Here is a 109588-nt window from a genome sequence, read left to right as displayed (position 1 = left end):
GAACTCCTCCGGGTGTTTCGAGACACGCTTCTCGACGGTGTAGGAGGCAAAGGCGGCAAGCACCGCGCCGCCGCCGGGCAGGATGCCGAGCGCCGAACCGATGATGGTTCCGCGCACGATGGGTGCGGCCATCGCCTTGAAGTCGTCGCGGGTCGGCATCAGGCCGGAGACCTTTTTGATCAACACCGAGCGCTCGTGCTCGTTTTCGAGGTTGCGCAGGATTTCGGCGACACCGAAGACACCGACCGCCACCGCGACGAAGTTCAACCCGTCGGCATATTCGCGAATGCCCAGCGTGAAGCGCGGCGTGCCGGTGTAGATGTCGGTGCCGACAATGCCGAGCAGCAGGCCGAGCACGACCATCGCCAGCGCCTTGACGATCGAGCCGTGGGCGAGCGCGATGGACGAGACCAGGCCGACGATCATCAGCGAAAAATACTCCGCCGCGCCGAATTGCAGGGCGATCGCGGTCAGCGGCGGGGCAAAGACGGCGACCAGGAAGGTCGACACCGTGCCGGCGAAGAACGACCCGATTGCGGCGATGGCAAGCGCCGCCCCGGCGCGGCCGTTGCGGGCCATCTGATAGCCGTCGATCGCAGTGACGGCCGAGGAGGATTCGCCCGGCATGTTGATCAGAATGGCGGTGGTCGAGCCGCCATACTGGGCGCCGTAGTAAATGCCGGCAAGCATGATGAGCGAGGAAACCGGGTCGCCGATCTGGAAGGTGATCGGCAACAGCATGGCGATGGTTGCCGTGGCGCCGATGCCGGGCAGGACGCCGATCAGCGTGCCGAGCAGAACGCCGATCAGGCAGAAACCGAGATTTGCCGGCGTTGTCGCCGTCGAGAAGCCGAGTTCGAGGTTTCTGAGCAGGTCCATCTCATTACCTCAGAATTGCCGGCCATTGGGGCAGCCAGGGGCCGAAGCGCTGGAACGGCAGCCCGAGCGCGTAGCTGAAGACCAGCACCGAAAACAGCGTCAGGCCGGCCGACAGCAGAAGTGCCGTCAGCGGCTTCATGCGGCCGCTGGCAAAGGAGGCGATCAGCGCCGTCAGGAAGATCGACGGGACGAAGCCGAGGCCGCGCACCGTCAGGCCGAAGAAGATCGGCGCCGGCAGGATGAACAGCATGCCGCGCCAGGCGATAGGGCCGATCGGCTCGCCTTCGATGCGCACCGCCTGAACGAGGATGATGGCGCCAAGCACGATCAGCACGATCGCCAGCACCAGCGGGAAATAGCCTGGTCCCATGCGGAAGGCGGTGCCGATTTCGAGGCCGAGCGACTGTATGGCGAAAAAGGCGCCGAAAAAGATGAACAGCGCGGCGCACAGGCCGTTTGTCCTGTCGATGGCGAAAGGTTTCATGACGGTCCTCCCAGGCCCTCGGGCCTGCCGGTGCAAATGGAAACGGGTCGAAGCGAAAACGGGGCGCTGGTCGCGCCCCGTTCAAGCCATCAGTCGGCGTACTGGCCGGCGGCTTCGATGATCGGCTTCCAGCGCGTGATCTCGCCTTCCAGCTTGGCCTTTAGCGCCGCCGGCGTCGCGTCGGCTTCGGATGACGGCTTGGTGCCGAGTTCGGCGAAACGGGCAACGACGTTCGGGTCCTTCAGCGCGACCTGGAGCGATTTCGACAGGCGCTCGGTGACCGCGGCCGGCGTGCCCTTCGGCGCATAGAGGCCGTGCCAGATGCCGACCTGCACCGCGGGCAGGCCGCCTTCGATGGTCGTCGGCACGTCCTTGAGAACATCGAGGCGTTCCGGTGTGGTGACGGCATAGGCCTTGATCGTGCCGCCCTGGATCTGCTTGGTGGTGTTGGTGGTCTGGTCGCACATGATGTCGACCTGGCCGCCGAGAAGGTCGGTCATGGCCGGGCCGGTGCCCTTATAGGGCACGGTGACCAGCGGCGTGCCGATGGCGCTCATGAACAGCATGCCGCACAGATGCGAGGCCGCGCCGATGCCGGCATTGGCGACAGTGATGGAGTCCTTGTTGGCCTTGGCGTATTCGACCAGCCCTTTCAGGTCTGTCGGCTCGAGGTCCTTGCGGGCGACGATGGCCATCGGCACTTCGGTGACGAGGCCGACATATTCGAAGGCGTTCAGCGTGTCGTAGGCGAGCTTCCTGTAGAGGGTGGCGCTTGTCGCCATGCCGATGTGGTGGAGGAGCAGCGTGTAGCCGTCCGGGTCGGCGTTGGCGACGCGGCCCGCGCCCAGCGTGCCGCCGGCGCCGCCGACATTCTCGACGATGATCTGCTGGCCGAGATCCTTCGACATGGCCTCGGCGACAAGGCGCGTGACCGTGTCGGTCGGACCGCCGGCCGCAAACGGCACCACGACGGTGATGGTGCGTTCGGGATAGGTCTGAGCGCTCGTGGTGAACGAATAGAGTGTGACGGCCGCGGCGGCGGCCAGGGCGGCAACAAATTTCCTCATCGTAATTCTCCTCCCAGGATATCAATTTCCGATCGCTGTGCAGGTCAGGCAGCGATGGTGCAACAAAAGCAAGCTAACAGATTGTCGCCTGACGCAAACTGTTAAATACAGCCGTCCGCAACCATGGCGATCAGCGCGGAGTATGCCCGGCGAAGATGGGTTTGGTGTTGGCGTTGCTTCAGTAACCGTAGCCGCGCGCCATGGCCGCCGCAAATACCGGGATCAGCAGGAAGATGAAGGCTTCGGCGCGCACACAGGTCTTCACCGAGGCGAGTTCCGCCGCCGGCACCTGGAAGCCGTGACTGGCGCTGGCCCGCCGGTTCCAGGAGATGAAGCGGATGGTGGGCACGATCGACAGCAGGCCAACGATGCCGAACGCCGCCATCTTCGCCCAGAACACCCAGTTGTAGACGTAGAACTCCCAGCCCTTCAGGCCGTAGATGACGCGGCCGATGCCGATGATGATAATCAGCGTGGCGAGGATGCCGTAGTGGCGGTCGATGTTGGCAAGCCGCTTGAGCGTGGCGGCGGAGAGGTCGCCGCGGATCAGCACAAATTCTGCGCCGATGATGCCGGCCAGCGAGAACACCAGAAGATGATGGAAAATGGCAAGCACAAGATCGGTGGTGTCCACGGTGTTCTCCTCCCATTGGCGGTATCGAGACCGGCGCTTGCCGGACGGTTGCGGAAGGTAGCATCGTTCGACAGAATTCCCAGAGGCGGGCTGCTTCTGGTCCATTCATCAGAGTCACTGACGCCACAGCTGGCTTTGATTTGATCGAGATGGTTTGCCTGGCCGTACGATGATACCGCCTGGCCCTTGTCCGGACGCGCTGGTTTGCTAAGCGCTGCCACGTCAACGGAGGCAGAGTTTCATGGGCAATGCAAAAGCAGCCGGCGTTCCGGTTCTCGAAACGGAGCGGACCATCATGCGGGCGCACCGGATCGATGATTTCGACGACTATGCCGTCATGTGGGCGAGCCCCGTCACTACCCGCTTCATCAGCGGCAAGCCGCGGACACGCGAGGAAAGTTGGATGCGATTCCTGCGGCACGCCGGCCTGTGGTCGCTGCTCGGCTACGGTTTTTGGGCGGTCGAGGACAAGGCCAGCGGCCGCTTCATCGGCGAGGCCGGGTTTCACGATTTGAAGCGCGATATCGAGCCGTCGCTCGAAGGCATTCCGGAGGCCGGCTGGGCGCTGGCGCCGCAGGCGCACGGCAAGGGTCTTGCCAGCGAAATCGTCAGGCGGGCGCTGGCCTGGGGCGACGAAACCTTTGCCCGCGCAAGGACCGTCTGCATCATCGATCCGGAAAACACCGGCTCGCTGAATGTCGCGGCAAAATGCGGCTACACCAAAGTGCTGGAAACCACCTATCACGATGGGCCGACGATCCTGTTCGAACGGCGGGTGTGAAGCACTTCATCGACGCAATTGCCTCGTTCCGGAAAAATTGCCATCCTGATCCAGCGACGCAATTCCGGTGGGAAAGCCGCTCATGCTTTCCCGGAATTGCTCTTGATTGCTGGAACTGCTCTTGGGGGAGGCTGACCATGCGTACGATCAATGCGATATTTGCAAAGCTTTGCTGGGCGGGGCTGCTGCTGTTTGCAGCCGTGCGGCTGGCGAGCGCCGATGCGACGGTGCCGACCGCCGACCTAGACGGTGCCGCCGACAATCATCTGGCCAAGCGCTATGAGGGGTCGTTCATAGTCTCCTACGAAAAATTCGCCTACACCGATTTCACCGTGCCGCTGTCGCCGCTGAAGCCGAGCGCCGACGCGGATGCGCGCGATGCGATGAACAATCGCATCTATGCGCCCGACAAGAAGGCGGAGGTCGAGGGCGCGCTGACCCGCATCGCCTATGTGCTGCCGGCCGAGCGCTCGCCGCTCGAAGTGCTGCGCAACTATCAGGATGTGGTCGAGGCCGCCGGCGGCGAAGTCCTGTTCGAGTGCAAGAAGGAAGACTGCGGCGGCGCGGCCGACCGGTCGTCGAGCGGCGGTGGCGGCGACATGAGCCTGATGATGTACTTCTTCCATGAAAGCGACATCAAGGACGCGGCGTTTTCCAATGGCGCCTGTGCGGTAACCACGGGCATCAATGACCAACGCTTCTTCGCCGCCAAGGTGCCGCAGGATGGCGGCGACGCGTATGTCACGGTGCAGGCGTACTCGCTGATCGATGACCTCTACTGCAAGGAACTCAACGGCCGCACCATCGCCGTGGTCCAGGTGCTGGAGCCCAAGGCGCGCGACAAGAAGATGGTGGTGGTCGAGGCCGCCAAGATGGCGGATTCGCTGAGCACCACCGGGTCGATCTCGCTCTACGGCATCTTCTTCGACACCGACAAAGCCGACATCAAGCCGGAATCGGAGCCGACGCTGAAGGAGATCTCGACGCTTTTGACCAACGAACCCGGCATGGCGGTGATCGTTGTCGGCCACACCGACAATCAAGGCGCCTTCGACTATAATATCGATCTGTCGTCGCGCCGCGCAAAGTCGGTGAAGGCAGCCCTTGTCTCGAAATACGGAATAGACGGCGGGCGGCTGACTGCCGCCGGCGCCGGCATGATGGCGCCGGTCGCCAGCAATGACGACGAAACCGGCCGCGCCAAGAACCGCCGCGTGGTGCTGGTCAAGGCGAACTGACGACGGCTTTTCTGTCATCCGGCCTTGCGCAATTTTCGCGCAAGGCCGTTCCAGCGGTCTTTGTCGGCACCCTGTGCTGGAGCCGGCGAATTCAACAGCGTCGTGGAAGCGTTGAAAGGTTGCGGCCTGGCTATCGCATAGCCTTGCGCATAGTCGACGCCGATCGTCTTCAGTGCCGCGATGATGCCGTCGCTTTCGACGAATTCGGCAATGGTGCGCTTGCCCATCACCTTGCCGATATGATGGATCATCTCGACCATGGCGCGGTCGATCCGATCCTCCAGCATGTCCTTGACGAAGCTGCCGTCGATTTTCAGATAGTCGACGGGCAGGTGCTTCAGGTAGGCGAAGGAAGACATGCCAGAGCCGAAGTCATCGAGGGCGAAGCGGCAACCCAAACCGCGTAGGTCGGCAATGAAGCGCATGGCATTGGCGAGATCGGCGATGGCGCTGGTCTCGGTGATTTCCAGACAGATCATTTTCGGCGGAATGCCATAGGCAAGAAACTGCTCGCGCAGGAAGCCGAGGAAGGTCTCGTCACCGAAGCTGGCGCCGGAAAGGTTGATGGCACAGGTTGTGATGGGAGAGGCCGTTGAATCGGCGAGGCGCGCCGCCAGGACGCCGAAGGTGTTGCGCACGACCCAACGGTCGATCGACGGCATCAGCCCATAGCGCTCGGCCGCCGGAATGAAGCTGGCGGGCGAGACGACGAGACCGTCCTCGTCGGTCAGCCGCAGCAGGATCTCGATATGTGCGCCGGCTTCGGCGGCCGCCTCGTTCAGCGGCCAGATCTCCTGGGCATGAAGCGTGAAGCGGTTTTCTTCCAGCGCGGCATGCAGGCGCTGAACCCAGGCCATCTCGCCGAAGCGTTCGCGCAAGGCGACGTCGCTGTCGCTGTGCAACTGAACCCGGTTGCGGCCTTTTTCCTTGGCCATGTAACAGGCGACATCCGCGGCCCGCAGGGTTTCTTCAAGGGTGATTTCGGCATTGGTGATCTGAACCACGCCGATGCTGACGCTGCTGTTGAAAGGCCTGGCTTCCCACGTGAAATGCAGGTCCTGCACGGTTGCACGCAGGCGTTCGGCGATATCGACGGCGAGATCCGGGCTGCAATCGAACAGCAGAACGCCGAACTCGTCGCCACCCAGCCGCGCCAGCATGTCACCCGGCCGCAGCGCATTGCCGAGGAGAACGGAAATCTGCCGCAGCAACTGATCGCCGGCCGCATGACCACAGGTATCGTTGACCAGCTTGAACTGATCGAGATCCAGGTACATCAGTGCGTGCTGGCGGGAGTTGTGACGCAACTCGGCGATCTCCAACTCCAGCCGGCTTTCGAAGTCGTGGCGGTTGGCGAGTCCTGTCAGCGCGTCATGCGAGGCCTGCCAGGAGAGCCGCTCGATGTAGTCCTGCTCGCGCGTCATATCGTGGAAAACCAGCACCGCGCCAACAACATGGCCGGAAATGAGCAATGGCGCGCCGGTCAGCGCCACGGGAATGACCGAGCCGTCCGCGCGCTGCAGCAGTTGCGGGCGGACGTTGGGGCGGCGTGGCTCGCCAGCCACCAGGCGTTCCGCCAACCCAAGTTCCTCGACACCGGTGTCCTTGTCCAGCAAGCGGAACAGCGAGGCGATCGGCTTGCCCCTGGCCGTGTGGAGCGAGTGCGCCAGCAACCGCTCGGCGACGGGGTTCATGTAGTCCACCAGTCCGTCCGCTTGCGTGCTGATGACAGCCTGGCCGATCGAGGCGAGGGTGATCTGGGCGCGCTCGCGTTCGGCGTTGAGGGCGGATTGGAAAGCCCGCCGCTGCGCCAGCAGTTTGCGGGTGCGCCACACGGCGAGCAGGATGAGCAAGGCGGCGGTAACCAGGTTGGCGAGCGTCAGCACCATCTTGATGAAACGGGATCCCTCGCCGAGGCTGTCGGAGAAGGCCTTGGAAAGGGGACCGATCAGATGGTTGAGTTGATGGATCTGCGCTTTCCAGATGTTGATTTGCGCAGCCGAAACTGCCCCTTCCGCAAATCCTCGATGGATCGTGGTCCCAAGCCGATCGATTTCAAGGATCATGCTGTCGGCGGCCCTCCAGTGCTGGATGGCAATGTCGAGATAGCTCACGTTCCGGAAGTTCTGGAACAGCCAGATCAATCCGGTCAGATCGTCAGGGTGGTTGCCGCCTTGCAGGAAGCCGGCGCGGGCGGCGCCAATGTCGGGTTCGGGTTGCTCGAGGGCAAGTCGAGCCGAACGATCGGCGAGCGGAACGGCGATGGCTCCGCGATACTCGTTGAAGAATTCTTCCTTGCCGGTTTCGGCGTAGAGACTGAGAAAATAAATGGCCTGCTTCTGTCCCTTGGACCAGTGGCTCTCGCCGCCGACATAGGCGCGTACCGCCGAGAGCGTGTAAAGGCTGCCGCTGGCAACCAGGGCCTGGACAAGAACCACGAGGATGAACGGCCAGACCAGCCCGAGAAGACGGGGGCTGGTGTCTGTTGGTGACGGCCTCATCAAGCTTCCATGGGAACAGCCATGGCTCCTCGCGAATTGCCTGCCGACCAGATGCTGGCCAAGCGACGCCCCTCCCTATGTCGCCTATATCTGGCGACGCTTGTTTGACTAGCCTGCCGGCATTAACAGCCAATAAATTCTTCGGCTATTTGCTTCCGGATTGGCCCGATTTCTGTAAAATGTGCTTACGCGGCGTCAGGAGCGAAATCTTTCGCAAAAGCTGCATTGTATTCGAGTGAGCTAGAAGAATACATCCGCGGTCGGGGGCCTGCAAGAGCGGGTGGAAACACTGCATGACCGCAGGCTTGATTGCGTTTCGGGGCTCGATTGCGCTAGGTGAGGTTGCCTGCTTGCACGCCTGCGCGTTCAAGGGCTGACGCATCCTCGCCGAAGGCACGCGTGGCACGGGCCGCCGCTTCCAGAAGGGTCGGCGTCATGCGCCGCAGGAACGCCGCGTCGACACGCGTCGACGGACCGGCAAGGGTCAATGCCCCAAGCAAAATGTGCCCGGGTCCGAACACCGGGGCTGACACGCCCGCGGTCTCCGGGTCGCGGTCGCCGATCGACAGATAGTGGCAGGTCTGGCGGATGGTCTCGTAGGGCTCGCCCTGCTGGCCGGAAAAGGCAGCGAGCACGCGGCCGCCCGAACCGGAAAGCAACGGCAGAAGGTCGCCTTCCCGGATCGTGTAGCGGATCGGATGCTTGGATTCGACGCGATAGAGGCAGGTTCGGGCGTCGCCCGAGCGGACATAGAAGGCCACACTTTCCCAGCTTCTTTCGGCTAGGTCGCGCATGATCGGCAACAGGATGTCGACCGCCACCACCGAGCGCTGGTAGAGCGCGCCAAGCCGGAAGGTGGCTGGCCCGATGCGGTAGCGGCCATCGTCGAGCCGCTCCAGCAATTGACCGCGCAGCAAGGAGTTCGCCAGCCGCAAAATGGTGCTCTTGTAGAGCCCGGTCCGCGCCGCGATTTCGGCCAGGCTGAGCGAGCGGTCGGCGGTGGCGAAAGCGTCAAGAATGGCGATCGCGCGATCGAGCGCGGCAACGCCATCGGCCTGTAACGGCTGGGATCGCGCTTCGGTCATCTCACTGACGGTTTCATTCCAGTTTACTCGCTCGGGCACAGGCCGATCGGTAGGATTGTGTCGCACATCTCTTGTTCTGTCTAGTAGAACGTCGTTCCTGTTGACAGAACGCACCGAAATCGGCATGAATTTTTGCCGAGCGGGTCTGTTTTCAGGCTACGTTTCTGGCAGGCACCGGAGGAGGTGTCGTGATTTGGAGGAATCCCATGCTGAACAGACGCAATTTTTTGATGAGCACCGCGGCCGCAGGTGCTGCCGGTTTCGTCGCAACGCATTTGACGCCCGCCTTCGCCCAAGATGCCCCGCAGATCCAGATTTTCGTGCCGGCCGCGCCGGGTGGCGGCTGGGACCAGACAGGGCGCACCATCGACCAGGTGCTGCGCAGTGAAAAACTGATCTCGGGCTCGCAGATCACAAATGTCGGCGGCGCCGGTGGTACGGTCGGCCTGCCGCAGTTCATCAGCCAGTGGAAGGGCAAGGGCAATTCGCTGATGGTGGCCGGCATGGTCATGGTCGGCGCCATCATCGCCAACAAATCCGCCAACAACCTCTCCGAAGTGACGCCGATCGCCCGCCTTACCGGCGAGTTCGAGGCGCTGGTGGTACCGGCGGATTCGCCGTTCAAGACGGCCGGCGATTTCGTTGCCGCGCTTAAAGCGGATCCGACCAAGGTGCCGGTTGCCGGCGGCTCGGCTGGCGGCTCCGACCACATATTGTTCGGCCTGATCGCAAAGACGGTCGGGGTTCCGGCAACCAACCTCTCCTATGTGCCGTTCGCCGGCGGCGGCGAGGCGCTGTCGGCGCTGCTCGGCAACCAGGTGGCGGCCGGCATTTCCGGCTTCGGCGAGTTCTCCGAGCAGATCAAGGCGGGCGCGCTTCGGCTGTTGGCGATCTCCGCCGACAAGCGCCAGGACGGCATCGACGCACCGACGATGAAGGAAGCCGGCATCGATGTCGAATTGTTCAACTGGCGCGGCGTCTTCGCACCGCCCGGCGTCTCCGACGCCGACAAGGCAGCGATGGTTACGCTGATCGAGACCATGGCCAAGAGCGACGCCTGGGCAGCCGAGTGCAAGAACCGCAACTGGACGCCCATCCTGTTGACCGGCGACGACTATGCCAAATTCCTCGCCGACGATACGGCTCGCATCACCGCGATCCTGAAGGATCTCGGCCTCGCTTAACATTCCAAGAGGGGCGGCCAACACCGCCCCTTCCGACTTTCGCCTGCGGCATGGACATATCATGCGGTGGGAGTGAAACTGCGGATGCGGCCGGCGGGAGGATGCCGGCCATATTGGGAGGACATTGATGAGCAGCAGCGACCAGCAGCCGGCGCCAACGCGCCTTGCCATGCCCGAATTGTTGATCGGCGTCGGGCTTCTCGCCTGCGCCGCGGCCGTGGCGTGGCAGACCCTGGCGATCCCTGTGTCGCCGCTCTATTCCAAGGTCGGGCCGACCGTCTTTCCCTACATCACCATGACCGGCATGATCGTGCTGTCGCTGCTGCTCATCGTCGCCGCGGTGCGTGGTGGCTGGCAGCCGCAGGAGGAAAAGGAAACACCGACCGACTGGAAGGCGATGGGCATCGTCGTTGCCGGTCTGGTCGCAAACCTGGTGCTGATCCAGCCGCTCGGCTTCACCGCCGCCTCCGTCATCATGTTCGTGCTCGTCTGTTACGGCTTCGGCAGCAGGCACACGCTGCGTGATGCGCTGACTGGGCTGATCCTGGCTCTGGCCGCCTATTTCGGCTTTGCCAGGGCGCTCGGCGTCAACATCGGCGCCGGCTTCATCGAAAACCAGCTGAACACGGTGATCGACGCGATCATCACCGCAGTGAGGGGCTGACGCCATGGAGACGCTCGGTCATCTCGGACACGGATTTTCCGTCGCTTTCTCGCCGATGAACCTGCTGTGGTGCCTGGTCGGCACCACGCTCGGCACCGCCATAGGCGTGCTGCCCGGCCTTGGACCAGCACTCACCATCGCGCTGTTGTTGCCTATCACCTACCAGGTGGCGCCGGAGGCCTCCTTCATCCTGTTCGCCGGCATCTACTACGGCGCCATGTATGGCGGCTCGACGACGTCGATCCTGCTCAACACGCCCGGCGAAAGCGCCACCATCGTCACCGCGCTGGAAGGCAACAGGATGGCTCGTTCCGGCCGCGGCGGCGCGGCGCTGGCGACCTCGGCAATCGGCTCCTTCGTTGCCGGCACCATCGGCACGATGGGTGTCGCCTTCCTGGCGCCGGTGGTGGTGAAGTTCGCGCTGGCGTTCGGGCCGGCCGAATATTTCTCGCTGATGGTGCTCGCCTTCATCACGGTGTCCGCCGTGCTCGGCTCGTCGTCGGTGCGCGGCCTCACCAGCCTGTTCATCGGCTTTGTCATCGGCATGATCGGCGTCGACCTGCAGACCGGTCAGCCGCGCTTCACCTTCGGCATGAACGAACTGCTCGATGGCGTCGATGTCATCATTGCCGCCGTCGGCCTGTTTGCCGTCGGCGAGACGCTCTACATGGCTTCGCGCCGCTATGCCGGCAAGGACGAGATCGTGCCGCTCAAAGGCTCACTCTACATGACGGCGGCCGAATGGGGGCGCTCGTGGAAGCCATGGCTGCGCGGCGCTCTCATCGGCTTCCCAATTGGCGCCATGCCGGCGGGCGGCGCCGAAATCCCCACCTTCCTGTCATACGCCATCGAAAAGAAGCTGTCGAAGCACAAGGAGGAGTTCGGCACGGTCGGCGCCATCGAGGGCGTTGCCGGACCCGAAGCCGCCAACAATGCCTCTGCCGCCGGCGTGCTGGTGCCGATGCTGACGCTTGGCCTGCCGACCTCGGCGACCGCTGCGATCATGCTGTCGGCCTTCCAGAGCTACGGCATCAACCCTGGGCCGCTGCTGCTCACGACACAGGCCGATCTGGTCTGGGGCCTGATCGCCAGCCTGTTCATCGCCAACGTCATCCTGGTCATCCTCAATTTGCCGCTGATCGGGCTGTGGGTGCGGCTGTTGAAGATTCCGGCGCCGCAGCTCTACGCCGGCATCCTGGTGTTCGCGACCGTCGGCACATACGGTATCTCGCAATCGCCGATCGACCTCGTCATCCTCTACCTCCTGGGGGCCGCCGGTTTCCTGATGCGGCGCTTCGATTTCCCGACCGCGCCGGTCATCATCGGCATGATCCTAGGACCGCTCGCCGAAACCCAGTTCCGCCGGGCAATGACGATCTCGAATGGCGACTGGTCGGTGTTCTACACCCACAAGCTGTCGCTGGTGCTGCTGATCCTCGCCTTCATCGGGCTGGCCGGTCCGCATATCTGGGCCTTCATCGAGCATCGGCGCCGGCGTGGACCGGAGCATGTGCCGGGCGATGCCTGAGCGATCTGGGGCATCATGACCGATCTGCTTGCCGGCATCCGCGTTCTCGACCTGACCAATGTGTTGGCCGGTCCATACTGCGCCTACCAGCTGGCGCTGCTCGGTGCCGATGTGATCAAGGTCGAGGCGCCGCAAGGCGGCGATCTGGCGCGCCAGCTCGGCGCCTCGCCGGCGCTCAACAAAGCCGGCATGGGCGCATCGTTCCTGGCGCAGAACGCCGGCAAACGATCGGTGGTGCTCGATCTCAAGAGCGAAGCTGACCGTGAACGTTTCCTCGATCTGGTGGCCTCGGCCGACGCGCTGGTCGAGAATTTTCGTCCCGGCGTGATGGAGCGGCTGGGTCTCGGTTATGAAGCGCTGAAGGCGGTCCGTCCCGGCCTGGTCTATTGCGCCATATCGGGTTTCGGCCAGACCGGGCCGATGCGCGACAACCCGGCCTACGACCAGATCATCCAGGGGCTGTCCGGCATTATGAGCATCACCGGCACGCCGGAGACCGCGCCGCTCAGGGTCGGCTATCCCGTCGCCGACACGCTGGGCGGGCTGGTCGGGGCCTTCGCCATTGCCGCCGCGCTGGTGAAGCAGAAGACATCGGGCGAGGGCGCGTTTCTCGATGTCTCGATGCTCGAATGCACCCTGTCGGCGCTCGGCTGGCCGGTCTCCAACTATCTGACGGCCGGGGTCGAGCCGAAGCCGATGGGCAATGAGAACATGACGGCGGCGCCTTCCGGCGCGTTCCGCACCGGTGACGGCCTGCTCAACATCGCCGCCAACAAGCAGGAACAGTTCGTCACGCTCTGCCAGCTGATCGGCCAGCCGGAGCTGGCATCGGACCCGCGCTTTGCCGAACGCGAGACGCGCAAGCAGAACCGTGCCGCACTGAAGGCACTGATCGAGACGGCGCTTGCCAGCGCTTCGGCCGCCGCCTGGGAAGAAAAGTTCAACCGCGCCGGCGTGCCGGCGGGCCGGGTGCTGACGATCCCCCAAGTGCTGGGCGAGCGCCAAGTGGTCGAGCGCGACATGACCACCCGTTTCCAAGGCCTGCCCGGCATGGGTGAGCCGCTGACCGTCGTGCGCGGCGGTTTCATGGTCGATGGCACGGCACCCTTGCCGGTCCTGCCGCCGCCGGTGCTCGGCGAGCATATGGACGAGGTTTTTTCCACCTTGCCGCCGCGCGCCAGGAGAAGCGCGTGAGCGAGAAAAAAACCGGCCGCGAGCGCGGCGAGGAGTGGTGGCAGACCGGCATCATCGAGATGAGCCCCGGCATCATCCGGCTGCGCGGCTATGAAATCCAGGATCTGATCGGCCGGGTCAGCTTCCCGGCCACGATCTGGCTGATGCTGCGCGGCGAACTACCGAGCGAGGAGCAGGCGGCGCTGCTCGGCATCGCGCTGGGGGCTGCCGTCGACCACGGGCCGCAGGCGCCGTCGATCGCCATTGCCCGCATGGCCATCACCTGCGGCGTCGGCATCAACAGCGCCATGGCTTCGGCCGTCAACGTGCTGGGCGATGTGCATGGCGGCGCCGGGGAACAGGCGCTGTCCTTCTATGGCGACATTGCCGTGGCGCTCGACGCGGGTGCGACGCTGGACGAGGCGGTCTCGGCGCGGCTCGACCGCTTCTTCGCCGAGGAGAAAGGCTATGTGCCGGGCTTCGGCCACCGCTTCCATCCGGTCGATCCGCGCGCGCCGCGGCTGATCGAAGTGACCCGCGATTTTGCCGCGCGCGGCGTCGTCAGCGGACGCTTCGCCGACATCGGCGAGGCTGTCGAGGCGGAGGTGGCACGACGCAAGGGGAAAAAGATACCGCTCAACATCGATGGGGCTACAGCCGTCATCTATGGCGAGCTCGGCTTTCCGCCGCCACTGACGCGCGGGCTGTTCGTGCTGTCGCGGTCGGTCGGCATCCTTGCGCATGCCTGGGAACAATCGCAGCAGAGCGAGCGCAACAAGGGGCCGCTGCCGCGCGAATGGCTGTGGGCCTATACCGGCACGCCGCTGCGGCCATTTCCTGCTGAAGGTGACGAGGGCAAGTGAGCCTCAGGCCTGGTCTGGCGCCGCCGGCTGAGGCGTCGCCAGGTTTGCCATCAGTGTCGAAAGATCGGGCTCATCGATGAGCAATGCCGCGTCCTGCGGTTTGAGCCAGGCGCGCTGGCGGCTCTTGGCCTCTTGCCAGTTGGCCAGTTCTTCCGAAACCTCCAGCAGATAGACGACGACGTCGACGCGCACGAAATTGTGTTCCAGCCGTTTCCAGTAGGAATAGCTGCCAGCCGGCGCCTTGCGTGTTTTGCCGAGCACGCCGGCTTCTTCGCGCGCCTCGATGGTGGCGGCTTTGCGCCCGCTCTTGCCTTTCATCGGCCAGCCCTTGGGCACGATGAAGCGCTTCGTCGTGCGCGACGTCACCACCATCACCTCGAAATTGCCGTCAACGTCCAGGCGAAACGGGATGGCGGCGACCTGGCGAATGCGTTCGCCTCGCCTTGCCTTGCGCACCGCCTTTTTCTTCGTCGTTGCCATGTGCTGAAAACCCGGTCGACGGGCGCACCGCCGCACGCCGCCTGCAAACTCCAAAAATGCCCGCGAGGCAATGAAGCATTTTTATTAGATAAGTCGACTAAGTAAATCGAAAGCGACCGATATCAACGGCAAACACGCACAATCTGGTTGTTTACGATCTGAATCGGGCACGCCTGCCTGACGACGGGCACGTCGGGGCGCGGCTGCGGCACGATCCGGCGGTCCTGGTCGCGGTATTGCTGCTGCTGTTGCTGGAACTGCTGCCGCTGCAGGCTGTTGCGCAACTGCTGCAGCTGGTTCTGCTGGATCATCCGGTTCGCGCTGGGATTGACGGCCTGCGCCGCGGCAGATTGCACCATGCCGGGCAGCGTCACCGCCGCCAGCATCGCCGACATCAGAACTGTCGATAGGCGAAGCGCCAACATCCGTTCATTCCCGTTCAAAACATGACCGTTCCTTATATAGGGCGTTCGTCCCGATCTGCCATGCCGTCGAAATCAGCAGAACCAGGAGCCGAAGCGACCGGCTCGCACTTGACAGAAAACACCTGATGACCGCTCTATCGGGCGCGGTCCTCGGGCTCAATGGCGGGCGGCTCGAGGCAGAATCGGGAGCATATTGATGAAAAGCAGGCAAGTATATTTCGCAGCGCTACTGGGCAGCATCTGTATTGTTGGCCCGGCGGCGGTTGCGGCGCAGACCAAGACCGACAAGGCTGCACCTGCCGCCGCTGCCGCCGGCCCGACGCTGCCTGGCGGCGCGTCGGCGCTGTCCGAAACCCATGGCGACTGGACGGTCAATTGCCAGATAACGGGCACCAATAAGGCCTGCAGCCTGTCGCATCAGCAGTTCAACAAGCAATCCAACCAGCGCCTGCTGGCGATAGAGCTGTCGAGCAAGAGCGGCGAGGATGCCGCCGGGACGCTGGCGCTGCCGTTCGGCCTGGCGCTGGCCAAGGGCGTCAGCCTGACCATCGACGACCAGAAGCTGGATGGCAGCCTGCCCTTCAACACCTGCCAGGCCGTCGGCTGCCTGGTGCCGGTGGCATTCGACGCCAGCCTGACGCCACTACTCAAGGCAGGCACGACGCTGAAGATAGACGCGTTTGCGGCCGACACCGGCCAGGCGGTGAGTTTCACCATCCCGCTCAACGGCTTTGGCGGCGCGCTGGCCCGGACAGCTGAATTGTCGGCGGACTGAGCAGCGCCCGCCCGGTCACTCAACTTCGCGCAGCCGATACCCGACGCCGGTTTCGGTGGTGATGTAGCGTGGCTGATCGGGCGACTTTTCGATCTTCTGCCGGAGCTGGCGGACATAGACCCGGAGATACTGCACGTCGGTCGAATCGCCCCACACCTGCTTGAGCAGGAAATGGTGGGTGAGAACCTTGCCGGCGTGCTGCACCAGAATGCGCAATATGTCGTATTCCTTCGGCGACAGTTTTATCTCCTTGCCCTCGACCTTGACGATGCGCTTGACCAGATCGACGCTGAGATCGCCGGTGTGAAAGACCGGCTTTTCGCCCTGCTGCTGGAATTTGTGGCGCAGCGCGACGCGGATGCGGGCGACCAGTTCGTTCATGCCGAACGGCTTGGTGATGTAGTCGTCGGCGCCCAGTTCCAGTGCGGCGACGATGCCGGCCTCGTCGGTGCGGCTGGACAGGATGACCACGGGCACGTCGAGGCCGTCGTCGCGCCATTTGCGCAAGAGGTCGAGGCCGCCCATGCCGGGCAGGCCGAGATCGAGCAGGATCAGATCCGGCTTTTGCGTATCGACGATCTCGATCGCGGCCCTGGCGTTGGGCGCCTCGCTGACCGCATAGCCCTGGCTGCCGAGGCCGACGCGCAGCAGTTTGCGGATCGGCGGTTCGTCATCGACCACCAATATGCTGACGTTGGAATTTGTCATGCCGGATCACCAGATGTTTGCCCGTCCGCGCTTTGCCCGTCCGCACTCTGTTCGTCCATGCCGGGCGATTGTGCCGGCCTCGGCATGCGGATGGTGAAGACGGCGCCCGGGCGGTCGCTGCGGTTCGCCGCCGTGATCGTGCCGCCCATCGCCTCGATGAAGCCGCGGCAGATCGACAGGCCGAGCCCGGTGCCTGCCTGGACCTGGTCGCGCTTGCGCACACGGTAGAAGCTGTCGAAGATGCGCTCCAGGTCTCCGGGTGGAATGCCCGGTCCTTCGTCCATGACCTGCAGCACGACGGAGCCATTGTCGACCCAGCCCTGCAGCCGGATCGTCGATCCGGTCGGCGCGTATTTCGCGGCATTGTCGAGAAGGTTGAACAGCGCCTGCTCGAACAGGACGGGGTCGAGCTTCAGCATCGGCAGATCGGCCGGAATGTCGATCTCGGTCTGGTGCCCGGCAGTGATCTTGCGCGCCCGCTGCAAGGCCGAGCCGACGATGTCGCCGACATAGTGGAGAGCGAAATTCGGCTCCATGGCGCCGGATTCGATCTTGGTCATGTCGAGCAGATTGGCGATGAAGCGGTTCAGCCGTTCGGATTCGTCGAGCACGGTGGTCAGCAATTCGGCACGGTCGTTCTCGGGCAATGAGGGTGCATATTCCCGCAGCGTTCCGGCCGCGCCCATGATGGCCGCCAGCGGCGTCTTCAGATCATGGGAAATCGAGGTCAGCAGCGCCGAGCGCAGCCGGTCGGCCTCGGCCGCCAGCTTGGCGCGGTCGACGTCGGCGACAAGCTGGATGCGCTCGATGGCGACTGCCGCCTGGTCGGCCAGCGCGTCGAGCAGGCGCTGCTGCTCGGGCGTCAGCAACGGTCCTTGCTTGTCGTTGTCGAGACCGACGACGCCGATGGCCGTGCGGCCCGTGCGCAAGGGCAGATAGAGGCGCTTGGCGCCGGGCAGCGTGTCGGCGCCACGGCCGGCGGCGCGGTTGTGCTCCCAGGCCCAGCGGGCGGCGGCGATGTCGGCTTCGGCCAGCGTGTCATCAGGTGGATAGCCAGCCTTGACGGTGATCGTGCCGTCTTCCGGCAGGAGCAGCACCACGCGCAGTTTCAGCATCGAGGCGATCTGGAAAGCGGTGGCCCACAGCACGTCGTCGAGCGTGCCGGCGCCGGCGAGTTTTTTGGAGAAGAGGTAGATGTCCTCGGTCGCCCGGGCGCGGGAGCGGGCGGCGACCGCCTGGCGCTGCACGCGCGCCGTCAGATTGCTGGCGATGACCGCAACGACGAGGAAGACAGCAAGCGCCACAATGCTCTCCGGATCCCGGATCGTCAGCGTGTAGCGCGGCTCGAGGAAAAAATAGTTGAAGGCAAGGGCGCTGGCCACGCAGGCATACAAGGCCGGCCACAGACCTCCGGCCACCGCCGAAGTCAGCACCCCGATGAGAAAGATGATCGCGAGATTGCGAACGTCGAGAAACTGGTCGAGCAGGACGGCGAAGCCGAGCGAGCCGGCCACGAAGGCCGTCGCCTTGAGATAGGGCCAGACATCGAACTGCCATTGCTCGTCGGCCGCCTTGACGTTCCTCGAAGCCGCCTCGTTGCCGCGTTCGGTTCCCGAAATGACATGGACGCTGATGTCGCCGGCATTGCGGATGAGATCGTAGGTCAGCGAGCCTTCGATCAGTTCGCGCCAGCGCGACCGTGTCGGCCTGCCAACGACGATGTGGGTGAAGTTGTTGGCCGTCGCATGGCGCACAATGTCCTGGGCAACGTTCTGGCCCGGAATGGTCGTCACCTCGGCGCCGAGCTGCTCGGCCAGCCGCAGCAGTGCCGCCAGCCGGTCCTTCTCCTCCTCCGACATGGCGGCCGAACGCGGCGTGTCGACATGCAGCGCCGTCCAGGGCGCGCGCAGCCGGTCGGCCAGCCGGCGCGCATAGCGGATACGGGAGGCTCCGCCCGGACGCGCGTCGACGCAGACAAGAACCCTTTCGCCTGCCGCCCACGGGCCCTGGATGGCGTGCGACTGCATGTGGTTGAGCAACTGCTCGTCGACGCGCTGGGCGGTGCGGCGCAGCGCCAATTCCCTGAGTGCGGTCAGATTGCCGGGCGAAAAATAGTTCTCGACCGCGCGTTGGGCGGTGTTGGGGAAATAGACCTTGCCTTCCTTCAACCGCTTGATCAGGTCGTCGGGGGTGAGGTCGATGATCTCGATGTCGTCGGCCTGGTCGATGATGGAGTCCGGGACCGTTTCGCGCACCCTGACGCGGGTGATCTGCGCAACGACGTCGTTCAGGCTCTCGACATGCTGGATGTTGAGCGTGGTGTAGACGTCGATGCCGCGCGTCAGGAGTTCCTGGACGTCGAGATAACGCTTGGGATGGCGGCTGCCCGCCGCGTTGGTGTGGGCAAGTTCGTCGACCAGCACCAGCGCCGGCCGGCGGGCGAGAATGGCATCGATGTCCATCTCGTCGAGAACGCGGTCCTTGTAGTCCACCTTCTGGCGCGGGATGACCTCGTAGCCTTCGACCAGCGCCAGGGTTTCCTTGCGGCCGTGGGTTTCGACGATGCCGATCACCACGTCGACGCCGTCGGCCAGCCTGGCGCGGCCGGCCATCAGCATTTCATAGGTCTTGCCGACGCCGGGGGCGGCACCGAGAAATATCCGCAGACGGCCGCGCTCTTCCCGCTCCGCATGCTCGAGCAGTGCGTCCGGAGAGGGTCTGTTGTCGTTGCTTCGGTCGTCCGGCATTTGACCCTAGATATGGATGGTACCGGGGATTGAGTCGATCCCCGGTATCTCGTCTCTCATTACTTGGTATCGTCCAGCGCTAGGTTCAGCGCCAGCACATTGACGACCGGCTCGCCGAGGAAGCCGAGCTCTCGGCCTTCGACATGGCTGTCGACAAGCGCCTTGACCTTGGCTTCGTCGAAGCCCCTGGCCTTGGCCACCCGGGCGACCTGGAAATAGGCGGCCTCGGGGCTGATGTCGGGGTCGAGGCCGCTGCCGGAGGTGGTGACCAGGTCTATCGGCACCGGCTGGTTCGGGTTCTCCGCCTTCAGCTTTTCGGTATCGGCCTTGATGCGGTCGATCAGCTTGGGGTTGGTCGGGCCGAGATTGGAGCCGCTGGATGCCGCGGCATTGTAGCCGTCGCCGGCAGCCGAAGGGCGGCCGTGGAAGTACTTGTCGCCGGCAAAGCCCTGGCCGATCAGTTCGGAACCGATGACCTTGCCGTCCCTCTCGATCAGGCTGCCATTGGCCTGGTGCGGAAACAGCGTCTGGGCGATGCCGGTCATGCCGAGCGGATAGATCAGGCCGGTCAGCACGGTGAAGAAGACGATCATAATGATCGCGGGTCGTATCTGGGTGAGCATGGACGTGTTTCCTTAAGCGAGGCCGAGGCCGGTGACGATCATGTCGATCGCCTTGATGCCGACGAAGGGAACGATGATGCCGCCGAGGCCGTAGACCAGCAGGTTGCGGCTGAGCAGGGCGCCGGCGCCGATGGCGCGGTATTTGACGCCTTTCAGCGACAGCGGGATCAGCGCGATGATGATCAGCGCGTTGAAGATGATGGCCGACAGGATGGCACTCTGCGGCGTCGCCAGATGCATGATGTTCAGCGCCTGCAGCGGGCCGGTGGTCTGCCCCGGCGCGACGTAGAAGACGGCGAACATCGCCGGGATGATGGCGAAGTATTTGGCGACGTCGTTGGCGATCGAGAAGGTCGTCAGCGAACCACGCGTCATCAAGAGCGCCTTGCCGATCTCGACGATCTCGATCAGCTTGGTCGGGTCGGAATCCAGGTCCACCATGTTGCCCGCTTCACGCGCGGCCACCGTGCCGGTGTTCATGGCGACGCCGACATCGGCCTGGGCGAGTGCGGGTGCGTCGTTGGTGCCGTCGCCGCACATGGCGACCAGCTTTCCCTTGGCCTGTTCGTCGCGGATCAGCTTCAGCTTGTCCTCGGGCGTGGCCTGGGCGAGGAAGTCGTCGACGCCGGCTTCGGCCGCGATCGCCGCCGCCGTCATCGGATTGTCGCCCGTGATCATCACGGTACGGATGCCCATCTTGCGCAGTTCGGCAAAGCGCTCGCGAATGCCGCCCTTGACGATGTCCTTGAGGTGGACCACGCCGAGCAAGCGCCCGTCACGCTCGACCGCCAGCGGCGTGCCGCCAGCCTTGGCGATCTCGTCGGCGATCGCCTGGAGATCCTTGACGGTGTCGCTGCCGGGGCGCGCGCCATGGGTGGCCGATGTCGACTGGTTGACATAGGCGAGAACCGAATCGACGGCGCCCTTGCGCACCGACGAGCCATCGATGTCGACACCGCTCATGCGGGTCTGGGCGGTGAAGGGCACGAAGGTGGCATGCAAGGTCGCCATGTCGCGGGCGCGGATGGCGTATTTCTCCTTGGCGAGCACGACGATCGAGCGTCCCTCCGGCGTCTCGTCGGCCAGCGAGGCAAGCTGCGCGGCGTCAGCCAGTTCCTGCTCGGTGACACCTTTGACCGGGCGGAACTCGGTCGCCTGGCGGTTGCCGAGCGTGATGGTGCCGGTCTTGTCAAGCAGCAGCGTGTCGACGTCGCCGGCGGCTTCGACGGCACGGCCCGACATGGCCAGCACGTTGAAGCGCACCAGGCGGTCCATGCCGGCAATGCCGATGGCCGACAGCAGGGCGCCGATGGTGGTCGGGATCAAGGTGACGAACAGCGCGACCAGTACGGTCACCGAGATGTAGCCACCGGAATAGGAGGCGAAGCTCGGGATCGTCGCGGTGGCGAGCACGAAGATCAGCGTCATGCCGACGAGCAGGATGTTGAGCGCGATTTCATTCGGCGTCTTCTGGCGCGCCGCACCCTCGACCAGCGAGATCATGCGGTCGAGGAAGGTGTGGCCGGAAGCGGCTGATATGCGCACGCGGATCCAGTCGGACAGAACCTGCGTGCCGCCGGTGACCGCCGAACGGTCGCCGCCGGATTCGCGGATGACAGGCGCGGACTCGCCGGTGATCGCCGCCTCGTTGACCGAGGCCACGCCTTCGATCACTTCGCCGTCGGACGGGATGATGTCGCCGGCTTCGACCAGCACGATGTCGCCGACCTTCAGGCTGGTGCCGGGCACCAGCTTGAACTTGGAGCGGTCATCCCCGGCAAGCAGCTTGGCTTGCGTCTCGGTGCGCGCCTTGCGCAGCGAGTCGGCCTGCGCCTTGCCGCGGCCTTCGGCGACGGCCTCGGCGAAGTTGGCGAACAGCACGGTGAACCACAGCCAGATGATGATCTGCAAGGTGAAGCCGAAATCGCCGCCGCCGGTGAAGCGATCCCTGATGAACAGGACCGTGGTCAGCAGCGAAACGATGGCGACGACGAACATCACCGGGTTCTTGATAAGGGTACGCGGGTCGAGTTTCCTGAAGGCGCCGCCGATGGCGGGCCACAGGATGCTGGCATCCATGATGACAGCGGATTTGGACTGGCTCATTTGGTGGCTCCAGTATCTGGAATGTTGGCCGGCACCGAGTGGTCGGATGCCGAAAAGAGGTGCGGCGGCCCATAGGCCAGCAGCCAGATCACGATCATGACTGCCGCGAGGCCGAGGAAGGTGGACACGCTGGGGAAGGGAGGGGGAGGATCCTCCCCCTCGGTGCCGGCTCGCGGCCGGCCCTTCCTGCGTTTTGGGTTGAACCAGGGCATCACGAGCCTCAGAAGGTCTGTCCGTTGATCGAAGCCAGGTGCTCGACGATCGGTCCGATCGCTAGGGCCGGGAAGAAGGTCAGGCCGACGACGATCAGGATGACGCCGACGAGCAGGCCGACGAACAGCGGGCCATCGGTCGGAAAGGTGCCGGCCGAGGCAGGCACGGTCTTCTTCGCCACGAGCGAGCCGGCAATGGCCAGCGCCGGGATGATGACCAGGAAGCGGCCCATCAGCATGGTGATGCCAAGCGTGATGTTGTACCAGGGCGTGTTGCCGGAAAGGCCGCCGAAGGCCGAGCCGTTGTTGGCCGCTGCGGAAGTGTAGGCATAGAGAACCTCGGAGAAGCCGTGCGGACCGCCATTGACCATGGAGGCGACGGCGCTTGGCAGCACGACGGCGATGGCGGTGAAGGTCAGCATCGCCAGCGGCAGGCACAGAATGGCGAGCATCGCCATCTTGACCTCCTTGGCCTCGATCTTCTTGCCGAGATATTCCGGCGTGCGGCCGACCATCAGGCCGGCGACGAAGACGGCGACGATGATGAACATCATGATGCCGTAGAAGCCGGCGCCGACCCCGCCGACGATGACTTCGCCGAGCTGCATGTTGACCATCGGGATCAGGCCGCCAAGCGCAGTGAAGCTGTCATGCATCGCGTTGACGGCGCCGCACGAGGCGGCTGTGGTGATGACCGCGAACAGGGCCGAAGCGGTGATGCCGAAACGGGTCTCCTTGCCTTCCATGTTGCCGCCGTCGATGCCGAGCGCATGAACCAGCGGATTGCCAACAGCTTCGGCCCAGTAGCAGATGGCGACGCCGGCGATGAACAGCACACCCATCGTTGCCAGGATCGCCCAGCCCTGGCGCTGGTTGCCGACCATGCGGCCGAAGACGTTGGTCAGCGCTGCACCGAGCGCGAAGATCGTCACCATCTGGATCAGGTTGGAGATCGCGTCCGGGTTCTCGAAGGGATGCGCGGCATTGACGTTGAAGAAGCCGCCGCCATTGGTGCCGAGCATCTTGATGGCGATCTGCGAGGCGACGGGTCCGAGCGCGAGCGTTTGCTTGGCGCCTTCCAGCGTGGTGGCGTCGACATACGGCCCCAGCGTCTGCGGCATTCCGAGCCAGACATAGACCAAGGTGAGCACGATGCAGAGCGGCAGCAGGACGTAGAGCGTGCAGCGGGTCATATCGACCCAGAAATTGCCGATCGACTTGACCGAATGCCGGGCGAAACCGCGGATCAGCGCCACCGCAATGGCGACGCCGACAGCCGCCGACATGAAGTTCTGCACGGTGAGGCCGGCCATCTGCACGAGGTAGGACATCGTGCTTTCGCCGCCGTAATTCTGCCAGTTGGTGTTGGTGACGAAGCTGACGGCGGTGTTGAAGGCGAGATTGGGCTCGACCGCTGTCATGCCCGCCGGATTGTAAGGCAGGACGCCTTGCAGGCGCTGCAGAAAGTAGAGCACCAGGAAGCTGGCGAGGCTGAAGAAGATGATGCCTGCCGAATAGGTCGTCCAGTGCTGCTCTTCGCGTTCACTGGTTCCCGAGATGCGATAAAGGCCGCGTTCAACCGGGCCAAGTATGGGCGAGAGAAAGGTGCGATCGCCGTTGAAGACGCGATACATGTAGCCGCCGAGCGGCTTCACCAGCAAAACGACGATCCCGCAATAGACGAGGATCTGTATCCATCCGTTGAGAGTCATGAGAATAGCTTTCCGTGCCTTGCGCTAAAGTGGGTCGCGTTTGGGAGCGATCAGAAGCGTTCTGGGCGAACGAGGGCGTATGTCAGGTAGACGAGCAGGAACAAGGTCACGCCGCCACCGAGGATGTAATCGACAAGCATGGTGTGATCCTTCGGCTTAAAGAGCGTCGCAGGCTTTGATGTAGGCGAGGGAAAGTGCGAAAAACAAAACTTCGAGCCCGATGACGACGATGTCCATTGTGTTGGTCCTTGCTGCTGCTTGTACTTGGGCGCCATTGGTTGGTGGCCAGAAATTCCACGAAAACGACCCGCCGTATCTCAAAGGATCGCGGCGTCCGGAGCGTTTTGCTTACAGTGGAATATGGACCCGATCGCCATAAAGGTTCGAGACGGGCCGCGGAGGAAAGATATAAAATTCCTATAAAGATTTCGCGCCAGCAGGCTCGATCCCGGGTCGCTCAAAAACCGATGCCTTGATATCGCGGCCCCTTGCGGAGGCGCCGTCTTTCGAAACAATGAGAGCGGGAAACAAGGGAAGAACAGATGCTCGACATGGCACCATCGAAACAAGCGTCGACATGGCTTTCCGCCCTTGAACGGGCGCTCGAGGCGGATGATGCCGAGACTGCCACCAACCTGTTTGTCGACGACTGCTACTGGCGCGATCTGCTGACCTTCACCTGGAACATCACGACCATGGAGGGCCGCGGTGCCATCCGCGAGATGCTGCAGGCCACGCTGGCGGTTGCGAAGCCTTCACACTGGACCCTTTCAGGAGATGCGACCTCGCACGAAGGCACCATCGAAGCCTGGTTCACCTTCGAAACGTCTGTCGCGCGCGGCGAAGGAATCCTGCGTCTCAGGGATGGCCGCTGCAGGACCTTGTTTACGGCGATGCGCGAGCTGAAAGGGTTCGAGGAGCAAAAGGGTCCGGCGCGGCCGCTCGGCATCCGCCACAAGGCCGATCCCGATCGCGAAACCTGGGCGGAGGCGCGGGCGCGCGAGACCCGCGACCTCGGCGCCATAGAGCAGCCCTATTGCCTGGTCATCGGCGGCGGCCAGGGCGGCATCATGCTCGGCGCGCGGCTCAGGCAACTCGGCGTGCCCACCATCATCATCGAGAAGAATGCGCGCCCCGGCGATTCCTGGCGCAACCGCTACCGCTCGCTCGTGCTGCATGATCCGGTCTGGTACGACCATCTGCCCTACATTCCGTTCCCCGAGAACTGGCCGGTGTTCACGCCCAAGGACAAGATGGGCGACTGGCTGGAGATGTACACCAGGGTGATGGAGCTCAACTACTGGGTCGCCACCAAATGCGTCAGCGCCAGCTATGACGAGGCCGAGAAGGTGTGGACGGTGGTGGTCGACCGCGTCGGCCGGCACATCACGCTGAAGCCGAAGCACATCGTCTTCGCCACCGGCGCCTACGGCCCGCCTCGTCCGATCGCGCTGCCGGGCTCAGAGGTCTTCAAGGGTGAGCTGCTGCATTCCAGCCAGTATGCCAGCGGCGAGAAATTCCGAGGAAAAAAGGTCGCGGTCATCGGCGCGGCAAGCTCGGGGCACGATGTCAGCGTCGACCTGTGGGAGAGCGGCGCCGCTGTCACCATGATCCAGCGGTCGCCGACAACGGTGGTGAAATCCGACACGCTGATGGAAGTGGGTTTCGAGATCTTTTCGGAGAAGGCGCTGGCGCGCGGCATCACCACCGACAGAGCCGATTTGATCGTTGCTTCGACACCGTTCGCGCTGGTGCCGAAGGGCCAGCGGGACCTCTACGCGGTGATCAAGGAACGCGACGCCCACTTCTACGACCGGCTGCGCGCTTCAGGCTTTGCCATCGATTTCGGCGAGGACGAGACCGGGCTGTTGATGAAGGCCTACCGCACCGGCTCCGGCTTTTACATCGACGTCGGCGCCTGCGAGCTGATCATCAATGGCGAGATCAAGGTGAAGAGCGGCGTCGGCATCAAGTCGCTGACACCGACGGGTATTTTGTTCGACGACGGCAGCGAGTTGGCGGTCGATGCGATCGTCTCGTGCACCGGGTATCAGTCGATGAACGAGACGGTGGCGGCCATCGTCTCGCGCGAGGTCGCCGACAAGGTCGGCCCATGCTGGGGCCTGGGCTCCGGTGTCAAGGGCGACCCCGGACCGTGGCAAGGCGAATTGCGCAACATGTGGAAGCCGACCGCGCAGGACGCGCTGTGGTTCCACGGCGGCAATCTGGCGCTGTCGCGGTTCTATTCGAAATATGTGGCGCTGCAGATCAAGGCGCGGATGGAGGGGATTGCGACGCCGGTTTATGGGAAGGTGAGTAATGCGGGGCGGTGAAGCGGCCGATCTCCCCCCTTGTGGGCGAGATGTCCGGCAGGACAGAGGGGGGCGCTGTCCCGCCGACGTCTCAGCTGACTAGAAATGCACGTTAGCCGCTCTTGATTGATCGCTGAACGCCGAAGGTTAGCGTTCCTTCGCGCCCCCCTCTGCCCTGCCGGGCATCTCCCCCACGAGGGGGGAGATTAGCTACGCCCGAAATGCCGTGCCGCAACTTCGACATGCGTGTGCGGCGCATGCGGCGCATGCGGCTCGAACCTCTCCGTCTCATTGTGGTCTGGCGTCTCGTTCGAATACCAGACACCGCCGATGGCGATGCCGTCCGAGGTCAGCCGCTGGTCAGCGACGAGCGCCGCACCTACGGCGTCGACGAAGGTGAAGCGGCCGGAGGTTAACCGCAGCACCGCGACATCGCCGACACCGCCCACCCTCAGCGTACCTAGCTCCGGCCTGGCGATCGCCTCGGCCGGCCTTTGCGTGGCAGCGCGTAGCACTTCGGTCAGCGGCATGCCGAGCGCCATCAGTTTCGACATGCAGACCAGGATGTCGAAGGCGGGGCCGTCGACGCAGTAGAGATGCACGTCGCTCGAGATCACGTCGGGTGCCAGGCCGTCAGCCAGCATCGCTTTCGCCACCGCAAAGTCGAACGAACCCATGCCGTGGCCGATGTCGAAGATGACGCCGCGCTCGCGCGCCAGCCGCATGTCCGGGCGCACGGCGCCTGAGGCGAAGACCGGTGCGTTGGGGAACGGGCGAAAACAGTGGGTGAGGATATCGCCGCGGCGCAGGCGCGGCAGCACTTCAGAGCGGCCGGGCGGCGGCTCGTCTATATGCGCCATCAGCGGCAGGCCGGCCTGATCGGCCGCCTCCAGCGCAAGGTCCACCGGCGCAATGCCGCTGGTGCCGCCGGCGTGCTTGCCGGAGCGCACCTTGACGCCGACGACGACGTCGGCGTGCTCACGCACCGCGGCCACCGTCTCGCGCGGCTCGCAGAGCCTGAGATCGCTGCATTCGCCGACCGAGACCGTCTGCGAGAAGCCGAATATGCCGGCAAAGGAGATGTTGACGTAGGCCAGGATGCGCACCTTCGAGCGCTCGATGACGTGGCGGCGAAAGCCCAGGAAATTGCCGGCGCCGGCGCTGCCGGCGTCGATGAAGGTGGTGGTGCCGCTCTTGGCCGCCAGCCGGTCGGCGTCGACGCCGAGCGACGTGCCGCCCCAGTAAACGTGACTGTGCAAATCGATGAGGCCGGGGGTGACGATGCAATCCCTGGCGTCAACGACTTGTGTGGCGTGCTCGGCATCGATGGCGGCCTCGATGGCCGCGACGCGGCCGTCAGCGATGGCGACATCGCGCACCGCGTCCACGCCCGAGGCCGGATCGATCAGGCGGCCACCCTTGATCAGGAGATCGAACTGCATCGGCGCCTGCCTCCGTGTCTTGTCTAGGATATGCCTCGGCTTATCAAAGCGGCCGGTAGGCGACGGCCTCGACCTCGATCTTGATGTCGATCATCAGCCGCGATTCGACCGTGGTGCGGGCCGGCGGATTGCTCGGGAAGTGCTTGGCGTAAACCGCATTGAAGGCGCCGAAGTCGCGCGCGTCCTCGAGCCAGACTGTGGTCTTGACGACATCGTCCATGGTGCAGCCGGCCAATGCCAGGGCTGCCTTCACATTCTGCAACACCTGCTCGGTCTGCTCGGTAATGCCGCCCTTGACCACGATGCGGTCGGCATCGACCGGCACCTGGCCGGAAATATAGACGAAATCGCCGGCGCGCACCGCCGGCGACAGCGGCACATGCGATGTTCCAAAACACTCTTTGGGCAAGGGGAAGCTCCTGTTCTGACTTGGCGGATCACGCTGCGGTTCAATTTCAGCCGACCGCTCTACGCCTCTCCCCGTGATCCTCATAGGGGGCTTTTGGGAAAGCAACATTTTTCCAGATGCGTGTTGCTTTATCGGGGGACCGCCAGCATCTTGCGCCTCGCATTTTCCCGACAGGAGATTTTTCAATGACCTTCGACAAGAACCCGTTTCCGGAAGGCGACGCCGATCGTCACGCGCTCTGGGAAATGCTGGTGCGGCGCGACATCGACGCCTTCATCGGCCAGGACTGGTCGATGGTCGAGGATGATTTCATCGCCGACAGTTTCTTCGGCATGCACGCGCATTTCCTCAATGACGCCGACGCCTGGCGGCTGCAATTCCCGAGCCTTGCCGTCTATCGCGACGAGTGGCTGCGCCAGGCCAAGGAGACAGCGGCGACCAAATTCGCCGAGCCGCTGCGCGAGGCGCTGTTTCGCGTCACCAACATGCGCGACATCGATGTCGACGGCGACCGCGCGGTGCTGCACAAGAAGTTCAATGGTTCAGTGACCAAGGCCGATGGCAGCGTCGACAGGCTGAAGTGGCAGACGCTGTATTTCTGCCGGAAAGTGTCGGGACGCTGGAGGATTGCCGGCTTCGTCGGCTACATGCCACACCCCTTGGGGAGTTAAGGCGCAGCCAGGTGCGCCTAATGCCGCCCTTCGCGCACGACCAAATGCGCTTCCCGGGCCGCGGCGGTCAAGGCGCGGCGCGCCGTGCCAACCGCGCGGCGTTGTTCCATCGCATCCATCATCGCTTTGAGGGCGGACCGGTATTTCGGGCCGCGCTCTTCGTCCGGCCATCCGTCGACCAGCATGGAGGCTGCCTGAACCGTTCCGGTAACGGTGAGACCGCTGCCTTCACTTTCTATGGTCACGGGAACGTCGAATTGTTCATCGCGCATTGACGCTACTCCTGGAACTCAACTCTTTGTTTTTACTCTTTGTTTTGACGCAATTCCGGACGGAAAACCGCTTCCTGGAGTTGCTCGAACTTGAAGACGTCAGAAACGGCGCAATGCCCGTTTCGTTCCAGCGTCACTGCTGGCGGTGGTCGAACACAACCGCCATGGTCTTACCAATTGCGGCCATGACGATCAGTTCGACCAGATCGTCGTCGCTGTCCACACAGGTCGGATCCATCCGACGGATGGCGTCGAGCGCCGCTCTGGTCGAGACGGTGTCGCCGGCGCGGAATTTTGAAAGCACTGAGGAAACAAGATTTTGTGCTGTCAGATCGATGACAGGTACACTCGATACTGCGTTCATTGGCTTCCTCCTGCCAAGAACCCTCTCCCAAGCGAATGATACGCCGAACCGCGGTTTGCGCCAGCGGAATCGTGGTCCGACCAGATTGCCGAGCGGGCACGTTTGCGTGTTTGATAGGATCGGGCCAACAACGTCCATGGACCGACATGAAACTGTACTTCAGCCGCAATCCCAATCCGCGCCTCGCGGTCGCAACGGCGCGCCATCTCCAGGCCAAGGTCGAGTTTGAGTTCGCGGCACCTTTCGCACCGGGGCAGGCGGAGCGTTTCCGGTCGCTCAACCCGAACCTTTCCATCCCGATCCTGACGGGATCATGGGGCAGCTTGTGGGAAGCCGACGCCATAGCCTGCAAGCTGTCGCGCGAGTCGGGTTCGGATTTCTGGCGCAGCGGCGACGACCAGCCCGACATGATCCGCTGGCTGAGCTGGGGCAAGGAGAATTTCGTCCGGGCCTGCGACACAGTCCATTTCGAGCGCGGCACCAAGCAGCGCTACGAGATTGGCCCGATCGACCACGACAAGGTCGAGGAAGGGCTGGCGGAGTTCCATAGGGCAGCGGCGATTCTGGAGGCTGAGCTTGCCCGGCGGGAATGGCTGGTCGACGGTTCGCCTTCCTATGCCGATTTCCGCATGGCGACATTCCTGCCCTTCAATCAGGTCGCCGGCCTGCCGCTGGGCGACTATCCCAGCGTTTTCGCCTGGTATGGCCGGCTCGAAGCCATCGACGCCTGGCGCGATCCCTTCGAAGGGCTGGATGCGCCGCATCTGCCGCCGGTGAAGCCTGCTTGATGCAACCTCCCCCTGGGGCAGGCAGGCTCAGGTGTGGCGCTTTGGCAGCATAGGTGTGGAACACCGGGACTGTTGCCTTCGCGCGCTCGACGGCTTGCGGTCAGGTTGATAAGCCCTCTCCTCAAGGAGAGTCGTGACATGACCGTAGCCATCGAGATGGGACAGACGACGGCGGGTGCGCCGGCGGCGCTCGACCTCGAGGAGCTGCTGGCGACGCGCCTTCTGGTGCAAGGCAATTCCGGCTCCGGCAAATCGCACCTTTTGCGGCGGCTCCTGGAGCAGAGCGCGCCCTGGGTGCAGCAGACCATCATCGACCCCGAAGGCGATTTCGTCTCGCTGGGCGACCATTACGGCCATCTCGTCATCGATGCCGAGGAGCACACCGAGCGCGGTCTGCAGGCGGCCGGCGAGCGGGCGCGCATCCACCGCGTCTCCACCGTGCTCAACCTCGAAGGGCTCGACGCCGAGAACCAGATGCGGCGCGCCGCCGCCTTTCTCGGCGGCCTCTTCGAAGTCGCCCGCGAGCACTGGTACCCGATGCTGGTGGTGGTCGACGAAGCGCAATTGTTTGCACCCGCCGTGGCCGGCGAAGTTTCCGACGAGGCGCGCAAACTCTCGCTCGGCGCCATGACCAATCTGATGTGCCGCGGCCGCAAGCGCGGCCTGGCCGGCATCATCGCCACCCAGCGGCTGGCCAAGCTCGCCAAGAATGTCGCGGCCGAAGCCTCCAATTTCCTCATGGGCCGCACCTTCCTCGACATCGACATGGCGCGCGCCGCCGACCTTCTCGGCATGGAGCGGCGCCAGGCGGAGGCGTTCCGCGACCTTGAGCGCGGGCACTTCATGGCGCTTGGCCCGGCGCTGTCGCGCCGTCCGCTCGGCGTGCGCATCGGCCAGACCGAGACGAGCCCGCGCAACGGCACGCCGCGGCTGATGGCGATGCCGGAATCGGCGCTTGAGGACGCACGCGCCATCATCCTGGCGGCGCCGCCGCCCGAGACGATGCGGACGCCGCGCCGGGTCGCATCGCCCGACCTGCTCGACCAGCTGATGGCGGCGAAGTCGGCGGCGATGGAAATTCGCCCCGAACCGGCGGAACCGGAAATCAGCGCCGAGGATCTGGCCGAGCGGCGCGGCCGTGTCGACCGCGTGCTGCGCGCCGTGCTGGCCGAGCCCGATGCCGGCTTCCGAGTCATCGGCGTGCTCTACCAGGAGTTCGTGGTCCGCTGCCGCATTGAGGGCCTCGCTTCGGTGGTGCCGGACTTGACCGAATTCCGCCGCATGCTGACGCGCGCCCGCGCCGGGCTGGGCGCCGACATGGCAGGCGACGACGCCTGGCAGGACGTTTCCGTCCGCGCCTCGCTGCTGCCCGAGGACATGCAGGGCGTGTTCATGATGATTGCGCGCGCGGCGAAGGAAGGCTGGCCGTGCCCGAGCGACGCGGCGATCGCGCGCGCCTACGGTTCGCACTCGCTGCGCCGGGCCCGGCGGCTGCTCACCTATATCGAGGAGCAAGGCCTCATCGTCTGCCAGCTCGACGGCACCGGGCGCCGCACGGTGACGCTGGTCGAACTCGCCTGGGCAACGGCGCCGGGCGACCCCAATGCCGTGGAGGCGGAGCAGGGGAGCCTTGCGCTGTAACTGGCGCGATGGGTCGGCGCTGCTGAACAAGATGTGTTTCGCCGTTCGGCGCGCGGCGATTTATGATCGTTCCCGAGAATCGCGGAACGGTTGGGCAGGAGGGTTGCTCGGGTGCGGTTGAAATCTCTGGCTGTCTTTGTCCTCGGCATCCTCGCCGTCGTCGCCATTGCGATAACGGTGTCGGCCCGGTCCTTTGCCGCGTCCTCCGCTATACCGGACTGGCTGCAGGCTCATGTCGGCGACGGTGACGGCGAAATCTCGCAAGTGGTGCTGGAGCGGGCGCGCGCGCTTTATCAGAACAAGGTGTCGCAGGGCGCGGTCCACAATGGTTGCTATTTCGCAATGGATGCGACGCGCCCTGGCGATCTCGGCGGTGGTGCGCTGGGGCGGCGTTACTACGTCATCTGCGAAGCCAAACAATCGTTTCGCGCGATATCGTCGGGGCATGGCGGCGGCCGCAATCTGAAGGGCGTGGTCGATTTCTCCAACGGGAAACGCTGCGCGAAAAACTTCGGCAACGCCCTGGACTCGTCGTTGACGATGGGCGGCGCCTATATGACCAGCGAGGCAAAGACGTCATTCAAGGGTTTCTATCGCGTCGGCGCGAAGCAGGATCAGATTCTGCAACGCACCTTCATCCAGTTCGACGGCGAGGGCGAGACGGCGAATGCCCGACAGCGGGTGATCGGCGGCCACGCGGCGCGTCTGCTGCGCGGCATGTGCCTGCGCAAGAAACCGAGCAGCTCCTACGCCGACCATGACGGCTTCGTGCCCTACGGCAAGCTGGTGGATTACGCCGGCGGCCGCAGCAATGGCTGCACCAGTTGGTCGCCTGCGGACGCCGATCAGATCATTTCGATGGTCAAGGGCAATCCGACGACGCTCTACATCTATCCGGAATCGCGTGATATCGCGGCGGCTGGCAAATCCGGCGCCTATTGGAACGCGTCGTGCCTCAGGGAGATCGGCAAGCCGAAATTCTGGCCGCGCCAGCGTCTCGAGCCAATCATCGCGCAATACAAGAAGGACAATCCGCCGCCGCCACCGCAGCCGACGCCGATCTGCAAGGATCCGTGAGCGCGGCGATGAGGCAAGTCTTCAGCGGCGCGGGCCGGTTGGATCCCGCCGCCATGCGGTCCTACTGATTGATCTCGGGTTCGACGAGCTTTGCCAGGTTGCGCAGCGACTCCTGCCAGCCGAGATAGCAAGCCTCGGCCGGGATGAGGTCGGGAATGCCGGCCTGGGTGATGTCGAGTTCGGTGCCGACCGAGACTTTCTTCAAGATTACGGTCACTTCGATCTCGCCGGGCAGATTGGGGTCGTCGAACCTGTCGGTGTAGCGCAGGCGCTCGCCGGGAACGAGCTCGAGATATTCACCGCCGAAGGAATGGCTGCCGCCCGTGGTGAAGTTGCGGAACGACATTTTGAAGCCGCCGCCGACCTTGGCGTCGAAGCTGTGCACCGTGCAGGTGAAGCCGTTCGGCGGCAGCCATTTCGCCAGCGCATCGGCTTCCGTGAATGCGCGGTAGACTTTCTCCGGGCTGGTCGTCAGAACGCGGTGCAAACGTACGGTGCTTGGCATGTCTTCGGTATCCTTTTTGGTGTCGTTGATCGATGCCCCAAGGACGGGTGGACTTCACCCGGCCCGACATAGCCTGTCAAATTTTTTAGGCCCTTTGCCTGAGACCATAGGTCCGCGATTTCAAACCGCTGCCTCAGGCAGGCAGCCGCGGCGCGACAAATTGCATGCATTGTTGACAATCTGCCCAATCTTTTGGCACATAATTCACAATATTTATTAAAATTCTTAAAGTCTCGCCTATAAATTGTATTAGGATCAGCTTATTAGCTTCGGTGCCATCTATTAAATGATGGGCAACGATCTTCTTCGTGTACTATAGGATGATTCCCTGGCACGATGGATTAATTTAAAAGTTGATCCTGAGTGGTCTCTCGAGGCTGTCGAGCGGCCAAGGCAGCACGCGCAAGGAGTGTCCGAATGACCACCGTCCTGAACGCCAAGGGCATTCCACTTCCCTACACCGGCGCCTCCACCCACTGGTTCTCCGGGGCCGGCGGCGCGCCTTACCTCTATGGCACCTCGGGCAACGATTCCTTCTGGGGCGACACCGGCGTCAAGGTCACCATGTATGGCGGCGCGGGCGACGACTATTACCATCTCTATTCGACGATCAACAAAGCGGTCGAGAACTACGGCGCGGGCGTCGACACGATCGACACCTGGATGAGCTACAAGCTGCCCGCCAATTTCGAGAACCTCGTCGTCACCGGCGACGGCCACTATGCCTTCGGCAATGGTCAGGACAACATCATCACCGGCGGTGCCGGCAGTCAGACACTGGACGGCGGCAAGGGCAATGACGTGCTGATCGGCGGCGCCGGCGCCGACACCTTCATCATCACCAAGGGCAACGGCAGCGACCTGATCTCCGATTTCGACGCGACCGACACCGTGCGCCTCAACGGCTACGCCTTCACCTCGTTTGAGGCTGTCCAGGCCAATATGGTTCAGGTGGGATCGAATGTGCAGCTGAACCTCGGCTCGAGCGAGGTGCTGGTGTTCAACAACACCACGATCGACAAGTTTCAGCCCGCCCAGTTCGAGCTGCCGATCGATAAGACAGGCATGACGCTGTCTTTCAACGACGATTTCAACACGCTGAGCCTGTGGAACGGCCAGAGCGGCACCTGGGATTCCAATTTCTGGTGGGGGGCGCAGAACGGCAGCTCGCAGCCCCAGAACGGCGAGCTGCAATGGTATATCGATGCCAATTATGCGCCGACTAGCTCGGTCCATCCGTTCAGCGTGACAAACGGCGTGCTCACCATCACCGCCGCGCAGGCGGCGGACGATATCAAGCCGCTCATCAACAACTATGAATACACGTCCGGCTTGCTTACGACGCACGACACCTTCTCGCAGACCTACGGTTATTTCGAAATGCGGGCCGATCTCCCGGAAAACACCGGGGCGTGGCCGGCCTTCTGGCTGCTGCCGGAGGACGGCTCCTGGCCGCCGGAACTCGACGTGATCGAAATGTATGGCCAGAACCCGAATGCGCTTCTCATGACGGCGCACACGAATGAGACGGGAACCCACACCACGGTCGGGTCGACGGTGAATGTCTCGAACACCGACGGCTATCACACCTATGGCCTGTTGTGGACGCCGGACAAGCTGGTCTGGACCTATGATGGCGTACAGGTCGCGGAAGCGGCGACGCCGTCGGATATGAACAAGCCCATGTATATGCTGGTCGACCTTGCGGTCGGCGGCCAAGCCGGTGCGCCGCCCGACCATCTCGCCACGCCCGCACAGATGAAGATCGACTATATCCACGCCTACACGCTGAACGATTTGCAGCAGAGCCATCTAAGCACAACAGCCGAGCACGCTGTCTAGGGCCGGCGCGATGCCGCGGGACCATTCGCCATTGAGGGATGCGCCCATCCGACCCGGCCTGCGCCCGGTCTTCCTGCGTGGCATCGCCGATATCGGCATCTTTTCGCTTCTGATCAACATCCTGCTTCTGGTGATCCCGCTCTATCTGCTGCAGGTCTATGACCGGGTGCTGCCGTCCTCCAGCGTCGAGACGCTGCTTTATCTCTCAGCCATGGCGGTCGTGGCGCTCGCCTTCCTCGGCCTGCTGGACGCGGTGCGCGCCATTTACGCGCAGCGTGTTGCGGCTACCGTCGACCAGAAACTCGGTGCGCGGACATTCGCTGTCTCGCTCAGCGCCAGATATGCCGGCAGCGCGCTGTCGCCGCTGAGCGACCTTGCCACTGCCTGCGCCTTCATCAGGTCGCGCGGCGTGGCGGTGCTGTTCGACCTGCCGTTTGCGCCCGTCTTTCTGGCCTTGCTCTATTTCATCCATCCCGTGCTGTTCTGGCTGACGCTCGCCGGCGCCATGCTTCTGTTTCTCCTGGTCGTCGCCAACCAGTCTGCCATCGGCAGGAACGATGCCCTGTCGGCGGAACGCTCGGCCCTGGCGAGCCAGGCGGAGCAGGCCTTTGCCCGCAACTCGGACACGCTGCGCGCCATGGGCATGGTGCAAAATGCCGCCGCGGTCTGGGGACAGCATGTCGCCGAAGCGCTGACGCTGCACGACCGTTCCGGAAGCGCCAACGCGATCTTCAGCGCGACTTCGCGGTCGCTGCGCATGATGCTGCAACTGGCGATCCTCGGCGCCGGCGCGTGGCTGGTGCTGCAAGGGCAGATGACCGCCGGCATGATCTTCGCGTCCTCGCTGGTGTCGTCGCGCGCGCTGCAGCCGCTCGACCAGCTGATCGGATCGTGGCGGCAGATCGTCGACGCCAGGCGATGCTGGAAGCGGCTGGACACAGCACTTGCGGCGCAACCGGCGCAAGCGCGCAAGCTCGCTCTGCCCGATCCATCCGGCGCGATTTCGGTGCAGGATCTGTTCTTCATCGCGCCGAATGCGTCCTTTGGCACGGAGCCCATCCTCAAGCGGTTGAATTTTGCCATCGGCGCCGGCGAAGCGGTGGCGATCGTCGGCCCGAGCGGCGCCGGCAAATCGACGCTGGCGAAACTGCTCGTCGGGGCACTGCAGCCGACCGGCGGCGCGGTCAGGATCGACGGCGCGGACCTGAGGAGCTGGGACGAAACCCAGCTTGGCAGGCATATCGGCTATCTCCCGCAGGAGGTCGAGCTTTTCCCCGGATCGATCGCGCAGAACATCGCCCGCTTCGACCCCGCCGCCGCTGACGCAGCGATCGTCGAAGCGGCAAGGCGTGCCGAAGCCCATGCGCTGGTGCTGACGCTTCGCGACGGCTATCAGTCCATGATCGGCCCGTCGCATACCGTGCTGTCGGGCGGCGAGCGCCAGCGGATCGGGCTGGCGCGCGCCTTCTACGGCAATCCACGCATTCTGGTGCTGGACGAGCCCAACGCACATCTCGACGGCAGTGGCGAAGCGGCGCTCGAAGCGATGCTGTCGGCCGCGCGCGGCGCGGGCGTCACGGTGCTCGTCATCACCCATCGCCCGTCGATCGCGGCGGCCTGCGACCGCGTGATGGTCTTGCGCAATGGCGCGATCGAAGCCTTCGGCTCGGCGAGCGAGGTGCTGCGGCAACCCACAACCGGCAAGGGCGTCGCCGCGAGCGCCATGGTGACGGGCTCATTCGTGCCGACCGTGCGCCCGCACAGCGTCCGCTTCGGGTCATAGACGATGATGCAGCAGAGCCTTGCCTTCGAAAGCCGACCGCGCACCGATGTCCGGCGCACCGCCGTTGTCGGTTACGTGGCGATTGCGCTCTTCGCCGGTTGCTTTGGCTATTGGGCAGCGAGCGCGCCGCTCTCGGGCGCCGTGATCACGTCGGGCACGATCTCGGCGACCGGCGGCAACATCCTCATCCAGCACCCCGAGGGCGGCATCATCAATGAACTGCTGGTCCACGAAGGCGACCGCGTGCAACAAGGCGAGCCCCTGGTCCTCCTCGACCGCACGGCGGCCGAGGCCGACCTCAACCGGCTAACGCGCCAGTCCATCGCGCTCCGGGCAAGTGCCGCGCGGCTTGAAGCGGAGCGCGACGGATCGGACAGGCTGGCGCCGACCGCGGAGGCAGCACCCGCGCCGTTCCAGAGCGGTTTCGACGCTCTGGTGCGCGAACAACAGAAGGAGTTCGACACCAGGCTCGCCCGGTACCGGTCCGAGCAGTCGATCCTGGCGCAGCGCGTCGCCATGCATCGCGAGTCGGCACTGGGCCTTGATGCGCAGAAACTGGCCATCCAGCAGCAGGCCGACATCGTGAAGAAGGAGCTCGGCATCAAAGCCGGCCTGCTCGACAAGGGCCTCACCAACCGCAGCGAATATTCGCAGCTTTTGCGCAGCGAGGCCGATCTGGTCGGCCAGGCCGGCGCACTGGAGGCCGACCTTGCGGCGACCAAGACACAGATCGTCGAAGCCCAGGCGCAGGTCGAGCGCGCGACCACGCAACGCGTCGAGGAGGCGCTGACCAAGCTCGACGAGGTCCGCACCAAGCTGGCCGACATCGGCGAACAGATCACGGCGGCCGAAGCGGTGCTGGGGCGCACGACGATCAAGGCGCCGGCGGCCGGCATCGTGGTGTCGTCGACCTACAATTCCAAGGGCAGCGTGATTGCGCCCGGGCAGAAGATCATGGAGATCCTGCCCACCGCGTCAGGCCTTGTCGTCGATGCAAAGCTGCGGCCGAAAGACGTGGATCTGGTTCGCGTCGGCCAGCCGGCAAAGCTCAGACTGTCGGCCCTGAACGCGCGCCTCACGCCTGAGGTCGCCGCGACGGTGACACAAATCTCCGCCGACCGGCTGATCGATGAAACCACGCATGAGGCGTATTTCCGCGCCAGGCTGAAGATCACGGACACGCTGCCGCAAGGTGTGAAAGCCGAGCAGCTTTACCCGGGAACGCCGGTCGAGGCGTTTATCAGCACCGGCGACCGGACCTTCTTCGAATATCTGGCGCGGCCGATGCTGGATTCGTTCGCGCGGGCGTTCACAGAGCGGTAGGCGCCAGTTCGTCCTCCCAGTTGGCGCCGCCGTAGAACACCCGGAGAATCACCACTTGGTCGCCACCTATGGTGAAGGCCACAGTCAGGCGCCGCTCGAAACCAACGATGCGAAGCCCCGGCCGCACATCATCCCTTCGGGTTCCACGTTCCGAGGCGTAGTCAAGACTCAGACAAAATCGCTCGATCCGTTCGATGTAGCGTATGGCGGTGAGGTTGCTGGATGCGTGAGCGACCGTATCGTATATCCATAGCAGGTCCGCCTGGGCCTCCGGCAAAAGGACAACATGTCGCCGCTTCACACTTCCCCCTTGAGGCGGGCGGCGTGATGGGCGCGGATGCTGTCAAAGGCCTGGTCGGCCGGGATGGTCTGGGAGGGGTCGGCCTTCCACCTGTCATAGCTTGGCACGACCTCTTCGCGCAGCCAGCGCTCGACGGCGGCGTCGCGTTCCTGCAATGCGCGAAGACCGGCGCGTATTACTTCACTGCTGGTCGCGTATGTGCCGGACTGAACGAGCTGGTCGATGAAAGCGGCCTGCTCGGCCGGCAAGCTGAAAGTGCGTTTTTCAGTTGCGGACATGGTTTCTCCTATCAGATCTGGTATGATATTATCATACCAGCGCAGAGATCGCACCCGAAATCTGACGGAGGCATGGTCCTGAACATGCGCCTACGGACCACTGCTTCCAGCAGATACACCCGACGTTCGGTCTGGATGCCTGAGATGGGTCGGCGTGATGCCGGTCTGCTGGCGGAAGACGCGGCTGAAATGGCCGGCATTGGGAAAGCCGCAGCGGTAGGCGATGTCGCCGACTGCCAAGTCGCTCCCCTCCAGCAGCGACTTCGCATGATGCACGCGCAGCGCCAGATAGGCCGCCATCGGGCCGATGCCGAGCTCGGCGCCGAACAGGCGCTCAAGCTGGCGCCGCGATAGATTCAGCCGGTTCGCGATCTCGGCGACCGACAGCGTCTCCTGGAGGTTGCTTTCCATTAGAAGCAGCGCCCGCTTCACCGCGCGGCTCGACGCCGCGGGAAAGAGGTCGCCGACGGGCTGCACGTCGCGGCTCGAGCGGATGCGGTCGAGCACGAGGATCTTGGCGGCTTTTTCCGCCGCCTTGCGGCCGATGAACTGCGAGACGAAATGGCCGGCAAGGTCGGCCGCGCCCGTGCCGCCGGCGCAGGTCGAGCGGCCGCGATCGACGGAAAACAGGCTGTCGGCGTGGGCGTTCACATCAGGGAACTGGTTGCGGAAATCCTTGATGTGAAACCAGCTCACAGCGGCGCTGTAGCCGTCGAGCAGGCCGTAGCGCGCGAGCACGAAGCTGCCTGTGCAAAGCGCCGTCAGCGGCACGCCCTTTTCCGCGGCGCGCAACAGGAAGGCCTCCTTTTCGGAGCTGAGCGACCGGTTGGTGTCGAGCAGGCCGCCAACCACGACGACATTGTCGAACTCCTCAGGATTGCCCATCGCCTTGGTCGGCAGCAATTCGACGCCGCAGCTCGCGCGGATCGGCAGGCCGCGTTCGCCGACGATCTCCCAGTCGAACTCGATCCTGCGGCTGCGGTCACCCTCATCGCCTGCGAGCCGCAGCGTGTCGATGAACAGCGACAGCGGTGACAGCGTGAAGTCGCGAACCAACAGAAACGCAAATCGCCTGGCCATTGTCGTTCCGGAACCGCCTTTTTGGGCTGGATGGAGCCTGATATCGCCGAAGATTTGGCATAGGCGTGCGCGCCGTGCTTCTCAGGAGCGGCCGCCGGATGTCGGAGATGAGACCGAGGATCTCGGAAGGAGGGAATATCTCGCTCGTCGCGCCATGGCCGGTACGACGGCGCAAGAAAAAGCCCGGGCACCGTCAGGCGCCCGGGCAATCCGTTTCGTGTTACGCGGCGCGCTTCTTGGCGACGCCGGCGGCGGCCTGTTCGATGAGCTTGGCGACGGCGGCGGGATCGGAGACGTAGACGGCGTGGCTGCCGGGCACTTCGACCGTCGTTGCTCCAGCGCGGGTTGCCATCTGGCGCTGTGCCGGCGGCGGGATCATCTTGTCGTCGCTGGCGACCAGATACCAGCTCGGCTTCACCTTCCAGGCTGGAGCGGTGACCTTGCCTTCGAGCGCCGGGATGCCCCACGGAACCTGCGAGTCGGCCATGAAGGCGGCGAGCGAGGGGCGCACGTCGGCGGCGAAGGACGCGGCGAACTTCTCCTTGTCGAGCATCAGGAAGCCGTCGACGGGCGGCAGGATCGGCGGCACCGGAGCGCCGGGAGGCGGGTTGGCGATCAGGGTCGCAACCGATTCACCGGCATCGCCAGCGAAAGCCGCGATATAGACAACACCAGCCACTTTCGCATCGGTGCCGGCTTCCGACACCACGATGCCGCCATAGGAATGGCCGACCAGGATGACGTCGCTCTTGGCTTGGGCAATGGCGCGCTTGGTAACGGCGACGTCGTCGGCGAGCGAGGTCGTCGGGTTCTGGACGATGGTGACGTCATAGCCGTCCTTCTTGAGGATCTGATAGACGCCGTCCCAGCCGGAGCCATCGACGAAGCCGCCATGCACGAGGACGACGGAATTTGCTGCGTTGTTCGACATTTGAGCTCTCCTTTTCAAAGCGTTGGTTGTTTGGTTGAGGTCGGTTGAACGTTTGTTGCAGGAGGACTATGCGCCGGCAGCAGCGGGCGCGCTTTGAGGGGGCCTTCAGGACGGCTTGATTTTCCCTTGAGATCGCTTTGATTTTGCGCTCAAGACGCGGCTAAAGTGTCTGACTGGCCATTTCCGGACGATTTGGAGACAGCAATTTGTCGTATTGTTTTGAGGATTTTGCTCTGGATGGCGAGCGGCGCGAATTGCGCCGCGGCAATGAGCTGGTCCCCGTTGAGCCGCAAGTGTTCGACCTGCTGCAGTTTCTGATCCGCAACCGCGAGCGGGTGGTGAGCAAGGACGATCTGGTCGATGCGGTCTGGCAGGGGCGGATCGTTTCCGACGCAACGCTTGCCAGCCGCGTCAACGCCGCGCGCAATGCGCTTCAGGACAGCGGCGAGGAGCAGCGTCTCGTGCGCACGATCCTGCGCCGGGGCTTTCGCTTCGTCGGCACCGTGCGCGAGGAAGGCGGTGCCGAGACGACCGCATCGGCACCGGTGCAGCAAGCAAAGCCCGACCACGGCATTCCCGCCCGCCCCTCCATCGCCGTGCTGCCCTTCGCGAATATGAGCGGCGATGCTGAGCAGGATTATTTTGCCGATGGCATGGTCGAGGACATCATCACCGGCTTGTCGCGTATCCGCTGGCTGTTCGTGATCGCGCGGAACTCGAGCTTCACCTACAAGGGCCGCGCGGTGGACGTGAAGCAGGTCGGGCAGGAGCTCGGCGTGCGCTATGTGCTGCAAGGCTCAGTGCGCAAGGTGGGCAGCCGCGTGCGCATCACCGGCCAGCTGATCGACGCCGAGGACGGCAGCCATCTGTGGGCCGAACGCTACGACCGCGAGCTGACCGATGTGTTCGCGCTGCAGGACGAGATCACCGTCAGCGTCGTCGCGGCAATAGAACCCAATCTGCGCCGCGCCGAGATCGAGCGCGTCAAGCGCACGCGCCCCGACAGTCTCGACGCCTACGATCTTTTGCTGCGCGCGCTGCCGGATGTCTACACCTTCATGCCGCAGGGCGCCGCCAAGGGCTTGCCGCTGCTCGACCAGGCACTCGCCATCGAGCCGAACTACGCGCTAGCGCACGGCTTTGCCGCCTGGGCGCATCAGACCCTTTACCTACGCGGCGGCTTGCTGCCGGAGCATCGCGACAAGGCAGCCCGCCATGCCCATGCGGCGATCGAGCACGGTCCGGGCGACGCCATGGCGATGGCGCTCGCCGGCTTCACCATCGGCATGGTCGAGCACGACCGCAAGCTCGCCGACGCGGCATTCGCGACGGCGCTTTCGCTCAACGCCTCCTGCTCCTTCGTCTACGCCTTTGGCTGCGTGTCGGTGGCCTATGGCGGCGATGCGGCACGCGCCATCGACTGGGGCGAGCAGGCGATCAGGCTCTCCCCGCTGGATGCCATGAACTGCGTGCCGCAAGGCATTATCGGCTTCGGCAATTTTCTCAACGGCCGCCACGAGCAAGCGGTCGCGGCAGGCCGGCGGGCGGTGGAGATGACCCCCGGCTTCAGCATGCTGCATGGCTGGCTGGCGGCGCCGCTGGCGAGGCTCGGCCGGCTTGACGAGGCCAAGGCCTCGGCCGCGCGCCTGATGGCGCTCGACCCGCATTTTTCCATTGGCCGCTGGTCGGCGGCGGTCGGACTGGCGCCGGAGATCGCCGGCGAGGTGACCAACGCGATGCGGCTGGCGGGATTGCCGAAGTAGGCAGCCCCTGCTCGGCTTGATGGGTAGCCAGGAGGATCGGAATGGGTCTCGACGCAGCGGTTTTCAAAAGTGTCCCGACGATGGAGCGGGAGTTTCCCGGTTACCGCTTTCAACGAGAGCCGATGACGGGCGAATGCGAAGTGATCAATCCGGAGGGTGTGAATCTCGCGCTCGACACCGTCATGGCGTACAACAAGTGGCTGGGGAATGTCTCCCACATCGGAGAGTTGAGCAGAACAATCGAGGGCTATCTTGGACCTACGTCGGCCTTCGAACGGCTTGTACTCTACTCCGGTGGCCATATGGGAGACGTGATCGAGGAGCCGAGCTTCGCCGAGCTCGAACGCGAATTGAAGCTCATCGAATCCAGCCCCGACGCTTGGGTTCGTGAATTCGCCGATGGCCTATCAGAATTGATCCGCATGGCACGGCGCGAGAAAAATCCTATCGTGTTTTGGTGACCGACGAGCCGAGCGGAGTCCTAACCCATGACCCTCACCAACCGAGACCTCATCGAGCTGACCGAATGGCGGCGGAAGCTGCATCGGCAGCCGGAAATCTCCAACGAAGAGGAAAAGACGGCGAGGGAAGTCGTCGCCTTCCTCGCCGATACCGGTCCGGACAAGGTGCTGACCGGCCTCGGCGGGCATGGTGTGGCGGCGGTCTATGACAGCGGCAGAGCAGGGCCGACGGTGCTGTTCCGCTCGGAGCTCGATGCGCTGCCGATCGAGGAGCTTTCGGGCGTCGAGCATGCCTCGCAGGTATCGGGAAAATCGCATATGTGCGGCCATGACGGCCATACCGCGATCCTCGCCGCACTCGGCCGCCAGCTTGGCCGCGAAAGGCCGGCGCGCGGCCGCGTCGTCCTGATGTTCCAGCCGGCGGAGGAGACCGGCAATGGTGCGGCCGGCGTCGTTGCCGATCCGCGCTTTGGCGAGATCGCGCCGGACTTCGCCTTCTCGCTGCACAATCTGCCGGGCGTGCCGTTCGGCGAAGTGCGGCTGAAACCCGGCGTGGTCAACTGCGCCTCGCGCGGCATCCGCATCGTGCTGGAGGGCAAGACCGCGCATTCGTCCATGCCCGAAACCGGGGTGTCGCCGATGCCGGCGATCAGCCAGCTGATGCCGGCGCTGCCGGCTCTCGGGCGCGGCACCTTTGCCGACGACGATTTCAGCATGGTGACCGTCACCCATGCGAGGATGGGCGAGGCCGTGTTCGGCATTGCGCCCGGTCATGCGGAGGTGTGGGCGACGCTGCGCACAAGGCGTGACGAGCGCATGGCGGAGCTGGTCGCCGCGGCGGAAGTGCTGGCCACCAGGATCGCGGTCGAGCACCGCCTGTCGGTCCGCTGCGATTATCACGAGATCTTCGTCGCCAGCGTCAATGCGCCGGATGCGGTGGAGCATCTGAACCGCGCGCTCGACGAAGAAGGTGTCGCGCGCAGCGAGGAAGCCCTGCCGATGCGCGCCTCGGAAGATTTCGGCATTTTCGGCCACAAGGCCAAGTCGGCCATGTTCTTCCTCGGTGCCGGCGAGCGTACCCCTTCGCTGCACAATCCGGACTATGATTTTCCCGACGATCTGATCCCGATCGGCTCGAAAATCTTCATGCGCACGGCGCGCAACCTTTTGGGCTGAGCGGCGCTCCGAAATCCCGAAGCTGCCTTTTTGCGGCTCGAATCATCTTGTAGTCGCCGTCCTAAATTAGGAGGGGCTTGCGGATGAGGATTGCAATGGTCGTCGCGTTGACCGCGACAGTGGCGGGATGCGTCAGTTCTCCGGTCCAGTACGGAGCCTCGCTGTCGCCGCAGGACCCGAAATGGGCGACGCCGGAATGCCAGCAGGCGCGCACGGATGCCATGAACTACGACCAGCGCGAGAAAGGGCAGCCGGGATGGGGCTTCGGCGTGCTGCTTGGGCCCTACAGCATGGGCCTCGTCGCGGCGGCAAAGGAGCATCAACAGCAGCAGCGAAGGCTGATTGCCCGCCAGATGCATCTGCAGTGCTCGAGCCTGCCGCTGCCGAAGGATCTGGACTTCGATCCGCAAATCTACGCGCCAAAGCCGGCGAAATATCCGTAGGGCGGTTCGTCATTTACGGAAAACCGCTCTGCTTTCCGGCAACAGGCTAGGCGTAGTCAAGAAGCGACCGGTTGCGCGGCGGCGCATCGGAAGCTGCGGGGCGGGAAGCCGCGGTGGGCACCGGAGCGCCGGCCAGCGCGCGTTCCTGCCATGCGATCAGCAGCGTCTTGAGCGCTTGTTTGGACACGCCCAGTGGACCGGCGATCATCAGTGAACGCCGAAAGACCGGATGGCGGTGCGACTGATGCGCGAATTCGCACAAAAGATAGCTCCACTTCGAATTGAAAACACGGAAGCCGGAGAACTCGGACCAGCGATAGGAATGGATCCGCCGAAATGACCGGTATTCAAACCTGTCCAGGCTGAGCACAAGTTCACGGCGCGGCAACTGCGCAAGAGCGACCATCAGGCACACCAGACCAAAGATGCACGAGACCGCCACCTCCAGGAAGTCCCAGTCGCCGCGTCGGACCTCGATGATGACGCCACCAAAAAGGGGGACCACTCCCAGCAACAGCAGCGTGAGGCAGAGCAGAACGCGCTGCCATGTTGGCGCACTGATCACAACCGGTCCGGGAAACGTGGAGAGCCAGTCATCGGTCTGTTGGTGCGAGTATGCGATGGCCACGATCCAGACAAACAGGACAACCGAGACCAACAACAGGAAGACCGCGCGGTCAGAACCTCCGGACAGCATGACCCAGATGGCGGCGGCGATCGCCAGAACCAGCATGCCGAATCCGAGGAGGAGATCAACGAAGGTCATCGCTGCTCAGCCTATACTTCAGACGCTAAGGCTTGGTTTCGTGCAACGATAAGATGCGCTGGGCGCCGCGCAGTGCGTGGACCGTCCAGGTTTAGTTCGACCCTGCTTGCCCCAGGGGCAATCGCCTATGGCAGCGCCAGCCCCCTCTCCGGCCGCTGCGCGGCCACCTCTCCCCCATTTCATGGGGGCGAGGAAATGCCAAGCGCGAAGGCTGAAGCCTCGAAAAGCTTGGGTTCCTCGCCCCCACGGGAGTGGGGGAGAGGTGGCGCGGCGAAGCCGGGACGGAGAGCGCCATAGTAATTTGCCCCCGCCTTGCCCGCTCACACCAACCTCTGCCCGCCATCGATGTGGATCGTCTCGCCGGTCATGAACTCGTTGCCCATGAGGTAAATATAGGCCGGCGCCACATCAGCCACTGCCGCGACCTTGCCGGCCGGGATGCGCCCGGCCATGGCGGCGAAATAGCCTGACTTCGCCTCGCCGACGAGTTCGTCCCACATCGGCGTGTCGACCCAGCCGGGCGAGACGATGTTGACGCGGGTGGGGGCCAGTTCCTGCGCCAGCGCGCGGGCGAAATAGCTGAACGAGCCGGCGATCGCCGAGACCACCGAACCGCCGGGCACCGGCGGCCGGTCCTTGTTTATGCCTGAGGTGAAGATCATCGAGCCGCCCTTCCTCAAGCCGCGGACGGCGTGCTTGGACAGCATCACCGCACCGATCAGCTTGTTGTCGATGAAGCTGCGCACGAAATCCATGTCGGTGTCGCCAATCGGATAGTTGGGCGGCGGCGTGCCGGCGGTGGAGACAAGGTGATCGAAGGCGCCGACTTCGCCGAACAGGCGGGCGATCTCGGCTTCGTCGGTCATGTCGGCGGCGATGCTTTTCGCCCGGCCGCCAAGCGCTGTTTCAGCCGCCTTCAGCCGGTTCGCCGAGCGGCCGACGATCACCAATTCGGCGCCGTCTTCCAACGCGGCTTTCGCGACGCCGAGACCGATGCCGGAACTGCCGCCGACGACAACAATCTTTTGTCCCTTGAGCGGTGCCATTGATGCCTCCTGTTTCGGGAATGTCGGGTTTGACTTACGAACGGCCGGCGTGGGCGGCTTCGATGTCGGCGAGGATGATCTTCTTCATCGAATACATCGCCTGCCGCGCCCGGTGTGCCTTGTCGCGGTCCGGATCGTTCATCAGCCGGATCGCGGCTTCCGGAATGACCTGCCAGTAGACGCCAAACTTGTCCTGCAACCAGCCGCACGGCTTTTCCGAGCCGCCGCCCGCCGTCAGCGCCTGGTAGTAATAGTCGGTCTCGGCCTGGTCCTTCGTCTCGATGTAGAGCGACATGCGTTCGTTGAAGGCCGGCATGCCGCCGGCATTGAGCGCGGTCAGCCGCAGCCCTTCGAGCTCGAAGTCGAAGATCGCGTGCGGTACGCCGGTGCCGCCGACATGGTCGGTGAAGGTCACCGTCTCCAGCGCGCGGCTGTTGGCGAATACCGAGAGATAGAAGTCGCGGGCTTGCTCGGCATTGCCGGTGTACCAGAGAAAGGGGTGGATGGTGGCCATGGTGTCCTCCTGAAGTGAGGTTTGATCACAAATCTTGTGAGGATTTTTGACTGGAAAAGGCCGGGTGGACAAACCAAAATTTGGCAAGTATTTGTTACCAATTCTCACAAATGCCCGGCGCTCGCACATGCCCCGCAAACTGCCACCGCTCAACGCATTGCCGGCCTTCGAGGCCGCGGCCCGGCATCTGAATTTCTCCAGGGCGGCGGACGAGCTCAACGTCACCCATGGCGCCATCAGCCGGGCGATAAAGCATCTGGAGGAGCAGCTCGGCGTGCAGCTGTTCGAGCGCGCGACGCGCTCGGTGCGCCTTACCCCGGTCGGCGAGCCCTATGCACGCGCAGTGCGCGAGATGCTCGACCAACTGACGGTGGCCACACAGGTGGCGACATCGCGCCATTCGAACACGAGCCTGAACGTCAGCACCTCGGACGGGTTTGCCGGCAAGTGGCTGGTGCCCCGGCTCTACCGTTTTCATCGCGCGCATGGCGACATCGACGTGCGCGTGTCGACATCGGGCAAGCTCACCAATTTCCTCGGCGACGGCATCGACATCGCCATCCGCTATGGCGGCGGCCATTATCCCGGGCTGACCTCGGAATTCCTCACCGGCGAGGAGGTGTTTCCGGTCTGCAGCCCAAGGCTGCTCGAAGGCCCGCATCCGCTGCGCACGCCGCAGGATCTCAAGCATCACACGCTGATCCGCGACGGCTATCGCATCGACTGGGCGGCGTGGCTCGCCAGCGCCGGCGTCGAAGGCGTCGACCCCAACAGCGGCCTGACCTTCGATTCCGCCACCTTCGCGGTCGAGTCGGCTGTGCAAGGCGAAGGCGTTGTGCTCGGCCGCACCATGCTGGTCTCAGCCGACCTCGCGACAGGAAGACTGGTGCGCCCCTTCGACCACGCGCTAAAAGCGGTTTCGAGTTTTTACGTGGTGTACCCGCCGGAAGCGATCAGGCAGCGCAAGGTGAAGGCGTTCCGGGATTGGCTGTTTGCGGAGGTGGGGTAGGGATGCTCAGGTGATAGCCGGTTGCGGCGTGGCGTCGCTGGTGACCTTCCGGATCACGGTGATGGTCGCAACGGCTCGGAGGTTTGCCGAGCCCGTGGTGCAGTTTTCGGGCACTGGGGGAGTCACGTATGGGTGCGGGCCTGTCGACCGGCCCGCGTGGCTCGGCTAACAATGGCCGTCTTTGGCGAAAGGGGTCCAATGCGGCATGTTCCCATCGTGATGCAGCCTTATGGCGGCCTCGCGAACAAGATGTTCCAGTACATGTTTTGCCATGTGCTGGCGAAGCGCATCCCCGGTGGCTATGTCTGCAACGCTGACCTGCCGGAATGGTCCATTGCCAGGGTGCAGCCGCCCTTGTTCTGGAAATTTCGATTGCTGCGGATCGATGGCTATCACCGCTACGACCTCGACAGCATCACTGCGGCGTTCCGCGAAAAACGGGCGCGGAGCATCCGCTTCAAAGGCTTCGCGCAGCGGTTGGGCTATTATGACCGGGATGAGGTGTCCCGGTTGTTTGACGGACGCGCGGTCGACGCGCCGACCTATGGCGACGATTTTGTTGTCATTCATGTGCGGGCTGGCGACATCCTCGACGGCTTCCACCGCAACTATTGCCCGATGCCATTCGGCTTCTTTGAGACACTCATCAAGGAGAGCCGCCGCAAGCCGGTCTTTGTCGGCCAAACGCATGACGACAATGATTATTGCCGGCGCTTGCGGCAGCGCTTTCCCGATGCTGTTTTCGCGCCGAAGGCGTCGCCGGTGACGGATTTCGAGACGCTGCGCCGGGCGAGCTATCTCGTCACGGGGGTCAGCAGCTTCTCCTGGCTGGCCAGTTGGCTGTCGTCGGCGCGCACCATCCATCTGCCGGTGGCCGGCATATTCGACCCGCGCATCAGGCCCGATATCGACCTGCTTCCGCTTGAAGACGCCCGCTATCGGTTCCACCAGTTCGACATGGGCGACTGGACGGCCTCTTCCGAGCAGCTCGCAGCCTTCTATGGTGATGCGATTCCGTTCCGGCAGGTCGAGCCTCGGGCGGCAGCCGATGGCGCGGGGAAAGCGTTGCGATGAGAATTCCGTTTTCGGTCAAAAGGCCGGTGATCTGTGCGATCATGAAGCTGGAGCAGCCCTATGTGATCGAGTGGGTCGCGTGGCACAAGCTACATGGCTTCGACCTGATGATCGCCGACAACTGCACCGCCGGCCCGCAGACGGCGGTGCTTTCGGCGTTGCGCGATGCTGGCTGGATCCGGCTGGTTGACTGGCGGCACGATACGGTGCTGCCGCAGCGGCGGGCCTATTCCTATCTTTACTGGCAGGCGCTGCTGCACGGTTACCGCTATCTGGGCTTCATGGACGCCGACGAGTTCCTCGAGCCGCTCGACGGACTGCCCTGGAGCGGAGCGGAACTGGTCCGCTCGCTGTTGAGCCGGCCCGGCGTGCGCAGCGCCGCTTTTCGCTGGGTGAATTTCGGCAGCGACGGCAAAGAGGTCTATGACGATGAACTGGTGACGGTGCGGTTTCAAAGGCGCGGCACGCATGTCGCCCCGACCGCGCGCTGGAAGAAATCGTTTGCCCGCGTGTCGTCGGTCCTGCGCAAGGCGCTGCGGGATCCAAAGCTGCTCATGCCGCACCCGCACGGCTTCCGCATCTCGCTGCGCCGGACGCTGGTCGACGGCATGACGCTCGACAAGCACCCGGCCGCCATGCCGATGGAATGGAAGGTCGGCTGGATCCGCCACTATGCCGTGAAATCGAAGCAGGAACTGGCTGACAAGCATGCCCGCGGCGGCGGCTTCACGCCGTCGAGCGAGGCACCGTCGCTCGAAGAGTACAGGGCGTCGAGAGATCAGAACGATATTTTTGATCCGCTCGACGATGCGACGGTCAGAACCTTGCGGGCAAAGGTCGCGGAAATCGTCGCATCGCTCGACCCGGCGGTCATCGCCCAGACGCGGCCGCTGTTCACGCAGCGGGGCTGAGGAAAAGCGGCGCGGTGGCCATGCCGTAAAACGACATCGAGGCGCGGCGCTCGGCATTTGCGGCATCAAGCCGCCAGCCGGGCGCACGGGTGAACAGCGCTTCGATCATCGCCGCGATTTCGATGCGGGCGACGTGCTGGCCGAGGCAGACATGCAGGCCGGTGCCGAAGGTCATCGACACGGCCGGCTGGCGCGTGAGGTCCAGCCGGTCGCCATGCGGGAAGACGGCATCATCGCGGTTGCCGCTGCCGAGCACCGGTACGACCGCTTCGCCGGCCGCAATCCTGATTTCGCCGAGGTCGATGTCTTCCGCCGCGATGCGGGCGACGGCGTATTGCACCGAGGCACCATAGCGAAGCAGTTCGGCCGCGGCGTTGCTCCAGTCGACTACGCCGCGCTCGAGCAGCGCGCGCTGTTCGGGGAAACGATCCAGGGCGACCAGGGCGTTGCCGAGAGCATCGACGACGGTTTCCTGTCCGGCAAACAGCATGAAGACGACGTTGGCCACCATGTCCTCGCGCGACCAGCGGCCCTCTGCCACCTCCCTCACCATGCCGGCGACCATTCCATCCGGCCGATAGGCTTGTCGGGCCAGCCGCTCCTCGACAAAAGCCTGGCATTCGCCATAGGCCTCGGCGCTCGCTGCTGCCGGCTGCTCCTTTCGCAGGTCGAAGGCGGTGGCTATGCGGCGGGTCACCGATTTCAGTGCCCAGGGGTCCTCAATCTCAAGGCCGAGAATTTCCTGCAGCAGCCAGAAGGACACCGGCACGGCGAGGCCGGCAACGGCGTCGACGCGGCCGTCGGCCAGCGCCTGGTCGACCAGGTCACGGCTGAGCGCGCGAAGACCCTCCGACAGCACGTCGACGGCCGGACGAGCGAGGTAACCGGCGACCGGCCGGCGGAGCCCGCCATGCCGCGGCGGATCGGCGAGCAGCAAAGACCGGGTAAGCAGCGCCATCGCCGCTTGGTCGACAAGCTTGCGTCGGACCTCCTCGTACTGGCCCGGCGGCGCCTGCAGCAGAGCGGGATGCTTCAGCGCGCGCGACACCAGTTCATGGCTGAAGACATAATAAGCGTCGGCAATCTCAGGATAGGGTGCGGTGCCGCGCGCGACGCCGCCGCCGGCACGCATGCGGGCAAAATGCGGAAACGGATCGTCGCCGAGCACGAACGGATCGAAAAACGGAACCGTCATGAAGCGGCCGGCACGTGTGTCATTCATTGAGATCCTTGGCTGAAATGACCCGAAATCCCCCTGATGCTGCGTCCTGCGGGAAGAAATCCGGCATGACATAGAGGAACTCGCATTCAAAGGCGCGATAATGCAGACGGAGCAGCGGATCCCGGATGATTTCTTCCAGCGGCGGTCTTATGCCGGTCTCGTTCCAAAGGTCGATGGTGGTACGGAACCTCGGGTCAGCCTTGACATGGTCATCGTCGTCAGCCGGGGAACCGGCATAGGACGAGCAGCGGCCATCGCCGATCAGCCAGCGGGCGCCGAGGCGGCGGCCGTGGCGTTCCATCTCCTTCAGCAGCCGGATCGCCGTGTTGGAGCCGCGATGGCTCGGCCGGACGCACAGATTGTAGGCGTAAAGAGCGTGGACCGGTTCGCTGCGCGGCAGTGACGCATAGGCCTCGAAATTTGCCGGGAACTCGGCCCGCACCAGCGGGTCCTGGCTGGTCTCGGTAAAGCAAATGGTGCCGGCGAGCACGGTGCCATCGATTGCTCCGAACATGGTATGTCCGAGTGCCAGCCGGCGGCGAATGGTTGCCTCGCTCGCTTGCAGCGGGGCGGCCCAGGCGGCAGCCTCAAGCTCCATCAGCAACGGCATGTCTTCCATGTCTAACTGGCGGATGGGTACCGCAACATTGTCTAAATTCATCTGTCGGCTGCCTCGACTTTTAGCGCGCTAGTGGCATATGGCAGTTCCTTGCCAATGCGGTTTGCAGCTGCGCGGAAACGTCAACCAGTTCTATCTCCTGTTTGACGCAACGCTGGAACGAGAACCATTTCACGGTTTCCCCGAATCTCTCTAATCATCATGGTTCCCCTTTGCAATTACATACGGATAATGGGATCGCATGATATTTTATGTGACGCATAGGGAGCACGCCTACACCCAGGCAGTGGTGCTGCTTTATCATCGGACCGACCTGCAGGCGTCGTTCCGGCTGGTGCGCTATGAGGATGCCGGGCTGCTGCGCGGCGTTCGCGTCGGCGTGGTCATTTGGTCCGACATGGACCGGCTAAGCTCCGACGAGTTGAGCCGCGCCGCCTCCATCAGCGCCGAACTGGCTGAGACGACAGATCTGACACAGCTCAATCACCCGACCGCCAGCCTGCAGCGCTTCGACCTTTTGCGCATGCTTCACGCCGACGGCAGCAACGCTTTTCGTGTGTTCAGGCCGGATCAGCTGGACGGCACGATACGCTTTCCCGTTTTCATCCGTGACGAGGCGGGCGCGCTCTACAAGGAGCCGCCGCTGCTGCACGGACGCCCGGCGCTGGACGCCGCGATCGCCCGGTTGGACGGCAGCGATCTGATGCGGCCGATGGTGGTGGAGATGATCGGTACGCCGGGGGCTGACGGCTACTACCGGAAATACGCTGCCTTTCGGGTCGGCGATACGATCTATGGCCAGCACTGCGCCATGTCGAAATCCTGGTTCGTCAAGAATTCGCCCGAGCAGTTGCTGCCGGCGCATATCGAAGAAATCAGGACCTATATCGATACGAATCCTGACGCCGATGCGGTCATGCAGGTCTTCGAAAAAGCCCGCATGCAGTATGGCCGCATCGACTACACCTTCGTGGACGGCAGGCTTGTGGTGTTCGAGATCAACAGCAACCCCACCGTGCTCAGCGATCCGCCGACGCCGTTCGCCAGCTATGACCCGAAACCCTTCGCCGACCGTCATGCCGACGCGCTGCTGGCGCTGCCTCAGGCGAGCGCACCGGACACGCTGCCCGCGATCGACGCCGCCCACCGCGCGGCCCTGGCGACGTTGCGGCGGCAGTATCAGGTGAGGCGGCTGAAGCTGATGCTGCGGAGGGTGCTGAAGCGGGGGCGAAAGAAAATAGCGTAGCCCTGGCGCTGCTCGATATATGCAAGCGCGCGCCCTCGTGCGGTGGCGGCTTCTCCTCGCCTGTCTGGAACCAAACCACACGCTAAATTGTTCCAGTTTGATTCGACGCCGACGAGCCCTGCCGGTTGGGTGAGCGGCGATCTTGTGGAGTTCTCATCATGACCATCTCATCCAGCTTTCGTTCGCTTGCGGTTGCGGCCATCGCGACTGTTGCCGTCAGCGCTGCCAGTGCCGCGCATGCCGACAGCGCCACGATCCGCTTTTCCGTCTACAAGGCGGCCTTCTTCGTCGGCGGTTCCGGCGGCGAGGGCACGCTGACCTACCATGGCCGTTCCTATCCGATCTCGATCGGGGGCGTCTCGGGCGGCTTCGCCTTCGGCGTTTCCAAGACCTATTTCCGCGGCACCGTGCGGCACATCCGCAGGGTCCGCGATGCGACCGGGGTTTACGGCGCGGCCGGCGGTGGCGGCGCGATCGGCAAGGGTGCGCAGGTGATCGTCATGACCAACGACAAGGGCGCCACGCTCGAGCTTACAGGCCGGCAGGTGGGGCTGCAGGTGAATGCGGATTTGAGCGGGATCGCGATTTCGTTGAAGTAGGCGGCGGGGGGTCTGGGTTGGCAAGGTCGCCCGGACTTTGGCAATCGCATAGGGTGCTCCCCCACTCCGTCTCGGCTTCGCCGAGCCACCTCTCCCCCACATCCGTGGGGGAGAGGAAACGCTAATCACCAAGGTTGCGGCCTCGAGTTTGAGTCTCTCTCCCTCGAAGGCTTGGGTTCTTCCTCAAAAAGCTTGGCATTTCCTCTCCCCCACGGACGTGGGGGTAGAGGTGGCTCGGCGAAGCCGAGACGGAGTGGGGGCTGGCGCTGCCGTAGGTGATTGCCTTGGGGCTTGGACGGGTAGTTTGGCTTTGCGCCGAGATCGGCCCGCCTACCTCTCCTCCACAATCCGCAAATACGCCGCCGTCACGAACAGCACGATCAGTCCGAACAGGATGCGCCTCGCGCCCTCCGGCATCTGCAGGATCGTCAGCAGCGTCGTCAGCACGGTCAGGATCAGTGCGCCGATGATGGTGCCGGTGTAGCCGCCGCGGCCGCCGAAGATGGAGGTGCCGCCGATCACGGCGGCGGCGACCGAGGGCAGCACCAGCGGTTCGGCAAGCGACAATGAAGGGGCCTTGATCAGGCCGATATAGAGCAGGCCGGTGATGCCGGCGAGCACGCTGGAGGTGACGTAGAGCGCGGTGATGACCTGCCAGTATTGCACGCCCGACAGGCGGGTCGCGCGCTCATTGTCGCCGACGGCGTAGAGCAGGCGGCCAAAGCCGGTGCGGGCAAGCGTGAAGACGATCAGCGCCGCCAGCGGCAGGAACAAAAGCAGCGCGTTGGGGAAGCCCCACGTCACGCCGGTGCCGAGCCAGGCGAGGAAGTCGGGGATCTTGGCGCCGGACGCGATCACCGTACGCTGGTAGACCTGCAGGCAGCCGGTGCCGATCAGGCTGGTGCCCAGCGTCATGATCAGCGGGTGGACGCGGAAGACGCCGACGCCGATGCCGTTGACGAGGCCGATCAGCACCGCCGGCATCATCGCCAAGAGGAAGGCCACCGCCGGGTCCTGGTTGACCACTTGCGTGGCCATGATGAAGGCGCTCATCGTCGCCACCGTGCCGACCGAAAGGTCAATGCCGCCGGTCAGCATGGTCATGGTCTGACAGCCGGCGAGGATCGCCAAGGGAATGGCGAATTTGATGGTGTTGGCGATCCAGCGCTCGTTGACGATGCCGGGACGCAGGATCTGCAGGATCGCCACCAGGATGACGAGCAGGATGATCAGCGGGATGAGAGGGCGATCGGCCATGAAGCGTTTTACGCGGCGGCCGAAGGGGATGGATTGAGGAGTAATCGCGGTTGTACTCATGACGCTGCCCTTGCTCGCGATGAGGTTTGCCAGGTGCGGTAGGCGGGCGAGGACGGTGCTCTACGGTGCCCCCCTCTGGCCTGCCGGCCATCTCCCCCTCTAGGGGGGAGATTAGCAGCTTCGGCGCCCTGCTCTTTCCTGCAACTTTGAAAATTGGCGAAAGCCAATGCGAAGGCTGATCTCCCCCCTAGAGGGGGAGATGTCCGGCAGGACAGAGGGGGGCGCGAAGGATCGCTACCCTTATCTCGATGTCCCCTCATCATTGCCGCCCCCGCATCGTGATAAACGCGCCGAACATCACCACCGCCACCATGATCAGGCCCTCGATGATCGCGGTGACATTCGGGTCGATGGCAAGCAGCGTCAAATCCGTGCGCACCAGGCGCAGCACGAAGACGGCGACGATGGGGCCGAGCAGGCCGCCCTTGCCGCCGCCGAGCGCGACGCCGCCCAGCACGACCGCGGCGACGCTGGCGAGCAGATAAGGGCCGGGGATGGGGGCGCCGATGCCGGTGCTCATGGTCAGCGCCAGGCCGCCGAAGGCTGCGAACAGGCCCGACAGCGCATAGGCGATGATGCGGGTGCGCTTGACCGGCACGCCGGAGCGGAAGGCCGCCAGTTCGCTGGAGCCGATGGCATAGATGGAGAGGCCGAGGCGCGAGCGTCGCAGCGGTATCCAGATGATGCAGAGGCAGACGATCAGCACCAGCAGCGCCTTGGGCAGCCAGGCGTCGATGGCGTCGGGCAGGCCGGGGATCGGCACGGTGCCGGAGATCAGCGCCTTCAGCCATTCGGCGATGCCGCCGCCCGGCGCGTCGAGCACCAGCAGGGCCGCACCCTGCAGCACGAACAGCATGGCAAGCGTGACGACGATATCGGGCACGCGGGTGACGACGATCAGCAGGCCGTTGAGTGCGCCGAGGGCAAAACCCATGGCGAGCACGAAGGGCACCACGAACAGGGCGTATTCCTCTGAGGCGCCATTCATCATCGATGCCGCGGTGACGCTGGTCAGCGCCATCATAGCGGCGACCGACAGGTCGATGCCGCCGGCGATGACCACCACCGTCTGCGCGGCAACGGCGAAGGCGTAGGGCAGAACAGCGCGGGCGAGCGAGCCGAAGTCGTTGCTGCCATAGGCCGGCTGGATGATCCTGGTGGCGATGAACAGCACGATGAGGAGGGCGAACAGGCCGACGACCCAGCCCTGGCGGCGCAGGAAGTGGCTCATGGCGACGTCTCCGGGGCATCGGAGGCATGGGCGGTGGGATCGGCCAGAATGCCGATATCGGCCTTGGCGCCGCGCGGCAGGCCGTAGGCGGCGCGCATCAGCGCCGGCTCGTCGGCCTCCTCGACGGGGAAGATGTCGACGAGGCGGCCGCCGAAGATGACGATGACGCGGTCGCAGACGCGCTGCACCTCCTCCAGCTCCGAGGTGTAGAACAGCACCGACTTGCCGTTGCCGGCGAGTTCGCGCAGCAGCTTGTAGATCTCCTGCTTGGTGCCGACATCGATGCCGCGCGTCGGGTCGAAGCACAGGATGGTGCGGGCGTCGGCCGCGATCCAGCGGGCGATGGTCACCTTCTGCTGGTTGCCGCCGGACAGGCGCTGAACCTCGCCTTGCGCGCGGGTGTCGATCTGCAGCCGCTCGATGGCGCTGAGCACGGTTGTGCGCTCGCGGCGCATGGCGATCGGCCCCCAGTTGCGGAGCGCCGCACTGAAGGGCAGCGCGATGTTTTCGCGCACCGAGCGCTGCATGGCGAGCGCTTCGGACCGGTCGCCCGGCACATAGGCAATGCCGGCGCGGATGGCATCGATCGGGTGCGAAAATTTCACGGGGGCGCCATCGACCTCGATCGTTCCGCCGGATGGCCGGATCGAGCCGGCAAGGGCGGCGAATAATTCATCCTGGCCCTGGCCTTCGAGCGCGACGACGCCGGCGACCTCGCCATCGGCGAGATCGAAGGAGACATCGCTGAGCTTGGTGCCGACGCGCAGATTGTGCACGGCCAGCCGCTGCCGGGCGGCGGCGGGCGCGGCCTTCTCCGTGGCGCTACGGCCGGCGACATGGGTCTTGACGATGCGGGTGCCGAGCATCAGCTCGACGATCTTCTCCTCGACGCCAGGCACGATGTCGACGACGCCGACAGTCTCGCCGTCACGCAGCACGGTGGCGCGGTCGCAGAGTGCGGAGATTTCGACGAAGCGGTGCGAGATGAAGATCACCGCGCGCCCCGAGTCGCCCTGGCGGCGCACCACTTCCAGCACTTTTTCGGCGAGGTTGGCGGGGAGTGCTGCCGTCATTTCGTCGAGCAGCAGCACGTCGGGCTCGACGGCAAGAGCGCGCGCAAGGTCGAGCACGCGCAGCACGGCCAGCGGAATGTCGCGCGCTGTGTCGCGCAAATCGAGGTCGGCAATGCCGAGCTCGCGCACCCAGGCACGGAACGGCTCGACCGGCGTGCCGGTGAGCCGCAGGTTGGACAGAACGTCGAGATCGGGGATCAGCGACGGCTCCTGGTAGACGGGTAATAGGCCGGCGCGGCGTGCGGCGGCGGGCGAGCGAATGTCGCGCGCCTCGCCACGGATCAGAATGTGGCCAGCGTTCGCCGGAATGGCGCCGGTCAGGATTTTCACCAGCGTCGACTTGCCGGCACCGTTGGCGCCCATCAACGCATGCACCTCGCCCGGCAGGACGGACAGCGACGCGTTGCGAAGCGCTGCGACCGCACCGTAGTTCTTGGCGACGCCGGTGGCGTCGAGGAGGGGGCTGGTGGTCAAATCGTGGTCTCGATTTATGTGGCTTGTTCAATGCAGCAATACGCCACGCTTGGGCGCGGCGTATTGCTGAGAGGCTCCCCCTTCTCCCCCTGTGGGAGAAGGTGTCGCCGAAGGCGACGGATGAGGGGTGTTCCAGGGAATGCCAACGTCTCACTTCGCTGGAACACCCCTCATCCGTCTCGGCGCTATCGCGCCGATCCACCTTCTCCCACAAGGGGAGAAGGCAGAGGCGCTGCTGCTTACTCCCCCGGCCCCTTGCAAGCGATGATCTGCTCCTTCGTGTACGTCGTCCACTCAGGGATCGAGATCGAGACCGGCCATTCCGGGCTCAGCGACGGGTCGGCCGCTGCCTTCAGCTTGGCCTTGCCTTCGTCGGTGGCGTTGTCCCACAGCTGCGGGTCGACCAGCACGGTCTGCTGCGCCGGCTTCTTGCCGTCGAGGATCTGCAGCGCGAGCGTCACGCCCGCACCGCCGATCGAGCCGGGGTTGGTGACGGCAGCGCCGACGAGGCCCTTGACCGAGCTCAGTTGGCCGACGAAGCCGGCATTGTCGGCGCCGACCACCGGCACCAATGGCGCCTGCGATTCGACCAGCGCGTCGACGATGACGTTGTCGATACCGGAGGTCCAGATGCCGTTGAACGGCGTGCCGGTGGCCAGGAACGACAGCATCTGTTGCTTGGCCTGGTCCTGCTGCCAGCCGGTGAAGACTTCCTGCGCGACCTTCACGTCGGGGTTTTCAGCAAGCGCCTTCTTGAAGCCTTTGTCGCGATCAGAGTCGGCCGAGGCGCCAGCGGCGCCGCGCATATAAAACACTTCGCCCTTGCCGCCCATCTGTTGGAACAGCCATTTGGCGCCGAGATAGGCATACTGCTCCTGGTTGTTGGAGATGATGTAGGCCGACGGCTCGGTGACCGCCTGGTCGACGGCGACGACGACGATGCCGGCCTTGGTGGCTTCCTCGAGGCCCGCCTTGATGCCGGCGGGATCAGCGGGGTTGACGACGATGGCGTCGACCTTGGCGCTGATCAGATTGCGGATGTCTTCGAGCTGGCCGGCGGCGTCGGTGTTGCGGTGGGCGATGTTGAGCTTGGCGACCTCGCCCGAAGCCAGCGCCTGCGCCTTCATCGCGCAGACCATTTCCTCGCGCCAGCCATTGCCTTGCACGGTGTTCGAAATGCCGATCGTGTATTTGCCGGCGGCGGCCGAGGCGCCTACCGAGGCCAGGATGGCAGCACCCGCAAGCAGCGGGACCATGGTCAGAATTTTCTTCATGTCAGTACTCCTCCACATTGTTTTTCAGTTTCAGGGTTTTGCTCCCGACAGGATCAAAACCAAGCCATTCACCTCGTCATTTGACGAAGGGTCGCAGCACGTCGCGGGCGAGCAGGAAGCCGCGCTTGACCTGATCGTCGCTGCCTTCAAACCGCCTGTCCTCATGTTCGATGATGACCGAGCCGTCATAGCCGGCGCGGTAGAGGCCGGAGAAGAAGCCGCTCCAGTCGACATCGCCCAGTCCCGGCATGCGCGGCACCTGCCAGCCTATCCCGGCCGAAAGAATCCCGCGCTCATAAAGTCCATCATGATCAATCATCAGGTCTTTGGCGTGGACGTGCAGCATGTAGGGGCCGAATTCCCTGATGAAGCGGGCCTGGTCGATCATCTGCCAGACCAGATGCGAGGGATCGAAATTCATGCCGACCTCGCCGCCCCAGGCCTCCAGGATGCGGCGCCAGACCTGCGGCGAATAGGCGATGTTGTGCCCGCCCGGCCATTCGTCATAGCTGAAGATCATCGGGCAGTTCTCGAAGGCGAGTTTTATGCCGTGGTCGCGCGCAAAAGCGATGATTTCGGGCCAGACCTTCAACGCGTCCTGCCAGTTGATGTCGACGGTTTTCGCGGCATCGCCGCCGCAGAAAGTGTTGACCAAGGGAACGCCCATATTGGCGGCGAGCACGATCACCTTCTTCAGATGGGCAATCACCGCCTCGCGATGCGCGGGGTCTGGGTGCAGCGGGTTGGGATAGTAGCCGAGGCCAGAGACCGTCAGCTTCTTCTCGGTCAGCGACGCAACGATCTCTCTGGCCTGCTTGGGCGAGGTGGAAGCAGCATCGATATGGCTGGTGCCGGCATAGCGTCGCGTCGCGCCGGAGGTTTTCGGCCAGCAGGCGATTTCCAGCGCCTCGAAGCCGGCGGCGTTTGCCCAGCCGGCAACCTCGCCAAGCGGCGTCTCCGCAAACGGCGCGGTGAGCATTCCAAGTTTCATAGTGCCTCCCAACCCTTATAATGCCGATTGTTTGGATCGTTTCAACCGTTCGACCTCATCTTGTTCCAGACTGTGCCGGACGGCCGCCATCGGATCGTCCGAAAGCAGGTCGCCCAGCGCCGATGTGACGGCCGCGCGGAACGTCCCGTCAGCCGCGAGGGCGGGGTCGAAAATCGTGTCGATGGCCAGGATCGCCGAAGCCAGCGCTCGCGCATCATGGCCGGTCGCATCGGCGATTGCGGCGACTTTGTCCGCATAGGGGTCCGACACCGGCCAGCGTTTGCCGAAGCGATCCGAGGCCTGGATGAGATAGGCCATCCAGCCGGCGACCGGCACCGACAAAAGGCCAATGCTGGCGCCCTGGCTCAGCCGGTCGCGGATCGGGTTGAGCAGGCGCTGGACGATCTTCTGCGACCCGTCGGTTGCGACCTGGTGGTTGCGGTGGCGGATCGCGGTGTTCTTCAGCCGGGCAAGGCTCTGCTCGACATAGGCAAGCGGCAAAATGCCCGGCACCGGCATCAGCGTCGGCACAGTCTCGTCGACCAGCATGCGCCTGATGAAGTCCGACAGCAGCGGGTCGGCCATGGCATCTGACGTGTGATCGAGCCCGGCCAGGACGCCGAGTGTGGCGAGCGTCGTCTGGGCGCCGTTCAGCACCCGCATCTTCAGATGTTCGAAGGGGGTGACGTCGTCGACGAAGGTGGCGCCGACCAGATCCCAGCGCGGAATGCGGCCGGCGAATTTTTCCTCGATCACCCACTGCCGGAACGGTTCGCCGACAGCGACGGCGCCATCGCGGTAGCCGAACCAATTTTCGACACTGTCGAGATCGTCCTGCGTCACCGCCGGCGCGATGCGGTCGACCATGGAAGACGGGAAGGCGACATTGGCCGCGATCCAACCGGCCAGCCCATTGCCGCGCCGTTCGGCAAAGCTGCGCACGACATTGCCGAGGATGATGCCGTTGGCTGGGATGTTGTCGCAGGAGAGCAGGGTCAGCGGTCGGCCATGCGTGGCCATGCGCAGCTCCAGCGCCCGCACCAACAGGCCGGGCACGCTGCGTGGCGTCTCGGGGTGGGCGAGATCATGGACGATGTCAGCATGGCCGAGATCGAGTTCGCCGCTTGACGGGATGTGGCAATAGCCTTTTTCCGTCACCGTCATCGTCACCAGTTCGATGTCGGGCGACACCAGCACGCCGAGCCCCGGGGCGGCACTCTCCTGGCTGTCGACCACCCGGACGATGCTGCCGATGACGCGCGCCTCGATGTGGCTGTTTTCGTGGATCAGCCGCGTGTAGAGGCCGCTCTGCCGTCCCAGCGTGTCGGCAAGGCTGGGCGGGCGGATGTTGATGCCGACGATGCCCCAGCGGTCGAAGCGCAGCGAGATGAGATCATCGGTGTATTCGGCCTGATGGCAGCGGTGGAAAGCGCCGACGCCGAGATGCGCCATGCCGGGCGAGAGGAGCGTGCGGTCGTAGGACGGTGTTTGCACCGATGCCGGCAAACGGTCGAGCAGCGCCGGCCCAAGCGTTTCGACGGCGCTCACCGGTTCGCTCCGATCACCGCCTGCTCCTGGTCGATCACCGCGCCGGTCATCGGGCCGGCAGCGTCGGAAAGCAGGAAGACGGCGAGGCTGGCGATGTCGCCCGGCGTCAGCAGCCGGCCGAAGGGTTGCGCGGCATTGGCCCTGTCGAGCCAGCCTGGGCCATTGCCCAAAGTCTCGGCCTGCATGACGCGTTCGGCCGGCGTGTCGGTCCAGCCGACATTGATGCCGTTGACGCGGATGCGGTCGAAGCGGTGGGCGTTGGCGGCGTTCTTGGTCAGCGTCGCCAGCGCACCCTTGGTGGCGGAATAGACGGCAAGCTCCGGCGAGCCGCAATGGGCGTTGATCGACAGGATGTTGAGAATAGAGCCGCCCTGGCCGCGCTTCTTCATGTCGGCAATGGCCGCCTGCATCAGGAAGAAGGGCGCGCGTGCGTTGACAGCGAACAGCGCCGCCCAGTCGTCGAGGCTGGCGTCGAGGAAGGAGGCGCGGTCGGTCAGGCCGGCGGCGTTGACCAGCGCATCGATGCGGCCGAAGCGCTCGATGCAGGCCTGCGCCAGAAGGGCAGGGGCTTCCGGATCAGCGAGGTCGGCGGCAACGAAGATGGTCGGCGTGCCCAATTGCGAGAGCTCGGTCGCCACGGCCTTGCCACGTGTTATCTCGCGCCCAGTGACGAGAAGGCCGGCTGCACCGGAGCGCGCCAAGGTCTCGGCGATCGCACGGCCAATGCCTTGCGTCGACCCGGTGACCAAAGCCACCTTGCCGTCCAGCCGGATCTCCATTCCTCCTCCCGGGAACAAAGTTTCTATTTCTAGAAATATGGAACGCTAATTCTGGATAGTCAATTGTGCCAGCGGCAGCTCATTCGCCGCGCCGCGCCGCCACCCCATGGACCAGCGCCATCCCCACCGCGAGCGACGCCGCCAGCGAGCGGAAGCCGGCGAAGTCGGATTCCACCACTTCCAGCCAGGCGTCCGACAGGCGGATCAGTGGGCTGAAGGTGCTGTCGGTGACGGTGACGATGCGGGCCTTGCGTTCATGCGCGACCGCCACGAGATCAGGTGTGATCGAATTGTAGGGACTGAAGGAAACCGCCAGCACGGCATCCCGGCCGCCGATGCAGCCGATCTGGTCGAGCGCCGAGGAGCCGACATTGTCGACCAGCACGTTGCGCACGCCTTGCTGCGACAGGGTCAGCGACAGATAGGCGGTGACCGGGAAGGCGCGCTTGGAGCCGATGACATAGATCAGCTCGGCATCCGCCAGCAGCGCCACCATCTTGTCGAAACTCTTGACGTCGAAGCCGGCCTCGATGCGGCCAAGCGAGGCCTGCGATGCTCCGACCATGCCGCGCAGGAAATGCAGGTTGGGCTCGGTCTCGGTGCGCGGCTCGCCGCGTCCTTCCGGCCACGATCCCTTGACGTGTTCCTTGAACAGGCCCTGGAAATCCGAAAAGCCGGAATAGCCGAAGATCTGGGCAAAGCGCACCAGCGTCGAGGGCTGCACGCCGGCTTGCGCCGCCACCTGCGCAATAGTGCCGAGCGCCACGTCGCTCGGATGCTGCCACAGGAAGATCGCCACCTGGCGCAGCCGCTTGGGGAAATGCACCGTGCCCGAAGACAGCACAGCGCGCAGTTCCTCGTAGGTCTGCGGCTGGATGTAGCCGAGCGCCGCCAATGAGCGCCCGCGCTTGCGCGTCGCCGCCTCGTCGGCGATCGATCGTCCCGATGCCTTGCTTGCCCCATTCATGATTTCAGGCTAGCGCGATACGATCGTTTTACAATATGAAAATTGGAAATCGTGTTCGAAAGCGGTCTGCCGGGAGGAGAGGAAAAATGGTCTACGCAACATCGGACGGATCGGCGGGCAAGCGGCTCAGGCTCGGCATGGTCGGGGGCGGGCGCAATGCCTTTATCGGCGCCGTGCATCGGCTGGCCATGCGGCTCGACGACCAGATCGTGCTGGTTGCCGGCGCGCTGTCGTCGGATCCGGAAAACGCCGCCGCCTCGGCGGCCGAGATCGGCATCGCGCCGGAGCGTAGCTATGCCGATTACCGTGCCATGGCCAAGGCGGAGGCGGCGCGGCCCGATGGCATCGAGGCAGTCGTCATCGTCACGCCCAACCATCTGCATGCGCCGATCGCTACGGCCTTCCTTGAGGCCGGCATCGATGTGATCTGCGACAAGCCGCTGTCGACGACGCTGGATGAGGCGCAGGCTCTGGTGGCGCTGGCCAAGGCGAAAAAGCGCCGCTTCGTCGTCACGCTCAACAACACCGGCTACGCCATGGTGCGCCAGGCGCGCGAGATGGTGGCCGCTGGTGAGCTCGGGCGTATCGTGTCGGTGCATGGCGCCTACATCCAGGACTGGCTGACGAAGCCGATCGACGCCGAGGGCCAGAAGCAGGCGGAGTGGCGTACCGATCCGGCGCGCGCCGGGCAGTCGGCGGTGCTGGCCGATATCGGCGTGCACGCCTTCAACCTGGCGAGCTATATCTCCGGCTGCGAGGCCGACGCGGTGTCGGCGGATCTGTTCACTGCCGTGCCGGGACGCCGGCTCGACGACAACGCGCATGTGCTGGTGCGCTGGACTGGCGGCGCGCACGGCACGATCCTGGCCAGCCAGACGTCGCCCGGCCACTACAATGATCTCTCAGTGCGCATCTACGGCGACAAAGCCGGGCTGGAATGGTCGGGCGGCCGGCCGGAGGAACTGCGCTTCTCCGTCTATGGCGAGGAAACCCGCACGCTGGTGCGCGGCGGCCATGGCTCGACCACTGAGTGCCAGCGCGTGTCGCGCATGCCGGCGGCGCATCCGGAAGGCTATATCGAGGCCTTCGCCAATTTCTACCGCGACGCTGCGGATATCATTCGCGCGCATCGTTCCGGCGGGGTGGTGGATGCGGCGCGGGCGGCGCAGGTGCCGGATGTTGTGGACGGTGCGCGGGGTGTGAAGTTTGTTGCGGCGGCGGTGGAGTCGAATGCGGCGGGCGGGGCTTGGACGGCGGCGAGGTTTGGATGAGGGGGTGGTGGCTGCTGTAGCTTAGCGGCAGTGGCAATCGCCTACGGCGCTCCCCCTCTCCGTCTCGGCTTCGCCGAGCCACCTCTCCCCCGCTTCCGSGGGGGCGAGGAACCCAAGCTTATGAAGGCCGCGACCTCTGCGATTAGCGTTTCCTCGCCCCCATGAAATGGGGGAGAGGTGGCTCGGGCGAAGCCGAGACGGAGAGGGGGCTGGCGCTGCCCTATGCAATTGCTGCGGCAAACCGATCCGCACTGAAGCCGGCAACCCCCAGCCACGCCTCCACGGCCGCGCCCATCGCCAGCACCTCCTCATCGGCAAAGCGCCGCCCGACGATCTGCAGGCCGACCGGCAGCCCGTCCGCCGCCAATCCGGCGGGCAGCGACAGCGCCGGGAGTTGCGGCAGCATGTTGAAGGGGCAGGTCAGGTCGAGGCCCTTCAAGCGGCCGTCGGGCAGCGTCGCGGCATAGTCGTCGTCGGTCTCGCCAACCGGCGGCGCTGTGATGGCGCAGGTCGGGCACAGCAGGGCATCATAGCGTTCGAAGAGTTTTACCATGTCGCGCCACATCGCGGTACGCAGCAGCTCGACCCGCTTGTAGGCGGTGGCGTTCATCGCCAGTCCGCGCTCGATCATCGCGACCACGGCCGGGTCCATGTGATGACGATGGCCGGCAAGCTCGTCACCGAAGAAGGCCGACATGAAGACGCACCAGAGATCGAACCATTCGTCGTTGACGGCGCGTGTCCAGGCCATCGGCACCTCGTCAACGATGGCGCCCGCCCTGCGCATCTCCGCCACCGCCTGCCGGATGACAGCTTCGACCTGCGGCTCGATCTGGTAATAGCCGAGGTCGAGCGACAGGGCGAAGCGTTTGCCTTCGAGGCTACCCGCCCGCGCGGCTGCCCCGTCAAAGCCGATCGGCAGCGAGGTGATGTCCTCGTCGCTGCCGCCGGCCGTGGCTTCCATGAAGGCGACGGCATCGCCAACGCTGCGCGCCAGCGGGCCGAAATGCGAGATGTTGTCGAAGACGCTGGGCAGGATGGTCATCGGGATGCGGCCGAGGCTGGGCTTCAATCCGACCACGCCGCAGAAGGCGGCGGGAATGCGCACCGAGCCGCCCATGTCTGTGCCCTCGGCGAACGGAACCACACCTGTCGCCACCGCCACGCCTGATCCGCCGGAGGAGCCGCCGCTGGTGCGCTCCGGGTTCCACGGGTTGCGTGTTGAGCCCCAGCGCGGGCTGTTGGTGAAGGAGGAGAAGGCGAATTCCGGCGTCGTCGTCTTGCCGATCAAAATCGCGCCGGCCGCTTGCAGGCGGCGGATGCAGAGCGCCGTCTCGACCGGCACCCAATCGCCCTTTGTCCACGACCCCAGCGTCGTCAGATCGCCGGCGGTCGGCGTCAGGTCCTTGGCCGCGAATGGCACGCCGTGCAACGGCCCGGTCGCCTCGCCGCACGCCACAGCGCGGTCAGCCTGGCGGGCCGCTTCCAGCGCCTGCTCCTCGCGGATGACGGTGAAGGCATTGAGCGTCTGGTTAACTGCCTTGGCGCGGCGGATGGACTCGGCCACCACCGTCTCGGTGCTGAAGGCTGCGGAGCGGATGCCGGCGGCGATGGCGTTGGCGCTGAGGTCGAGAGGATGACTCATGGCGAGGAACTCCGGTAGTTTGATGCGGGCATGGGATGGAACAATCGCCGGTGGCGGCGCCAGCCCCCTCTCCGTCCGCTTCGCGGCCACCTCTCCCCCATTTCATGGGGGCGAGGAAACGCCAATTGTTGAGGTCTCGCCGCTAAAAATCTTGGGTTCCTCGCCCCCACGAAGTGGGGGAGAGGTGGCTCGGTGAAGCCGAGACGGAGAGGGGGAGCGCCATAGGCGATTGACCTGTCCCTACGGACCTGCACTGTTTGACAGTCCTGTGAAGAAAGAGATCCGCCATCTCGATGAAATCCACCGGCAGTTCGCCTCCATCCTTCCACGTCTGGAATGCCGGCCTCGGCGCTGCGGCAGCCGCCATCGGCTCGCGCGGCTTTCCCGATGCTCTGGCGGCGGCACTGCGGCTGCTCACACCCTTCCAAATGATGAACGGCTTTCTCTATTCGCCCGCCGGCCGCGCCTTCGATCTCTACAATGAGAAGATCGTCGCCGAGCGTTCGATCATCGTCGACCGCTATCTCGCTGGAGCCTATGTGCTGGACCCGTTCTACGACGCGGTGCGCAGCGATGCGGCCGAGCGCATGATCGTGATGCGCGAACTCGCGCCCGACGATTTCCTGCACACCGAATATTATCGGCGGCACTATGCGACGACGCAGATCGGCGATGAGATCGGTTTCGTGCTGAAGCTGGAGAACGGCTTTGCCGGTGTGCTGTCGCTGTCGCGGACTGGTGAAGCGCCGCTGTTTGCTGAGGACGAACTGGAGCGGCTGAGATCCGCCAGCCCAATCGTCTGCGCGCTCGCGGCACGGCACTGGTTTCATGCCCCCGGCCTCTCGCTCGACATCAAGGACGCGGCGCCCGCGGCGAGGATCGAACATCCGCTGCTGACCCGGCGCGAGCTCGAAATCGTCACGCTGATCCTCAAGGGGCATTCCAACCTCTCGCTCGCCGCCGTGCTGTCGCTGTCGCCCAACACGGTGAAGGTGCATCGGCGGCAGATCTATTCGAAGCTTGCTATTTCCAGCCAAGCGGAGCTGTTCCGGCTGTTTCTGGCGTAGCCTATTCGGCGAAATCCATTTCCGGCGGCGCGATTTTGAAGAAGCGGGTGAGGTAGGCGAGATAGGCGACGCCGACCGCCAGCCAGACGAGACCGAGCACCTTGGCGTGCTCGTCGAGGTTCCACAGCAGGAAGAGATCGCACACCGCTGCCAGCGCCGGGACGATCAGGCCGATCAGCATGCCGAGCGGGCGCACCTGCTGGTCGTGCTTGAGATAGAGTGCGATCACCGAGACATTGACGGCGGTAAAGGCGAGGAAGGCGCCGAAATTGATGAAGGAGGTCGAGGTGGTGACGTCCATGGTCAGCGCCGCCAGGCCGATCGCGCCGACCAGGATCAGATTGAGGATCGGCGTGTGCCACTTCGGGTGCAGATTGCCGAAGAACGAGGCCGGCAACACGGTGTCGCGGCCCATGGCGTAGAGCAGCCGGCCGACACTGGCTTGTGCTGCAAGGCCGGAGGTGAACTGCGCCACCACCAGCGTCGCGAGGAAGATGGTGACGAACAGGTCGCCGCCGATCGCCTTGGCGATTTCGGTGGCGGCGGCATCGACCGATGCGAAGTCGGCGCCGGGATGGGCAAGCTGGGTGATATAGGCCGAGGCGATGAAGATCAGGCCGCCGGCCAGCGCGATGATCAGGATCGCCTTCGGCATGGTGCGCCTGGCATCCCTGGTCTCTTCGGTCAGCGTCGAGACGGCGTCGAAGCCGAGGAAGGAGTACGCGGCAATCGCCGCACCCGCGACCGAGGCGGAGAACGGCACGCCCTCCTTGAAGAAGGGCGTGACCGAGACGAGACCGCCGGGGCCATTCAGCGCCACGACATAGCGGGCGGCCAGCACCAGGAAGGCGACGAGCACGCCGAGCTGCACCAGCATCAGGATGAAGTTGATGCGGTTGGCGAAGGCGATGCCGACGACGTTGACGATGGTCGTCACCGCGATGAAGCCGACGATCCACACCCAGGTCGGAACAGCGGGGAAGGCGGACGTAAGATAGGCAGCGCCGATCAGCCAGATCACCATCGGCAGGAAGAAATAATCGAGCAGCACAGCCCAGCCAACGAGGAAGCCTATGGTGGGGCTGATCGAGCGGCGGGCATAGGTGTAGGCCGAGCCGGCGACCGGGTAGACGCGCGCCATGACGCCGTAGCTGATGGCAGTGAGCAGGATGGCCGCGGCCGCCACGAGATAGGCCATGGCGGTGGTGCCCTGGCTTGCCGTTGCCAGCGCGCCAAAAGTGCCGAAGACGATCATCGGCGTCATGTAGGCCAGGCCGAAAAGCACGACGGACCAGAGGCCGAGCGCGCGGTCGAGTTTGACAGTGTCTTGCATTGTTCCGCCTCCGGGAAGCTTGTGTCCGATGCTTTTTCGGAGACTGCCTCAAGAGCAGGCGTCCGGTCGCATTTCTCGAAGTTGACGCGGAGCATGACTTAGCCGGCGCAGCGCGGCCATAACCCCAAGGGATTATACGGGGTGCTCGTGCGGGATGGACTAGCGCGTGCCCTATGCGATTGTCCTGCCGAAGGCGCTACAGCCGTTCAGCAGACCTGGCTGCATCTGGGTGCCAAGTACTCTTCCGTGCCTATACTGGATTAAGCAAAAAAGCTGCTACGCATGTGTTAATCATGATATGGGTTGTTCATTGTCAGGACATCGGCCCGGCCGTATTCGGTAGCAATGCGAAACGTCCAACTGTTCCTCGCCGCCAGCCTGGGCTGCCTCATTCTCGCGGCGATTATGTTCGACGCGCCGGATGCTGTATTGAACGCCCTGTTTCCGAACAGCAATGCAGCGAAGGTGATGCAGTGCAGACGCCTTCTCAAGACCCACGACGAAACCGGCAAATGGCCGGACAGAGGCTCGGCTGACTACATAAGCTACGGCGAGTGCTATTATCTGATTTGCGGCGGAACCAGACCGGCGGTTTGAAGGCACATCGCCGGGCTTCCTGAATTCTCTTTCTGGAATGCCTTGGCAGCTCAGCGCCGCTTTGGGCGACCGCCCGGCGATTTGTTGCCGCGCGGGCCGCTCTGGACCGGCGTGTTGCCCTGGTTTTCCTCGGACAGTTTGCGCCAGCGGGCCAGGCGCTCGGGATCGAGCGTACCGGCCTTCAAGGCAGCCTGCACCGCGCAGCCCGGTTCGTGGACATGGGTGCAGTCGCGGAACTTGCACAGCGGGGCAAGCTCGGTGATTTCGGCAAACAGCGTGTCGATGCCGGAGGCGACGTCGCTGACATGCAGCGTGCGCATGCCCGGCGTATCGATCACCCAGCCGCCACCGGCAATGGCATGCAGCGAACGCGCCGTCGTGGTGTGGCGGCCCTTCGCATCGTGCTCCCGGATGCCCGCGGTCAGTTGCCGCCCTGATCCGGCCAGCGTGTTGACCAGCGTCGATTTGCCGACGCCGGACGAGCCAACCAGCGCCACCGTCTGGCCCGCACCGCACCAGGCGGCGAGCGCGGTTGCGGCATCGGCGACGCGCGGGTTCAGCATCACCACGGCCAGTCCGCGCTGAAGGGCTGCGGCCTGCGTTCGATACGCCTCGGCATCGTCAGCCGTGTCGGCCTTGGTCAGCAGGATCACCGGCGTCGTTCCGGCCTCGTTGGCCAGCGCCAGATAGCGCTCGAGCCGGGCGATGTTGAAATCGGCATTGCAGGAGGTGACGATGAACAGCGTGTCGACATTGGCCGCGGCCAGCTGCGGCACCCTGCCGCCCTGGGTGCGGCGCTCCAGCACCGTCTTGCGGGTCAGGCGGCGGCGCAGCAGATGCGTATGGGGATCGACAAGCACCCAATCGCCGACGGCATAGTCGCCGGTGTTCGCATTGGCCGGCAGCGTCACATCCGTTGGCCCTGACTGGGACAGACCAGCGAGACGGTCGCGGTGCACCGAGGCGATGCGCGTCGGGACGAGGTCTGCCTCATCGGCCTCAAGCTGATCGCCGAAAAACTCCGTCCAGCCCAGGCTTGCGAGGGAAACCGTCACGGTTTTGACCAAGGTGTCACGGACATCGGAAGGATCCTTGGCAAATGGGCAACAGCCTTTCGGATCAGACGCTGATCCAAGTCGTTCTATGAGCGGCATGTCGGGATTTGGCAAGGGCACCAGCACGGCCGAGTCCGCTTCCGCCAACGGGTTCAACCAGACGACGTCAGGCGATCAAAAGCGATCGATGGCGTTCGCCAGCTGAGGTGTGAAGCCTCTGGCGGTGCCTTGGGCAAGCTGTCTTTCAGCGGAAGAGGAATGGTCCGAGAGGGAGGGGGATGGCCGGCGCCACAGGGGGCGGGGGGTTGGGATGGGGTTGCCTGAAGCACCGGCCAAAGCGGGACAAGTCCCGCGCTCAACAAGGTATCAGAGGTTGGATCGGTTCATATGGTGTGATCGCGGAACTGGCGCAAAAGCGCTTTCGCATCGCCGCTTCGCTGCCGCCAAAGGCCGCGCAACCGGGGGTTTCCGGTGGGTTGCGCAGGTTGCGCAAGTGGCGGTTGAAAGGGTTGCGGGCAACTGTCGTTTTGAGTGTTGGTTCGAGCAATTGCATACGGCAGCGCCAGCCCCCTCTCCGGCTCGGCGAAGTCGAGACGGAGAGGGGAGCACCCTACCCGATTACCCCAACGTTCAAGGCGTCGGCGCGTCGGCCTCTATCAACCCTGCCTGCTTGAGATCGGCCCACAGAGCCACCGGAATATCCTCGCGCAGATACCCCAGATTCTGCTTCAGCTCGTCGGCCGAGCGTGCGCCTGGAATGACGCTCGATACCAGCGGATGGCCGAGCGGGATTTGCAGCGCTGCCGCCGGCAGCGAAACCTTGTGCTTGGCGCAGATCGCCTCGATGCGGCGCACGCGCTCCAGCACCGGTTCCGGCGCCTCGCGTGTGTTGAAGGTCGCGCCCTTCACCGCACCCGTGGCGAGGATGCCGGAATTGTAGGGGCCACCGATGATGATCCTGGTGCCGCGCTGTTGGCAGAGCGGCAGCAAGGTGGCCAGCGGCTCCTGCTCGAGCAGCGTGTAGCGGCCAGCAAGCAGGAAATAATCGAAGGCGCCGGCGACGACAAAATCGGACAGCATCTGCCACTGGTTGATGCCGACGCCGACCGCCTTGATGACGCCTTGCGAACGCAATTCGTCGAGGGCGGGATAGGCGCCTTCCATGGCTTCCTTGAAACGGCTCCTGGCATAGGGATCTTCGCCGGGGCCGAAATGGATGGCCTCGTCAGGATCGTGGATCGAGACCATGTCGACATAGTCGGTGTCGAGCCGCTTCAGCGTGCCTTCGAGCGAGCGCATCACGGCATCGCGCGAATAGTCGAACTCGGCGCGGAAGGAGCCGGGCTGGTCCCACAGCGCCGGCTTCAATTCTTCAGGCGGGATCGGCACGAGGTCGTAGCCGATCTTGGATGAGATGACGATGTCCGCACGCGGCAGCGATTTGATCGCCAGCCCAAGTCGGGTTTCGCTGACACCAAAACCATAGACCGGTGCTGTATCGAAATAGCGGATGCCATTGTCATAGGCCGCCTGCACGGTGTTGACCGCGGCATCCGTATCCACGGCGCGATACATGTTGCCGAGCCCCGTGCCGCCGAGCCCGATCGTCGTCACCTTCAGGCCGTTCTTGCTGACAGCCCTGAATTCGATTTCAGCCATGTTCTCTTCCTGTGATTCCTGATCGTCCTTCGCGGCGACCCTGCGGCCGCCTTCCCGCGCCGTTCAGATCGAGAGCGTCGTCCCGATTTCGGCGGTGAAAGACCATTGACACAAAAGTTGTCATATAACAATGTAACCAGACGACAAATGTAGCGACGCCTACAAAACGACAAGGGAGGAACGCATGGACGACGAAACGAAAAATCAGATGGCGGCGATCAGCCGGCGCAGCGCTTTCGCGCTGGCGGGAAAACTCGGCCTCGGTGCCGCTGGCCTCGCCAGTGGTCTGGGCGGTCTTGCCGGCGGTATCAGCGCCGCGAGGGCAGCGGATTCATCGCCCGGCCTGCCGAAGAAGCCCTACAAGTTCCACTTCGTCTGCCATGTGACGCTGGACCAGTTCTTCACGCCGACCGTCTATGGCATCCAGGACGCTTGTGCGGCCTTCGGCTGTTCCTACCAGTGGACGGGTTCGCAGAAGAACGTCGTCTCAGAAATGGTCAGCGCCATGCAGACGGCAATCGCGCAGAAGTCGGACGGCATTGCGGTCTGCCTGGTCGATCCGACGGCATTCGACGCCGCCACCGACATGGCGGCGCAGGCCGGCATTCCGGTCGTCGCCTTCAACGCCGACGTGCCGGTCGGCAGCCCCAACAAGCGGCTCTCCTATGTCGGCCAGCCGCTCTACCAATCGGGCTACAATTCGGCGCTGAAGTGGCTGAAGCTGATCCCCAAGGGCGGCCATGTCATGCTGTCGATCGGCGTGCCCGGCTCGCTCAACACGCAGCCGCGTCTCGACGGCTACATCCAGGCGATCAAGGACAGCGGCAGCGGCGTCACCTACGATGTCGTCAACACCGGCCCGGATCCGGCAACCGAAATCTCGCGCGTCGAGAGCTATTATCTCAGTCACAAGACCGTCAACGGCCTGTTCGGCACCGGCGGCTCCGACACCTATGCCTGCGGTTTCGTGTCCAACAAATACGGGCTGGTGAAGGCCGGCGGCGCGGTTGCCGGCTTCGACCTGTTCCCGCAGACGCTGGACTTCATCAAGGCCGGCGACGTCAACTTCACCACCGACCAGCAGGCCTACCTGCAGGGCTTCCTGCCGGTGCAGCAGATGTATCTCTACAAGCTGTCGGGCGGTCTCGTCGGCCCGGCCAACAGCGACACCAGCCAGGCCTATGTGACCAAGGACAATGTCGACGCCTATGTCGGCAAGTCCCGCTTCGAGGGCCGCTCAGACGTCGAGCCGACCTGACGCGTTCAGCCTCCAACTCCAGCCTTCGCCGCGTCATCCTGAGGTGACGCGGCGAAGGCTGGAGTTGCCGCCGTTCAGGCAGCTATCCGCCCAGAAATCAGGAAGTGAATAAGTGCCGACTATCCAAGTTGCAAAAGCTGGCAAAGCCATAACAGCCGGGAAGGGCGCCGTCGGCGTCAAGGCTCCGCAGACGATGACGGAAAGGCTGCTCATCCTTTTGTCCCGCTATCGCGAGGCGAGCATCGCCGTGGTCGCCATCGTGCTGGTCATCTATTTCCAGGTCGGCAGCGATGGCGGGTTCCTGTCGCCGCAATTCATGAGCGTGGTGCTGCGCGACACCGGCCGGCTCGGCCTGATCGCTGCCGCCGAAGTCATGCTGATGATCACCGGCGAGATCGATCTGTCGCTGAGCGCTATCTTCTCGATCGCGCCCTATGTCATGGCGCTGCTGTCGGTCACCTATGGCGTGCCGCTGGCCGTCGGCGCCTTGATCGGCGTGCTCATCGGCATCCTCGTCGGCGCCATCAACGGCATCATCACCGTGCGCTTCAAGGTGCCGTCGCTGATTACCACCGTCGGCATGCTGTTTTTCCTGCAAGGCATCGTCGTCTCGATCTACAACAGCCAGCCGATCGTTGCGCCGGTCGAGCAACCCTTCAACGCCATCTTCGGCCAGAGCCTCTACCAGCCTTCGGACGGGCTCCTTTCGTTGCACGGCATCACGGCCTTCACGCCCTTTCTTTGGGCGGTGGTGCTGGTGCTGGTGCTGGCGCTGGTCTTGAACCGCACCACATTCGGCCTGCACACGATTGCCACCGGCTCCAACATCATCGGTGCGCGTGAGATCGGCGTGCGCACCGACCGCATGAAGATCTACAATTTCATGATCGCTGGCGGCTTCGCCGCCTTTGCCGGCATCATCAACACGGCGCAGTTCACCTCGGCCGACCCGCAAGCTGGCAGCCCGTTCCTCACCTTGCAGGCGATTGCAGCCGCGGTCATCGGCGGCACCTCGCTGCTGGGCGGCTCCGGCACCGTCATAGGCGCACTGATCGGCGCCTTCGTCGTCGCCTCGCTCAACAACGGCCTTGTGATGATCGGCGCCCAGGCCACGGTCTCCGACATTTATCTGGGTGCCGCCATCATCGCCGCGATGATCCTCTCAATCCAGGTCGACCGCCTGCGCACACGGAGGCGCGTATGAACACGCAGACCACCATTCCTCCACTCAGCAAGGATGCGCGGGTCGTCTTGGAGATGACCAACATCTCCAAGAGTTTCGGTGCCGTCACCGCCCTCGTCGATGTCTCGATCAAATTGCGTCAGGGCGAAGTGCTGGCGCTGGTCGGCGACAATGGCGCGGGCAAGTCGACGCTGATCAAGATCCTGTCCGGCTTCCACCAGCCCGACACCGGCACCATCGTCTCGCAAGGCAAGGAAGTGCGTTTCGCCTCGCCGCGCGATGCGCGCGCCCAGGGCATCGAAACCGTCTATCAGGATCTGGCGCTGGTCGGTGACCTCAGCGTCTTCCACAACATGTTTCTCGGCCGCGAGTATCACAAGCGCTTCCTCGGCCTGAACCTGCTCGACAACAGGAAGATGCGCGAACAGGCGCAGCTCTATCTCGACACGCTGGGCATCACGATCCCGAGCGTCAACAGCACCGTCGATCTGCTCTCGGGCGGACAGCGCCAGTGCATCGCGGTCGCCCGCTCGATCTATTCGTCACCAAAAATCCTGGTGCTCGACGAGCCGCTGGCGGCGCTCGGCGTGCGCGAGAGCGCGCATGTGCTGGGCCTGATCCAGAATCTGCGCCAGCAGCGCCAGGTTTCGGTGATCCTGATCGTCCACAATTACAACCAGATTTTTGAGGTCTGCGACCGCATCAACTTCCTGCATGCGGGCGAGGTGGCGCTCGACGCCTCCACCGCCGACACCAGCGAGGAAGAACTGATCAGCATCGTCAAGTCGGGCCTGGGCACGAGGGCGATCGAAGCCGCGGCGGCCCAGGTACGGCCGGGTCTCGTATGAACCAGCCGCCGGCTGCCAAAATCCCTGCCGACAAGAGTCCCCACTTGCCGGCGTCTTGCATGGAGTACTCGTCTTGACGTTCTCACCCACCGAACTCACCAGATCCCTTGGCCGCGGCCTCCTGTCCTTTCCGCTGACCTTCTTCGACGATGACGGCGGCTTCAACGAAGACGGCTATCGCGCCCATGTCGCTGCCCAAGGCACGGCCGGCGCGAGCGGGCTCTTCGCGGCCGGCGGCACCGGCGAGTTCTTCTCGCTGACGCTGGAGGAATACAAGCGCGTGGTGCGGGCGGCGTCAGAGGAAGTTCCCGACACCATGCCGCTGCTCGCCGGCGTCGGCTATGGCACGCATATGGCGGTGGAGTTCGCCAAGGCAGCCGAAGCCAATGGCGCCGACGGCCTGCTGGTGCTGCCACCCTATCTCGTCAAGTCGGAGCAAGAGGGCTTGCGCCGCCACCTCACCGCCATCTGCCGTTCGGTCGGCATCGGCGTGATCGCCTATAACAGGGACAATGCCATTCTGACACCCGAGACGCTCGAGCGCGTGGCGCAGGATTGCCCGAACCTGATCGGCTTCAAGGACGGTGTCGGCGACATCGAGCTGCTCACGGCAACGCGCTACCGCATGGGCGACCGGCTGGTCTTCATCGGCGGCATGCCGACAGCCGAGGTCCATGCCAGTGCCGCAGCGGCCATTGGCATGACGACCTATTCGTCGGCGATCTACAATTTCGCGCCGGAGATTGCGCTGCGTTTCTTCAACGCCCTTCGCGCCGGGCGCACGGCCGAAGTTGGCGATCTCATCCGTTCCTTCTTCCTGCCCTACCTCGCCATCCGCAACCGGCGCGCCGGCTATGCGGTGTCGATCGTCAAGGCGGGCGCGCGCATTGCCGGCGTCGACTGCGGACCGGTGCGGTCGCCGCTTCTCGATCTGACCGCCGATGAAGAGCGTCAGCTCACCGCGCTCATGCAGTCCTGCAAGATGCCGGTCGCGGAACTGGCGTAAAACCGATGGGTTGGGCTGGGCAATCGAAGGCCGGGGCTGACGGCGTGTCAGGCCTAGCCGTCGACCATGCGGCGATAGCGCTCGCGCCCGGCTTCCAGATGCTCGCGCAAGGTGAAGCGGGCGGCTTCGACATTCTGCCGCTCGATCGCCTGATAGATGCGGCGATGCTCCATCTGGACCTGCTCCAGATAATGCCGCCGCTGCTCGGGCGTCTCGTCCCGCGGGCGCATCAGCTGGCGCGGAATGAGGACGGGTCCAAGAAAGTGCATGAAGCGTTCGAAATAGGGATTGCCGGTGGCAGACGCGATCGCCCGATGAAAGGCGAAGTCGGGTTCGATGGCGCTGTCACCTGCGGCGATCGAGGCGTCGATGGCGTCGAGGCAGTCGCGCATGCGGGCAAGGTCGTCGTCGCTGCGCTTTTCGGCGGCAAGGCCAGCAGCTTCCTGTTCCACCGCAAGCCGCAGCTGCAGCACGTTCTGCACTTCGGTCAGCGAATGCAGCTCGTCGGAAATGATGCGGAATGTGGTGTTGGCCGCATGGTCGGCGACGAACACGCCGGATCCCTGGCGGCTTGTCACCAGCCCTTCGGAGCGCAGCGACGCCATGGCCTCGCGGATCACCGTGCGGCTGACGCCGAATTGCGCGATCAGCTCCTGCTCGGTCGGCAATTTCTCGCCGCTGGTCAAATGTCCGGCCCGTATTTCGCGCGCAAACCAGTCGGCGACCTGCGCCGTGCGGCTGATCTGCGGGGGAAGGCCAAAGGAACGTTTCATCGTCCCCAAGCAATAAACGAACCGCCGTTCGTGGCAACCCATTATTTATCTGGTGATATGATAAGATTTTCGCCACGCCCGCCGCGCGCAATCTTCATTCGCCTTGTCGCATCCGCGCGAACATATCCGCGCTATCAGCGAGGGGACAGGGCGTGACGATCCCCGAAAAGCCGGTGCTGTTGACCGGGGCCTCCGGCACGATCGGACGGCTGTTGTCAGCAAGGCTCGCGGCGCTGGGCTGGACCTTGCGGCTCAGCGATCTCGTGCCGCTGCCTTTCCCGCTGCCGCAGAATGCGAGCTTCACCATCGCCGATATCGAGGACCAGCAGGCGGTGAACGATCTGGCTGATGGCTGCGGCCTGATCCTGCATTTCGGCGGCATCTCCACCGAGCAATCCTTCGAGACCGTGCTCGGTCCCAATTTCCGCGGCGCCTTCCACATTTACGAGGCGGCGCGCCGGGAGAAGGCGCGGGTGGTGTTCCCGTCTTCGGTGCATGCGGTCGGCCTTTACGAGCGCACCGAGATTCTCGACCAGGATTGTTTGCTCAGGCCGGATGGCTATTACGGCCTGTCGAAGGCCTATGGCGAGATGCTGGCGCGGCTCTATTTCGACAAGCATGCGGTCGAAAGCGTGCTGATCCGCATCGGCTCGGTGCTGCCGGAAGTGCCGGACGAACGCATCCTGTCGACCTGGATATCGCATGACGATTTCGTCAGGCTGATGGAGCGTTGCGCTCAGGCCGAGCGTGTCGATTGTTCGGTCATCTGGGGGCAGTCCAACAACAGTCGCGGCTTCTGGCGAAAGGATGCCCGCGAGAAACTCGGCTGGGCGCCGCAGGACAGTTCGGACAGCCAGGCCGAACGCGTGCGCGGCAAGGTGACCGACAATCCGGTGGTCGAGCGCTACCAGGGCGGCAAGTTCATCGTGGTGGATTACAGCCGCGATGGTTTTCCGCCGCGCGAGATGTTTCCGGAGGAGTGAGTTTGCATCTTCTGTGGCTGGCGTGACTGGTCAGCCCGCGGCTTGATTGCCACGTGGTTCCCCCAATCCGTCGCTGCTTCGCAGCGCCACCTTTCCCCCCTCCGGAGGGAAAGGAAGGGAGCTTTGCTGGACGAGTGTGACAGCAAAAAGCTTGGCGCCTTTCCTCTACCCCGTCGATCGGGGGAGAGGTGTCTCGGCGAAGCCGAGACGGAGTGGGGGTCGACCAGCGCAGCATTAGACAAAGCATGCGCCAAGCTGCCGTGCGGGGCAGCGCTGCCGTATGCGACTATCCTGCCTGCGCCGCAGGTGCCTTCCTCCCCGCAATCAGATCCGCCGCCTTTTCGGCAATCATCACCACCGCCGCGTTGGTGTTCGACGACACGATGCTCGGCATCACCGAACTGTCGCAGACGCGCAGGCCCTGTAGCCCGCGCACGCGAAGCTCGGGATCGACGACGCTGTCGGCGTCGCCGCCCATGCGGCAGGTGCCGACCGGATGGTAGGCGCTGCGGCCGTGCTCGCGGGCGAAGGCTTCGAGCGCCGTGCGCCCCTGCATCGCCGCGCCCGGCAGATGCTCGCGGCTGATGTATTTCGAAAAAGCCGGCTGTGACAGGATTTCCCGGCTGATCTCGATGCCGTCGATGGCGCGCTCGAGATCGTAGCGCTCGGCGAAGGGATTAGGGTCGATAACAGGGGCATCGCGCAAATCCGCCGATCTGAGCGTGACGCTGCCGCGTGAGCGCGGCCGCACATGGTAGGAATTCAGCGTGCAACCATTGCCGCCGGGAACCGAGCCGATGCCTTCCTCGACGCCGGCGCCGGGCAGGAAATGGAACTGGATGTCAGGCGTCTTCTCCGCCCGGTCGCCCCACCAGAAGCCGCCGGCCTCGACGATGTTGGACGCCACCGGTCCCTTGCCGAACAGCGCATATTCGAGACCTGCGACGGCCTGCCAGCGCTTTTTCTTGTAGCGGTCGATGCCATGCGGTCCGTTGAGCTCGGCGACGACGTCGACATCCATGTGATCGTGCAAATTCTGGCCGACGCCTTTCGCATCGTGGATCACCTTGATGCCGTGCTGACCCAGATGCGCGGCCGGGCCGATGCCGGACAGCATCAGAAGTTTCGGCGAGCCGATGGCGCCCGCGGTGACGATCACCTCGCGCTCGGCCCGCAGCAATTCGGTGCGGCCATTGGTGATGATCTCGACGCCGATGGCGCGGCCGTTCTCCACCACGATGCGGCTCACGGTGGCATCGGTGCGCAGCGTCAAGTTCTTGCGGCCGAGTGCCGGCTTGAGATAGGCGACCGCCGTGCTCGAGCGTTTTCCCTGCCGTGTCGTCGTCTGATAGAATCCGGCGCCTGCCTGTTCGCCGGCATTGAAGTCGGCGCGGAAGGGAAGGCCGGCCTGCTGCGCCGCCTTGACGAAGACCCGCGTCAGCGGATGCGGCGCGCCGCTGGAGACGCCGAGCGGGCCGTCGATGCCGTGCTGCGCATCGGCAAACGTGTCGTTGCCTTCGGAGCGGACGAAGTAGGGCAGCACGTCGGCATAGCTCCACCCGGCGCAGCCATTGTCTGCCGCCCAGCCGTCATAATCCTGCGGGCAGCCGCGGGTGAACACCTGCGCGTTGATCGAGGAGCCGCCGCCGAGCACGCGCGCCTGCGGATAGACCATGGTGCGGCCGTCGATCGCCTTGCCGGGTGCGGTGTCATAACCCCAGATCAGCGGCCCGGACGTCATCTTGAAGAAGCCGACGGGCATATGGATGTAGCGATCGGTGTCGGGCGGGCCGGCCTCGAGCAGGATGACGGAGACGTCGCGATCCTCGCTCAGCCTGGCGGCCAGAATGCAGCCGGCCGAACCGCCGCCGACGATGATGTAATCCGGCATTCTCACTCCCTTTGCCGGGGCAAAATCAGTGCCCCCTTCTCTTGCGCGCGACGATCTCAAGTCGCTTGTGCCGCGTCAAGAGAAAGGGTATGGTTATCGTGTTGAAGGGTTGTCGTACAAGTAGAGGAGCTTGATAATCCGTCACGTGGAAGTCCCGGCCGCGCGCTCCGCGCAAGGCGCCGGGCGGAACAGAATTCAATCGGGAGGATTTCGCGACATGAAGGACACGAAGAATTTTACCGTCAACCGGCGCACGCTGATGCTGGGCGCCACCGCCGGCGTGGCGGCGCTCGCCATGCCGAGCGTGCTGCGGGCGCAGGACAAGCCGACACTGGTTACGTCGATCCGCTCTTTGTCCAACCCATATCACGCGGTGTGGAAGACGGGTGCCGAGGCCTATGCCAAATGGGCTGGGCTCGAACACGTCACGCTGGTGTCGGAAGGCAACAGTGAGAAGGGCATTGCCGACATCAAGGCGATGCTGGCCAAGACCGGCGGCAACATGGTGCTGAACTCCGATCCGAACGATACGCCGGATGCCCGCCCGATCGTCGAGGCCTGCGCCAAGGCCGGCGCCTATGTGGTGACGCAGTGGAACAAGCCGGCGGACCTGCATCCGAAGGATTTTAATCCGAACTATGTCTCGCATATCGAGTTCGACGGCATCGACAGCGGCAAGACCATCGCCGAAATCCTGTTCAAGACCATCGGCGGCAAAGGCGGCATCGTCGCGCTCGGCGGCCTGATCTCGACCACGGCGGCGATCGAACGCAAGAAGGGTCTTGATGCCGCCCTTGCCGCCAACCCCGACATCAAGCTGCTCGACTTCCAGGTCGCCAACTGGAAATCGACCGAGGCCTTCGACCTGATGGGCAATCTGCTCACCCGCTTCGGCGACGACATCAAGGGCATCTGGGCCGCCAATGACGATATGGGCTCCGGCGCGCTGGAAGCGCTGCGTGCCGAAAACCTCGCCGGCAAGGTGCCGATCGTCGGCGTCGACGGCATCAAGACGGCGGTTGATGCGGTGCGCACCGGCGAGTTCGCCTGTACCGTCACGTCCGACCCGTTCTGGCAGGGCGGCATGGGTCTGGCCATCGGCTACAACGCCAAGATCGGCAAGTTCGACCCGACCAAGGAGCCGCCGGAACACCGCGAATTCTACGGCAAGGCGGTGCTGATCTCGCACGACAATGTCGAGGAATATTACAAGACCAATGTCGACGCGAAGCCCGAGATCGACTGGAACGATCTCTGGGGCCGGGTGACCGGAGCCATCCGCACCTGATCCATCGGAGCGGGCTGCTGCTCCCTGGCGGCCCGCTTCCTCCCGCAGCCGTCGCGATCCCCTTGTCGCGACGGCTGTCACCAGCAGACGGGAAGCGTTTCTTGACAATCCATACAGAACCCCTGAAGTCCGTTTCGGACATCGAGCGGACGACTTCCATGAGTTTGATCCCCGGTCGCATCGCCACACTGTTTGGCGGCAGGCGCTGGCGCAGCCTGGCGCCGTTGGCGGTGCTGATTGTGCTGTGCGTGCTGATCGCGATTGCCAATCCCAATTTCATCGAGGTCCGCAATCTGGTGCGGCTTGCCAACTCCGCCGCCGTGCCGCTGACGCTGGCCATGGGGCTGACCTTCATCATCCTGATGGGCAGCATCGACCTGTCGGTCGAAGGCACGCTGTCGGTATCGGCCATGGTGGTGGTGCTGCTCGCGGCCAATGACGGCAATGGCAACGACTATGGCTGGTGGGCGGTGCTCGCCGCCATCGTTGCCGGTACCGCCATGGGATTGGTCAGCGGTCTTGTCCAGACCATGCTGCGCATCCCGTCCTTCATGGCGACGCTCGGCCTGTGGTTCATCGGCCTTGGCCTGTCGGTCTATATGCTGGGCGGCTCGGCCATCAAGCTCAACGATGCCTCGATCCGCGACCTGGCACTGCACCGTTTCCTCGGCCTGCCGGTGGCGGTGTGGGTCGCGTTCGGGGCCTTCCTGCTTGCCGCCGTCATCCAGTACCACACCAAGCTCGGCCGCCATATTCTGGCGATCGGCGGCGACGAAGATGTCGCCAAGCTCTCCGGCGTGAACGTGGTGCGCGTGCGCGTCACCGCCTTTGCGCTGGCCGGTTTCTTCTTCGGCATCGCCGGTGTGCTGGCGGCAGCGCAGCTCGGCCAGTCGCATGCCGTCATCGGCGACGGCAGGCTGTTTGCCGCCGTCACCGCCGTGGTCGTCGGCGGCACGGCGCTGACCGGCGGCGAGGGCGGCGTCGTCAACACGCTGATCGGCGTTTTGATCGTCACCGTGCTTGCCAATGGCATGATCCTGCTCGGCATCTCGCCCTACATCCAGCAGACGGTGCAGGGCCTGATGATCATCGCCGCGGTAGCGCTGTCGCTCGACCGCGTCCGTCTCAGGATCGTCAAGTGAGCGCCATGCTGCAGGCCTCCAACATCATCAAGAATTTTCCCGGCGTCCACGCCTTGCGTGACGTCTCCATCGAGGTGCGGCCCAACGAAGTGGTCGGGCTGATCGGCGAGAACGGCGCCGGCAAGTCAACACTGATGCGGGTGCTGGCCGGCGGCTACCGTCCGGATGGCGGCTCGCTTACGCTGGACGGCGAGCAGCTGCGGATGCGCAATGCCCGCGACGCCGCGCGTCACGGCATCGGCATGGTGTTCCAGGAACAGTCGCTGGTGCTCAATCTGACGGTGGCCGAAAACATCTATCTCGGCGAGGAAGACCGCTTCACCCGCTTCGGCCTCGTCAATTGGCGCGCCATGAACGCGGCGGCGCGGCGGCAGCTGGCCAAGATCGGCATCGACATCGACGTCACCGCCCGCACCTCCGAACTCACTTTCGCCGCACGTCAAATGGTGGAGCTCGCCAAGGCGCTGACCCTGGAGGAAGTGGTCGAACGGCAGTTGCTTATCCTGCTGGACGAGCCGACCTCGGTGCTCAACGCCGCCGACATCGCGGTGCTGTTTGCGCGCGTGCGCTCGCTCAAATCCCGCGCCAGTTTTGTCTTCGTCTCGCACCGCCTCGACGAGGTGCTCAACATCTCCGATCGCGTCTACACGATGAAGGACGGCGCCGTCGTCGCCGAACATCGTGCCGCCGAGGTCACCGCGCCGGAGCTGCACGAGATCATGGTCGGCCGCGGCCTGCAGGCGGAGTATTACCGCGAGGCCCGCCAGCTGGCGCCGCGCGACACGGTCATGGTCGAGGCCAGGGGCCTTGGCGCCAACGGCTTCTATCATGGCGTCGATCTCTCGATCCGCGCCGGCGAGATCGTCGGCATTGCCGGCGTCGTCGGCTCCGGCCGCGAGGAGGTGACGCGCACCATTGGCGGCTTCGTGCAGCATGATGCCGGAGAGATGAAAATCGCCGGTGACACGGTGCGCTTCAGCTCGCCGGAACCGGCGGTGCGCAAAGGCATCGGCTATGTGCCGCGCGAGCGCCGGCTCGAGGGCCTGGTGATGTTCCTGTCGATCGCCGAAAACATTTCGCTCGCCGACCTCTCCAGTGTCATGCGCCATGGCGCCATCGACTATGGCAAGGAGCGGCGGCTTGCCGCCGACTGGATCAAGCGGCTGCGCATCAAGGCGCCCGGTCCCGACGCCGCCTGTCGCAAGCTCAGCGGCGGCAACCAGCAAAAGGTGGTGCTGGCGCGCTGGATGACGGCGGGCTCGCGCATCCTGGTGCTCGACCATCCGACACGCGGCCTCGATGTCGGCGCCAAGGAGGAGGTCTACGAACTGGTGCGCGATCTCTCGGCGCAAGGCGTGGCGATCCTGCTGATTTCCGACACGCTGGAGGAAACGATCGGCCTGTCGCACCAGGTGCTGGTGATGCGTGACGGCGAGATCACCGCGCGCTTCGATGCCAGCCCGGGGAACAAGCCGAACCAGGTCGATCTGCTACGAGCGATGGTGTGAGCCGATGAATGAACCGTTCTCCATCAAGCGGGTGTTCGAAGGCAAGTGGACGCAAGGCGCCATTCCGCTGGTGCTGCTGGTAGGCCTGCTGTTGATCATCGAGATCGCCGCACCCGGTTTCCTCACCGGCGAGACCGTGGCGCTGCTGTTTGCCAACACCGCCGTGCTGTTCATCCTGGCGACGGGCGTCACCTTCGCCATCCTGCTCGGCGGCATCGATTTGTCGATCCAGGCCGTGGCGTCGCTGGCCAGTGTCATCCTGGCGCAATTGCTGCCGTCGCTCGGCCTTGCCGCTTTTCCGGTGGCGATCCTGTCCGGCCTTGCCTTCGGCATCCTCAGCGGCGTCGTTCACGTCAAGCTGCGCGTGCCATCCTTCGTGGCGACGCTTGCCACCGGCGGCGTGGTCACGGGTCTCGCGCTCTGGGTCTCCAACGGCCGCGCCATCACCATCGAGGAGGGTGGCCGAGAAAACACCGCATGGATCAATGCCACCGTCGTTGGCATTCCGGTGGTGGTGCTGATTTCGGCGGTCATCGGCATCGCCGCCTTTCTGGCGCTGCGCTACACGCGCTTTGGCCGCCAGGCGATCGCGGTCGGCGCCGGTGAGCCGGCGGCCTGGGCGGCGGGCATCAATGTCGACCGCACCAAGATCATCGCCTTTGCCGCGTCCGGCATGCTCGCGGCCATCGCCGGCGTCGTGCTGGCGGCACGCCTGTCGAGCGGTTCACCCGTGCTGGCCAACCAGTTGCTTTTGCCGGCCATCGCCGCCGTCATCGTCGGCGGCACGGCGATTACCGGCGGGCTGGGCGGCGTTGCGCGCACGGCGGTCGGTGCGCTGATCATCTCGATCGTGCGCATCGGCATGACCTTTGTCGGTGTCAACATTTTCCTGGAAAACATGGTGTTCGGCGCGGTGCTGATTGCCGCCGTCGCCATCACCATCGACCGCAGCAAGATCGCGGTCATCAAGTGATCCCGCCTCCCAAGCAAGCGCGGACAGGACGGGACCGCATCGGCGCGAGGCCGATGCGGTCCGCCCTGATCAGATCACATCGTGTCGAGGCCGATCAGCTCGATCTTGTAGCCATCGGGGTCTTCGACGAAGGCGATGTGGGTGGTGCCATGCTGCATCGGACCCGGCTTGCGCGGAATCTTGGCGCCGCGCTTCTCCAGTTCGGCGCAGACGGCGTAGATGTCGTTGACGCCGAGCGCCAGATGGCCGAAGCCGGTGCCGATCTCATAGGGTTCCTCGCGGCCCCAGTTCAGCGTCAGCTCGACGACGGCTTCCTTGTCCTCGGGGCCGTAGCCGACAAAGGCGTTGGTGAACTTGCCGCCGGGATAGTCGTCGCGGCGCAGCAAGGTCATGCCGAGCACCTCGGTGTAGAAGGCGATCGACTTGTCGAGGTCGAGCACCCTGATCATGGTGTGCATATAGCGAAAGCCCGGGGCGTCGCTCATTGGGTAAGTCCTCCGAATTCTGTGATTTGCAGTTCTGACCGTCCACATCAAACGGTTGGCGGGGATATGGCTTCGCTTGATGTTCTCAATCAGGGTTGTATGATAACACGACAACAGTTGTATTTGTCCAGTCGTTTTCCCCTGGGGTGCAGAGTCCATTCATGAATGCCGTGCCGCCCACCTCCGCATCGCAGATCGCAGCCCTGGCCGGCTTACTACCGGATGGCGGGCTGCTGACCGAGGCAGCGGATCTGGCGCGCTACAGCCGCGACTGGTCGGGCGATCACTACGGAAGGCCGCTGGCGGTGGCGCGGCCATCCTCCGTGGAAGAGATGTCGGCGGTGATGCGCTTTTGCCATGCCGAGCGCATTCCGGTCGTGCCGCAGGGCGGGTTGACCGGTCTGGTGGGTGCTGCGGTGGCCGCCGATGGCGGCGAGGTCGTCATCTCGCTGGAGCGCATGAACAGTATACGCTCGATCAGCCCGATCGACTTCGCCATGGTGGTCGAGGCCGGCTGCATTCTGGAAGATGCCAAGCGCGCGGCGGAAGCGAGCGATTGCCTGTTGCCGATCACCTTTGGTGCGCAAGGCAGCTGCCGCATCGGCGGCAATGTCGCCACCAATGCGGGCGGCTTCAACGTGCTGCGCTACGGCATGACGCGTGATTTGGTGCTCGGCCTCGAAGTGGTGCTGGCCGACGGAAGGATCTGGAACGGGCTGAAAGTTCTGCGCAAGGACAATCGCGGCTATGATTTGAAGCAGATCTTCATCGGCTCGGAAGGGACGCTCGGCATCGTCACCGCGGCGGCGCTGAAACTGTTTCCCAAGCCGACGCAGATCGAAACAGCACTTGTCGGCCTGCGCTCCGTCGAGGATGCGATGGCGCTCTATGCCCGCGCCCGGCGCGACTGCAGCGACCTGCTCACCGCCTTCGAACTGATCCTGCGCGTCGGCATCGAGATCACCATGCGCGAGGGTCAGGATTTCGCCGATCCGCTCGGAAAACCCTATCCGGTCTATGTGCTGATCGAGGTGTCCTCCGGCGGGTTGATCGACCTCAACAGCATGCTGCTCGGTTTCCTCGGCAGCGTCGAGGATATTGTCGAGGACGGCATCATTGCCTCGACGCGGGCGCAAGGTGAGCGGCTGTGGCTCTATCGCGAGATCATGGTCGAACGGCAGGGCAGGGGCGGCCGTTATCTGCGCACCGATGTCTCGGTGCCGATCTCCAGGCTTGCCGATTTCGTCAGCGATGCGCTGGCGGCGATTGAGAAAGCCCGGCCCGACGCGCTGGCCGTCACCTACGGCCATGTCGGCGACGGCAATATCCACCTCAACGTCGTGCCTCCGGAAGGCATGGCACCGGACGCGGTCGAGCATCTGTTCGAGGAGGCGGAGGCCGCGATTTTCACCGTCGTCGACCGCTATGGCGGCTCGATCAGCGCCGAGCATGGCATCGGCCGGGTCAAGCAGAAGGCCTTCCTCGACCGCATCGATCCGGTGACACTCGATCTGGCGGCCGGCATCAAGGACGCGTTCGACCCGCGCCATATCCTGAGCAACGGTCGCATTCTGGCGCCGGCCGCCGCTGTCGACTATAGGTGAGCGATGACGCTGAAACTCGACAAGGTCAATCGCGGTCCACACCTCTCCACTCTGGTGGCGAGTTCCATCTCGCGCGAGATCGCGCAAGGCCGGCTGAAGCCGGGTGACCAGCTGCCGACCGAACAGGCGCTGGCGACCACTTTCGGCGTCAGCCGCAATGTGGTGCGCGAGGCGATCGCCAGGCTTCGCTCCGAAGGCCGCATCTGGTCGCAGCAGGGGCGCGGCGCCTTTGTGGCGGAAAGCAACAACCCGACGGTGCTGACCATCGACCATGAGACGCTGCAGCGCGCCGATTCGTTCCGCAACCTGTTCGAACTGCGCGGCATCCTCGAAGTGCAGGCGGCGGCGCTCGCCGCCAAACGCCGAAGCGACGCCGATCTGAAAGCCATGGGCGATGCGTTGTCCGGCATGCGCGCCGCGCCCTATGGCAGCGTCGCCTGGCTGCGCAGCGATCTCGAATTCCACCGCACCGTCGCCGAGGCGACGCGCAACGCCTATATGGGCCAGTTCCTGGTTTTCGTGTCCGAGCGCGTGCGCGAAAGCATTCTGGCCGCCGGCAACCAGCAGAAATCCGACGACATGGCCAGCATCACGCTCGGCGAACACGAGCGCATCTTTGCCGCCATCCGAAACCGCGATGTCGAAGGGTCGCAAGCCGCGATGCGCGACCATCTGGCCGGCGCCGCGCTGCGCGTTGGGCTGCACGACGGTGAGGCGCCTATTGAGGCAGCGCCGGTGCCGGAAGCGGCATCGCCGGTGCGGCATTCGAGGTTGCGGAAGGCTGTGCGGAGCAGGGCTGGGGGATAGCCTCGCCTTATCTGTCCCACGCTCCGGGCCAATCACGTATGGCGGCGCCAGCCCTCTCTCCGTCTCGGCTTCGCCGAGCCACCTCTCCCCCGCTCCCGCGGGGGCGAGGAACCCCCAAGCCTTTAGGGTCGCGACCTCAGAGATTAGCGTTTCCTCGCCCCCATGAAATGGGGGAGAGGTGGCTCGGCGAAGCCGAGACGGAGAGGGGGAACGCCCTAGGCGATTTCACACCGCCGGCGGCTCCACCAGCGAAACACATTCAACCCCGCCGGCTTCTTGCCACGACCCGGTGGCGCCCCATCCCAGCCGCGCTATTTCAACGGCAGAAACAGCTCAAGCACCACTTCGCGCACCGGTCCGTTCGACGAAAAGTGTCGCTGGCAATAGACCGGAAAGTCGCGCGCTTCCTCGCCGCTGGCCGGAAGCCATTCACGGTAGAGGTAAAGCGCCGCAGGCTCGAGATTGTTGGTGTTGCCGGGGTAGCGCAGCACCGCGCAGCGTCCGCCGGGGATGACGCCGGCCTTCATTTGCGCGCCCTTGATCGGCCCACCCTCTACCGGCAGCTCGGTCCCGGCACAGATGTCCATGCTGTAGTCGGCCGGGTTCGCCGGCTCCCTTTCGGAACGGAAGATGTTGAAGGTCGGGCTTGTCTCGGGCGACAGGCCGACAGCCTTGCGCCAGGCAATGAAGCGCTGGATGGTGTCCTGGAGCGTCGCCCGGTCGCCGCGATGCTCCATGATCGCCACCGGTGTCGGCGGCACATCGCGAATCATCACGTCGTCGGGTTCAAAGATTATCTGCATGAGCGTGGTCCTTGCTTTGTCGAGCGGCCCGAAGGCCATGAGCCACGACCCCCAGTCGGGGGATTTCCGGAACGACGAAGGCGATTGTCCGAACCGTTGCCGAAAGGCGCGGGCGAAGGCATCCGGCGCGTCGTAACCGGCATCCATCGCTATGTCCGTGACGCTTTGGGCGTCGCTCTCGGCAAGCCGGTACGAAGCGCGCTTCAGGCGGGCGAGCTGGACATAGCGATGCACGGACACGCCGAACGTCGACGTGAACTGCCGGTGGAAATGGAATTTCGAGAACGCCGCGACGCCGCTCAACGCTTCCAGGCCCAGATCGTCGTCCAGATGCTGGTCGATATGATCCAGCACCCGCTGCATCCGGGCATGGTAGTTTTCAAGTGGGGTCATCAAACGTCTCGTCCTACGTGGCGACACCAGATAGGCGCCGCCTGATATGTCGCGCTCGACCGATCTTGCGGTTTGACATGGATGGGCTGGTGGTCGCCAGTGGGTGCTTGGAGGCGCGCCTGATCTGCGTAAGGCGCGCACTTGCAGCCTAATCGCATATGTCAGTGCCAGCCCCCTCTCCGTCTCGGCTGCGCCGAGCCACCTCTCCCCCATTACAATGGGGCGAGGAACGCTAGTCGCAGAGGTCGCGGCCTCGAAAAACTTGGGTTCCTCGCCCCCACAAAGTGGGGGAGAGGTGGCCGCGCAGCGGACGGAGAGGGGGAGCGCCCTACGCGATCTCACGTCACGGGCATTTTCACTCCGCCGCCGCCACCAGCGACACCCCGTTCAACCCCGCCACAATATCCGACAGCGCCGGCACGAATTTCTCGCCATGGCCGGTCGTGACCGCCGTCGCAAACCCATTCCTTACCGCCGCGCCGATCGGGTTGGCGATGCCGGCGGCTTGGGCGAAGGAGGCGAGGTAGGTCATGTCTTTCAGCGCGTTGGCGATGGCGAAGCGCTGGGCGTTCTCGTTGCGGTTGAGGACGAAGTCGAAGAAGGCCTGGTAGAAGCCGCAATCCATGCGGCTGCCTGATATAACGCTGTTGAAGACCTGCGGCGTCAGCCCGGCCTTGGCGCCGAGGCTCAGCGCTTCCGAATAGATCGCGGAATAGCCCATCGAGACGAAATTGTTGAGCAGCTTCATGGTGTGGCCGCTGCCGGTCGGGCCGGTGTGGACGACGCGCGCGGCAAAGGCTTCGAGCACCGGCCGCGCGCGGGCGACCACCTCGGCGGGGCCGCCGACCATGACGTCGAGCTTGCCTTCTGCCGCTTCCTTGGGCGTGCGCGCCAGCGGCGCGTCGATCAGCGTCACGCCTTGCGTGGCGAGGTCGGCGGCAAGGGCGGTCGTCGATGACGGGTTGGAGGTCGAGCAGTCGATGATCAGCAACGGCTTGCTTGCTGAGGCCAGCCCGTCCGGGCCCTTGACCAGCGCTTCGACCTCGCGCGAACCGGTGACGCAGAGGATGACGATGTCGCTGGCGGCGGCGAGCGCGCGCGGGCTTGATGCTTCCGTGGCGCCGGCGGCGATCAGCCGGTCGGCGGCGGCGCGGCTGCGGTGCACATGGACCGTCAGCGGCCAGCCTTTGCTGAGCAGATTGCCGGCCATGCCGGCGCCCATGCTGCCCAGGCCGATGAAGCCGATGCGTTCTTTCATGAGAATCCTCCTGTGACCCGCACCGGCGGGCTGAAGCGGTTCACCGTTTCAAGGAAACGGCGAGCCACTTCATCTCGTTGTTGTTACGCAATTCCGGACGGGAAAGCCGCGCACACTTTTCCCTGGAATTACTCTGACCTTTCGTCACCTTGCGGCGAACACCTGTCGATGCAATCCTTTGAACAAGAATCGAACCGGAGTCGCGCCGATGGCGGAGCCCATGACTTTCGATGCCATACCGCAGGCGCCCAATCTGCGGACCGGGCTCGTCAACACGCTGATTGCGCAGATCGAATCCGGCGACCTTGCGCCGGGCCAGCGGCTGCCGACCGAGCAGGAGATCGTCGCTGCCACGGGCGTCAGCCGCACCGTGGTGCGCGAGGCGCTTGCCGCGCTGCGTGCCCGTGGGCTGATCACCACGCGCCAGGGTCTCGGCGCCTTCGTCGCCAAGGATCCGCTGCCGAAGACGTTTTCCGTGCTGCCCGACGATCTCGAATCGATCGACGAGGTGCTGCGCGTGCTCGAACTGCGCATGGGTATCGAGGTGGAAGCGACGGGCCTTGCCGCCGAGCGGCGGACCGATGCGGCGCTTTCGCAACTGAGTGCGAAGCTCGACGCGCTGGAGGCGGCGGTGCGTGCCGGCGGTTCCGGCTCGGAAGAGGATTTTGGCTTCCACCGCGCCATTCTGGCCGCGACGCAGAATGCGAATTTCACCCGGCTGTTCGACACGTTCGGCAGCGCCATGATCCCGCGACAATGGACGCGGCTCGACCGGATGACCGAGGCCGAGCGGGAAAAATATCTCGACCGCATGCAGCGAGAACATCGCGCCATTCTCGGGGCCATCGAGGCAAGGGACGTCAACGCGGCGCGGCGCGCCATGCGCAGCCATCTGACCAAGAGCTATGCCCGCTTCGAGGATTTGCGCGACAAAGCTGTTCACGACTAAGGGGCTGTTCACGACTAACGGCTTGCTCATCCGGCGACTCCGCCGAGATAGAGTTCGCGCATCAGCGACATGTCGCGCAGTTCGGCGATCGGACCGGAGACGACGATCCTGCCGTTCTGCATGAGATAGCCGCGTGACGCCCCGGCGAGCGCCAGGCCGGCATTCTGCTCGACCAGCAGCACCGAGGCGCCGAAGCGCTCGCCGATGCCCAGGATGATCGCCTTGATCTCCTTGACCAGCAGCGGCGACAAGCCGAGCGACGGCTCGTCGAGCAACAGTACGCGCGGCCGCGTCATCAGCCCGCGCGCAATGGCCAGCATCTGCTGCTGGCCGCCGCTCAGCGAGCCGCCCCGGTCGCGCCGCTTGGTGGCGAGGATCGGGAAGAAGGACAGCATGGTTTCGAAATCGGCCTCGACGGCTGCCTCGTCGCGGCGGGCATAGGCGCCGAGGCGGAGGTTCTCCTCCACCGTCATGTCGACGAAGATTTTTCGCCCTTCCGGCACCAGCACGACGCCGCGCCGGGCCATGACATCGGCGGCAAGTCCGGTGACGTCGGCGCCGTCGAAGGCGATGCTGCCGGCGCGTGGCTTGATCAGGCCGGCGATGGCCTTGAGCAGCGTCGACTTGCCGGCGCCATTGGGGCCGAGGATGGTGACGATCTCGCCTTCGGCCAAGGTCAGCGAGACGCCGCGATTGACGATGGTCGGGCCATAGCCGGTGACGAGTTCGGAGACGGCAAGCAGGTTCACAGCTCGCCTCCGAGATAGACGTCGAGCACCTTGGGATCGGCCAGCACGGTTTCGGTCGGTCCGTCGGCGATCTTGGAGCCGAAATCGAGCACGGCAAGACGCCGGCACAGCATCTGCATCAGCTTCATGTCGTGGTCGATGACGCAGACGGTGATGCCGTGGCCGGGAAGCTGGCGCACGAGGCCGACCAGGGCTGTGGTTTCACGGTCGTTGAGGCCGGCGGCGGGCTCGTCGAGCAATAGCAGCGACGGCCGTGTGGCCAGCGCCAATGCCAGGCCGAGCAGGCGCAGGCTGCCGAAGGGCAGCACGCCGGCTTTTTCGCCGGCCAGCGCGCTCAAGCCGACAAAGTCGAGCAGGGCTTGTGGAGTGGGCCACGGGCTGGTGTCGCCGGTTGCCCGTGCGTGCTCGCCGGCGATCTGGACGTTCTCCAGCACGCCGAGCCCGGCAAAGGCCATGGCCTGCTGGAAAGTGTAGCCGATGCCAGCTCGCGATATGGCATGCGGCGCGAGGCCGGTGATGTCGCGGCCACGGAACAGCACCGTGCCGCCGCTCGGCTTGTGGACGCCGGTGACGACGTTGAACAAAGTGGTCTTGCCGGAGCCGTTGGGGCCGACGACGCCGAGGATCTCGCCCTCTTCGATGGCAAGGTCGACCCCGGCAAGGGCGGTGACGCCGCCGAACTGTTTCGAGAGCCCGCTGATGGCGAGGATCGGGCTCATTGGTGCGCCTCCGAAGGTGCGGCGTCGCGCTGGTCTGTCTCGGGTTTCGGCTTGCCGGCAAACAGGCCGCGCAGGGCGCGCACGATGCCGCCGATCAGGCCGTCGGGCAAAAGCATGATCACCGCGATCAGGCAGACGCCGTAAACGATGCGCGACTGCACCGGGTCGAGGTTGAGCACCTCCGGCAGGAAGGCGACGAGGATGCCGCCGGCCAGCGGTCCTTCGATCAACCGGGCGCCGCCGATCATCACCATCAGCGCGAGGTAGATGCTGGGAAACGACGAGAATTGTGAGGGCGAGATGTGGCCGAGGAAATAGGCCAGCAGCACGCCGGAAATGCCGGCAAAGACGCCGCTGACGACGAAGGCACCGATCTTGTGCCGGCCGACATTGATGCCGAGCGAGGCCGCGAGTTTTTCGTTCTCGCGGATGGCGCGCAGCGTGCGGCCATAGGAGGAGTGGATGATCGCCCAGCTCGCCACCGCTGCTGCTGTGACGAAGGCCACGACCATCAGATAGTAGCGGGTGAGGTCGGTCATGTCGGCGCCGAACAAAGTGACATGATCGGTCAGGTCGAGGCCGGTCGCGGCACCAGTGTAGTCGCCGCCATTGGTGAGCACGATGGCGAGCAGCTGGCCGAAGGCGAAGGTCATGATGACGAAGTGATGGCCGCCGACGCGCAATGAGGGAATGCCGACGATCATGGCGAAGACGGCGCTGGCCAAGGCGGCTGCGGGCAGCGCCAGCCAGAAGCCGACGCCAAAGTCGCGCGCGAGTATCGCCGCCGCATAGGCGCCAACGCCGACAAGGGCGGCATGGCCCATCGACAATATGCCGGTCTGGCCGAACAGCACTGACAGGCCGTAGAGCGCGATGACGTTGATGCCGGCCGAGATGGCCAGCGACAGGAAGCGGTTCGAGGGCGAAAACAGCGGGACGGCCGCGATCAGCGCCAGGATGACCAGCACCGGCAGCAGCGAGCGCAGCGGTTTGAGGGCGGCGCCGTCGTTCATGACGCCATCCGGGGTCCGCTGGTGCCGCCGAACAGGCCGTGCGGACGCACGATCAGCACCAGGATCATCAGGACGAAGGAATAGGCGTCGGTCCATTGCGAGAAGCCGTAGCCGGCGCTGAAGCCCTCGACGATGCCGAGGATGAGGCCGGCGGCGACGGCGCCGTAGATGTTGCCGAGCCCGCCGATGAGCGCCACGGCAAAGCCTTTCATCACCATGGTGCCGCCGGTGAAGGGGGTGATGGGAAACAGCGCGATCAAAAGCGCCCCGCCGAGGCCGGCCAGCGCGCTGCCGAGCACGAAGACGCCGGTGATGTAGCGGCGCACCGGAATGCCCATCAGGGCCGCAGTATCGCGGTCCTCGACGCTGGCGCGCAAGGCGCGGCCGTAGCGGCTGGCGGTGATCATGCGGAAGCTCAGCGCGACGACGGCGATGGTGATCAGGATGACCATGACGCGCACGGACGCGATGCGCACGCCGCCGACTTCCCACACCGTGGTCAGCGGGCGCGGAATGCTTTTCTGGTTGGGGTTCCAGAACAGCACGACGACGTGCTGCAGAACGACGATGAGGCCGAGGGAGACGATGAAGCCGTTGGTCGGCCGCTCCAGCGTGAAGCGGAACAGGCCGCGTTCGAGGATGTAGCCCATCAGCCCGACGGCGACGATGGAAAGCACCACCGCTATGGGAAAGCCGAGGCCGGCGCTGACGGCGAGCCAGGTGACGATGCCGCCGATCATCAGGAACTCGCCATGGGCGAAGTTGATGATGCCGGTGAGGCCGAAGATCAGGGTCACGCCGATGGCGATGAGCGTGATGACGCTGGCGATGGAAAGGCCGTTGAGAATTTGCTGGATGAAAATATCCACGGCGATCGAGACCTGCTGCATTTCAGAAAAGAGAAGCTGGCGGCTGATAGCGCCGCCAGCTCTGGGGGATGCCTTAGCTCTTCGGCGCTTCCGCCGGCGGCTGCTGCATCGAGCAGGAGATGTCGCCACCGGGTGCGGCCGCGCAGACTTCCGTCGCGTGGGTGACCTGATGCGTCGGATTGAAGGTCAAATCATCCGAGACCACGCCCTGGTGGTGCAGGCTGAGCAGCGCCTCGACCGTCTTGTCCGGATCGAAGCTGTCGGCCTTCTGCCAGGCCTCGACGAGGAAGTGGACATAGTCGTGGTAGAGCAGCGACACCGACGAGGTCACGCCATGCGGCGCGCCGGCGGCGAAATAGGCGTCGAAATAGGTTTTTGCCTTCGGGTTGGAGGATTCGCCCCAGCACACCGGCACGCAGCTCATCGCCACCGGCACGTCGGCCGACAGCTGCTTTTCCTTCCAGATGCCGGGGTCGACACCGAACAGGAAGTAGCTTTTGGCCGCACCCAGTTCCAGCGCCTGCGGCAGCGCCGTCAGCGTTGAATCGCCATTGTACCAGAAGTGGATGGTGTCAGGATTGAGGCTCTTGGCCCGCGTCAGGAAGGGCGAGAAGTCGGTGGTGTCAGGCGGGTAGAAGATGATGTCGGGGACGTCCTGGCCCTCGGCCTTCAGCGCCTTGAAATAGTAGGACGACAGGAACTGTCCGGTGGCGTCGTTGCCGACAATCATCACCGACTTCTTCGGCTTGAAGCCGAGCAGCGGCTCGAGCAGGGAGAGCACACCGCGCGCGGTCGAACCGGAGCGCTGGAATTCCTGTGGCTCCGACTGGAAGAGATAGTGGTCCTCGCCGCCTGATTTAACCGAGTCCGGCGTCAGGATTTTCGCCAGCGTCGAATTGCCGGCGAAATGGATGATCTTGGCCGGCTGGGTGATCTTGGCCATGGCCAATGTGAAGTCATGCGTTTCCGAGCCGAAGATCGCCTGCACCTTCACGTCGCGCACCAGCTCCTGGGTGGCGGCGATTGCGGTGGCGATATCGGTGCGGTCGTCGCGCTTGACCATTTCGAGCTTGTAGGTCTTGCCGCCGACCTTGAAGCCGCCGGCATCGTTGATCTGCTTGACGGCAAGGCCGACGCCGGCCGGCAAGGTATGGCCGGCGGACACGAACGAACCGGATTCAGCGGCGACGACGCCGATCTTGACGATGTTGTCTTCGGCCAAGGCAGGATGGGCAAACGCGCCAAGGCACAAGGCCGCTGACGCGGCCAGTTTCAGAACGGTTTTCAACTTGAGATCCTCCCGACTCCAAATCATTGCAGTCTTACCGGGTTGTCATACAACCCTGTTATCTGGTAAATCTTGCGAAGAGGGATGTCAATCACGTTGCCATGCGATATGAGGCTTCCCGAAATCAGAATCATGGAGCCGGTATCGCCGGCGAAGCCGCAGTCAGGAACAGCGAGATGCATTCACGGAAATTTGGCCGGACCGGCCGCAATGTCAGCGAGATCGGCTTTGGCGCCTGGGCGATCGGCGCCGCCTGGGGCGAGGTCAATGACGACGACGCCATCGCCGCCTTGCACGCGGCGCTCGATGCCGGCGTCACCTTCCTCGACACCGCCGACGTCTATGGCGACGGCCGCTCGGAAAAGCTGATCGCGCGGGTGATGAAGGAGCGTGGCGGCGAGCGCCCGTTCATCGCCACCAAGGCCGGACGGCGGCTGCCGAAACAGAGCGTCGAAGGCTACAGCGTCGAGAACCTCACCGGCTGGATCGACCGCAGTCTGAAATACCTCGAGGCCGACACGCTCGACCTAGTGCAGCTGCATTGCCCGCCGACGGACCTGTATTACCATCCGGAGGTGTTCGAGCGTCTCGACAAGCTCACCGCGCAGGGCAAGATCCGCAATTACGGCGTCAGCGTCGAGCGCGTCGAAGAGGCGCTGAAGGCGATGCAATATCCCGGCGTCGTCTCGGTGCAGATCATCTTCAACGCCTTCCGCCAGCGTCCGGCCGAACTGTTTTTCGACCAGGCGAAGAAGAACGGCGTCGCCATCATTGCCCGTGTGCCGCTGGCCAGTGGCCTGCTGTCGGGAAAGTTCAAGGCGGACACCAAGTTCGAGAGCACCGACCATCGCCTGTTCAACCGCAACGGCGAAGCCTTCGATGTCGGCGAGACGTTTTCGGGCGTGCCCTATGAGGTCGGCCTGGCGGCGGTCGAGAAGGTCCGGCCGCTGGTGTCGGGCGACACGACGATGGCGAAGTTCGCGCTGCGCTGGATCCTGATGTTCGACGCGGTGACGGTCGTCATCCCCGGCGCCCGCAACCCGGCGCAGGCGGTTTCCAATGCCGAAGCGGCGGAGCTCGCGCCGCTGTCGAATGAACTCATGGCCAAGGTGAAGGCGATCTACGACCAGGACATCAAGCCCTACGTGCATCAGCGCTGGTAACCAGCGCCCTCGACCGGCTGACCGACCAGAGGTCAGCCGGGCCAAATTGCGCTCGTCCGTCCCAAGCCGCGCAGCGGATCGTATGACCTCACCGGGTCATTGATCCGCCGCGCGGCTTGTTATTGTGCAGTGCAGCAACGATATTGCTGCACGTGCGTTGTGCGCACGACTGTGCCATTCCGGTGCGAGGATACCGATTTGCGAAACATATCCGATACGATCGCTCGCCTTGGCGCGATGCGCGGCCGGCAATTAGGCTCCGGGCAGAGCAAGGACGATCATCTCTCAGACATGACAGGCTTCGGGTCCAATCCCGGCGCCTTGCGGGCGCGGCTTTATCTTCCGGCGACACTTCCAGAACAGGCGGCGCTGGTCGTCGTGCTGCATGGCTGCACCCAGACTGCCGCCGGCTACGACCATGGCTCTGGCTGGACCGAGCTTGCCGCCGAGCAGGGCTTTGCCGTGCTCTTCCCCGAGCAGCAGCGCGCCAACAACGCCAATCTATGCTTCAACTGGTTTGTGCCGGGCGATATCAGCCGCGACAGCGGCGAGGCTCTGTCCATCCGCCAGATGATCGAGGCGGCGGTGGTTACGCACGGCCTTGACCGCAAGCGGATCTTCGTCACCGGTCTGTCCGCCGGCGGCGCCATGGCGGCGGTGATGCTGGCCACCTACCCGGAAGTGTTCGCCGGCGGCGCGATCATTGCCGGGCTTGCCTATGGCAGCGCCTCGACCATCCCCGAAGCCTTCGACCGCATGCGCGGCCATGGCGGCCCGTCCAGGGGCGAATTGCAGCGCCTGTTGCGGCAGGCCTCGCCACACAAGGGTCCATGGCCGAGGATTTCGATCTGGCAGGGCTCGGCCGACACCACCGTCGTGCCTGCCAATGCGGATGCGGTGCTGGCGCAATGGCAAAGCGTGCACGGCGTCAGTGAGAGGCCGACACGCACGGAACAGGTCGACGGTCAGACGCGAAAGGTCTGGTCCGACAGCAATGGACGCGACGTCGTTGAAACTTACGGCATTGCCGGCATGGGCCATGGTACGCCGCTGAAGATGAGCGGCGACGACGGCCTCGGCAAAGCAGGGCCGTTCATGCTGGATGTCGGGATTTCCTCGACCCGCCAGATCGCCCGCTTCTGGGAGCTGGCCACGCCGGACGTGCGGCGCAAGGCGAAGGCCGAAGCCACTTCAGGCGCCGCACTACAGCCCTTTGCGCCGGAGGAAAAACCCCGGACGGTCCGTGTCGATCCTCGGCCGGAGCCTGCCAACGCACGCGGCACGGCAGGCGGCATTACCAAGGTCATCGAGGACGCGCTGCGCGCGGCAGGGCTGATGCGCTAGCGTTTGACGGAAGGCGAGCTCGCGGCTCGCCGGCCACGCTCATTCCTTGCGGGGAGGGGCCGGCGACGGGACGGGCTCATCAGCCTCGATACTGTTGTCGTTCACCCGCAGAGCGTTGCCCTCAACCTTGCTCGGTTTGGCATCGGTGCGCGGCTTCGTCGGCGCCGGCAAGGACGTTTCGTCGCGCTCGCCCGCGCTGTTGTCGTTGACCCGCAACGCCTTGCCCGTGACCTTCGTCCGGTCGCTGTCTTCGTTCATGTCGAACTCCTTGTCTGCGCTGACCACGCGCGCGGCTACGCCATCTTCACCTTCGGCTCGCGCGCCCACAGGCGCAGCGCGCCGAGGGCCGACACAAAGCCGGCGACATCCTTGGGTCCGGACAGCGCAACGCAACCCTCGTCGAGGCTTTCGGCAATGCCGGCCTTGTCGAGCAGCGGCAGTGCGGCCTCGACATAGCCGATGAATTTGCAATGGGCGAAAGCGTCGGCGACGAAATCGCGCGCCGTGGACTCTTTGACGAGATCGGCCATCGACGCTTTGGACGGCAGCAAGGCGACCGCATCGTAGAGTACGGACGGACCGCCGCCGATCATCTGCTGCGCCTCGATCACGCTGCCATCGCTGGCCTTGGCGCCGCCGACCTTGGGAGCGATGATTTCGAACACCGCACCGGCCTTGGTCAAGGCCGCAGTCAGCGCCTTGAGCAGCGTGGCATCTGTGCCGTCGGTCACCAATATGCCGAGCTTGCGGCCCTCGAAACGATCGGGGCCGTTGGCGACGATGCTGAGCGAAGGTGAAGCAGTCAGATCCTGCCGTGTGGCAATGGCCGCATCGGCCGGTTTCGGCATCGCCTTCAGGCCAAGCCCGTCGCCGACCTTGCCCGCCAGCCCTTCATCGATGTTGAGCAGGTGGGAGACCATTCGCTCGCGGATGACTGGCGTCTGCACCTTGCTGAGTTCGAAGGTCAGCGCGGCCGCGATATGGCCTTGCTCGGGAGGCGTCTGGCTGATGTAGAACTGCCGCGCCTGGCTGTAATGGTCGGCGAAGCTTTCGGCGCGGATGCGCTGCTTCGGACCTTGCTCGGCCTCAGGGAACGAGCGGAAGCCGCGCTGCGGCGATTCCCGCGGGCCTTCGCCGAAGGAGTTCGGTTGGTAGTTCACCCGTCCCACAGGATTGCGCATGGCCATATGGCCGTCCTGCTGGAAATTGTGGAACGGGCATTTCGGCGCGTTGATCGGGATGTGGGTGAAGTTGGTGCTGCCCAGCCGTTTGATCTGCGTGTCGAGATAGGAAAAGTTCCGCCCCTGTAGCAGCGGGTCGTTGGAGAAGTCGATGCCGGGCGGAACGTTCTGAGTCATGAACGCGACCTGTTCGGTCTCGGCGAAAAAATTGTCGGGCATGCGGTCGAGCACCAGGCGGCCGACCGGGATCGGCGGCAGGATTTCCTCGGGGATCAACTTGGTGGCGTCGAGCACGTCGAAGTCGAAACTGTCGGCAAAGTCCTGGTCGAACAGTTGCAGCTGCAATTCCCATTCCGGGAACGCGCCGGCCTTGATCGAGTCCCAGAGATCGCGGCGATGGAAATCGGGATCGGCGCCGTTGATCTTGACCGCCTCGTTCCAGGCCACCGACTGCAGGCCGAGCTTCGGCTTCCAGTGGAATTTGACGAAGGTGGATTCATCCTTGGCGTTGAGCATGCGGAAGGTGTGGACGCCAAAGCCTTCCATGAAGCGCAGCGAGCGCGGGATCGCGCGATCCGACATCACCCACATGATCATGTGCATGGACTCAGGCGTCAGCGAGATGAAATCCCAGAAATTGTCATGCGCCGATTGCGCCTGCGGGAAGCCCCGATCAGGCTCCTCCTTCACCGAATGGACGAGATCAGGAAACTTGATCGCATCCTGGATGAAGAACACCGGGATGTTGTTGCCGACAATGTCCCAGTTGCCTTCTTGCGTGTAGAGCTTGACGGCGAAGCCGCGCACGTCGCGCGCCAGATCGGCCGAGCCCTTGTTGCCGGCGACGGTGGAGAAGCGCACGAAAGCCGGCGTCGTTTCGCCAGCGCGCTGGAAGATGTCGGCGCGTGTGTATTTGGCCAGCGACTCATAGGTCTCGAAATAGCCGTGCGCGCCGTAGCCGCGCGCATGCACGACGCGCTCGGGGATGCGCTCATGGTCGAAGTGGAAAATCTTTTCGCGGAAATGGAAGTCTTCAAGAGCGGTCGGTCCGCGGGCGCCGATCTTCAGGGAATTCTGATCGTCCGCCACCGGTCCGCCCTGGGCGGTGGTCAGCACAGGAACGTTGCCTTCGGCAATCTGATGCAACTCGGCCCCTTCGCCTCGAACCAGCTTCTGATCGTGGATGACAGCCCGGTTGCTGACGCGGCCTGGAGACTTGGACATGGACGGGTTCCTTGGGTAGCGAGTGGACGGATTCCTGGATGGTCGACACGACGAAGCCCCGCCGCCTTTCGGCGACGGGGCATCGGTGATCAGAGCGGGCTGGCGTTGCGCGTCCTGTCGCGTTCCGCCTCGATGTCGGTGTAAGGGTCGGCCTTCGGATCGAAGCCGGTCCAGCCACTGGCTTCGTAGGTGCCGCGGCGTTCTTCCAGGTTGACCGAGTTGGTCTGCCCGAGAATGCGTTCGGCTTCACCGGCCAGATCGTCGTCGACCTTGGCGGTCACCATCGTGCCGCCGCGACGAACGCCTTCGGCATAGACATGGGCATCCCTTTCCGAGACGCCGGAATCGGTCAGTGCGCCGACGATGCCGCCGGCCGCACCACCGACGACCGCGCCGCCCACGGCGCCAACAGCGGTGGCGGCCAGCCAGCCGGCTGCCACGACCGGACCCACGCCCGGAATGGCCATGAGGCCAAGCCCGGTCAGCAGTCCGCCGGCGCCGCCGATGACGGCGCCAACGCCGGCACCGCCGGTTGCATCTTCAGCCGCCTTGGACGTGTCGCCGTCGTCGAACCAATCGTTCGCGTTGTTGGCGACGATGCTGATGTTGGCATGCGGAACGCCGCTGGCCTCCAGTTCGCCCACGGCGTCGGAAGCATCATCGTAATTGTCGAAAAGTCCGGTTACGGTTTTCATGGTCTTGATCTCCTCGATCTGGTTTCAGTCGGTTCAGTTGGTGCCGGCAACGATGTTGCCCTGGTAGTCGAGCGCGACGGTCGTATTCTTGCCGTCCTTGGTCGCCTGGCCGCGCCAGATGCCCTGCTCGTCCTTGGTCAGCTTCGACACATCGGAGTAGCCGGCATCCTGGATGCGGCTCTTGGCCTGGTCCTCGGTGAAGGAGTTGGCGCCGGGAACGGGAGCGGCCGGATTGGCGGTGTCCGTCGTGGTCACGGCAGGGGTGGTCGAGCTCGTGGCTGGGGCTGCCTCGCCCGTGGTGGACGTGCCAGTGGCGGCGATCTTCTCGATCATCTCCTGATGCATCTTGAGCGTTGGCAAGGTCTCGGAGGCGAAGGTCTTCAGCTGCGCGTTATCGCCGTCCTTGGCATAGCTCTCGAACAGGGTGACCGCCTCCGAATGCGCATCGCGCTGCAACTGGACATACGGCTTGTCGACGGCGTCCTTGGCATTCTGAAGCGAGTCAAGATCGGCCTTGTGCTTGGCGTCCAGTTCCTTGGGCACCGTCAGTTTCTGCTCGCCGGCAATGGTCTGAAGCTTGGCGTTGGCCGCGCCATGATCGTCGATCATCTTCTGCGCAAAATCCTTGACGGCCTGGTCCTGCGCCTTGCCTTCGGCGATCTTGCTGGAATCGACTTCGAACATGCCACCGACGGCGGCCTTGTCGACAAAATCCTGCGCGCTGTCGGCGGCGAAAGCGGGCAAAGCGAAGGTGATGGCTGTGGCCGTGGCCAGAGCCAGAAGCATACGGTTTTTCATGAATAGGATCCTCGTTAGGCACACATCGTGCTGAGGGGCTAACAAGTACCGGAGGGCTTTGTTCCGACGTGCAACTGATTATACGGGCGATCTGTTTTTTGGCCTTCCAGGAAGCGGTCCGTCTTTCGGAAGCAGGTTTCTGCGCGCCGAGATCATCAGGTGCGCAGGTCCCTGGTCACGTCGTCCAACATCCTGAGTGCAGAACTTTTGTTTGTCGGTTGCAGCAGGCGCTGGTCGATTGCAGCCGCCTTGAAAGCCGCGAAAGCGATGGCGGGACTGCAACTCCCTTCTCTCGCCGCCGCGATCAGCCTGCAGGCATCGCGGTAAGCCGCCGCTCTCTTGTTGGGCCACTGTCCCAGGAGTGCCCTTTCGGCGTCACAGACCGAAGAGACCAATACGGTCTGGCCATCAACCAGCCTGATTGAAAGCGGTAAGAAATTGCCCATGGCGCGCCCTGCTTATTGTCGAGAGAGCCGCATAACGCAGCTAGCGTATTTTGGTTTCGGCATAGCAGCCGACATTTGGTCCGGATGACATACCTGCCGGGCGAATAGCCTGCGCCAAGCCTTGCCCCCAGTATTTCGGGGACGAGTTGAGACGGTGGTGGAATCGTTGCCGTGCCTCGGCCCTACGCTGCCTTGTTCCCCGATGCAGGGCCACCCGCCACCGCCACCATATCGTCTTCTTCAACGAACTCTAAAATCAGGCCGCCGTTTGCAGCCGACACGGGAGCGCGCTTGCGCCAGGCACACCCCGAGCGGTCAAACTCGATCGGTGCGCAGTACAAGGCAGCGAAGCCCAGTACGAGATGCTCCGCATCCAGGATGGTGAGCTGCTCGTCCGGTTGCCGGGCGCGAATGCGCTCCGCCACTACCGGCACGTTTACGATTCCGTATTTTCGAATCACGTCGACGACCGTCTGGTTGAGATCGTCACGCAGGCTTGTGGAATATTGCATGGTCAACTCCTGTCCGAAGGACTAGGTTTTCCCTCAATGTCACCATGCGCGAAATGAAATCCAAAGGCAAGGAAATTCTCAAAAATATTCAATTAAAACAATTAGTTAGTAGGTTACGCCTTTGCGTGCGTTTCACCATGTTGAGTACGTTGACCATCAAATGTATTTGACGCCTTTGGAACCAAAGAGCCCTTTGGGAGCTTATGGGGCACGTGAGTAAGTTACTCATTCCACTCAAAGGGTTTGATGGAGGCAGCAATGGCGGACAATCTTGAACGACCGGAACGTCTTCAGGTCATGCTCAATGCTGAGGAATTTACCGCCCTCGACACGTGGCGATTTCAGAGACGCATGCCAAGCAGGGCAGCTGCGGTCCGGGAATTGCTTAGACGCGGTCTGGCGGCGGAAGGCTTCCTGGAAGCGGACAGCGGCTCGCATTCCGCTGATTTCGGGATTTTGGACAGGCGCGAGAGGGACGCAAAAGTCTGAGTGCTTTGAGGCATCTGTGGCTCTTTCGAACAAAGGCCAAGCTTACGTCACGTACGCGATGACATGAATTCGCAAGGACGGTCAGGGAAGTTCCGTGTCTCCGGTGACAGTCTCTCTCAAACGAACAGAAGCCCCGATGCCAGCATCGGGGCTTCCTTGAGCGGGCAGGCTGGACGAACGCGCCCTATGCCGCTTCCGCGGCGATGTTGACTGCGGACTCCGCGAGTTCGGTCAGCGCCGCATCGGTTTCCTTTTCTTCGCTGAGCGTCAGCTCGAGCAGGTTGACCGCCTCGTTGTAGCCGAGTTCCGAGGCCCAGGTGCGCAAGGTGCCGTAGCGCGAAATCTCGTAGTGCTCGACGGCCTGTGCTGCCGCCAGCAGGCCGGCGTCGAGTGCTGCCGCGCCCTTGTACTCGTCCATGATCTCGGCACCTTCCTCGGTGATGCCCATGATCGCTGCGCAGGTCTTGCCGACCGGTTTCTTGCCGATGACCGCGAACACTTTCTCCAGCCGGGCGACGTGCTCTTCGGTCTGGCCGCGGTGCTTTTCGAAAGCTGCCTTAAGCTCGCGGCTCTGCGCTGCCTTGGTCATTTTGGGAAGTGTCGCCAGGATCTTTTTCTCGGCGAAATAGATGTCCTTGAGGGTGTCGTGGAAGAGGTTGCTGAGGTCTTTGGAGGATGCCTTGGTCGGTGCCATTGTTGTGTTCCTTGTTGACGGGGGTGCTTGGCTCAACTCACCCGCCGGACACAGGTTCCTGCCGCAAGCGAAGAAAGTCTTCTTCGGTGCTTGCCCGCTCTTCTGCCCGGCAAGATCCTGTCTTGGTCAGCGATCGTTGCGTTCGAGGCTGCGCGCAACCTCGGTCTGGGCGACCTGCAGCAGCGTGTCTATTTCGAACATCGCCACGGCATGACCACCATCGCGGATGACGAGGCGGGCGCGGTGGAGCAGGTCGGAGACCGCTCGCAGCGTTTCGGCATGGCTCGATGGATTCGACATAGGCGTGTCCTCTCGTGAGAGGACAACCTGTGGATGGGAAGACTGTTCCCCAAAAAGGAGTTGTAGAGCGGAATAAGCGGCCATTCCCACGCTATTCGCAGGTATGCGGGTCAGGGTTCGAACGGAAGTGGATCGGGGGCTAAACCCGCGTGATCGTCTCCAGCCCCAGGCGTATTCGCTGGCCCTCGGCGAAGGTCAGGGCGAAGGCTTCGAGTTCGAAAGATGTTGTGCTTGCCTTGCCGTCTTCGACCACGCGGACGAACCATTCTCCGCAGGCCTCGACCACTTCGACTGCAGGTCGACTGATTGTGTCGCTCTGGACGTTGTCCATCGCAATTCTCCTCAAGAGCAATGGGAAACGTCGATTTTTATAAGGCTTGTCCGAGGCGTTTTTCAATATCAAAAGTTAGGAGGCCGGCAGCCCTGTTGTTCGGGAAACAGCCGCCTGTCCGCTGCGCTGGATGCCTGTTGTGAACAGCGAGCAGAACAGGGATATCGGACTTAAAGCCCTCTTGACGAAGTAGGAATATGTTCCTCATGTCAGGATATGCCGGAGCAACCCGAGAAATGGCCGAAAGGCGCGCAATGGACCTTGCTGCATGCCCACAATGCCGGGCAGGTGGCGCGCGTCCGGTGCGGCTATTGCAACATCAAACGCTTCTACAAACCGCTGGAGCTTCGAGAGGTTGTCGGAAATGTCAGCGTAGACCAACTGCGCGCCAAGCTGCGCTGTGAGAAATGCGGCCGCAAGGAATCGATGGGTGCGGAGCTGTTTCATCCGGTCGGGCAGGAACTGGAGACGATCCGCTTCCGGCGCCTGATCGAGATCAGGTGGGAGAGGCGAGTGATCTGGAAGGACGAGTGAAAAGCACGCTTCCAAGGCGGCTGAAGGGGCTGTCCGAATTCCGTCAGCTCTCGGCTATCGATGGGCCAAGGCCGGCCATGTCGGTGAGGCGGATGGCGGCGAGCGTGGCGACTTCCCTGGAGACGTACGCATCGCTGTCGGCCTGGGTGGCGGGGACGCGCTTCGCCAAACCGATGGCATCGCGGGTCTGGCCGATCATCGTTCGAACGGTGCTTAGCACGTGTGGTATCCCTCTCGCTTGGCTCTGAAGCCTACAACACGGCAGACTCATTGTGGTTCCGCGGCATTGGGAAGAAGCTGCCCGGCGAGCCGGAGCAGTATGAGAAGGCCGTGCGTGGCTGTACGCACAAGCGTTCGGAACCATCCTTGTTCGCAAGCCGTTCCCCGTACCTCAACGAAAGGAACAGCCCATGGCCGACAACGACACCCCGAAGATTTCCGCCCGCGAGGCCCAGGAGGCCCTGGAGAAGCAGGTCGCATCGCTGAAGCGCGAGATAGCCAAGATCAACCGCACACTCGCCGACCGCGCCGAAGATGCCGTCGACGAAGCCGGCGGCTGGTATGGCAGCGCCACCGAGCGCGCGGCACGGGCAGGGCAGCAGCTGCGATCGCAGGCGCATACGGTCTCCGAAACAGTCCAGCAGAATCCCGGTACCATCAGCAGCGCTTTCGTCCTTGGTGGCATTGCCGGGCTGTTGATCGGCATGCTCCTCGGGCAAACCCAGGAACGTGACCGTCGCTGGTTCTAGCCGGCGGCAAAGGCGTGTCCCGCTCTTGCCGGACGCGCTGTGACATATGGCGCCCGCTGGCCTGGCCGGCGGGCTCTTCATTCCGGGCGGTACAGGCGTGTCGCAGATTGCCCTAGGGCTGTGTCATGGCGTTGAAAATGCCGACGCCAACGACTGCACATAACACCGCGACCCCGAGCCCTCCTGCAAGGATGCACCACCAGGCGCGTCCATTTCCCTGAAGCATGGGATTCAGTTTCAGCATCCGTCGAGCCCGCAATCCCTGGTAAAGCGCATAGGAAGATCCGAAGCCGGCGAGCCAGACAATGGAATAGACGATGCCCCGGGTGAGCATCCTGTTGAGCCTGGCTTGCTCGAGCGTCAAACTTGCATTCTCAGTATCCATGCCTCGCCCCTTTTTGCGAACCGATGTTGCGGTTGGCTCGTACGGTTGTCGAGCCGTTTTTGAGATTTGTCGAGCCGTTTAGAGAAGCCTCGCACGGCTCGTGGAAATCCACTGTTGACAATCGTCCTACTAGTAGGTAGGTAATCGCCATGAGCAATCTTGTGGCGACCTCCGATCAGATTCTGGCATCCGCGCGAAACTTCATCGTGGCCGGCGGCTACAACGGATTCAGCTACGCCGATATCGCCGGCGAGGTGGGAATCCGCAAGGCGAGCATCCACCATCATTTCCCCAGCAAGGTCGACCTTGTTCGCACGCTGGTGGCGCACCATCGCGAGCGCACCGAGGCCAGCATGGCAGATCTGGAAAGCAAATTTCCTGACCCGCTCGCCGTGCTTCGGACCTATGCCGGTTTCTGGGCAAAATGCATTGAGGATGCGAGCATGCCATTTTGCGTCTGCGCATTGCTTGCCAGCGAACTCCCGGCACTCCCGCCTGAAATTGCCGTCGAGGTGCGGGCCTACTTCCGGTTTCTGTCGTCCTGGCTGACCAAGGTCATGCAGCGGGGCGCCGAACGGGGTGTGCTCAAATTCGCCGGCTCTGCCGAACTGGAGGCGGAGACCTTCATGGCCACCGTCCATGGCGCGATGCTGTCGGCGCGCGCCTATGGCAACCCTGCCATCTTTGACGCCATCCTGACGCCAGCCGTGCAGCGTCTATCGGCGAAGGTTCACTAACAGGGAATTTGCCAGACAGAGGTGGCGAGATCGCCGCCGCATCCCCGCAACGCGTCCACTCTGTCTACCTTCTAGTAGGTATACGGACTATCAAAGGAGAAAACGACATGCTTGCCAAGACCAACGAAACCAACCTCGCCCAGCTCTCGAACAGCTGGCTGAAGAGCTACTATTTCACACGCTTTGCGGTGGCGGCCGCCTGGGTCTTGCTGGCTTTCACGGTCGCCAGGGCTATGCCGGCCGTGGCAGCGATCATGCTGGTCGCCTATCCCGCCTGGGATGCGCTGGCCAATTTCGTCGACGCCCGGCGCAGTGGCGACCTGAACCGCAACAAGACGCAGTTGCTCAACTTCGTCATCAGCATCGTAACCGCGGTCGCGGTGGCCATTGCTCTCGGCAAAAGCATGAATGCGGTACTGGCGGTGTTCGGCGTCTGGGCGGTCCTGTCTGGCCTTTTCCAACTCGCCACCGCCATCCGGCGCTGGAAGTCCGGCGCGCAGTGGGCCATGGTGCTGAGCGGCGCCCAGTCGGCGCTGGCCGGGATTTTCTTTGTGAAGATGGCGGGCAGTGCAGCGACGATCGACATCACCAATGTGGCGCCCTATGCCGCGTTCGGCGCCTTCTACTTCCTGGTCTCCGCCGTCTGGCTGACGGTGAGCGACGTGCGGCGCAAGGCGGCACAGGCCGCGGGGTGAAGGCATCGCACGGCTGGCGAGGATGGCGGCGTTGCCGATTGCGCCGCTCAGCGACCGGAGTGACATGCCTGGCTAGCGTTCATCGAGGCGGTCTGTTGGGCGTGGCGTGACTTTCCCGTTGGCCCTGCGGCGTTGGCCAATGTCGCTGAGTTGCTCGTCGGTCAGCTCGCGCAGCATGCGCGAGCTTTGGTGCCTTTGCATTTGCAGCCAAAACCAGCGAAGCATCATCTGCCATGCTCGCTCCAAGCGAGGCGTATTGGGTAGCCGCGCTTTCACGTCAGAGGATTTCAAAGACCTCATACTCGACACCGCTTGCCGTCCGGCCACCGCTGGCGACCGATACAATGCTGTTGAGCCAGGCATGGGCCGGCGCAGCGGTCTCGAAATATGGCGTTGTGCGTAGATAGTATTCGGATGCATCGACCAACTCTCCGCGTGCCAGGCGTTCGTCGATGGCCTGACAGGCGCGCCTGACGCCGCGATAGGTCATGATGATCAGGCCGCCATCGTCGGCGACGAGGAGCAGCCTGACATCCTGCTGGAATGTGCCGTCCGCGCGGCCGAGAAGCAGATCGGACCCGATGAGCGGCGACACCGTGCCGCTGATGCGCTCGCCCTCGAAGTTTCCGCCCGAGACCGCGAAAATACGTCGGCCGCCCGCCGGCGTGTGCCCAAGATCCATGACGGGGTGAAGCGTCATGAAGAGGGTAAACAAGTGTCTTGATTGCAGCGACATCAAATGCCTCCTAGTTTCGAGGCCGGCATCTACACCAGTGCGCGCGACGCAAAAAACGCGCTCTTCTTGTCGCTGGCACAAGGAAAACTAATCATGCGGCCCTCTCTGGAATCCTTGCGCATTCTCGAAGTATGCGTTGCGACCGCCAGCTTTGCGCGGGCGGCCGAACGCCTTTTCCTGACGCCTGCAGCTGTCAGCCTGCGTATCCGCTCGCTGGAGGCCGAGCTTGGGCAGCCGCTTTTTGTGCGCGTTCATGGGCGCGTCGTGCCGACACCTGCCGCCACCGCGCTGGCAAGCCAGGTTCGGGAATCGCTCGCCGGGATAGCAGAGGCGGTCGACCGATTTCAGGCGGCGACGCCTCYTCTAAAAGTCACCGCACCACCCACGTTCGCATCACGCTGGCTCGCACCGCGTCTGCCGCATTATCCCGCGTCGGGACCCGCCGGCATCGAGCTCGATGTCTCGACGGACATACGCGATCCCAACGCCTTTGACGTCGTCATCAGAACGGGTCGCGGTGGGTGGACCGGCCTTGAGGAACATCGGCTCATTCCGGTCGACGTGACGCCGATGCTGGCGCCGTCATTGCTCGGGGCGCGTTCGCTTGCCGCTCCGGCGGAACTGGTCGACTTCGATCTATTGCCGCATCCCGACTGGGAACAATGGTTCATGATGGCGCAAGGCGAAGTCCCGCCGGCCGTGCGGTTCGCCGCAGTCGATTTTCCAACCCACGAACTCAACGCCAATGCCGCATTGGCAGGTGGTGG

General features: G+C 64.1%; 111 protein-coding genes (2 of these 111 running past the window's edge). 48 read left to right on the top strand and 63 right to left on the bottom strand.

Translation table 11 applies throughout. The features are described 5' to 3' along the window. The 4 genes from AC1DZ8_RS24095 to AC1DZ8_RS24080 form a co-directional block, all read right to left on the bottom strand. A protein-coding gene (locus AC1DZ8_RS24095; protein ID WP_477401740.1) for a tripartite tricarboxylate transporter permease crosses the window boundary here: on the bottom strand, window positions 1-879 show its 5' portion. 630 nt of this gene lie to the left of the window's left edge; 879 of the gene's 1509 nt are visible here — the first part of the coding sequence; its start codon is at window positions 877-879; its stop codon lies off the left edge, out of view. A gap of 4 nt (window positions 880-883) precedes the next feature. After that, the gene (locus tag AC1DZ8_RS24090; RefSeq protein ID WP_477305235.1) at window positions 884-1363 is read right to left on the bottom strand and encodes a tripartite tricarboxylate transporter TctB family protein; all 480 of its coding nucleotides are present in this window, start codon (window positions 1361-1363) and stop codon (window positions 884-886) included. Between the two features lie 89 nt (window positions 1364-1452). Next, window positions 1453-2430, bottom strand: coding sequence for a tripartite tricarboxylate transporter substrate-binding protein (locus tag AC1DZ8_RS24085; protein ID WP_477401738.1), 978 nt, complete (start codon window positions 2428-2430; stop codon window positions 1453-1455). Between the two features lie 178 nt (window positions 2431-2608). Then, window positions 2609-3064 (bottom strand): DUF2214 family protein, encoded by a 456-nt coding sequence (locus AC1DZ8_RS24080; RefSeq protein ID WP_477305239.1) that lies wholly within the window; start codon window positions 3062-3064, stop codon window positions 2609-2611. Window positions 3065-3305: 241 nt separating this feature from the next. Here AC1DZ8_RS24080 and AC1DZ8_RS24075 point away from each other — a divergent pair, with 241 nt between their 5' ends. Both AC1DZ8_RS24075 and AC1DZ8_RS24070 read left to right on the top strand, forming a co-directional pair. After that, window positions 3306-3845, top strand: coding sequence for a GNAT family N-acetyltransferase (locus AC1DZ8_RS24075; protein ID WP_477305241.1), 540 nt, complete (start codon window positions 3306-3308; stop codon window positions 3843-3845). A gap of 137 nt (window positions 3846-3982) precedes the next feature. Next, the gene (locus AC1DZ8_RS24070; protein WP_477305243.1) at window positions 3983-5083 is read left to right on the top strand and encodes an OmpA family protein; all 1101 of its coding nucleotides are present in this window, start codon (window positions 3983-3985) and stop codon (window positions 5081-5083) included. Window positions 5084-5097: 14 nt separating this feature from the next. Here the strand turns inward: AC1DZ8_RS24070 and AC1DZ8_RS24065 are convergent, their stop codons facing one another. Next, window positions 5098-7584 (bottom strand): EAL domain-containing protein, encoded by a 2487-nt coding sequence (locus AC1DZ8_RS24065; RefSeq protein WP_477401736.1) that lies wholly within the window; start codon window positions 7582-7584, stop codon window positions 5098-5100. A gap of 332 nt (window positions 7585-7916) precedes the next feature. Continuing rightward, complete coding sequence (locus AC1DZ8_RS24060) at window positions 7917-8669, bottom strand: IclR family transcriptional regulator (protein WP_477305247.1); 753 nt, start codon at window positions 8667-8669, stop codon at window positions 7917-7919. Window positions 8670-8875: 206 nt separating this feature from the next. On the opposite strand from AC1DZ8_RS24060, the gene AC1DZ8_RS24055 reads away from it, so the two are divergent. From AC1DZ8_RS24055 to AC1DZ8_RS24035, 5 genes are all read left to right on the top strand, one after another. Further along, window positions 8876-9853 (top strand): Bug family tripartite tricarboxylate transporter substrate binding protein, encoded by a 978-nt coding sequence (locus AC1DZ8_RS24055; RefSeq protein ID WP_477305249.1) that lies wholly within the window; start codon window positions 8876-8878, stop codon window positions 9851-9853. A gap of 127 nt (window positions 9854-9980) precedes the next feature. Beyond that, the gene (locus tag AC1DZ8_RS24050; protein WP_477305251.1) at window positions 9981-10517 is read left to right on the top strand and encodes a tripartite tricarboxylate transporter TctB family protein; all 537 of its coding nucleotides are present in this window, start codon (window positions 9981-9983) and stop codon (window positions 10515-10517) included. A gap of 4 nt (window positions 10518-10521) precedes the next feature. Next, window positions 10522-12045, top strand: coding sequence for a tripartite tricarboxylate transporter permease (locus tag AC1DZ8_RS24045; RefSeq protein ID WP_477305253.1), 1524 nt, complete (start codon window positions 10522-10524; stop codon window positions 12043-12045). Window positions 12046-12060: 15 nt separating this feature from the next. Continuing rightward, complete coding sequence (locus AC1DZ8_RS24040; RefSeq protein WP_477305255.1) at window positions 12061-13239, top strand: CaiB/BaiF CoA transferase family protein; 1179 nt, start codon at window positions 12061-12063, stop codon at window positions 13237-13239. After that, complete coding sequence (locus AC1DZ8_RS24035; protein WP_477305257.1) at window positions 13236-14081, top strand: citryl-CoA lyase; 846 nt, start codon at window positions 13236-13238, stop codon at window positions 14079-14081. The genes AC1DZ8_RS24040 and AC1DZ8_RS24035 overlap by 4 nt, the downstream gene beginning before the upstream one ends. A gap of 3 nt (window positions 14082-14084) precedes the next feature. Here AC1DZ8_RS24035 and AC1DZ8_RS24030 read toward each other — a convergent pair whose 3' ends face one another. Together AC1DZ8_RS24030 and AC1DZ8_RS24025 are read right to left on the bottom strand one after the other, a co-directional pair. Beyond that, window positions 14085-14561, bottom strand: coding sequence for an NUDIX hydrolase (locus AC1DZ8_RS24030; protein WP_477305259.1), 477 nt, complete (start codon window positions 14559-14561; stop codon window positions 14085-14087). A 122-nt stretch (window positions 14562-14683) separates the two neighbouring features. After that, a complete protein-coding gene (locus tag AC1DZ8_RS24025) occupies window positions 14684-14956 on the bottom strand; it encodes a hypothetical protein (RefSeq protein WP_477305261.1) in 273 nt (90 codons plus the stop codon). A 226-nt stretch (window positions 14957-15182) separates the two neighbouring features. On the opposite strand from AC1DZ8_RS24025, the gene AC1DZ8_RS24020 reads away from it, so the two are divergent. Further along, window positions 15183-15761 (top strand): invasion associated locus B family protein, encoded by a 579-nt coding sequence (locus AC1DZ8_RS24020; protein WP_477305263.1) that lies wholly within the window; start codon window positions 15183-15185, stop codon window positions 15759-15761. A gap of 15 nt (window positions 15762-15776) precedes the next feature. On the opposite strand, the gene AC1DZ8_RS24015 is transcribed toward AC1DZ8_RS24020, so the two are convergent. The 7 genes from AC1DZ8_RS24015 to AC1DZ8_RS23985 are packed head-to-tail and all read right to left on the bottom strand — an operon-like array spanning window position 15777 to window position 24009. Next, the gene (locus AC1DZ8_RS24015) at window positions 15777-16469 is read right to left on the bottom strand and encodes a response regulator transcription factor (RefSeq protein ID WP_477305265.1); all 693 of its coding nucleotides are present in this window, start codon (window positions 16467-16469) and stop codon (window positions 15777-15779) included. Beyond that, window positions 16466-19216: a DUF4118 domain-containing protein gene (locus tag AC1DZ8_RS24010; protein ID WP_477305267.1), complete on the bottom strand. Its 2751-nt coding sequence runs from the start codon at window positions 19214-19216 to the stop codon at window positions 16466-16468. The genes AC1DZ8_RS24015 and AC1DZ8_RS24010 overlap by 4 nt, the downstream gene beginning before the upstream one ends. Window positions 19217-19275: 59 nt before the next feature. Then, entirely contained in the window at window positions 19276-19839 is a 564-nt protein-coding gene (gene kdpC / locus AC1DZ8_RS24005) for a potassium-transporting ATPase subunit KdpC (RefSeq protein ID WP_477305268.1), read from the bottom strand. Window positions 19840-19851: 12 nt separating this feature from the next. Further along, entirely contained in the window at window positions 19852-21945 is a 2094-nt protein-coding gene (kdpB, locus tag AC1DZ8_RS24000) for a potassium-transporting ATPase subunit KdpB (protein ID WP_477401733.1), read from the bottom strand. Further along, window positions 21942-22157 (bottom strand): hypothetical protein, encoded by a 216-nt coding sequence (locus AC1DZ8_RS23995; protein WP_477305272.1) that lies wholly within the window; start codon window positions 22155-22157, stop codon window positions 21942-21944. Before AC1DZ8_RS23995 ends, kdpB begins: the two co-directional genes overlap by 4 nt. An 8-nt stretch (window positions 22158-22165) precedes the next feature. After that, window positions 22166-23869: a potassium-transporting ATPase subunit KdpA gene (gene kdpA / locus AC1DZ8_RS23990; protein ID WP_477305274.1), complete on the bottom strand. Its 1704-nt coding sequence runs from the start codon at window positions 23867-23869 to the stop codon at window positions 22166-22168. A 50-nt stretch (window positions 23870-23919) separates the two neighbouring features. Beyond that, complete coding sequence (locus AC1DZ8_RS23985; RefSeq protein ID WP_023669708.1) at window positions 23920-24009, bottom strand: K(+)-transporting ATPase subunit F; 90 nt, start codon at window positions 24007-24009, stop codon at window positions 23920-23922. A gap of 402 nt (window positions 24010-24411) precedes the next feature. Between AC1DZ8_RS23985 and AC1DZ8_RS23980 the strand changes: the two genes are divergently transcribed. Continuing rightward, window positions 24412-26202 carry an NAD(P)/FAD-dependent oxidoreductase gene (locus AC1DZ8_RS23980; protein ID WP_477305276.1) on the top strand — a complete coding sequence of 597 codons (1791 nt, stop codon included), beginning with the start codon at window positions 24412-24414 and terminating at the stop codon, window positions 26200-26202. 185 nt (window positions 26203-26387) lie between these two features. Here the strand turns inward: AC1DZ8_RS23980 and AC1DZ8_RS23975 are convergent, their stop codons facing one another. Together AC1DZ8_RS23975 and AC1DZ8_RS23970 are read right to left on the bottom strand one after the other, a co-directional pair. Continuing rightward, entirely contained in the window at window positions 26388-27623 is a 1236-nt protein-coding gene (locus AC1DZ8_RS23975; protein ID WP_477305278.1) for an amidohydrolase/deacetylase family metallohydrolase, read from the bottom strand. Between the two features lie 43 nt (window positions 27624-27666). Further along, entirely contained in the window at window positions 27667-28032 is a 366-nt protein-coding gene (locus AC1DZ8_RS23970; RefSeq protein ID WP_477305280.1) for a RidA family protein, read from the bottom strand. 185 nt (window positions 28033-28217) lie between these two features. Here AC1DZ8_RS23970 and AC1DZ8_RS23965 point away from each other — a divergent pair, with 185 nt between their 5' ends. Beyond that, window positions 28218-28703, top strand: coding sequence for a hypothetical protein (locus tag AC1DZ8_RS23965; RefSeq protein WP_477305282.1), 486 nt, complete (start codon window positions 28218-28220; stop codon window positions 28701-28703). 17 nt (window positions 28704-28720) lie between these two features. Here AC1DZ8_RS23965 and AC1DZ8_RS23960 read toward each other — a convergent pair whose 3' ends face one another. Both AC1DZ8_RS23960 and AC1DZ8_RS23955 read right to left on the bottom strand, forming a co-directional pair. Further along, entirely contained in the window at window positions 28721-28975 is a 255-nt protein-coding gene (locus AC1DZ8_RS23960) for a DUF982 domain-containing protein (protein WP_477305284.1), read from the bottom strand. Between the two features lie 133 nt (window positions 28976-29108). After that, window positions 29109-29339, bottom strand: coding sequence for a hypothetical protein (locus AC1DZ8_RS23955; protein WP_477305286.1), 231 nt, complete (start codon window positions 29337-29339; stop codon window positions 29109-29111). A gap of 146 nt (window positions 29340-29485) precedes the next feature. On the opposite strand from AC1DZ8_RS23955, the gene AC1DZ8_RS23950 reads away from it, so the two are divergent. The 3 genes from AC1DZ8_RS23950 (at window position 29486) to AC1DZ8_RS23940 (ending at window position 32845) form a co-directional block, all read left to right on the top strand. Further along, window positions 29486-30127, top strand: coding sequence for a glutathione S-transferase family protein (locus AC1DZ8_RS23950; RefSeq protein ID WP_477305288.1), 642 nt, complete (start codon window positions 29486-29488; stop codon window positions 30125-30127). A 138-nt stretch (window positions 30128-30265) separates the two neighbouring features. Beyond that, window positions 30266-31768: a helicase HerA domain-containing protein gene (locus tag AC1DZ8_RS23945; RefSeq protein WP_477305290.1), complete on the top strand. Its 1503-nt coding sequence runs from the start codon at window positions 30266-30268 to the stop codon at window positions 31766-31768. 111 nt (window positions 31769-31879) lie between these two features. Then, a complete protein-coding gene (locus AC1DZ8_RS23940) occupies window positions 31880-32845 on the top strand; it encodes a hypothetical protein (protein WP_477401729.1) in 966 nt (321 codons plus the stop codon). 61 nt (window positions 32846-32906) lie between these two features. Here AC1DZ8_RS23940 and AC1DZ8_RS23935 read toward each other — a convergent pair whose 3' ends face one another. Next, window positions 32907-33350 (bottom strand): SRPBCC family protein, encoded by a 444-nt coding sequence (locus AC1DZ8_RS23935; RefSeq protein WP_477305292.1) that lies wholly within the window; start codon window positions 33348-33350, stop codon window positions 32907-32909. Window positions 33351-33767: 417 nt separating this feature from the next. Between AC1DZ8_RS23935 and eglC the strand changes: the two genes are divergently transcribed. Genes eglC through AC1DZ8_RS23920 form a run of 3 tightly spaced genes read left to right on the top strand, consistent with a single transcriptional unit; the run spans window position 33768 to window position 38298 of the window. Next, window positions 33768-35192, top strand: a complete 1425-nt coding sequence (eglC, locus tag AC1DZ8_RS23930) for an endo-1,3-1,4-beta-glycanase EglC (RefSeq protein ID WP_477305294.1) — start codon at window positions 33768-33770, stop codon at window positions 35190-35192. A gap of 31 nt (window positions 35193-35223) precedes the next feature. After that, window positions 35224-36975: a type I secretion system permease/ATPase gene (locus AC1DZ8_RS23925; RefSeq protein ID WP_477305296.1), complete on the top strand. Its 1752-nt coding sequence runs from the start codon at window positions 35224-35226 to the stop codon at window positions 36973-36975. A gap of 3 nt (window positions 36976-36978) precedes the next feature. Then, on the top strand, window positions 36979-38298 hold the full coding sequence (locus tag AC1DZ8_RS23920; RefSeq protein WP_477401727.1) for an HlyD family type I secretion periplasmic adaptor subunit: 1320 nt from the start codon (window positions 36979-36981) through the stop codon (window positions 38296-38298). Here the strand turns inward: AC1DZ8_RS23920 and AC1DZ8_RS23915 are convergent. The 4 genes from AC1DZ8_RS23915 to AC1DZ8_RS23900 all read right to left on the bottom strand — a co-directional run bounded on the left by AC1DZ8_RS23915 (window position 38285) and on the right by AC1DZ8_RS23900 (window position 40888). Next, window positions 38285-38599: a type II toxin-antitoxin system RelE/ParE family toxin gene (locus tag AC1DZ8_RS23915; RefSeq protein ID WP_477305298.1), complete on the bottom strand. Its 315-nt coding sequence runs from the start codon at window positions 38597-38599 to the stop codon at window positions 38285-38287. The genes AC1DZ8_RS23920 and AC1DZ8_RS23915 overlap by 14 nt on opposite strands. Next, entirely contained in the window at window positions 38596-38877 is a 282-nt protein-coding gene (locus AC1DZ8_RS23910) for a type II toxin-antitoxin system ParD family antitoxin (RefSeq protein WP_477305300.1), read from the bottom strand. Before AC1DZ8_RS23910 ends, AC1DZ8_RS23915 begins: the two co-directional genes overlap by 4 nt. Window positions 38878-38967: 90 nt before the next feature. Beyond that, window positions 38968-39957, bottom strand: a complete 990-nt coding sequence (locus AC1DZ8_RS23905; protein WP_477305302.1) for a GlxA family transcriptional regulator — start codon at window positions 39955-39957, stop codon at window positions 38968-38970. Window positions 39958-40177: 220 nt separating this feature from the next. Next, complete coding sequence (locus AC1DZ8_RS23900; RefSeq protein ID WP_477305304.1) at window positions 40178-40888, bottom strand: alpha/beta fold hydrolase; 711 nt, start codon at window positions 40886-40888, stop codon at window positions 40178-40180. A gap of 206 nt (window positions 40889-41094) precedes the next feature. Between AC1DZ8_RS23900 and AC1DZ8_RS23895 the strand changes: the two genes are divergently transcribed. The 4 genes from AC1DZ8_RS23895 (at window position 41095) to AC1DZ8_RS23880 (ending at window position 44731) form a co-directional block, all read left to right on the top strand. Then, window positions 41095-42651, top strand: coding sequence for a winged helix-turn-helix domain-containing protein (locus AC1DZ8_RS23895; RefSeq protein WP_477305306.1), 1557 nt, complete (start codon window positions 41095-41097; stop codon window positions 42649-42651). 41 nt (window positions 42652-42692) lie between these two features. Then, window positions 42693-43112: a hypothetical protein gene (locus tag AC1DZ8_RS23890; protein WP_477305308.1), complete on the top strand. Its 420-nt coding sequence runs from the start codon at window positions 42693-42695 to the stop codon at window positions 43110-43112. A 27-nt stretch (window positions 43113-43139) separates the two neighbouring features. Next, entirely contained in the window at window positions 43140-44288 is a 1149-nt protein-coding gene (locus tag AC1DZ8_RS23885) for an amidohydrolase (RefSeq protein WP_477305310.1), read from the top strand. Window positions 44289-44371: 83 nt separating this feature from the next. Next, window positions 44372-44731, top strand: a complete 360-nt coding sequence (locus AC1DZ8_RS23880; protein WP_477305312.1) for a hypothetical protein — start codon at window positions 44372-44374, stop codon at window positions 44729-44731. Window positions 44732-44777: 46 nt separating this feature from the next. Here the strand turns inward: AC1DZ8_RS23880 and AC1DZ8_RS23875 are convergent, their stop codons facing one another. The 3 genes from AC1DZ8_RS23875 to AC1DZ8_RS23865 all read right to left on the bottom strand — a co-directional run bounded on the left by AC1DZ8_RS23875 (window position 44778) and on the right by AC1DZ8_RS23865 (window position 47057). After that, window positions 44778-45497: a hypothetical protein gene (locus AC1DZ8_RS23875; protein ID WP_477401723.1), complete on the bottom strand. Its 720-nt coding sequence runs from the start codon at window positions 45495-45497 to the stop codon at window positions 44778-44780. 320 nt (window positions 45498-45817) lie between these two features. After that, window positions 45818-46543 carry an SDR family oxidoreductase gene (locus AC1DZ8_RS23870; protein WP_477305316.1) on the bottom strand — a complete coding sequence of 242 codons (726 nt, stop codon included), beginning with the start codon at window positions 46541-46543 and terminating at the stop codon, window positions 45818-45820. Window positions 46544-46577: 34 nt separating this feature from the next. Beyond that, on the bottom strand, window positions 46578-47057 hold the full coding sequence (locus tag AC1DZ8_RS23865) for a VOC family protein (RefSeq protein ID WP_477305318.1): 480 nt from the start codon (window positions 47055-47057) through the stop codon (window positions 46578-46580). Window positions 47058-47184: 127 nt separating this feature from the next. Here AC1DZ8_RS23865 and AC1DZ8_RS23860 point away from each other — a divergent pair, with 127 nt between their 5' ends. The 3 genes from AC1DZ8_RS23860 to AC1DZ8_RS23850 are packed head-to-tail and all read left to right on the top strand — an operon-like array spanning window position 47185 to window position 50051. Beyond that, the gene (locus AC1DZ8_RS23860) at window positions 47185-48066 is read left to right on the top strand and encodes a transcriptional regulator GcvA (RefSeq protein ID WP_477401721.1); all 882 of its coding nucleotides are present in this window, start codon (window positions 47185-47187) and stop codon (window positions 48064-48066) included. 21 nt (window positions 48067-48087) lie between these two features. Beyond that, window positions 48088-49140 carry an alpha-1,2-fucosyltransferase gene (locus tag AC1DZ8_RS23855; protein WP_477305322.1) on the top strand — a complete coding sequence of 351 codons (1053 nt, stop codon included), beginning with the start codon at window positions 48088-48090 and terminating at the stop codon, window positions 49138-49140. Next, window positions 49137-50051, top strand: a complete 915-nt coding sequence (locus AC1DZ8_RS23850) for a glycosyltransferase family protein (RefSeq protein WP_477305324.1) — start codon at window positions 49137-49139, stop codon at window positions 50049-50051. The genes AC1DZ8_RS23855 and AC1DZ8_RS23850 overlap by 4 nt, the downstream gene beginning before the upstream one ends. On the opposite strand, the gene AC1DZ8_RS23845 is transcribed toward AC1DZ8_RS23850, so the two are convergent. Then, window positions 50035-51273, bottom strand: a complete 1239-nt coding sequence (locus AC1DZ8_RS23845; RefSeq protein WP_477305326.1) for a cytochrome P450 — start codon at window positions 51271-51273, stop codon at window positions 50035-50037. The genes AC1DZ8_RS23850 and AC1DZ8_RS23845 overlap by 17 nt on opposite strands. Then, window positions 51266-51934, bottom strand: coding sequence for a hypothetical protein (locus tag AC1DZ8_RS23840; RefSeq protein WP_477305328.1), 669 nt, complete (start codon window positions 51932-51934; stop codon window positions 51266-51268). Before AC1DZ8_RS23840 ends, AC1DZ8_RS23845 begins: the two co-directional genes overlap by 8 nt. A 199-nt stretch (window positions 51935-52133) precedes the next feature. On the opposite strand from AC1DZ8_RS23840, the gene AC1DZ8_RS23835 reads away from it, so the two are divergent. Both AC1DZ8_RS23835 and AC1DZ8_RS23830 read left to right on the top strand, forming a co-directional pair. Then, window positions 52134-53138 (top strand): hypothetical protein, encoded by a 1005-nt coding sequence (locus AC1DZ8_RS23835; protein ID WP_477305330.1) that lies wholly within the window; start codon window positions 52134-52136, stop codon window positions 53136-53138. A gap of 158 nt (window positions 53139-53296) precedes the next feature. After that, window positions 53297-53737, top strand: coding sequence for a hypothetical protein (locus AC1DZ8_RS23830; RefSeq protein ID WP_477305332.1), 441 nt, complete (start codon window positions 53297-53299; stop codon window positions 53735-53737). Window positions 53738-54067: 330 nt separating this feature from the next. Here the strand turns inward: AC1DZ8_RS23830 and AC1DZ8_RS23825 are convergent, their stop codons facing one another. The 8 genes from AC1DZ8_RS23825 to AC1DZ8_RS23790 all read right to left on the bottom strand — a co-directional run bounded on the left by AC1DZ8_RS23825 (window position 54068) and on the right by AC1DZ8_RS23790 (window position 63391). Then, window positions 54068-55054 (bottom strand): ABC transporter permease, encoded by a 987-nt coding sequence (locus AC1DZ8_RS23825; protein WP_477305334.1) that lies wholly within the window; start codon window positions 55052-55054, stop codon window positions 54068-54070. 259 nt (window positions 55055-55313) lie between these two features. Beyond that, entirely contained in the window at window positions 55314-56285 is a 972-nt protein-coding gene (locus AC1DZ8_RS23820; RefSeq protein WP_477305336.1) for an ABC transporter permease, read from the bottom strand. Next, complete coding sequence (locus tag AC1DZ8_RS23815; protein ID WP_477305338.1) at window positions 56282-57832, bottom strand: sugar ABC transporter ATP-binding protein; 1551 nt, start codon at window positions 57830-57832, stop codon at window positions 56282-56284. Before AC1DZ8_RS23815 ends, AC1DZ8_RS23820 begins: the two co-directional genes overlap by 4 nt. Before the next feature lie 239 nt (window positions 57833-58071). After that, window positions 58072-59106, bottom strand: a complete 1035-nt coding sequence (locus AC1DZ8_RS23810) for an ABC transporter substrate-binding protein (protein WP_477305340.1) — start codon at window positions 59104-59106, stop codon at window positions 58072-58074. A gap of 76 nt (window positions 59107-59182) precedes the next feature. Next, on the bottom strand, window positions 59183-60097 hold the full coding sequence (locus tag AC1DZ8_RS23805; protein WP_477305342.1) for a sugar phosphate isomerase/epimerase family protein: 915 nt from the start codon (window positions 60095-60097) through the stop codon (window positions 59183-59185). A gap of 15 nt (window positions 60098-60112) precedes the next feature. Next, window positions 60113-61645 (bottom strand): mannitol dehydrogenase family protein, encoded by a 1533-nt coding sequence (locus AC1DZ8_RS23800; RefSeq protein WP_477305344.1) that lies wholly within the window; start codon window positions 61643-61645, stop codon window positions 60113-60115. Further along, entirely contained in the window at window positions 61642-62424 is a 783-nt protein-coding gene (locus AC1DZ8_RS23795; protein WP_477305346.1) for an SDR family oxidoreductase, read from the bottom strand. The genes AC1DZ8_RS23800 and AC1DZ8_RS23795 overlap by 4 nt, the downstream gene beginning before the upstream one ends. Before the next feature lie 79 nt (window positions 62425-62503). Further along, on the bottom strand, window positions 62504-63391 hold the full coding sequence (locus AC1DZ8_RS23790) for a MurR/RpiR family transcriptional regulator (RefSeq protein ID WP_477305348.1): 888 nt from the start codon (window positions 63389-63391) through the stop codon (window positions 62504-62506). An 86-nt stretch (window positions 63392-63477) separates the two neighbouring features. Between AC1DZ8_RS23790 and AC1DZ8_RS23785 the strand changes: the two genes are divergently transcribed. After that, complete coding sequence (locus tag AC1DZ8_RS23785) at window positions 63478-64662, top strand: Gfo/Idh/MocA family protein (protein WP_477401717.1); 1185 nt, start codon at window positions 63478-63480, stop codon at window positions 64660-64662. 220 nt (window positions 64663-64882) lie between these two features. Here AC1DZ8_RS23785 and AC1DZ8_RS23780 read toward each other — a convergent pair whose 3' ends face one another. Next, window positions 64883-66307 carry an amidase gene (locus AC1DZ8_RS23780; RefSeq protein WP_477305352.1) on the bottom strand — a complete coding sequence of 475 codons (1425 nt, stop codon included), beginning with the start codon at window positions 66305-66307 and terminating at the stop codon, window positions 64883-64885. 293 nt (window positions 66308-66600) lie between these two features. On the opposite strand from AC1DZ8_RS23780, the gene AC1DZ8_RS23775 reads away from it, so the two are divergent. Further along, entirely contained in the window at window positions 66601-67374 is a 774-nt protein-coding gene (locus tag AC1DZ8_RS23775) for a helix-turn-helix transcriptional regulator (protein ID WP_477305354.1), read from the top strand. 1 nt (window position 67375) lies between these two features. Here the strand turns inward: AC1DZ8_RS23775 and AC1DZ8_RS23770 are convergent, their stop codons facing one another. Continuing rightward, window positions 67376-68707 (bottom strand): APC family permease, encoded by a 1332-nt coding sequence (locus AC1DZ8_RS23770; RefSeq protein WP_477305356.1) that lies wholly within the window; start codon window positions 68705-68707, stop codon window positions 67376-67378. A 345-nt stretch (window positions 68708-69052) separates the two neighbouring features. Here AC1DZ8_RS23770 and AC1DZ8_RS23765 point away from each other — a divergent pair, with 345 nt between their 5' ends. Next, window positions 69053-69304 carry a hypothetical protein gene (locus tag AC1DZ8_RS23765; protein WP_477305358.1) on the top strand — a complete coding sequence of 84 codons (252 nt, stop codon included), beginning with the start codon at window positions 69053-69055 and terminating at the stop codon, window positions 69302-69304. 50 nt (window positions 69305-69354) lie between these two features. Here AC1DZ8_RS23765 and rsgA read toward each other — a convergent pair whose 3' ends face one another. Continuing rightward, window positions 69355-70359, bottom strand: a complete 1005-nt coding sequence (gene rsgA / locus AC1DZ8_RS23760; protein ID WP_477305360.1) for a ribosome small subunit-dependent GTPase A — start codon at window positions 70357-70359, stop codon at window positions 69355-69357. Between the two features lie 630 nt (window positions 70360-70989). Then, window positions 70990-72018, bottom strand: coding sequence for an aldo/keto reductase (locus AC1DZ8_RS23755; RefSeq protein ID WP_477305362.1), 1029 nt, complete (start codon window positions 72016-72018; stop codon window positions 70990-70992). A gap of 184 nt (window positions 72019-72202) precedes the next feature. Between AC1DZ8_RS23755 and AC1DZ8_RS23750 the strand changes: the two genes are divergently transcribed. The 4 genes from AC1DZ8_RS23750 to kdgD all read left to right on the top strand — a co-directional run bounded on the left by AC1DZ8_RS23750 (window position 72203) and on the right by kdgD (window position 76313). Further along, window positions 72203-73276: a substrate-binding domain-containing protein gene (locus AC1DZ8_RS23750; RefSeq protein WP_477305364.1), complete on the top strand. Its 1074-nt coding sequence runs from the start codon at window positions 72203-72205 to the stop codon at window positions 73274-73276. A gap of 112 nt (window positions 73277-73388) precedes the next feature. Further along, window positions 73389-74480, top strand: a complete 1092-nt coding sequence (locus AC1DZ8_RS23745; RefSeq protein ID WP_477305366.1) for an ABC transporter permease — start codon at window positions 73389-73391, stop codon at window positions 74478-74480. Further along, the gene (locus AC1DZ8_RS23740) at window positions 74477-75307 is read left to right on the top strand and encodes an ATP-binding cassette domain-containing protein (RefSeq protein ID WP_477305368.1); all 831 of its coding nucleotides are present in this window, start codon (window positions 74477-74479) and stop codon (window positions 75305-75307) included. Before AC1DZ8_RS23745 ends, AC1DZ8_RS23740 begins: the two co-directional genes overlap by 4 nt. Window positions 75308-75380: 73 nt before the next feature. Next, window positions 75381-76313: a 5-dehydro-4-deoxyglucarate dehydratase gene (gene kdgD, locus AC1DZ8_RS23735; RefSeq protein WP_477305370.1), complete on the top strand. Its 933-nt coding sequence runs from the start codon at window positions 75381-75383 to the stop codon at window positions 76311-76313. Between the two features lie 53 nt (window positions 76314-76366). Here kdgD and AC1DZ8_RS23730 read toward each other — a convergent pair whose 3' ends face one another. Then, entirely contained in the window at window positions 76367-77086 is a 720-nt protein-coding gene (locus AC1DZ8_RS23730; RefSeq protein WP_477305372.1) for a FadR/GntR family transcriptional regulator, read from the bottom strand. 152 nt (window positions 77087-77238) lie between these two features. Here AC1DZ8_RS23730 and AC1DZ8_RS23725 point away from each other — a divergent pair, with 152 nt between their 5' ends. Further along, window positions 77239-78069: an NAD-dependent epimerase/dehydratase family protein gene (locus tag AC1DZ8_RS23725; RefSeq protein ID WP_477305374.1), complete on the top strand. Its 831-nt coding sequence runs from the start codon at window positions 77239-77241 to the stop codon at window positions 78067-78069. Between the two features lie 286 nt (window positions 78070-78355). Here the strand turns inward: AC1DZ8_RS23725 and AC1DZ8_RS23720 are convergent, their stop codons facing one another. Next, window positions 78356-79960, bottom strand: a complete 1605-nt coding sequence (locus tag AC1DZ8_RS23720; RefSeq protein WP_477309672.1) for a GMC family oxidoreductase — start codon at window positions 79958-79960, stop codon at window positions 78356-78358. Window positions 79961-80177: 217 nt separating this feature from the next. On the opposite strand from AC1DZ8_RS23720, the gene AC1DZ8_RS23715 reads away from it, so the two are divergent. The 4 genes from AC1DZ8_RS23715 to AC1DZ8_RS23700 all read left to right on the top strand — a co-directional run bounded on the left by AC1DZ8_RS23715 (window position 80178) and on the right by AC1DZ8_RS23700 (window position 84871). Beyond that, window positions 80178-81248: a sugar ABC transporter substrate-binding protein gene (locus AC1DZ8_RS23715; protein ID WP_477289006.1), complete on the top strand. Its 1071-nt coding sequence runs from the start codon at window positions 80178-80180 to the stop codon at window positions 81246-81248. A gap of 158 nt (window positions 81249-81406) precedes the next feature. Further along, window positions 81407-82390: an ABC transporter permease gene (locus AC1DZ8_RS23710; protein ID WP_477309673.1), complete on the top strand. Its 984-nt coding sequence runs from the start codon at window positions 81407-81409 to the stop codon at window positions 82388-82390. Window positions 82391-82395: 5 nt separating this feature from the next. Further along, on the top strand, window positions 82396-83898 hold the full coding sequence (locus AC1DZ8_RS23705; protein WP_477309711.1) for a sugar ABC transporter ATP-binding protein: 1503 nt from the start codon (window positions 82396-82398) through the stop codon (window positions 83896-83898). A gap of 4 nt (window positions 83899-83902) precedes the next feature. Further along, the gene (locus AC1DZ8_RS23700; protein ID WP_477289002.1) at window positions 83903-84871 is read left to right on the top strand and encodes an ABC transporter permease; all 969 of its coding nucleotides are present in this window, start codon (window positions 83903-83905) and stop codon (window positions 84869-84871) included. A 74-nt stretch (window positions 84872-84945) separates the two neighbouring features. Here AC1DZ8_RS23700 and gloA read toward each other — a convergent pair whose 3' ends face one another. Further along, a complete protein-coding gene (gloA, locus tag AC1DZ8_RS23695) occupies window positions 84946-85356 on the bottom strand; it encodes a lactoylglutathione lyase (RefSeq protein ID WP_019856614.1) in 411 nt (136 codons plus the stop codon). A 161-nt stretch (window positions 85357-85517) separates the two neighbouring features. On the opposite strand from gloA, the gene AC1DZ8_RS23690 reads away from it, so the two are divergent. Next, complete coding sequence (locus AC1DZ8_RS23690) at window positions 85518-86960, top strand: FAD-binding oxidoreductase (RefSeq protein ID WP_477309674.1); 1443 nt, start codon at window positions 85518-85520, stop codon at window positions 86958-86960. 3 nt (window positions 86961-86963) lie between these two features. Further along, window positions 86964-87767 (top strand): FadR/GntR family transcriptional regulator, encoded by an 804-nt coding sequence (locus AC1DZ8_RS23685; RefSeq protein ID WP_477309675.1) that lies wholly within the window; start codon window positions 86964-86966, stop codon window positions 87765-87767. A 311-nt stretch (window positions 87768-88078) separates the two neighbouring features. On the opposite strand, the gene AC1DZ8_RS23680 is transcribed toward AC1DZ8_RS23685, so the two are convergent. Then, entirely contained in the window at window positions 88079-88963 is an 885-nt protein-coding gene (locus tag AC1DZ8_RS23680) for an AraC family transcriptional regulator (protein ID WP_477309676.1), read from the bottom strand. A gap of 355 nt (window positions 88964-89318) precedes the next feature. Beyond that, window positions 89319-90221, bottom strand: a complete 903-nt coding sequence (locus AC1DZ8_RS23675; RefSeq protein WP_477309677.1) for an NAD(P)-dependent oxidoreductase — start codon at window positions 90219-90221, stop codon at window positions 89319-89321. A 208-nt stretch (window positions 90222-90429) separates the two neighbouring features. Between AC1DZ8_RS23675 and AC1DZ8_RS23670 the strand changes: the two genes are divergently transcribed. Continuing rightward, a complete protein-coding gene (locus AC1DZ8_RS23670) occupies window positions 90430-91170 on the top strand; it encodes a FadR/GntR family transcriptional regulator (RefSeq protein ID WP_477309678.1) in 741 nt (246 codons plus the stop codon). Between the two features lie 26 nt (window positions 91171-91196). Here AC1DZ8_RS23670 and AC1DZ8_RS23665 read toward each other — a convergent pair whose 3' ends face one another. The 5 genes from AC1DZ8_RS23665 to AC1DZ8_RS23645 form a co-directional block, all read right to left on the bottom strand. Then, a complete protein-coding gene (locus AC1DZ8_RS23665; RefSeq protein ID WP_477309679.1) occupies window positions 91197-91919 on the bottom strand; it encodes an ABC transporter ATP-binding protein in 723 nt (240 codons plus the stop codon). After that, entirely contained in the window at window positions 91916-92638 is a 723-nt protein-coding gene (locus AC1DZ8_RS23660; RefSeq protein ID WP_477309680.1) for an ABC transporter ATP-binding protein, read from the bottom strand. The genes AC1DZ8_RS23665 and AC1DZ8_RS23660 overlap by 4 nt, the downstream gene beginning before the upstream one ends. Next, on the bottom strand, window positions 92635-93651 hold the full coding sequence (locus AC1DZ8_RS23655; protein WP_477309681.1) for a branched-chain amino acid ABC transporter permease: 1017 nt from the start codon (window positions 93649-93651) through the stop codon (window positions 92635-92637). The genes AC1DZ8_RS23660 and AC1DZ8_RS23655 overlap by 4 nt, the downstream gene beginning before the upstream one ends. Continuing rightward, the gene (locus tag AC1DZ8_RS23650) at window positions 93648-94520 is read right to left on the bottom strand and encodes a branched-chain amino acid ABC transporter permease (RefSeq protein WP_477309682.1); all 873 of its coding nucleotides are present in this window, start codon (window positions 94518-94520) and stop codon (window positions 93648-93650) included. The genes AC1DZ8_RS23655 and AC1DZ8_RS23650 overlap by 4 nt, the downstream gene beginning before the upstream one ends. A gap of 73 nt (window positions 94521-94593) precedes the next feature. Continuing rightward, window positions 94594-95808: an ABC transporter substrate-binding protein gene (locus AC1DZ8_RS23645; protein ID WP_477309683.1), complete on the bottom strand. Its 1215-nt coding sequence runs from the start codon at window positions 95806-95808 to the stop codon at window positions 94594-94596. Window positions 95809-95984: 176 nt separating this feature from the next. Between AC1DZ8_RS23645 and AC1DZ8_RS23640 the strand changes: the two genes are divergently transcribed. Together AC1DZ8_RS23640 and AC1DZ8_RS23635 are read left to right on the top strand one after the other, a co-directional pair. Next, window positions 95985-96971, top strand: a complete 987-nt coding sequence (locus AC1DZ8_RS23640) for an aldo/keto reductase (protein ID WP_477309684.1) — start codon at window positions 95985-95987, stop codon at window positions 96969-96971. Between the two features lie 198 nt (window positions 96972-97169). Beyond that, window positions 97170-98315: an extracellular catalytic domain type 1 short-chain-length polyhydroxyalkanoate depolymerase gene (locus AC1DZ8_RS23635; RefSeq protein ID WP_477309685.1), complete on the top strand. Its 1146-nt coding sequence runs from the start codon at window positions 97170-97172 to the stop codon at window positions 98313-98315. A gap of 39 nt (window positions 98316-98354) precedes the next feature. Here AC1DZ8_RS23635 and AC1DZ8_RS23630 read toward each other — a convergent pair whose 3' ends face one another. The 6 genes from AC1DZ8_RS23630 to AC1DZ8_RS23605 form a co-directional block, all read right to left on the bottom strand. Next, a complete protein-coding gene (locus tag AC1DZ8_RS23630) occupies window positions 98355-98573 on the bottom strand; it encodes a hypothetical protein (protein ID WP_477309686.1) in 219 nt (72 codons plus the stop codon). A 35-nt stretch (window positions 98574-98608) separates the two neighbouring features. Next, window positions 98609-100720: a catalase gene (gene katE / locus AC1DZ8_RS23625; protein WP_477309687.1), complete on the bottom strand. Its 2112-nt coding sequence runs from the start codon at window positions 100718-100720 to the stop codon at window positions 98609-98611. Between the two features lie 89 nt (window positions 100721-100809). Further along, window positions 100810-101415 (bottom strand): hypothetical protein, encoded by a 606-nt coding sequence (locus AC1DZ8_RS23620; protein WP_477309688.1) that lies wholly within the window; start codon window positions 101413-101415, stop codon window positions 100810-100812. A gap of 33 nt (window positions 101416-101448) precedes the next feature. Further along, window positions 101449-102213 carry a DUF4142 domain-containing protein gene (locus AC1DZ8_RS23615; protein ID WP_477309689.1) on the bottom strand — a complete coding sequence of 255 codons (765 nt, stop codon included), beginning with the start codon at window positions 102211-102213 and terminating at the stop codon, window positions 101449-101451. A 155-nt stretch (window positions 102214-102368) separates the two neighbouring features. Next, complete coding sequence (locus AC1DZ8_RS23610) at window positions 102369-102659, bottom strand: DUF982 domain-containing protein (RefSeq protein WP_477309690.1); 291 nt, start codon at window positions 102657-102659, stop codon at window positions 102369-102371. Window positions 102660-102841: 182 nt separating this feature from the next. Continuing rightward, window positions 102842-103171 (bottom strand): hypothetical protein, encoded by a 330-nt coding sequence (locus AC1DZ8_RS23605; protein WP_477309691.1) that lies wholly within the window; start codon window positions 103169-103171, stop codon window positions 102842-102844. 258 nt (window positions 103172-103429) lie between these two features. Here AC1DZ8_RS23605 and AC1DZ8_RS23600 point away from each other — a divergent pair, with 258 nt between their 5' ends. Then, complete coding sequence (locus AC1DZ8_RS23600) at window positions 103430-103660, top strand: hypothetical protein (RefSeq protein WP_477309692.1); 231 nt, start codon at window positions 103430-103432, stop codon at window positions 103658-103660. A gap of 184 nt (window positions 103661-103844) precedes the next feature. Here AC1DZ8_RS23600 and AC1DZ8_RS23595 read toward each other — a convergent pair whose 3' ends face one another. The 3 genes from AC1DZ8_RS23595 to AC1DZ8_RS23585 all read right to left on the bottom strand — a co-directional run bounded on the left by AC1DZ8_RS23595 (window position 103845) and on the right by AC1DZ8_RS23585 (window position 104985). Next, window positions 103845-104354, bottom strand: a complete 510-nt coding sequence (locus AC1DZ8_RS23595; RefSeq protein ID WP_477309693.1) for a YciE/YciF ferroxidase family protein — start codon at window positions 104352-104354, stop codon at window positions 103845-103847. A 126-nt stretch (window positions 104355-104480) separates the two neighbouring features. Continuing rightward, window positions 104481-104654 (bottom strand): hypothetical protein, encoded by a 174-nt coding sequence (locus tag AC1DZ8_RS23590; RefSeq protein WP_477309694.1) that lies wholly within the window; start codon window positions 104652-104654, stop codon window positions 104481-104483. A 139-nt stretch (window positions 104655-104793) separates the two neighbouring features. Continuing rightward, window positions 104794-104985, bottom strand: a complete 192-nt coding sequence (locus AC1DZ8_RS23585; protein WP_477309695.1) for a hypothetical protein — start codon at window positions 104983-104985, stop codon at window positions 104794-104796. Between the two features lie 216 nt (window positions 104986-105201). Between AC1DZ8_RS23585 and AC1DZ8_RS23580 the strand changes: the two genes are divergently transcribed. After that, window positions 105202-105519: a hypothetical protein gene (locus AC1DZ8_RS23580; RefSeq protein WP_477309696.1), complete on the top strand. Its 318-nt coding sequence runs from the start codon at window positions 105202-105204 to the stop codon at window positions 105517-105519. Between the two features lie 43 nt (window positions 105520-105562). On the opposite strand, the gene AC1DZ8_RS23575 is transcribed toward AC1DZ8_RS23580, so the two are convergent. Further along, entirely contained in the window at window positions 105563-105739 is a 177-nt protein-coding gene (locus AC1DZ8_RS23575; RefSeq protein WP_477309697.1) for a hypothetical protein, read from the bottom strand. A 190-nt stretch (window positions 105740-105929) separates the two neighbouring features. Here AC1DZ8_RS23575 and AC1DZ8_RS23570 point away from each other — a divergent pair, with 190 nt between their 5' ends. Then, window positions 105930-106268: a hypothetical protein gene (locus tag AC1DZ8_RS23570; protein ID WP_477309698.1), complete on the top strand. Its 339-nt coding sequence runs from the start codon at window positions 105930-105932 to the stop codon at window positions 106266-106268. Window positions 106269-106380: 112 nt separating this feature from the next. Here the strand turns inward: AC1DZ8_RS23570 and AC1DZ8_RS23565 are convergent, their stop codons facing one another. Beyond that, complete coding sequence (locus tag AC1DZ8_RS23565; protein WP_477309699.1) at window positions 106381-106653, bottom strand: hypothetical protein; 273 nt, start codon at window positions 106651-106653, stop codon at window positions 106381-106383. A 149-nt stretch (window positions 106654-106802) separates the two neighbouring features. Between AC1DZ8_RS23565 and AC1DZ8_RS23560 the strand changes: the two genes are divergently transcribed. Together AC1DZ8_RS23560 and AC1DZ8_RS23555 are read left to right on the top strand one after the other, a co-directional pair. Further along, window positions 106803-107390, top strand: coding sequence for a TetR/AcrR family transcriptional regulator (locus AC1DZ8_RS23560; protein ID WP_477309700.1), 588 nt, complete (start codon window positions 106803-106805; stop codon window positions 107388-107390). Window positions 107391-107497: 107 nt separating this feature from the next. Then, window positions 107498-108085, top strand: a complete 588-nt coding sequence (locus tag AC1DZ8_RS23555; protein WP_477309701.1) for a DUF308 domain-containing protein — start codon at window positions 107498-107500, stop codon at window positions 108083-108085. 277 nt (window positions 108086-108362) lie between these two features. Here AC1DZ8_RS23555 and AC1DZ8_RS23550 read toward each other — a convergent pair whose 3' ends face one another. Beyond that, a complete protein-coding gene (locus tag AC1DZ8_RS23550; RefSeq protein WP_477309702.1) occupies window positions 108363-108821 on the bottom strand; it encodes a DUF3237 domain-containing protein in 459 nt (152 codons plus the stop codon). Window positions 108822-108914: 93 nt separating this feature from the next. Between AC1DZ8_RS23550 and AC1DZ8_RS23545 the strand changes: the two genes are divergently transcribed. Further along, window positions 108915-109588, top strand: the 5' portion of a protein-coding gene (locus AC1DZ8_RS23545; protein WP_477401709.1) for a LysR family transcriptional regulator. 184 nt of this gene lie beyond the right edge of the window; the window shows 674 of its 858 coding nt (coding positions 1-674); it begins with the start codon at window positions 108915-108917; its stop codon lies beyond the right edge, outside the window.

The sequence above is a fragment of the Mesorhizobium sp. P2_F7 genome, from assembly GCF_056403695.1.
The sequence above is the reverse complement of the archived record's forward strand: the minus strand, read 5'-3'. Positions and strand labels throughout refer to the sequence as shown.

Bases quoted from the DNA above. Each gene is read 5' to 3' on its own strand.
- AC1DZ8_RS24090 (WP_477305235.1), bottom strand. From the start codon at position 1,363: ATGAAACCTTTCGCCATCGACAGGACAAACGGCCTGTGCGCCGCGCTG.
- AC1DZ8_RS24085 (WP_477401738.1), bottom strand. From the start codon at position 2,430: ATGAGGAAATTTGTTGCCGCCCTGGCCGCCGCCGCGGCCGTCACACTC.
- AC1DZ8_RS24075 (WP_477305241.1), top strand. From the start codon at position 3,306: ATGGGCAATGCAAAAGCAGCCGGCGTTCCGGTTCTCGAAACGGAGCGG.
- AC1DZ8_RS24070 (WP_477305243.1), top strand. From the start codon at position 3,983: ATGCGTACGATCAATGCGATATTTGCAAAGCTTTGCTGGGCGGGGCTG.
- AC1DZ8_RS24065 (WP_477401736.1), bottom strand. From the start codon at position 7,584: ATGAGGCCGTCACCAACAGACACCAGCCCCCGTCTTCTCGGGCTGGTC.
- AC1DZ8_RS24060 (WP_477305247.1), bottom strand. From the start codon at position 8,669: ATGACCGAAGCGCGATCCCAGCCGTTACAGGCCGATGGCGTTGCCGCG.
- AC1DZ8_RS24055 (WP_477305249.1), top strand. From the start codon at position 8,876: ATGCTGAACAGACGCAATTTTTTGATGAGCACCGCGGCCGCAGGTGCT.
- AC1DZ8_RS24050 (WP_477305251.1), top strand. From the start codon at position 9,981: ATGAGCAGCAGCGACCAGCAGCCGGCGCCAACGCGCCTTGCCATGCCC.
- AC1DZ8_RS24045 (WP_477305253.1), top strand. From the start codon at position 10,522: ATGGAGACGCTCGGTCATCTCGGACACGGATTTTCCGTCGCTTTCTCG.
- AC1DZ8_RS24040 (WP_477305255.1), top strand. From the start codon at position 12,061: ATGACCGATCTGCTTGCCGGCATCCGCGTTCTCGACCTGACCAATGTG.
- AC1DZ8_RS24030 (WP_477305259.1), bottom strand. From the start codon at position 14,561: ATGGCAACGACGAAGAAAAAGGCGGTGCGCAAGGCAAGGCGAGGCGAA.
- AC1DZ8_RS24025 (WP_477305261.1), bottom strand. From the start codon at position 14,956: ATGTCGGCGATGCTGGCGGCGGTGACGCTGCCCGGCATGGTGCAATCT.
- AC1DZ8_RS24020 (WP_477305263.1), top strand. From the start codon at position 15,183: ATGAAAAGCAGGCAAGTATATTTCGCAGCGCTACTGGGCAGCATCTGT.
- AC1DZ8_RS24015 (WP_477305265.1), bottom strand. From the start codon at position 16,469: ATGACAAATTCCAACGTCAGCATATTGGTGGTCGATGACGAACCGCCG.
- AC1DZ8_RS24010 (WP_477305267.1), bottom strand. From the start codon at position 19,216: ATGCCGGACGACCGAAGCAACGACAACAGACCCTCTCCGGACGCACTG.
- kdpC (WP_477305268.1), bottom strand. From the start codon at position 19,839: ATGCTCACCCAGATACGACCCGCGATCATTATGATCGTCTTCTTCACC.
- kdpB (WP_477401733.1), bottom strand. From the start codon at position 21,945: ATGAGCCAGTCCAAATCCGCTGTCATCATGGATGCCAGCATCCTGTGG.
- AC1DZ8_RS23995 (WP_477305272.1), bottom strand. From the start codon at position 22,157: ATGCCCTGGTTCAACCCAAAACGCAGGAAGGGCCGGCCGCGAGCCGGC.
- kdpA (WP_477305274.1), bottom strand. From the start codon at position 23,869: ATGACTCTCAACGGATGGATACAGATCCTCGTCTATTGCGGGATCGTC.
- AC1DZ8_RS23985 (WP_023669708.1), bottom strand. From the start codon at position 24,009: ATGCTTGTCGATTACATCCTCGGTGGCGGCGTGACCTTGTTCCTGCTC.
- AC1DZ8_RS23980 (WP_477305276.1), top strand. From the start codon at position 24,412: ATGCTCGACATGGCACCATCGAAACAAGCGTCGACATGGCTTTCCGCC.
- AC1DZ8_RS23975 (WP_477305278.1), bottom strand. From the start codon at position 27,623: ATGCAGTTCGATCTCCTGATCAAGGGTGGCCGCCTGATCGATCCGGCC.
- AC1DZ8_RS23965 (WP_477305282.1), top strand. From the start codon at position 28,218: ATGACCTTCGACAAGAACCCGTTTCCGGAAGGCGACGCCGATCGTCAC.
- AC1DZ8_RS23960 (WP_477305284.1), bottom strand. From the start codon at position 28,975: ATGCGCGATGAACAATTCGACGTTCCCGTGACCATAGAAAGTGAAGGC.
- AC1DZ8_RS23955 (WP_477305286.1), bottom strand. From the start codon at position 29,339: ATGAACGCAGTATCGAGTGTACCTGTCATCGATCTGACAGCACAAAAT.
- AC1DZ8_RS23950 (WP_477305288.1), top strand. From the start codon at position 29,486: ATGAAACTGTACTTCAGCCGCAATCCCAATCCGCGCCTCGCGGTCGCA.
- AC1DZ8_RS23945 (WP_477305290.1), top strand. From the start codon at position 30,266: ATGACCGTAGCCATCGAGATGGGACAGACGACGGCGGGTGCGCCGGCG.
- AC1DZ8_RS23935 (WP_477305292.1), bottom strand. From the start codon at position 33,350: ATGCCAAGCACCGTACGTTTGCACCGCGTTCTGACGACCAGCCCGGAG.
- eglC (WP_477305294.1), top strand. From the start codon at position 33,768: ATGACCACCGTCCTGAACGCCAAGGGCATTCCACTTCCCTACACCGGC.
- AC1DZ8_RS23920 (WP_477401727.1), top strand. From the start codon at position 36,979: ATGATGCAGCAGAGCCTTGCCTTCGAAAGCCGACCGCGCACCGATGTC.
- AC1DZ8_RS23910 (WP_477305300.1), bottom strand. From the start codon at position 38,877: ATGTCCGCAACTGAAAAACGCACTTTCAGCTTGCCGGCCGAGCAGGCC.
- AC1DZ8_RS23905 (WP_477305302.1), bottom strand. From the start codon at position 39,957: ATGGCCAGGCGATTTGCGTTTCTGTTGGTTCGCGACTTCACGCTGTCA.
- AC1DZ8_RS23900 (WP_477305304.1), bottom strand. From the start codon at position 40,888: ATGTCGAACAACGCAGCAAATTCCGTCGTCCTCGTGCATGGCGGCTTC.
- AC1DZ8_RS23890 (WP_477305308.1), top strand. From the start codon at position 42,693: ATGGGTCTCGACGCAGCGGTTTTCAAAAGTGTCCCGACGATGGAGCGG.
- AC1DZ8_RS23885 (WP_477305310.1), top strand. From the start codon at position 43,140: ATGACCCTCACCAACCGAGACCTCATCGAGCTGACCGAATGGCGGCGG.
- AC1DZ8_RS23880 (WP_477305312.1), top strand. From the start codon at position 44,372: ATGAGGATTGCAATGGTCGTCGCGTTGACCGCGACAGTGGCGGGATGC.
- AC1DZ8_RS23875 (WP_477401723.1), bottom strand. From the start codon at position 45,497: ATGACCTTCGTTGATCTCCTCCTCGGATTCGGCATGCTGGTTCTGGCG.
- AC1DZ8_RS23870 (WP_477305316.1), bottom strand. From the start codon at position 46,543: ATGGCACCGCTCAAGGGACAAAAGATTGTTGTCGTCGGCGGCAGTTCC.
- AC1DZ8_RS23865 (WP_477305318.1), bottom strand. From the start codon at position 47,057: ATGGCCACCATCCACCCCTTTCTCTGGTACACCGGCAATGCCGAGCAA.
- AC1DZ8_RS23860 (WP_477401721.1), top strand. From the start codon at position 47,185: ATGCCCCGCAAACTGCCACCGCTCAACGCATTGCCGGCCTTCGAGGCC.
- AC1DZ8_RS23850 (WP_477305324.1), top strand. From the start codon at position 49,137: ATGAGAATTCCGTTTTCGGTCAAAAGGCCGGTGATCTGTGCGATCATG.
- AC1DZ8_RS23845 (WP_477305326.1), bottom strand. From the start codon at position 51,273: ATGAATGACACACGTGCCGGCCGCTTCATGACGGTTCCGTTTTTCGAT.
- AC1DZ8_RS23840 (WP_477305328.1), bottom strand. From the start codon at position 51,934: ATGAATTTAGACAATGTTGCGGTACCCATCCGCCAGTTAGACATGGAA.
- AC1DZ8_RS23835 (WP_477305330.1), top strand. From the start codon at position 52,134: ATGATATTTTATGTGACGCATAGGGAGCACGCCTACACCCAGGCAGTG.
- AC1DZ8_RS23830 (WP_477305332.1), top strand. From the start codon at position 53,297: ATGACCATCTCATCCAGCTTTCGTTCGCTTGCGGTTGCGGCCATCGCG.
- AC1DZ8_RS23825 (WP_477305334.1), bottom strand. From the start codon at position 55,054: ATGAGTACAACCGCGATTACTCCTCAATCCATCCCCTTCGGCCGCCGC.
- AC1DZ8_RS23820 (WP_477305336.1), bottom strand. From the start codon at position 56,285: ATGAGCCACTTCCTGCGCCGCCAGGGCTGGGTCGTCGGCCTGTTCGCC.
- AC1DZ8_RS23810 (WP_477305340.1), bottom strand. From the start codon at position 59,106: ATGAAGAAAATTCTGACCATGGTCCCGCTGCTTGCGGGTGCTGCCATC.
- AC1DZ8_RS23805 (WP_477305342.1), bottom strand. From the start codon at position 60,097: ATGAAACTTGGAATGCTCACCGCGCCGTTTGCGGAGACGCCGCTTGGC.
- AC1DZ8_RS23795 (WP_477305346.1), bottom strand. From the start codon at position 62,424: ATGGAGATCCGGCTGGACGGCAAGGTGGCTTTGGTCACCGGGTCGACG.
- AC1DZ8_RS23790 (WP_477305348.1), bottom strand. From the start codon at position 63,391: ATGAATGGGGCAAGCAAGGCATCGGGACGATCGATCGCCGACGAGGCG.
- AC1DZ8_RS23785 (WP_477401717.1), top strand. From the start codon at position 63,478: ATGGTCTACGCAACATCGGACGGATCGGCGGGCAAGCGGCTCAGGCTC.
- AC1DZ8_RS23780 (WP_477305352.1), bottom strand. From the start codon at position 66,307: ATGAGTCATCCTCTCGACCTCAGCGCCAACGCCATCGCCGCCGGCATC.
- AC1DZ8_RS23775 (WP_477305354.1), top strand. From the start codon at position 66,601: ATGAAATCCACCGGCAGTTCGCCTCCATCCTTCCACGTCTGGAATGCC.
- AC1DZ8_RS23770 (WP_477305356.1), bottom strand. From the start codon at position 68,707: ATGCAAGACACTGTCAAACTCGACCGCGCGCTCGGCCTCTGGTCCGTC.
- AC1DZ8_RS23765 (WP_477305358.1), top strand. From the start codon at position 69,053: ATGCGAAACGTCCAACTGTTCCTCGCCGCCAGCCTGGGCTGCCTCATT.
- AC1DZ8_RS23755 (WP_477305362.1), bottom strand. From the start codon at position 72,018: ATGGCTGAAATCGAATTCAGGGCTGTCAGCAAGAACGGCCTGAAGGTG.
- AC1DZ8_RS23750 (WP_477305364.1), top strand. From the start codon at position 72,203: ATGGACGACGAAACGAAAAATCAGATGGCGGCGATCAGCCGGCGCAGC.
- AC1DZ8_RS23740 (WP_477305368.1), top strand. From the start codon at position 74,477: ATGAACACGCAGACCACCATTCCTCCACTCAGCAAGGATGCGCGGGTC.
- AC1DZ8_RS23730 (WP_477305372.1), bottom strand. From the start codon at position 77,086: ATGAAACGTTCCTTTGGCCTTCCCCCGCAGATCAGCCGCACGGCGCAG.
- AC1DZ8_RS23720 (WP_477309672.1), bottom strand. From the start codon at position 79,960: ATGCCGGATTACATCATCGTCGGCGGCGGTTCGGCCGGCTGCATTCTG.
- AC1DZ8_RS23715 (WP_477289006.1), top strand. From the start codon at position 80,178: ATGAAGGACACGAAGAATTTTACCGTCAACCGGCGCACGCTGATGCTG.
- AC1DZ8_RS23710 (WP_477309673.1), top strand. From the start codon at position 81,407: ATGAGTTTGATCCCCGGTCGCATCGCCACACTGTTTGGCGGCAGGCGC.
- AC1DZ8_RS23705 (WP_477309711.1), top strand. From the start codon at position 82,396: ATGCTGCAGGCCTCCAACATCATCAAGAATTTTCCCGGCGTCCACGCC.
- AC1DZ8_RS23700 (WP_477289002.1), top strand. From the start codon at position 83,903: ATGAATGAACCGTTCTCCATCAAGCGGGTGTTCGAAGGCAAGTGGACG.
- gloA (WP_019856614.1), bottom strand. From the start codon at position 85,356: ATGAGCGACGCCCCGGGCTTTCGCTATATGCACACCATGATCAGGGTG.
- AC1DZ8_RS23690 (WP_477309674.1), top strand. From the start codon at position 85,518: ATGAATGCCGTGCCGCCCACCTCCGCATCGCAGATCGCAGCCCTGGCC.
- AC1DZ8_RS23685 (WP_477309675.1), top strand. From the start codon at position 86,964: ATGACGCTGAAACTCGACAAGGTCAATCGCGGTCCACACCTCTCCACT.
- AC1DZ8_RS23680 (WP_477309676.1), bottom strand. From the start codon at position 88,963: ATGACCCCACTTGAAAACTACCATGCCCGGATGCAGCGGGTGCTGGAT.
- AC1DZ8_RS23675 (WP_477309677.1), bottom strand. From the start codon at position 90,221: ATGAAAGAACGCATCGGCTTCATCGGCCTGGGCAGCATGGGCGCCGGC.
- AC1DZ8_RS23670 (WP_477309678.1), top strand. From the start codon at position 90,430: ATGGCGGAGCCCATGACTTTCGATGCCATACCGCAGGCGCCCAATCTG.
- AC1DZ8_RS23660 (WP_477309680.1), bottom strand. From the start codon at position 92,638: ATGAGCCCGATCCTCGCCATCAGCGGGCTCTCGAAACAGTTCGGCGGC.
- AC1DZ8_RS23655 (WP_477309681.1), bottom strand. From the start codon at position 93,651: ATGAACGACGGCGCCGCCCTCAAACCGCTGCGCTCGCTGCTGCCGGTG.
- AC1DZ8_RS23640 (WP_477309684.1), top strand. From the start codon at position 95,985: ATGCATTCACGGAAATTTGGCCGGACCGGCCGCAATGTCAGCGAGATC.
- AC1DZ8_RS23630 (WP_477309686.1), bottom strand. From the start codon at position 98,573: ATGAACGAAGACAGCGACCGGACGAAGGTCACGGGCAAGGCGTTGCGG.
- katE (WP_477309687.1), bottom strand. From the start codon at position 100,720: ATGTCCAAGTCTCCAGGCCGCGTCAGCAACCGGGCTGTCATCCACGAT.
- AC1DZ8_RS23620 (WP_477309688.1), bottom strand. From the start codon at position 101,415: ATGAAAACCGTAACCGGACTTTTCGACAATTACGATGATGCTTCCGAC.
- AC1DZ8_RS23615 (WP_477309689.1), bottom strand. From the start codon at position 102,213: ATGAAAAACCGTATGCTTCTGGCTCTGGCCACGGCCACAGCCATCACC.
- AC1DZ8_RS23610 (WP_477309690.1), bottom strand. From the start codon at position 102,659: ATGGGCAATTTCTTACCGCTTTCAATCAGGCTGGTTGATGGCCAGACC.
- AC1DZ8_RS23605 (WP_477309691.1), bottom strand. From the start codon at position 103,171: ATGCAATATTCCACAAGCCTGCGTGACGATCTCAACCAGACGGTCGTC.
- AC1DZ8_RS23600 (WP_477309692.1), top strand. From the start codon at position 103,430: ATGGCGGACAATCTTGAACGACCGGAACGTCTTCAGGTCATGCTCAAT.
- AC1DZ8_RS23595 (WP_477309693.1), bottom strand. From the start codon at position 104,354: ATGGCACCGACCAAGGCATCCTCCAAAGACCTCAGCAACCTCTTCCAC.
- AC1DZ8_RS23590 (WP_477309694.1), bottom strand. From the start codon at position 104,654: ATGTCGAATCCATCGAGCCATGCCGAAACGCTGCGAGCGGTCTCCGAC.
- AC1DZ8_RS23585 (WP_477309695.1), bottom strand. From the start codon at position 104,985: ATGGACAACGTCCAGAGCGACACAATCAGTCGACCTGCAGTCGAAGTG.
- AC1DZ8_RS23580 (WP_477309696.1), top strand. From the start codon at position 105,202: ATGCCGGAGCAACCCGAGAAATGGCCGAAAGGCGCGCAATGGACCTTG.
- AC1DZ8_RS23570 (WP_477309698.1), top strand. From the start codon at position 105,930: ATGGCCGACAACGACACCCCGAAGATTTCCGCCCGCGAGGCCCAGGAG.
- AC1DZ8_RS23565 (WP_477309699.1), bottom strand. From the start codon at position 106,653: ATGGATACTGAGAATGCAAGTTTGACGCTCGAGCAAGCCAGGCTCAAC.
- AC1DZ8_RS23560 (WP_477309700.1), top strand. From the start codon at position 106,803: ATGAGCAATCTTGTGGCGACCTCCGATCAGATTCTGGCATCCGCGCGA.
- AC1DZ8_RS23555 (WP_477309701.1), top strand. From the start codon at position 107,498: ATGCTTGCCAAGACCAACGAAACCAACCTCGCCCAGCTCTCGAACAGC.
- AC1DZ8_RS23550 (WP_477309702.1), bottom strand. From the start codon at position 108,821: ATGTCGCTGCAATCAAGACACTTGTTTACCCTCTTCATGACGCTTCAC.